The organism is Campylobacter novaezeelandiae, from assembly GCF_004323845.1.
Classification (GTDB): Bacteria; Campylobacterota; Campylobacteria; order Campylobacterales; family Campylobacteraceae; genus Campylobacter_D; species Campylobacter_D novaezeelandiae.
The window spans coordinates 1-115343 of the sequence record NZ_QPGR01000003.1; the positions used below are offsets into that span (position 1 = coordinate 1).

Genomic DNA, 115343 nt, shown 5'->3' on the forward strand with positions numbered 1-115343 from the left:
AGCATTTTATTTGATAATAAAGAGAGATATTTTGATTTTATGTTAATAAGTGGAGCTAGTGTTAATGATATTATTAAAATATTAGATGATTTTAAAATGATTAAAAGGGTGAAGGGGTGAAAATGGAAAAGATGGGAATTTTGCTTGAAAATATTGAAGATAGTTTAGGCAAAAATAGAGTGCATATTTTTGATGAAAATGGTGGAGTTATAGGCTCTGATCCTGAGTGTTCTTTTAGCGTACAGGATTTAAAAAAACAAATTAAAGATAAACATGTTCAAATTAAATTTGAAGAAGGGTTTTTTACAATTTGCCCTATTGATGATTCTGTAATTTTTTATAATGAGTCTTTTTCAAAATTACAAAGCGGTTTTGATGTGATTATTAACAAAGGGGATACTTTCAAAATAGGGGATTTAAAATTCCGTTTTGCTGATATTAGTGATATTGATAATGAGGCTATAGAGGCTAAGCTTAAAATAGAAGATATACCAAGACATAATGAATTAGAAATTGCTATAGAGCCTAGATTTAAAGTTAATATTGATCTTAACGACAATATAAAAGAAAATATTAAAGCTAAAAATAATTTAGATTTTGTTAAAGATAAAGAACAAAAAAGCGATACACTACAAATCCAAGATAGTAAGTTATTTGGATACCAAGATCTTTTAGAGCTTATAAGACAAAATTTTAAAGAATTAAAACAAAATCAAAAAAAGATTAATTTTGATCAAAATTCTAGTTTAGAAAGAAAACAAATTGAAGAAATTATAGAAAATATTCCTCTTATAAAGTCTACTAAACTTATTAACATTATTGTTTTGACTTTAATTTCAAAAGAACTTTATAATCCTTTATTTGACGGAATGAAAAATGATTTGTTTATGAGATGTTTGAATTCAGCTATTAAAGATAGTATTAATAATGATAAAGAACTATTTGAAATTTTGAGCTTGATGGCTTTAGAGGCATATAAAGATAAAAGTTAGAAAAAATTTTCTATACTATTTCTCATTTCTAAAGCTTTGGTGTAATGATTGATTTCAGATCTAAATGCACAAGCATTCTTGTGTGTTTTAGAATATTCGTGTAGATGTTTTTTAAAAATATTTACTCCTAAATTTCCATAATGTTTTATAATCTCATCAAAATGAAATAAAATAATTTCTTTTTTTAAAGCCTTATCTATTTTTTTTCCTTCTTTGATTTCATAAAAAATCCAAGGATTTCCAACGCTTGCTCTACCTATCATTAAACCATCACATTTTGTGATATTAAATACTTCATTGGCATTTGAAGCATTAATATCACCATTTGCAATAACTGGAATTTTTACTTGACTTTTAGCATAAGCTATAGATTTATAATCTGCATCCCCGCTATAAAGAGCCTTTCTTGTGCGTCCATGAATACTTATAAAATTTATTTCAAGTTCTTCACAAATTTTAGCCATTTTTTCAGGATATTTATCATCAAATCCTAAGCGAAATTTGACACTAGTTAGAGATTTTTTGTTGTGCTCTTTAATGGTTGCAACAAGTTTTTTAAAAAGATCTAAATCTTTTAGCAAGGCGCTGCCTGCACATTGTTTTACAACTTTATTTACTGGGCATCCGCAATTAAAATCAATCCCGTCTATAAAATCAATTTCATTTAATATCAATACCGCTTTTTTAATAATTTCAGCATCACTTCCTGCAATTTGAACTATATAAGGTTTTTCAAGTTCTGCTTTTTTTAACATATGTAGAGTTTTTTTATTTTCATAAACTAAAGCATTAGAACTTATCATTTCACTAATGGTTACATCAGCACCGAATTTTTTAACAACATTTCTAAATGGCAAATCTGAAAACCCTGCCATAGGAGCTAAAAATAAAGGTTTATTATTAAAATCAATCATACAATTAATTTATCAAGATCAAATTTTTTATGATGTTCTCTTAATAAAAGAATATTAGTAAAGTCGCTAAATTTCTTTTCATCATTTTTAATTTCATTTAATAATTCATCAAACATAGAAAAATGAGCTAAAAGATATAAATACGCTTTTAAAGCTTCGTTGTGATTATCTTTTATTTTTTTAAAAATATTTAAAATTGCATCAGGATTTAAAGATACAGTGCTTGATTTTGCAATTTGCAGGAATTCGCTTTCATTTAAATCAGATCTATTGATTAATACTTCAAATTCGGCCAAGCTTAACTTTAGCTCTTGATTTTTAAAACGATTAATGATAGTTAAAATTTGATCTTGGGTTTTATTTATCTTGATATTTTTTATTTGTTCATATGTGCCTTTTTTTATAAGTATATCAAAAGCATATTCTGAGAGTTCATCTTCTATTTGTTCAAGATATTTTATTTTATTATAAGCATAATTTATATCATTTGCCATATGGTTTTTTTCATTTTGCAAGAATAAAATATTATTTTTTTCAAGTTTAAATTTATTAAGATTGCGGTATTCTCCACGTTTTATACCATCAATGAGATCTAAAATATCATTTATTTTGGAATTTGGTTTGTCTTTTTGATGGGTTTTTAGAATTTTTGTTAAATTAGCAACCTGCTTAAATTCTTTTGTTTGAAAGTTAATTTTTGTTTCTTTTTCCAAAAGTAAGTCAATAATAAAATTTTCAAATTTATTACTATCTTTTAAAAAATATTTAAATTTCAAATAATTTAAAAAACTATAAAAGCTTATATGTAAAATTGTAAAAATTATAAATATAACAAGGACGATAGCAAACCAAGTCATAACAGGAAGTTCTATAGAGTAACTAAAAATATTTAAAGTATAAGTTCCAAGATCAAGATAAAACATAAACAGCATTATAAAAATGGTATATATTAAAGACGCAAATATAAAAAGACTAATTTTCATTGTTTTTGCCTTTTTCTATGATTTCTCTACAAGTGATACAGTATTTTGCATGCGGTTTAATTTTTAATCTTTCTATGCCAATATCATCTTCACAAAGTTCGCATGTGCCATAAATATTATTTTTAATTTTTTCTAAAGCGTCTAAAATTTCATTTAATTCTTCTTTTAAATTTGCACTAATAGCTAAATCAATTTGCGAGTTTGTTTCTATAACTGAAAAATCAATGCTATCACTTGGTGCGCTATTGTGTAAAGCTTCAATTTCCGCTGAGTTACTATGTAAATTTTCTATAATAAAACTTTTGCGTTTTTCGAGAAATTTCTTTAAAAAATTTAAATCATTTTTATTCATGTTGATTCCTATTTGTGGTAAGGGTGATTAAAATTAATACAAAAAGCTCTATAAATTTGTTCCAATAATAAAATTTTCACAAGTTGATGAGCCAAAGTAAAAGAACTAAAACAAAGACTCAAATCTAAAGTATCAATAAATTCTTTACGTAAGCCAAAAGCTCCACCTATAAAAAAATTAACCTCATTTTTATCTTTTAATAATCTAGCAAATTCTAAGCTATTAAGATTTTTACCTCTTTCATCTAATGCTATTGAAAAGTTTTTTTTATAAGGTTCAAAAGCTTTTTCATAGCTTTTTTGGGCCTCTAAAGGACTAATATTTTGTGCAAGAGATATTTTTTGATTAAAAAGGTTAAATTCTTTAATTTGAGAATAATTAGAAATTAATTTGGTGTATTTTTTTGTAAGTTCTTTAAGCTCGTCTTTTTTTTGTATACAAATGATGTTTACACGCAAATTTATTTTCCGCTTAAAAATTTTAAAATATCGCTAAGATATTTTTTTTGTTCGCTTCTTGGAACTATAGCATCTATAAGTCCATGTTCTAATAAAAATTCGGACTTTTGAAAACCTTCTGGAAGTTCAGCACCTATGGTTTGTTTTATCACTCTTGCACCAGCAAACCCTATTAAAGCGCCAGGTTCTGCGATAATGATATCCCCAAGCCATGCAAATGAAGCAGAAACTCCGCCCATTGTAGGATCAGTTAAAACAGATATATAAGGAATTTTTTCTTTAGAGAGAAGTTTTAAAGCAGCACTTGTTTTACTCATTTGCATTAAGGAATAGCTACTTTCTTGCATTCTAGCTCCACCTGAGGCACAAACTATTACTAAAGGGCTTTTACTTACAATAGATCTTTGAACAGCGCGAACAATTTTTTCGCCTTCAACAGATCCAAGACTACCTCCCATAAAAGCAAAGTCAAAAATTACAAGTTGCACTTTAAGAGTGTTTATTAGACATTCTCCACTCACAACGGCACTTTTTCTTCCGGTTTTGCTTTCGCTTTCGGCTAGTCTTTTTTTATAAGATTTGCTATCAACAAATTTTAAAGGGTCATTTGCTTCTAGATTTTGATCAAACTCTATAAAACTTTTCTCATCACATAAAAGTTCGATCCTTTCTTGGGGTGAAATTCTCATATGAAAATCGCATTTAGGGCATACATTAAAGCAAGTTTTAATTTCCTTATAATACATTAAAGCATGACAATTTGGACATTTAACCCAATGCTCTGGCATTTCATTTGGGCTAGGTTGTTTTTTTCTAATTCTTGAAAAGATATCCGCAAAATTCATTAAACACCCTTAAAAATTCTTAGAAAGGGATTATATCAAATTATTCTTAAGTGATTAATAATCGAGTTAATCACCATTAAATCAATATATAAATATATATTGATTAATTTATGTTATTATTTTTATAAAAATATTTTTAGGAGAAATGATGTTTTTAGATATTTTTAAAGAATTTTTATATTTATTTATGGAAATCTCTGTGCTTTTTTTGAGTATTTCTTTTTTAATTTCTATAGTTAATCAAAAATACGAAGGAATTTTCAAAAAACAACTAGGCAATGATAAAATTTCTAGCTATTTTAAAGCTATATTTTTGGGAGCTTTGACGCCATTTTGCTCTTGTTCTACTATACCGCTTTTAAAAGCATTTTTAGAAGCAAAAGTAAAACTTAGCGTATGTTTAGCTTATCTTTTTACCTCGCCACTTATAAATCCTATAATTTTTGCTATGCTTTTTGTTGCTTTTGGTTTAAAACTTAGTTTAATTTATGTAATTTTTTTGGTAGTTTTTATTTTTATTATTTCTTTTATTTTTTCTAAATTTAAAGAAGAGGATTTTTTAAAAATAACTACTAAGTATTCTACGCCAAACATTTTTACTCAAAATGCTAAAAATTTTAATAAAGTTGTTTTTAAGCAAAGTTCTTGCTGTGTCAATAGCCAAAATAAAGAACAGCACAAAATAAATTTTAAAAAGCTTTTTAAAGAAAGTTTTAGAAATTATAAAAAAATATTGCCTTATATTGTTATTGCCATGCTTGTGGGAGCTTTTATTCATGATTTTATCCCGCAAGAAACTTTGCAAAAATACCTAAATGGCAATGAAATTGTAAGTATTATCTTGGCAGCATTCCTTGGGGTTTTGCTTTATTTAAGAGTTGAAACTATTATTCCTATAGGCTTAGTGCTTTTACAAATGGGAATTTCACAAGGGGTGATTATGAGTTTTTTGATAGCAGGTGCTGGATGTTCTTTGCCTGAGCTTATTTTACTAAAACAAATGTTTAAGATGAAATTTTTATTTTTATTTGTGGTAATTATTTTAAGCGTGGCTATATCTTTTGGAATTTTTATCAATATTATTTAAAGGAGTAATAATGAATAGATTTTTAAATGTTATTTCGGCGATAAATGATGAAAGTAGAGTGCTTATTTTATATTATCTTTTGAGACATAAAGAACTTTGTGTATGTAATCTACAAGAGCTTTTAAATATGGGACAATCAAGACTATCAAGACATTTAAAAATTTTAAAAGATGCGGGATTTTTATATGTTAGACGCAAAGGAACTTGGGCTTATTATGGTATCAATGATCAATTTAGTTTATTGCATAGTGATATTTTAAAAAATATCAATGCTTTAGATATGAAAAATTTAGTTTTAGAAAAAAATCTATACGATAATAAAGAATGTTAAATTTTATTGATGGATTTCTTACACTTTGGATATTTTTAGCTATTTTTTTGGGATTAATTTTAGATATTATTTTTTCCTGATATTGCTTTATTTTGGAATTTATTTATAAATATATCATTAACTTTATGTCTTATTTTATGATGTGCCCACCTTTGGCAAAAGTTGATTATATTAAATTTTTAAAAGTATTTAATCATAGAAAGCAAAAGTGCTTTTTATGATTTTAAACTAGATTATTGAATTTTTGTTGATGTTTATTTTTGGCTTTTATTTTAAAGATGATCCTTTATATATGCAAGATATTATTATAAATCTGGCAAGATGTATTACTATGGTTGTTGTATGGAAGATCTAGTGCAAGGCAATAAAGAATTTATAGGTATCTTAGTGACAATAAATAATATTTTTCAAATTTTCCTTTTTTCTACTTTAGCTTATATTTTTTTTTTGGGTTTTTCCCAAGTCTTTTTGATCAAAATTTAGCCATTTATTTAAGTGTTAATTTTTCTATAGATTAGTAAAAATGTCTTGATTTATTTGGGGATTCCTTTTTTAACTGGGTTTTTAACAAGATTTTTACTTTTAAAATACAATAATAAACAATGGTATAAAAACATTTTTTACCAAATTCAATATAACTCTAAGCAATTTGTTATTAACTATTATTATATGTTCTATAAAAAGTGATAAGATATTTCACTTACCTTTGGAGATCTTAAAATAACCTTTATTTCGGCGTTGTATTTCTTGTCGTGTTTTTTCTTGCTTGGTTTATTTCCAAGAAAAATAAAATTTCATATCCTCAACTTGTTCTTTATGTTTTAGTGCAAGTGGAAATAATTTTGAACTAGCTATTATTATTTGCATTGCTACCTTTGGGCTAAATTTAGACCAAATTTTTTCAAATTTTAGTCCTTTGGTGGAGATTCCTGTACTTGTTTTACTTGTAAAATGAGCATTAAGGCATAAAAACAATATCTACTAAGCTCCCATTTTCTAAAATTTCACATTCTTTTGGCGCTATCATTAATGCGGCTTTATTATTAAGATTATTAATGATGGCACTAGAGCCTTCTTTTTTGCCTTCTAAATTTGCCAAAATACGTCCATTTTTAAATTCTACATTGCAAGCTATAAATTCTAAATAAGGCGTTTTTTTCTTATAATTGCCTTGCAAAAAGGCTTTGCAAATATAATCTTTTGGTTGAAGCAGCCAAGCATTTAAAATTTCTCTTGCATAAAGATTGAACATTACCATAGCTGAATAAGGAAAACCAGGTAGAGCGATGATAAATTTTTCATTTGCTTTGGCTATTTTGATATGACGTCCAGGCTTTATATCAGCTTTATTGATAATAAGTTCATATTCTTGAATAGCCTTTTTTAAGAAATCAAAATCCCCCATAGAAACTCCACCCGTTGTAACCAAAATATCACAGCTTTGTAAAGCACTTTTAAGGGTGGAAAAAGTAGCTTTTTCATCATCTTTTAAAAGCGGGAAAACTCTGGTGTCGCAATTTAACTTTTTGGCTAAATTTGCTATAGCTATATGATTTGATGATCTAATTTGAGCAGGATTTTCTAAAGCTTCTCCTAGATCTTTAATCTCGCTTCCGCTGCTTAAAATACCTATAATAGGCTTTATAAATACACTAATATGAAAAAATCCAAGTTCAGCCAAAAGTGCTACCTCGCTATAATTTAGCTTAGTGCCTTTTTTTAGTAAAATTTCATCTTTTTTATAATTTTCTCCAATCTCTCTAACCGCAAAATTTTTAGGAACTTTTTTTTCTATATAAAGCATGTTATTTTCTATGCGTATATTTTCAACAGGCACTAAAGTATCGCTTCCTTCACTCATAAGTGAGCCAGTAAAGGTTTTAACACAAGTGCCATTTAAAACTTTAAATTCAGGCATTTTTCCTGCAGGAGTAATACCTAAAATTTTTAAAGGTTTTTCTTGATCTTCAAATTTAATTGCATAACCGTCCATGGCTGATGTTAAAAATTCAGGTTGATTTTTATCCGCTTTGATATCAGTTGCTAAAATACGCCCTAAGCACTCTGTAAGAGCTATCTTTTCAACCTTTTCATAGGTTTTAATATGAGAGTGTAGAATTTTTAAACTCTCTTCATAAGACATCAACATAAATTATCCTTAATGCTAATTTTATATAGTTACATAAATTTGTCATACTTGATTTCATCATAGAAATGTGTTTAAAAATTATGCTATATTATTTTTTGGTTTTAAATCATTGCAAAAGACCAGCACCTTGTAATTTGCTCGATCTATCTTTTGCATAAATTCTTTTTTTGTTAATTACATCATATTTCCAAATAGGAGCATTTGCTTTAAAATCTTCTACAAAATCATTAATAAGCTTAAGTCCTAGTTTTCTTTGCTTGCTTAAAATTCCTGCAAGATATGAGCTTTCTCCTATTTTAACATCGCCAATGGAGTGTGCAAACATAAATTTTATAGTTTCATTTTGAAATTTTTCTTGCCAAGTATTAAACCAAGATTTAAGCAAAGGCTCATAAATGTCAAAACTTAAGGCTTCTATATTGTTATCATCTCTTACTATGCCACAAAAAGTAAGTAAAGCTCCACAATTTTGTCTCACGCTAAATTCATACCATTTTGCATAAATTTCAGGGATATTTAAAGCTCCTTGAGTGAGTATAAAATTTTGCATCAACCACCACCTACAGGAGGCAAAAGTGAAATTTTATCTCCTGAATTTAAAACTTGATTTTCATCAAAAATGATTTTATCATTTAAGGCAACCGCACAAAGCCCAAGCCATTCCTTTAGACTCTCATCTTGTTTTAAAATTTCTTTTAATTCTTTAAGATTGGAGACTTTAAGTTCTATACTTTCTTTATTAATGGGTCCTAAAAATTCTATTTTAACCATATCTACTCCGTTTTTATTCTATATGATACTAAAATATTTTTAATATCAATCTTCATAATATTAAATTTTAAATTTAAAAAATTGATTTATATATTTTATTGAAATTCGTTATAAAAATAGTTGATTTTAAAATAGCTTTAAGGGGGGGGGTATAATCATTTTTTATTTTTTTAAGGAGAAAATTTATGGTTAAAACCTCATTTTATGCAAACAAAGTTTTATTGGGATTAAGTTTGGGGGCTATTTTAAATGCAAATGCATTAGTAAGTCAAACTATTGATATAAATTATACAGAATCAGGGAGCAATTTCCAAGATAAATTCCAATATGATAAAAATACTCAAACTTGGACTCCTACTTTTGGATTAAATGAAGATACTATTATAAATATTGGAATTTGGGATTTTCCTGATTATGATGGAAATGATGAAATTTATCAAGAAGAAATGAAATTAAATATTGAATTAGCCAAGGATAAAACTTTAACTTTTAATAATAACAATAAAAAATTACTAGCAGAACAAAAGAATCCAGTTAATATAAATAATCTTAATGCCAGCGCTAAAAAAGTTGAAGCTACTGATATTATATTTCATTTCACAAAACCTTCAACGATTAATGCAGATTTTAGTGTAGTAGGCACAACAGAAGATGCTCCAGTAAATGATGAAGAAACAGGTTCGGTTATAAGTATAGGAGGAGGAGGTGCTTCTTTTGCTAATCAAATTAATACAGGTTCTTTAACTATCAATGGAAATTTTAATGCTTCTAAAACTTTGATTTTATCTAATGTAGAAAATGCTTTTAAAGTAAATGGAACAGCTACTATTAAAAATTCAAATTTTGGTATTTTAAGAACAACTTATAGTGAACTTGAGGCAAATGATTTTGTTTTAATAAGAGCAAAAGAATTTAATAGTGATATTTTGGATAAGAGTGCCAATAATGCGGCTGGAGCTGTTTTATTTAAAGATTTAAATTCTTATTTAAGTACCAATAATGAAATTTTAAAGGATAAAAACAAATATAAAGATATTCTTCATACTGGCTACACTATAGATATTTCAGCTCCGGATAATTCTTTTGGATCTCTTGTTGATTATAAATTTGATATTAAAAATTGTAGTGGTGATAAATGTTTGGTTATTAATGGAGGGGCAAATGCTAATGCTAAAAATCTTCTTACTCAATTAAAAGTAGATATAGTTGCCCTAGATGCACTATTGGCTGAACTAGATACAAGTGCTCAAGGTTATGAGTTAGCAAAAGTAGATCTTGAAAATCAAAAAAGTGAAATTCAAAAACTTATTGATGAAGCAAATAAAAATGGTGGTAAGATAGATGATAATAAATATTTACAAACCATAGCGCCAAATTTAGCAGGAAATGATAAAAGTGCGGTTTTAGTTTTAAGAGATGCGGCTACTTTATTGGGAGCAATAGGAGCTGATTTAGCCAGTAGAGAAGGTGTGGAATTGGCACTAAATATTAAAAAAGATACAGATAATACTGGAAAAAATATATCTAATCTCAACTCAGCTTCTAATGCAACCAATACTACTATAAATGTATCTAATGATGTAGCTATTACTCAAAGAATAGCAATGCTTAATAATCCTTATGGAAATTATGCTTTAAAAATGAGCAATCTAAAATTTGCCGCTTTAGAAAGCGATATGAGACCAAATTATATAAATGATTATGCTAATAGTATATGGGCAAATGCTTTTGGTGGAGCTAACATTATCGATGGAGATAGTGCGGCTTTATATGGTGCAACTATAGGTGCTGATAGACAAGCAAAAGATAATGTTTTACTAGGGACTTATTTTACTTATGCAAAATCAACTATTAAAGATAAACCTTTAGAACAAAAAAGCGATAATTTTCAATTAGGTTTTTATTCTATAATCAATTTAAGCCCTAAAACGGAGTTAAATTTAAGAGCTTATGGGCAAATTTCACCTACTAAGCAAAATAATGTTTTAGTTGATGGAGCTTATAAGGCTGATTATACAAGTAAATTCTTTGGGCTTAGTGCTAATTTAGGTCGTATTTTTGATTTTAGCGATAATACTTCATTTATTAAGCCTTTTGCGGGTGTAAATTATTATTATAGCTATACTCCATCTTATATAGACAAAGGGATTATTTCTAAAAATATTGATTCTATGAGTAATAATTCTTTTTCTCTTGAAATAGGAGCTGAATTTAGAAAATACATGAATGAAAATTCTTATCTTTTTATCACTCCAAAAATAGAGCAATTTATTATTAATAATGGAGATGATTATGTGGCAAATCTAGCTGTAAATAACGCTTTTTTTACAAGTGTAAAGGCAAATGATAAGAAAAAAACTTATGCTCAAGTAGTATTAGGTGGAAATTTAAACATCAATGAAAGATTAAGTTTTAATGCTGGGTTTGGTGCTAAACAAATATTAGCAGGTAAAGTAGATAATAAAAATGAAACTTATATAAGCGGACAAATAGGGCTTAAGTATAAGTTTTGATTGTTTGCTTGATTGATTAAATTTTTCTAATAGAGTTTATTCTATTAGAAAAATTCCTTTATTGCAAATATTTATTTTAGTTGAGTAAAGGATTACTATTTTCTGAGCCTTGGGTTTTATATTTTTTAACTACTATGCCTCTTTTATTAAATTCAAAAACAGTGCTTTCATCTTTATCAAATCCAGGTAAAGAAGTAATTCTAGTAAAATCATAATACCATATTTCTTTATTGCCTATATTTGTTTTTCTTATAGGATAGCCTATAATTTTTTCTATATCTTCTTGCGTGCTTTTTCCTATAATAATTGCATCTAATTTATTTTGATTAACTTCTAATCCTTTTGATAACAAGCACTTAAGCTAAGTCCTAAGAAAATCCATAAAATGTATTTCATAAAATTCTCCTTATTGTTTATCTTTTAAAGCTTTTGAGATTTTTTGTTCAACTTTATATTGATTAAGAGCATAAATAGTCTAAATCATAGCAACCAACCAATAAGAGTGATTTGCAAAATAAGACAAATTAAAGCAGCAAAAGGTCTTTTAATGGTTAAAAACCAAGCCAAGGCAAGATAAAACAAATTATTAATCTCATATTTATCCTTTATTTAAAAATAAAAATTCCATTATACCCCACCCCATAAAAATAAGCTTAAATATAGTTATAAATTTGAATTTTGTAGAGTTTTGGTGAAAAATTGTAGATTAAAATTATTTTTGGAATTTCAATACCAAAAAAGGTATTGAAAGTTATTTTTGTATTTCTAAGATACCCATCATACCTAAATCTTCATGTTCTAAGATATGACAATGATACATTCTAATACCTTCATAATTTTGCACCATTCTAAGCCTTAATTCTTCATTTGGACGCACGTTAATAGTATCTCTTAAGGCTCTAAAATTTGCTTTTGCAGTTTTGCCATTTAGTTTAGAGCTTATAAGTTCAAATTGTGTTCCGTGTATATGAAAAGGATGATCCATATGAGATTTATTTATAATGACCCAATCTTCTACTTCATTTAATTTTGATTTAAGATCAATACGTTTCATATCAAAAACTTTTCCATTTAGTAAAAACATAGAAGCAAGAGATTTTTTTATCTCATCTTCACTTTTTTTGTCTATACCATGCATTTGCATGTGATCTTCGCTCATAATGACTTCTTTAAAATTCTTAGGCTCTTCTTGTTTTTTGAATTTTTTTAAAGTTGAAGGGATATTGTTAGGATTTTTTTCTATTTTAATATCTGCTAAAAATAAATTTTTAGGTTCTTCTTTTATGAGCATTTTATCTCTATCATAATAAAGACTTTCTAGTTTAAATTCTCCTAGTTTATCAGCTTTTATTAGAACTTCAACTCTAGATGCAGGAGATAAGAATAATTCTTCTTGTTCTATAGGTTTTTCTATAAGTCCACCGTCTGTGCCAACAAGAATGAATTTTGCATTTTGAATCTTTAAATTTAAATATCTTGCTGAGCAAAAATTATAAATACGTATTCTTTCTGCATTAATTGTAATTTTAGGTTTTAATTGTCCGTTGATTAAAACGATTTCACCTTCTCTTCCATTGAGCCAATCATTTAAATTATTTTCAGGAATTTGAGCTTTATCATCTAAACGTAGATCGCTAATAACTAAATCTTTTTCTTCTAGATGAGATAAGGCATCTTTTTTAGCTTTTACTACAAAGACTCCAGCTAAACCCATAAAAACTTGTTTGGCTGTGATGTAGTGAGGGTGCGGGTGATACCAGTAAGTTCCTGCACAATTTTGTGGTAAAGTAAAACGGTAAATTCTCTCTCTTCCTGCTAGAATAGGATCATGAGGATTGCCATCTTGATCAGGTGGTACTGGAAGCCCGTGCCAATGAATCGTAGTTGGTTCTTTGAGTTTATTTTTAACAAGAATTTCTATAGTATCTCCTTCATAAACTTCTATTTTGGGTCCAGGGATAAGATCATTATAGGTATAGAATTTGGTTTTAAAACCTTTAATAATTTCTAATTGACTTTCTTTAATTTCTATAGTGGCTCTAAAAAAATTTTTTTCTTTGCTTTCATTTTTGAGAAGTTTTAAGGCATTTAAATTTTGATGAGCTGGAAATTTTTTTTCATCTATTAAATTTACATTTTTGCTTAATTTTATAAAGCTTGTATCTATATTTGAGGAATTTGTTAAATTCATAGAATGCATGTTATGCATATTGTGAGAATTTGCAGCATAAGCTATACTTGCACTAACACCTGTTAAAATATTAAATTTTAAAAATTGTCTTCTATTCATTATTTATCCTTTTTGCTTGGGTTTTTGATTATATTATTTAAAATTTAAATGTTAGTAAATGTTAAAATATGCATTATGAAATATTTTTATTAAGGTAATGAAATGTTTGATTTTGATGTGAAAACTCCAGCTTATATTTTAGAAGAGAATAAATTAAGAAAAAATTGCGAACTTTTAGCAAGTGTAGGTGAAAAAAGTGGTGTTAAGGTATTGTTGGCTTTAAAAGGTTTTGCGTTTTCAGGAGCTTTGAAAATAGTAGGAGAATATTTGCAAGGTTGCACGTGTAGTGGACTTTGGGAGGCAAAATTTGCTAAAGAATATATGGATAAAGAAATTCATACTTATTCTCCTGCTTTTAAGGATGATGAGATAAAGCAAATTTCGGATTTATCTCATCATATAGTGTTTAATTCTTTGTATCAGTTTGAAAAATTTAAAAATTTATGCTCTAAAAATTCTTTAGGACTTCGTTGTAATTTGGAATTTTCTTTAGCACCAAAAGAGCTTTATAACCCTTGTGGAAGATATTCAAGACTTGGAATTCTAAGTAAAGATTTAGAAAATGTGGATTTAGATGGCATAAAAGGACTTCATTTTCATGCGCTCTGTGAAGAAAGTGCTAATGCCTTAGAAGCCGTTTTAAAAGTATTTGAAACAAAATTTGGCAAATGGATTAAAAAAATGCAATGGGTTAATTTTGGTGGTGGACATCATATTACAAAAAAGGGTTATGATGTTGAAAAAATCATTACTTTATGTAAAAATTTTAGCGATAAATACGGTGTGCAAGTTTATCTTGAACCTGGCGAAGCAGTTGGCTGGCAAAGCGGTGTTTTATTAGCAAGTGTAGTTGATATAGTTGAAAATGAGAAAAAAATAGCTATTTTAGATGTCTCAAGTGAAGCTCATATGCCAGATACTATTATAATGCCTTATACAAGTGAGGTTTTAGATGCAAGGATCTTAACAACAAGAGAAAACGAAAAGATTTCAAATTTGCAAAAAGGAGAGTTTGCTTATCTTTTAACAGGAAATACTTGTTTGGCTGGAGATGTAATGGGTGAATATGCTTTTAAAAAAGAATTAAAACGGGGAGATAAAGTAGTATTTTTAGATCAAATTCATTATTCTATAGTTAAAAATACTACATTTAATGGAGTAATACTTCCTAATTTAATGCTTATAAATCAAAAAAATAAGCTTCAAATGGTAAGAGAATTTTCTTATGAAGACTATGCTAGAAGGAATTAATATTATTTCCAAATAGCATAAAATAATCTATATCAATGAATGTTTATATATTTTAATTTATATTTTATTTGAGCGCTTATAATGATGATTTAGATTAATCAATGCCTATGTTTTAGTTGTTTGAATTAATTTTGGCTTCTAATTTTTTTATAAAATTCAGTTTTTTTTAAAACAAATAATACTAAGATAAATTTTGTATAAAATAAGGTAGAATCAAATATTAAGCCATATTTGCATAATAAAAACTTATTTTATTTCCTAAATTTTAACAAAGAATTTTATCTAGGATTTTGTATGGATTTAGACAAATTAAGACTAGCTAGAAGTCTTTATTATCAATGTTTCGGAGAGCTTTTTATATTTTCTTTTTCTAAACAGAGATTAGCTTCTTTAAATGACTGTTTAAAAGTAATGAAAGAAAATTTATTTGATGAAAGTTTGATTGATAGTTTTGATATTTTGCTCGAAAATTCTAAAACAAAATTAAATTTATTTTTTAATGAATATGATAATCTTTTCTTATCTTTTAAAAATTCTATTCCTACGACTTTTTCTTATCTTGAGGAGGGTTTTGAAAATTCAAGGGCACTTATTTGTGTTAGGGAAATTCTTATGAAAAGCAAAATAAGACGCAATGAGAATTTTTTCAAAGATAGCGAAGATAATATAGGTTTTTGCTTTTTTTTAATGAGTGAATTTTTAAAACAAGAAGAGCTTTTAGCAAAAGAACTATTTGAAAAGGTTATTAATCAAAGTATTGATGAGTTTATTATTTTAATTTTGGAGCACCAAGAAGCAAAGCTTTATAAAGAAATAGCTTATATTCTAGGTGCTTTTATAGAATTTGAAAGGTCTTGTTTTAAACTTAGTAAAAATACAAAGACTATTTCTAAAAAAGTACAAAATGATTTATCTAGATCTGAATTCTTAAGAAGAGAGGCAAATAAAAAAAGGAGGGTAGGTGAAAAATCGTAGAGAGTTTCTTAAGCGATCAGCGTTAGCTTTAGGTGGCGTTAGTTTATTGTCTGGTGTAAATTTAGCTTTAGCTAAAGATGAAGATCGTAAGGATTTAATCAAGGGTAAGAGTAAAAAAAAAGAAATACTTTTTCAAAGAAGTGCTAATTGGGAAAATTATTATATAAAGGCTGAGTGATGTCAAGTATAAATGAAAATATCAAACTTAATCGTCGTAACTTTTTAAAGATGGCTGCACTCTCTTCTTTAGCAACACCTCTTTTAGCAAGAAGTGAGAGTATCAGAGAGGCAAGCGAGAGTGAATTAAAAGAAGCTTATGAAGGTAGCAAGAAAGTAAAAACAGTTTGCACAGCTTGTTCTGTTGGTTGTGGAATCATTGCAGAGGTAAAAAATGGTGTTTGGGTGCGTCAAGAAATCGCTCAAGATCATCCTATAAGCTCAGGAGGACACTGTTGCAAAGGCTCTGATATGATTGATATGGTGCGTTCACATGTGCGTTTAAAATATCCTATGAAAAAAGAAAATGGAGAGTGGAAACGCATAAGCTATGAACAAGCTTTAAATGAAATTGGAGAAAAATTAGCTTCTTATCGCAAAGAAAATCCTGAAAGTGTTATGTTTTTAGGTTCTGCAAAAATGAGCAATGAGCAAGCTTATTATGTGCGTAAATTTGCAGCATTTTTTGGAACAAATAATATAGATCATCAAGCTAGAATTTGACACAGCGCAACAGTCGCCGGTGTGGCGAATACATTTGGTTATGGCGCTATGACAAACCATCTTGGAGATATACAAAGAAGTAAATGTATTATTATTATTGGAGCAAATCCAGCTGTAAATCATCCTGTAGGCTTTAGACATTTTTTAAAAGCAAAAGAAAAGGGAGCAAAACTTATCGTTGTGGATCCTAGGTTTACAAAAAGTGCAGCTAAAGCGGATATTTATGCAAGAATTCGCCCAGGAACTGATATTGCCTTTATGTATGGAATGCTAAAAATTATTTTCGATGAAGGTTTAGAAGATACAAAATATCTTGATGAAAGAGTTTTTGGGATTGATAAAATCCGTGAAGAGGCAGCAAAATGGACAGCTGAAGAAGTAGAAAATGTCACAGGAATTTCAAAAGAACTTTTAGTGCAAATTACTCATGAAGTGGCTAAAAATAAACCAACTACGCTTATTTGGGCTATGGGTTTAACCCAACATACAGTAGGAACTTCAAATACGCGTTTAGCTCCTATTGTGCAAATGGTACTTGGAAATATAGGTAAATTTGGTGGCGGAGTTAATATCTTACGCGGGCATGACAATGTTCAAGGTGCTTCAGATATGGCGTGTTTGAGTGAAAATTTGCCAGGCTATTATCCCTTAAATGAGGCGACTTGGAGATATTATGCCAAAATTTGGGGCGTAGATTATGAGTGGCTTTTGGGAAATTTTGTAAGCAAAGATTGGATGCATAAAACTGGGCTTTCACTTGCTAGATGGTGGGCAGCAGCTTTAAATGGTAAAGATGGAAATGATGCTATTGATAATGCAGGAACACCTTTAAAAGCTTTAGTAGTTATGGGAAATGGTATCACTTCAACTGCACAGCAAGTTAAAGTAAAAGAAGGTTTAGAGGCTTTAGAGCTTTTAGTTTTAGCTGATCCTTTTGTGAATGAAGCAGGAATTATTGCAGAAAGAAAAGATGGAATTTATCTTTTACCTGCAGCAACTCAGTTTGAAACAAGTGGAAGTGTAACAGCGACAAATCGTAGTGGACAGTGGAGATTTAAAGTTATAGACCCGCTTTATGAAAGCATGGAAGATCAAGAAATTTTATTTGAACTTTCTAAAAGACTTGGTTTTTATGAAGATTTTACTAAGACCTTGCGTGATGAAAAAGGTGAAATTCTTTGGCCTGAAAATGCTACAAGAGAAATTGCTAAAGCAGTTAGAAGTATAGGACTTAATGGCTGGAGCCCTGAAAGACTTAAAAAACATACTTTATACTGGGATAAATTTGATGAGGTAACTTTGGAAGGTAAAGATGAAGTTGCAGGTGAATATTATGGACTTCCTTGGCCTTGTTGGAGTGATAAACATCCAGGTTCTCCTGTGCTTTACAATACTGATATCGAAGTAGCAAAAGGTGGTATGGGCTTTAGAAATAATTTTGGACTTGAATATGAAGGTGAAAGTTTATTAGCTAAAAATGCACCTTTAAATTCTCCTATTAATACAGGTTATCCACAAATAACCAAAGATAATATAGAAAAAGTTCTAGGTATCACTTTAAGTGCAGAGGAAAAAGCTAAAATGGGTTCTACTTGGTCTTATGATGATAGTAATATCATAGCAACTAAATGTATAGAAAAAGGCATAGTTCCTTATGGAAATGCTAAAGCTAGAGCTGTGGTTTGGACCTTTAAAGACAAAATTCCACTTCACCGCGAACCTTTGCATTCTCCAAGAAATGATTTAGTGCAAAAATATCCTAGCTTTGAAGATCAAAAAGCACTTTATCGTGTGGATACTAAATTTATTTCTGTGCAACAAGCCAAAGATTATTCTAAAGAATTTCCACTTAATCTTGTTACTGCAAGGCTTGTAAATTTAAATGGTGCAGGTATGGAAAATAGAGCATCTATGTATTTAACACGTTTAACACCTGAAATGTTTTGCGAGATTAATCCTGAGTTAGCAAAAGAACAAAACATTAAAGCAGGGGATATGATTTGGGTACATTCTCCAGAGGGAACTAAAATTCATGTCAGAGTAAAGGTTAATCCAAGTGTAGCAAAAGATATGATATTCTTGCCTTTCCATTTTACAGGGGTTATGCAAGGGGTAGATTTAACGCATAATTTCCCTAAAGGAACTAAGCCTTATGCAAGTGGAGAAAGTGCTAACACTGTAACAAATTATGGTTATGATATTATGTGTCAGATTCCAGAGACTAAAGGTGGTCTTTGTAGAATCAGTAAGGATGGAAAATGAGTAAGGTAAATTTTGCAAATTTAGAAAAAGAACGTTTAAAATTCTTTTGTGATAACGAACGTTGTATTGACTGTAATGGTTGTGCAGTAGCTTGTGATGAGGCGCATGAACTTCCTATTAATATCCGTCGTCGTCGTGTGATTACTTTAAATGAAGGAATTCAAGGAAAAGAGGTTTCAACTTCTATTTCTTGTATGCATTGTGATGATGCGCCTTGTTCTATTGTTTGTCCTGTGGATTGTTTTTATATCCGTGCTGATGGTATTGTTTTGCATGATAAAGAAATTTGTATAGGTTGTGGGTATTGTCTTTATGCTTGTCCTTTTGGCGCACCTCAATTTCCAAAAGATAGTGTTTTTGGAAATAAAGGTATTATGGATAAATGTACTATGTGCGCAGGAGGTCCTGAAGAAACCAATTCAGAAAAAGAAAGAGAGCTTTATGGACAAAATCGTATCGCAGAAGGTAAAGTTCCTGTATGTGCAGCTATGTGTTCAACAAAAGCACTTTTAGTAGGAGAGAGCTCGAAGATTGAAGAAATTTATCATAATAGGCTTATGAATAGAAATTATGGTATTTTAAATCCTTCAGAAAGCATAGAGTGGAAAATCGCCTATACAGGAAAGGAGCGTTTATGATAAAAGTATTTACAATGCTTTTAGCAAGTTTTGTAAGTTTATTTGCTTATGGCAATGAGAGAATGGGACAAGATACTCAAATTTGGGATTTTCACCGTATCACAAATATTTCAAATTACGATACCTTTGGTAAGCTTTGGACAACTTTACAAGGTGAATACATAGCGACTATAGCCTTAATAGCTGTAATTGCTGTATTGGCCGCATTTGCTTTACATTATATGGTTATAGGCCCTAAGCAGTTTTCTCATGATGGAAAGAAAATCTATGCTTTTACTTTATTTGAAAGACTTTTTCATTTTATAGCAGCTATCTCTTGGGTTATTTTGGTTCCAACAGGTTTTGTTATGATGTTTGGATCTTATTTTGGAGGCGGAGTTTTTGTAAGAGTTTGTAAAAATTTACATGCTTTTGCAACGATTTTATTTATTATTTCTATTATTCCTATGTTTTTATGCTGGATTAAAAGAATGCTTCCTGCAAGTTATGATATTAGATGGATGATGATAGTTGGAGGTTATTTAAGCAAAGTAAAACGTCCTGTGCCCGCAGGCAAATTTAATTTTGGTCAAAAATCATGGTATTACATTGCTGTATTTGGTGGCTTTTTGATGATTATTACAGGTGGATTTATGTATTTTCTTGATTTTAATTCCACAGCTATTCAAAATCTTTTTGGCTTAACTCAAATTGAACTTTTAAGAATTTCAGCTATAGTGCATAATTTCTTAGGTATAGTTTGTGCAGTATTTTTTGGCGTGCATATTTATATGGCAGTATTTGCAATCAAAGGTAGCATTCATTCTATGATTAGTGGTTATAAAGAAGAAGAAGAGGTTTATATACTTCATTCTTATTGGTATAAAGAGTTAAGTGGTAAAAAACAGATTGAACCTAGTTTTTCTTATGATCCTAGTGTTAAATTTTAAATTCTTTTGACTTTCTAAAAAATTTTAGAAAGTCTTTTATATCTTATTTTTTCTCGATTTATTATGTTAATTTCGTTTATAATGTTTTACTAGAATAAAAAACAACTTGCAATAAATTCTTTAATATAAACAATTAAAGGAAAAAAATGGCTTATACAATTATAGAGGTAGAAAGAAAAACAGGGGTTTCTAGTAGAACGCTTAGGTTTTGGCTAGATAAAGGTTTATTTCCTTTTGTAGAAAAAGATAAAAATGGAGTGCGTTATTTTAGTGAAAAAGATTTAGAATGGGTGATTTGGGTGGATTGTTATAGACAAATTGGTATGAGTATTGAGGATCTTAAAAGATATATTTTTTTATGTGCTAAAGGAAAGAGCACTGCAAAAGAGAGATTAGAGATTATTTTAAAATTAAAAGGAAAAATTCTACAAGATATAAAAAAATTTCAGAGTATTTTAGAAAAACTCAATTTTAAAATAGACCTTTATGAAAAAATGATTATAGAAGATAAAGATGAGCTAAATCCCTTGAGTAAAGATTATATCAAACGTAAAAAACGGGTAAAAATTTAAATTACCCTTGACTTACACTAAGTGTTAGGTTTTATACTTTTAAAAATTTAAAAATTGAAAGGATAAAATGCTAACTCTAAATAGGGATAAAATACCTAATTCTCAAATTATTTTAGTATTTTGCTTAGGTGTATTTGGAATTTTAAGCACAGAGCTTGGAATGATGGGGATTATTCCTGTAGTATCTGAAAATTTTCATGTGAGTATTTCTGATGCGGGTTGGAGCGTGAGTGTTTTTGCGCTCGTGATAACTTTTTGTGCGCCTATAGTTCCTTTGCTTTGTGCAAATTTCAATCCTAAAAAATTAATGCTTATTTGTCTTTTAGTTTTTGTATTTTCTTCTTTTGCGAGTGCTTTTGTAAATGAGTTTTGGCAATTGCTCATTTTTAGAATTATTCCTGCTTTTTTTCATCCTATTTATATTGCTCTTGTTTTAAGTATGGTTGCTAATTTAGTTGAAGATAAAAAAGAAGTCCCAAAAGCTACGGCTAAGATTTTTACAGCAGTGAGTGCAGGGATGGTTTTGGGTGTGCCTATGACTAGTTATTTTGGTGGAAATTTTAGTTTTGAAGTAGCAATGTTATTTTTTTGTATTTTAAATTGTTTATCTTTTATAGCAACTTTGTTATTTGTGCCTGATTTTAAAAGGGTAAATTCTGTTAAAATAACCAAGCAACTACTTATCTTAAGATACCCACTTTTGTGGATTAGTATTCTTTGTGTTATCTGTATAAATGCGGGAATTTGGGGATTTTATTCTTATTTTTCTGATTTTTTGTATAGTGTAGCAAAGATGAATTTTACTTTCATTAGTGTTGTATTGGCTATTTATGGTTTTTCAAACATTATAGGTAATTATATAGCAGGAAAAACTCTTGTTAAAAATGCACATTTTACTTTGCTTTTAACACCTTTGCTTATGATAATAATTTATATTTTACTTTTTAATTTTTATGATCAAATTATATTAGTAATGTTTGCTTTTATATTGGGAATTTTGGGTGGAATAATGAATAATGGCACACATTTTATGATAAATCATCCTTTTCCAAAAGCCCCTGATTTTAGTAATGGGCTTTTTATAAGTGTAGCTAACATAGGGTTGAGCAGTGGAACTGCTATTTGTGGAATAGTTGTATCTTTGAGTAATACGCGCTTTATTGTTATAAGCACTATTTTTTTGTTGATTTTAGGAATTGTAATGATTTTATTAAGAAGGAGGGTAGAAAAAATGAAATTAAGATTTTAATTTTAAAATTTAATAACCTTATATTTTATACTAGAAGGAGATAAAATGAAAACTTTAATTGTTTTTGCTCATACTTTTTGGAAAGATTCAAAAGTAAATCGTGCTTTATTAGAAAGCATAAAAGATAAAAATAATTTAAAAATTCACAATCTTAGTACAAGTTATAATGATGGAAAAATTGATATTGATAAAGAACTTATTTTGTTAAAAGAAACAGATAAAATCATCTTTCAATTTCCTCTTTTTTGGTTTAGCACTCCAAGTTTACTTAAAGAGTGGCAAGATAGAGTTTTAAGTGCAATTTTATATGGCGAAAAAGAGCTTTTAAAAGGTAAATTTTTTCAAGTTATTACAACTTTAGGCGGTGCCGAGCAAAGCTATGATGGGCATTATGGTGCTACTTTAGAAGAGCTTTTAAAACCTATTTATTATAGTTTTGAGTATTTAGGCTGTAAGAGTGTTAAGCCCTATGCTATTTTTAATGCAAACATTAATACTCTTGACTTAAATACTTATAAAAAAGTGCTTGGTATAGATTAATATTTATTAATTCAAAATAGTTTTTGTTATAAGTTATTAAGTTTATCTTTACTCAAAAAAGCTTTTTAAAAGTCGCAAAATAAAGGCTATTTTTATAATCATAAAAGGAATAAAAATGCAAAAAAGAAAATTAAGAAATTTGGAAGTGAGTGCTTTAGGACTTGGTTGTATGGGAATGAGCTTTGGTTATGGAGAAGCTAAAGATGAAAAAGAGATGATAACACTTATTCATAAGGCAAAGGATCTTGGTATTGATTTTTTTGATACAGCCGAAGTATATGGTCCTTTTACTAACGAAGAATTAGTAGGCAAAGCAATAAAATCTTTTAGAAATGAAGTGGTATTAGCAACAAAATTTGGCATTAGGATTGAGGGCACTAAGCAAATTGTCGATAGCACACTTAGTAAAATCAGACAAAGTTTAGAAGGCAGTTTGAAGCGTTTGCAAACAGATTGTATAGATCTTTATTATCAACATAGAGTTGATACAAATGTTCCAGTTGAAGAAGTTGCTAATTTAATGAGCGAGTTTTATAAAGAAGGAAAAATTAAAGCTTGGGGTATGAGTGAAGCAGGAATTCAAAGTATTAAAAAAGCCCATGCAGTATTCCCGCTTAGTGCGGTGCAAAGTGAGTATTCTTTATGGTGGAGAGAACCAGAAAATGAACTTTTAAAAGTTTTAGAAGAATTAAATATAGGTTTTGTTCCTTTTTCTCCTTTAGGAAAAGGATTTTTAGCAGGTAAATTTAATGCAAATTCTACTTTTGAAAATAATGACTTTAGATCACAAGTTCCACGTTTTAAAAGTGAGAATTTAAAAGCTAATTTAGATTTAGTTTATGCATTAGAAGATATAGCAAAATCTAAAAATGCCACTTTAGCACAAATTGCTCTTGCTTGGGTTTTAGCGCAAAAGACATTTATTGCACCTATTTTTGGAACAACAAATTTGCAAAGATTAGAAGAAAACATTAACGCTGTTAATATTAATTTTACCCAAGAAGAATTAAATCACCTAAAAAGTATCTTAAACAAAATAACAATCAAAGGGGATCGCTATGCAGGTGAAGCAGCTCTTAGAGTTGGGAAATAAAAGTTTATTTCTTATAATGATTTTATATAGTTTTGTTAAAGGAGTACAAATGCAAGAGCTTGAAAGTAAAGGAATCCATGGAAATTTTAAAGGAGATAATAAAATTTTTAGTGGAAATGTAAAAATTTCTATGATGTTTAAGTCAAATGAGTGGAGGAATTTTAGCGGAGCCTTAGTTGAATTTGAGCCTAGTGCAAGAAGTGCGTGGCATACACATCCACAAGGACAAACTTTAATTGTTACAAACGGAGAAATTCTTACAAAAGTACCAGGGCAAAAAGCATTTATTGCCAAAAAAGGTGATGTGATAAGTTGTCCTATAGGGGTAAAACATTTTCATGGTGCAACCAATACAAGTAGTGGGGCGCATATAGCACTTACGGGTGAAAAAGATGGCAAAAATGTAGAATGGCTTGAGCTTGTAAGCGATGAAGAATATAAGGAGGCATTAGATGAAGCAAAAAAATAAAATTATAAAATTAATGGCGTTAGCTTTATTTTTTATTTTAGGAGTTAATATGCAAGCACAAGAATTTATGAGTGTTAAAATTTCAGAAATAGAAATTGATTGTAGATATTTAGAAGAATACAAAAAAATTCTAAAAGAAGAAAGTGAATTAAGTGTAAGAGAAGAAGATGGAGTTTTAGTACTTTATGCTCTATCCCATAAAGATAATCCTTGCAAATTTAGTATTGTAGAATCTTATAAAGATGAAAAAAGTTATCAAAAGCATATAGAAAGCAAACATTTTCAAAGATATAAACAAAGCACTTTGCATATGGTAAAAAGCTTGAAATTTATTCCATTGGAGGCTTTAAGTCCTAATATGCGATTAAATAAAGAATTTTAGATTTTTTGGCAAGTTCTTTTTATTTAAGAAATAGTGTCAAGATTTTAATCATTGCTTTATAAAGATTGAGAAGATAAAAAGATTTGAAAATAGTAAATCGTAGAAGTTTTTTAATTTAAGTTTAAAAACTTTTATATTATTAGGATTATCAAATTGCTTTTTCTCATATTTTATAAACAGCACAATATCAAAGGAAGACTATGCAATTAATACAAAAAGCAAAAGAAATTTTTGAAAGATTTTTTGGAAAAGTGGAAAATTTATCACTTATGCAAAGTGATAAAGAGTATTTTACAAATTATATTAATTTTGCATTTGGCGAGAGTTTTATAAAGGCAAATTTAAAAGAAAGAGATTATTTTCTTATTGTTATCGCTTCTACTCTTGCTTCTGGCGGAAGAAATGAATTTTCTATTTTTGTAAAAACTGCAATAAAAAACAATATAAAACCTGTAGAAATTAAAGAGACAATTTATCAGGCTACGCCTTATATAGGTTTTTCCAAAGTGCTTGATTTTCTTATACTTTGTAATAATATATTTAAGGAAGCTGGTGTTGCTATACCGCTAGAATCACAAGATGTGACTATAAGATCTAATCATCGTAAAGAGAAAGGAAGAGAAATACAAGATACTATATTTGGCAAGACAAATATCACTAAAATGATAGAATCTACTCCAAAAGACAAAGCTTTTATAAATGATTTTTTAAGTGCAAATTGTTTTGGAGATTATTACACGAGAAAAGGTTTAGACTTAAAGACAAGAGAACTTTTAACACTTGTGTATCTTATTTCTCATGGTGGTTTAGAAAATCAAACAAGAGCCCATATACAAGGAAATTTAAATATGGGACAAAGTAGAAAAGAGTTGCTAAATGTCATTGCAGCTCTTATTCCATATATTGGCTATCCAAAGGCTTTAAATGCTCTAAATTTGCTTGATGATATTAAAAAGTAGAATGCAAGCAATAAATATTTATTGTAAATTGAGCTTAGAAGTTATTTGTAAATTAGTTTTTATCAAAAAACTTGCAATCACTTCAATATGCTTTTAAGCTCATTTAGATATTCTTGTTGTGTTTTTAGATTTTCTTCTAAAGAATTTAAAATCTCTTCGCTAGTTCTTAGGATTTTTTCTTCTTTTAAATTTGGATTTTTAGCACTTAAATCATAATTTCTTTCTTCAAACTCTTTTTTGCTAACAAGCCAAGAATTAGCAGTGATTTTTCTTTCTTTGTAGCATTTTAGAAATTCTTTAAAATGTGCGTATTCTAAAGGCTTATTTTTAGTGAGTTTAAAAGGTGGTATAAGTTCATAATAATACACCTTATCATCATCGCTACAAATACAACTTTTTCCTTTTGAAAAAAACAATACATTAGTTTTTACTGCACTATAAGGCAAAAATACCCCACTTGGCAGGCTTAAAACACACTCGAGATTGAAATTTTCTAATAAATCTTTTTTTACGCTTATAAAAGCATTGGAATTTTGAAAAAGCACACCTTCAGGCACGATAATAGCACATCTTCCATTGTTGTTTAAAGATTTTAAGATATGTTGTAAAAATAAAAGCTCAGTAGCATTTGACTTTACAGGAAAATTGTTTTGAATTTGTTCTTTTTCTTTTCCACCAAAGGGTGGATTTGCCAAAATCACTTCATATCTTTCACTTTGTGTTATATCAGTGATTTTTTTATTTAAGGTGTTGGTTTTGATAATATTAGGGGATTTTACTTCGTGTAAGATCATATTCATCACACCCATTGCATAGCTTAGTGGAGTTTTTTCTTTGCCAAATAATGCTTCATTTTGCAAAAATTCAAGCTCTTCTACGCTTAAATTCGCCTTTTTATTTTTAGTTCTATCTTCATACAAAATATGTAAAAAACTTTCTACTAAAAACCCACAACTTCCGCACGCAGGATCATAAATCCTTTCTTTTGCTTTAGGATTTATCACTTCAACTATAGCTTTTATTAAAGGACGCGGAGTGTAAAATTCCCCACTATTTCCTCCATCACTTCCCATATCTTTTAAAAGTTTTTCATAAACTTCTCCTAAGGCAAATACATCACTTTCTTTGCTAAAGCTAAGCTCATCGACTAAATTTATAACCTCTCTTAGAGTATGTCCGTTGGCTATGCGGTTGTCTATAAATTCAAAAATTCCGCCTATTTTATACTCTATACTTTTGAAATTTTCATTATCTTTAAAGCTTTTTAGATAGGGAAAAAGCTCATTATTGACAAAACTAAGCAAATCACTTCCACTCAAAGCATTTTTTACATCAAGCTTACCTTCGTTTGTTTTGGGTGCTGCCCATGCTTTCCAGCTGAATTTTTCTTCTAAAATACTTTTATAATTTTTCGCATCTAAGATAGCTTCTAGTTTTAATTCTTCTTCATAATCATCTAAAAATTTTAAAAATAATATCCAGCTGATTTGCTCACTATAATGCATAGCACCACTTATACCATCATCACGTCTTAATATATCTGTGATTTTATTTATTTTATTTTGCATTTAAAAAATCCCTTTTCTAAAAAGTCTTAAAAGTTCTATATTTATATAATAATTACTTCTACCCATTTTAATACACTCTAATATTCCTAAATTTTCACAAATTTTAAGATATTTGGAAGCACTTTGTCTTGAAATGTCTAATTTTTTTATTAAAAAATCTATCTTTGTATAAGGATGAGAAAACAAAAGCTCAACAAAATCTTTACTATAAAAATTTGTTTTATTTTGTAAAATTTCACCTACATTAGACATCATTTTTTCTATCTTAATAATAGTTTCAATAGTTTTTACAGCGGTTTGCTCTATGCCTTTAAGTATATATTCTATCCACTCTAAAATCGCCCCTTCATCGCGCACTTTTTGCAAAAGCTTATAATACTCATCTTTATTTTTTACTATGTAAGCACTAAGATATAAAATAGGAAAGTCCAAAAGTCCTTTATATACTAAATAAAGTATATTTATAATCCTACCCGTTCTGCCATTGCCATCATAAAAAGGATGAATGCTTTCAAATTGATAATGTATAATTGCCATCTTTACTAAAAAATCAAATTCATCTAAACTATCATCGTTAATGTATAGTTCCAAATTTCCCATAAGTTCCTGTATATCATTAGGATTTTGGGGTGGTATGTGTTTAACTTCTCCTGTGGTACGATTTTTAAGCATAGTTCCACTTTGTTTTCTAAAACCTGCATTATTTCTTTCTAATCTTTTTTGAATTTCTAAAATATGTCCATTTCTTAATAATTGCTCTTTTTTTAATAACTCATATCCTTTTTTCAAAGCACTTTCATAATCTTTCACTTCTTTTGCTGCTCTTGTGAGTTTGTTTTCATCAACATCAGATAAAAAAAGTTCATCATGTGTTGTGATGATATTTTCTATCTCACTCGAATCTTTTGCTTCTTGTAAAATCAAAGCATTGATTAAAATACTTGGATTTGGTATGCTTTTACTAAGTCCATTTAACTCTGCTAATTTTCTAGAAGCTCTAATAGTAAATTTATAAATATTTGCATTTAATTCTATATTTAAAGGCAATTTTTGAGGTATAAATTCTTTCATAATTTTCCAATATGTTAATTTTTTCTAAAAATTTTAACATTATAAAAAAATATGTTAAAAAAATCAAAAATTTTTAACATGTCAAGCTGATGTGTTAAAATTTGGTAAATTTTTTAACATTATAATTCTCCCTTAAAAGCTTTATCAAGCAAGGATTGTTTAAGTTCTTGTAAATCTTTTATCTGTGTTTGATAATTTTGCTTTAAATTTTTTATATTTAAAGAAAGTTCATCTAAATACGAAACGATTTGCTCTTGTTCTTTTAGTGGAGGAAGTGCAATAGGGCATTTTTCCAGAATATTTAAATTTAATTTGGCAGTATGTGTTCCACCGCCAACTTTATTATTAATCCACCCTTCAATAAAATAAGAATTTAAAAAATAAGCCAAATAATCACTTATGATTTTAACTTTTGGTTTTAAAAGCCCCAAACTGACGAAAATACTAAATTCAAATTCTAAAGAAATTTTTATAGCTTTTCCTAAAGTTCCAATACGACAAATTAAAATATCTCCAAATTCTGGTTTAGCTCTTTTTATAAGCTTATTATGTTCTTCTAGTGAAATATATTTTACATCACTTAAATCAAAAAAACCTTTAGAAATATTTTTTACAGATAAAAAAGGTATTCCATTTTCTATGTATTGCGGAGTTTTGTGAGCACCATCTGTAATATAACAAATTTCACCTAAGCTTTTCCATTCCCAATTTTGCGGAAGTTGATAATTTTCCTTAGCATTGTCTTTTAAAGGATTAAAAGCTTTTTGCAATGCACTTTGCATTAATTCATCTAAATTTAGCAAATCCTGCTCTAAAACTTTTATACTCTCATCTATATTTGCAAAACTCTCATCTAAAATCCCTGCTATCCTTTCTTGCTCTTTAAGGGGTGGAATACTGAAGTATTTTGTTTGAGCACACTAAAATGCCTTCGATATCCTAATAATGGAATTTCTTTGTATAATAGTTGAAAAAATAAAAATTTTGTATTAAATCTTTCTATGTCTTTATTTAATAATATTTTACCCCATCTGCACCAACAATAAAATCAAAATCTATAAATTTTAAAACCCTAATGTGATCGCCAAAAATTATGCATGGTTATTACAATTATTTATTTTAAATACTTTTTCATAATTATTTGAATATCCAATAATAAATTTTTTAGATTGATCTATTATGGGTATACAACCTTTGTTTAAATAATCCTTAGTATTTAATTGATAATTTTTAGAACTTGGGCTGTAAAAAATATTATCGAAATTAAAATTCTTCCAACCCTGCGGTAAATTTGTCATTTTATTTTCCTAATCCATCATAAAAATAATTTAATATATAGTCTTCAAAATCATCGTAAAGATTATTTTCTTTTAATATATTAATTATATCACCAGTTGTATATTCTTTAAATTTATCTAGTACTTGCTCTAGTGTTAATTCTTTATTTTCAAAATCTATAAATTTGCATTCATGAAGTTTTTTAGAAATAATTCTAGGCAACCCAAATTCTTCAAGAGTATATACCACAGATGGTAAAAAAGCATTTGAAAGTTTTGCAACAAAACTTGAAATATCTATCCACTTTTCAGGATAAAGTATCTTTTGCAAAATGTTAATATCAGAAAATAACGATGCAACTTTAAAAGCCACATGGTTTTCAAATTTAAAAAAATCATCTAAATCAATTTGCATATCTTTAATAAGTTCTGGCAATGGTTTAATCCAATTTCGTGATATTTTTTTTACTAACTCAACATTATTAATATCATTAATATTTTTACAATGAAACTCTCTTATAGTTGCAATTTTAGACAATATATACCATTTATCCGGTTCATCATTAAATAAATATGTAAAAATTTCACTATTAAAATCTTCACTTTGTAGTATTTGAATTATTTTTATAATAACTTCTAAATCATTTTTCAGTGAAGCTTCTTTTTTAAGCAAATTGAATTTATCTTTTCCTATTAATTTTATTATTTTTAGTTGATTATTTTCAACTTCTACTTGTATATTATTCGGAATTTCATTGTTTATTTCATCATTAATAGACAAAGATTCTGATTTGATTTCTACATCTAATATTTTTTCTTGATTATTATCTTCATTTGGAGATTCAAATAAATATACTTCACCTATAAAATATTTAAACATTCTTCCGCTTCTGCCTATAATATTTTTATAAGTCAAATGGTTTATAATTTTTGATCCATTTTTATTATCCCATAAAATAAGATTTTTTGCTGGAATATTAATTCCCTCTATTAAAGAAGAGGTGGAAATGATAGTTTTTAACAAATCCTTTTCATCAAATAGTTTTACTTGCAATTGTGATAGGCATCTATGAAGCTTTCCATGATGTATCCCTATACCAATTTTTAATGCATCATTAAGGTAATGCTTTCCATAATATTTTGATAGCCATTTTGAAAAATTTTCTAATAAAGTATTTGAATTTTCTATAACATCATTTTTTGATAAAATAGTATAAACATTCTTTATACTATTTTGACTTTTAGTATAAACTAGAGTTTTTTCGTCTCTTTTTATTATATCTATAATTTTTTGTTCTTTTTTAAAATTTTGCTCCTTGTAGCATTTATTAATATTGATAAAAACAGTATTAAAATTCAGGCATTCAAATTCCATTCCTTCACAAAGAATACTATTTTTATTATTTATCTTATCTATATTAGGGCAAACATAATATCTTTGACTGGAGATATTTGTGTATTTCAAAATAGCATTTTGCAATGGGGCAAATCTTTCATTTTCGTATTCTTTTGATATCTTATAAAACTCATCAACAATAAAAAAATCAAGCCTTATATTTTCTTTGCGAATAAATAAAAAATATTCAACTGCTCTTTCTGGAGAAAAAATAAAGATATTATTATTTTCAAGATCGGTTTGTTGTGTAGTTGTAATTATTTTATAGTCGTAAAATTTCTTTACAAGTCTTCTTCTTATCTCATCCAATAAAGAAATGGTAGGTACAATGATTAGTATATTTTTTGGTTTTTTTATAGCTATTAAAGCATCAATAATAAAACTTTTGCCAAAGCTTGTTGGAGCAGATAAAATAAGACTATCATTACTTAAAAGTCTTTTTAAAACCCTTGATTGCTCCCTATGTAAAACCTTTGGTTCATCTTCTCCTATATTTGTTTTAAAACATTCTAGTAAGAATCTATCTTCTAAAATTGAAGTGGATTGATTCATATAAGGATATAAACCAAATTGCCTGATGAGATGATTTAGTATAGGTGGATATAAAGCTTTATCTTGAATTTCATCAAGCAAGTAAAAAAGCCCTCTCTTAGCCTCTGTTTCTTTGTTGTTATCATTTAAAATTTCATATATTTCTACACATTTATCAAAAATTTGCTCACTAGTCATTTGAAAAGGCTCCTAAATTTTTAATGAAGTCATTTTCTATTTTATTTTTTTCAGGTACAGGAAATAAGATAATATGAAATTTTATTTCATGTATGTTGTGTATACTACCTAATTTTTCAGCAATTTTTTTAATTATTATTTTTGCTTGGTCTTTGTGAAAATTTGCTATTTTTTGTTTATATTCTTCTGATAATTCATCGTACTGATTAGTTATATAGCACTGATAAATAATTGATATAGGAATATGTAAAATTTTTTTTAATTCATCCATAGAAGCTTCTTGTTTTAAAATCTTTTTAATCTTGTTAATATTTTTTTCGGAAATTTCATCTTTTTTATCTTTCATATATAACTCTAAATCATTTAAATTGGTAATAATAGACTTTTCTTTATTTAATTTATTTTTTTGTAAAAGTTCTTGAATAGATTCAATAGCCTCATCAATTGCACTTTTTATATTTGTATAAATTTTAGATTCACCTAGCCATAAATGGCATTCTTGATTTTCTATAGTTAGATGAACACTATCTGCACCTTTTGCATAATCATTGGTATTTTGTTTATAAAAAATCTTAGGCACAATAGGTAAAGCGTTATAGTATTTCTTCATAATACCATAAAGAAAAATTTCTCCTATTTCTCCTTTTTTTTTTATTTAAATTTTTAATAGATTGTTTTATTAGGGAATATGATCTTTCTCCTAAGGCTTCTCTCTCTTTTTTTGATAAAGCAGTCTCAGCTAATGTATCCATTATATAATCATTAAATTTCTCAAATCTCCACTTACCTTCCTCATAATCATTAATTAAAGATAATAAAAATCTACTGCACGAATCATCAATTGCAGAATCAAGGCAAATCTCAAAAGTAACATCATTTTTATTTTTCACATAGGTATTTATTATTGTTATATTTTCTATCTCTTTATCCTGCATAAATCTTCCTTTGCAAATCATCAAAACTTTGTTTTAGAATTTCTAAGCCACCAAATTCATTGGCCAATTCTCTTATATTGCCCAAAGAACTAAGCTCGATTAAAGGAGCTAGCCCTTCATCAAAATCTTTTATGCCGTATTGTTGATATCTATCTAGTAAAAATTCTATAAATTTGATAGCCTTTTCTTTTTGGAAGCGTTTTAAAAACTCGCTATTTTCTACTTGCAAAACGCGTTCTTGTCTTGTTTTTATCTCGCTATTAAAGCTTAAATGTGCTAAAACATCATATATATCACAATCTTTTTGAAAAATTTCTCTAAGATCTTTTAAAGCATCTTCATCAACTCCATCATTTGCAAGGGCTTTTAAAAATCTTTCTCTATTTTTTTGATCACTCCAAATTTCACGCAATTTTGCTTCATCATCATAATACTCACCAAGCTTTCCTATCAAAAATTCCAAAAACTCCTTAGTGCTAAGTGGCTTATCTTGTGCTCCTACATAACTTGTTGTGATATCTAAAACCTTGAGTTTTGTGCCTTTTAGGTGTATGGTTACGCTCTTTTTCTCTTTGTTTTCTTCTTTTGTTTGTTTTGTATGTTCTTTAATGATTTTTTCTTTTTCATCTTTTTCTTTTAACTCTTCTATTTTTTCACCATCCCATTTTGGATCATAAAAGAGCTTACTAACTCCGACAAAATCAAAAATAGTAAAAAAGTCTTTACCTTCATAGACCCTAGTGCCACGCCCGATGATTTGCTTAAATTCTACTATAGAGCCTATATTTGCTAGCAATACTATATTTCGCACATTTTTTGCATCTACTCCGGTTGTGAGCATTTTAGAGCTTGTTAGTATGACAGGATAGCTTTTATCATTATCTTGAAACAGTTTCAAATACTCAAGCCCTATTTTATCTTCATCGCTTGTAACTCTTATGCAATAATCATCTCTTTTAACACTTTTGTATTTATCTATAGCTCTTTTTATATCACTTGCGTGAGCTTGATTGACACAAAAGATGATAGTTTTATCCATAGAGTCTATAAGCTCTAAAATTTTTTTTAGCAATAAAGTCATTATAGTTTGGTAAAAAGATATTTCTTTCAAATTCACTTTGTTTATAAAAGCCTTTTTCAAGCTCACCTTGTATCAAATCATCGGGGTTATAAGTGTAGCCATCGCTCAAAGTTGTTTTTATGAGTTTAACTTTATAAGGGGTTAAAAATCCATCTTCAATGCCACTTTTAAGACTATAGTCATAAACACTCTCACCAAAATACTCATAAGTGTCTATATTTTCTTCTTTTTTTGGAGTGGCTGTTAAGCCAAGCTGAGTCGCATAAGAAAAATACTCAAGCACAGCTCTCCAGCTTCCTTCTTCATTTGCTCCACCTCTATGACACTCATCAATGACAATAAGATCAAAAAAATCTTTTGGGTATTGAAGATAAAATTTACTCTCTTGTTCTTCTTGGATATTTTCTTGTTCTTTGGAATTTGCAGCTAAGCTTTGATAAATCCCAAAGAAAACATTTGCATTTGTTATGATTTTTCCACCATTTTTCTTTATCTCTTCAGCACTGATTGCTTTACAATCGCTTTCTATAGGATTAAATTCTCCTAAGGCTTGATCTCTTAAACTCACTCTATCGCATAAAAACAATATCTTAGGTTTTTGATCTTTGTTTTCTTTATTCCATCTTGCTTCAAGCAAGCGATAGCATAGATTAAAAGCTATGGTCGTCTTACCTGTGCCAGTAGCAAGAGTGAGTAAAATTCTATCTTTGCCATTGATTAAAGCCTCTATGACTTTATCTATGGCTATTTTTTGATAGTATCTTAATGTTTTTTGTGGTAGATATAATTCTCTTTGGGTTAAAAGTTTATATTGCCATTCTTTTAAGTTTCCATAGATTCTCTCAAAAAGTTCGCTTGGACTTGGAAATTTTTCTATATACTCACCTCTTGAAACTCTTAAATCGTATTCATAAATTTTATCGCCATTACTGCTATAAACAAAGGGCACATTTAAGATTCTGGCATATTCTATGCCTTGAGTTAAGCCATCTAGAGCGTCTTTACTTTGTTTTTTAGCTTCTATGATGGCAAGATTGTTATTTTGAAATTTAAGCAAATAATCTGCAAATTTTCTCTTAGCTCTTTTATTGCCTATAAGTTTGCGACCATCGGTAAAATAGTAATCTCTTATGATATTTTCTTCTTTCCATGAAGCTAATTTTAATTTTTCATCTATAAGTTTAGATCTTGTATCTTGTTCTGATAGCTGCATTTTTAGCCCTAAAATGATTTTATAATGAAAAATATATTTTAACATATTGTAAATAAAAATCTTGCTTCTAAATTTGCTTGTATGCTAAATAATGATTGGTAAAGTTAAATCTAAAGCATAAGCAATCTATCAAGTTGTGATATAAGTTTAAGAATGTCAATATTGATTAAAAATATATTGCTAACATATGACTTCTTTGATTGGCGGTATTTAAATTTTTATATTTCCAATTAATTTTACTATTTGATTAAAATTTAATTAGCTTGAAAGTAGGGCTATGATTTTACCAAGAGAAAATGTTAGCTCTATTTATTTATACTTTTTTGCTATAATACTTTAAAATTAGATTAAAGAAGTTTTAATGGATCCTTTATTTACAACACAGATTTTAAAATACAAAGGCGATGAAGTTTTTACTTGTGATGATACTTTAGTCAGAGAAATCAAACTTGAGATTTTTGTCAATGATGAAAAAGTAGGAGCTTTAATGGCGACTCCTGTGGATGAACAAGCCTTAGCTATAGGGTACTTAATGAGTGAAAACATCATTGCTAAAACCAAAGATATTGAAAGCATAGAAAGCAAAGATGATGGTATGAGTGTGCATATAAAAGCAAAGATTGATCAAGAAAATTTAGCTAAATTAAATGCACAAGGTGTAGTGATAAGCGGTTGTGGTAGAGCTCATACAGCAAATATTGATCCAAATGCTATTGAGGCAAGTAAGATTGCAAGTTCCACTAGCTTTAGCAAAGACGAAATTTTAAAACAAATGAGCGAATTTTATACTCAATGTGATCTTTATGAAAAAACAGGTTGTGTGCATACAGCAAAACTTTTTGTAGATGAAAATACCTTTTTTATAGGTGAAGATATAGCTCAACATAATACTATTGATAAAGCTTTAGGCAAGGCAAGACTTGCTGGGGTAGATTTAAGTCAATGTTTTTTAATGGTAAGTGGAAGACTTAGCTCTGAAATGGTTGCAAAGGCTGTTATGCATAAGATTCCAATCCTTGTTTCAAGAACAGCACCTACTTGTCTAGGTGTAATGATAGCAAGAAAATTTAATTTAACACTTTGTGGTTTTGCAAGAGAAAATAAAATCAATATTTATAGCGGGGAATTTAGAATTGATACAAAATAAACAAATTGTTTCTTATATGAAAGAAATGTTAAACAGCAACGAAAGATTAGATTGTGGAACAGCTTTTAAGATTGCTAAAAAATTTTCAAAAACTATTGAAGAAATAGGACAAATTGCCAACGAAAATAGCATTAAGATTGATAATTGCGAGTTGGGACAATTTGGGCATTTAGATTTTGAAAAGGCAAAAATTGAGGTTTTAAAATCAATTGAACCTTATCTTGATGAAAAACGTCGTATTTTTTGTAGCAAAGCAAGAGAAGTTGCTAAAGAAGGTTGTGGATTAAAAGCGATGCGCTCAGCATTGAAAACTTATAAAGTTGATGTAAAGTATTGTAAACTTGGTTGTTTTAAAGAAAAAAAGGGAAAACAATTTATAGTTAGAACTAAGACATGGATTGAAAATGCTGATGGAGATTTGCTTTTTGGCAAAGGAAAAACAGAGCTTCTTGAGCTTATAGGGCAAACAGGAAGTCTTTTAAATGCTTCAAAACTTATGGGAATAAATTATAAAAAAGCTTGGATGCATTTACAGATTTTACAAAAAAATTCTCAAGAGATTTTAGTAAGCTCAAAACAAGGACGATCGAAACAATCTGGAACAAAATTAACTCCTAAAGCTATAGAACTTATGGAAAATTTTGGTATTTTGCAAAAAGATATAGAAGAGTATGCTAATAAACGTTTTAAAGAATTATTTCTTAGTAAGAAAAAATAATATTTCATTTTAAGCTTTTTTTGCTTTTTATTGCTATATAATTTAGGGTTGTAAATATTAGTTTTACTGGAGGAAATAATGTTTAAGTCTTTAAATATAGGTTTAAAGCTTGTTTTATCAGTAGCTGCTATTGTAATACTAGGTTTAGTTATTTTAATTATGCTTATTACTAAACAAGTAAGTAGTAATATCATTAAAGATACTGAAAATATTATCGAATCAAATTCTAAAGGATATGCTACTCATACTCAAGGTATAATTGATGAGATCATCTCTTTAAATAAGAGTGCAGCAAGTACTTTAACAGATATGTTTAGATCAACAAGCAAAGATGATTTAGATATTGATAATATTACAAATATTATTACCAATGTTCTTGATAATGGTGCAAATGCTGATATTACTTATTTATATCTTTTAGATCCACCTGAATATTTTAAAGAAGAAAGTAAATTTTTTAAAACTCAAAGTGGTAAATTTGTTATGTTGTATGAGGATGAAGATGTTAAAAAAGGTGGTATTAAAATACTTCAAGCTACAGATGAAATTATAAATTTTCCAACAACAAAAGATATACTACAAAATGCTCGGTATGGAGAGGATAAAATATATAGCAATGCACCTCTTAAAATAAAACTTGGAGATACTGAGTTTTTTGGAATAAATATAGCTTCTCCAATTTTTGATAAAAAAGATAAAGTTGTGGGAATTATAGGCATGACTTTAGATTTTGATCAAGTAGCATCATATCTTTTGGATCCAAAATCACAACTATACGATGGAGAATTAAGATTAGTTTTAAATTCTGATGGAGAAATAGCTATTCATCCAAATAAAAATTTAATCCTTAAAAAACTTCAAGAAGTTAATAATGTAAAAGAAAATGATAAAATTTATCAAGCTATTAAACAAGGTGAAAATCGAATTTATAATAATTATATTTCTACAACCGGACTTGAATCATATTTAAGTATTAGTCCTTTTAAAATCGGAGATAAATTATGGAGCGTAATGGTTGTATCTCCTAAATATTCTGTATTTGAGCCTTTAAAGAAAATACAATTAATGATTATTGGAGCTTCTTTATTTTTTGTTATCTTTGTTTTAGCAGTTGTATATTATTGTGTGCAAAAAATAGTTGGTTCAAGACTTCCTATTATTTTAAATTCTTTAGAATTATTTTTCCGCTTTTTAAATCATGAAAAAGTTCAACTTCAAACAATTAAAGTAAGAGCTAATGATGAACTTGGTAAAATGAGTGAGATTATCAATGCAAATATCGAAAAAACAAAAAGCTCTTTGATGCAAGATGAAGATGCCATTAAAGAATCAGCTCAAACAGCAAAAGAAATAGAACTTGGTAATTTAACGGCTAGAATTACTAAAAATCCAGCTAATCCTCAGCTTGTTGAACTTAAGAATGTATTAAATAAAATGCTTGATGTTTTACAAAATAAAATTGGTTCAAATATGAATGAAATTAACCGTGTTTTTGATAGTTATAAAGCACTAAATTTTACTACTGAAGTAAAAAATGCTAAAGGTGAAGTTGAAATTACAACTAATATTCTAGGAGAAGAGATTAAAAAAATGCTTGTTGCTTCTTCAGATTTTGCTAAAGAATTGGCAAGTCAATCTCAAGAATTAAAAACTTCAATGCACAAATTAACTGAAGGTTCCAATTTGCAGGCAAATTCTTTAGAACAATCTGCTGCAGCAGTTGAGCAAATTAGTTCATCAATGCATAGTGTTAGTTCAAAAACAGTTGATGTTGCAAGTCAAGCAGAAGATATTAAAAATATTGTAAGCGTGATTAAAGATATAGCAGATCAAACCAATCTTTTGGCATTAAATGCAGCTATTGAAGCAGCACGTGCAGGAGAGCATGGAAGAGGCTTTGCTGTTGTTGCTGATGAGGTAAGACAATTGGCTGAAAGAACTGGAAAAAGTCTTTCTGAAATTGAAGCAAATATTAATATACTTGTTCAAAGCGTTAATGAAGTTTCAGAGTCCGTTAAAGAGCAAACAGAAGGAATTTCTCAAATTAATGAAGCTATAGCTAAACTTGAAAGTATTACTAAAGAAAATGTTGGAGTAACCAATGCAACAAATGATATTGCTAATCAAGTTGATAAAATTTCAAATGCTATTTTAGATGATGTTAATAAGAAAAAATTCTAATTTTTATCCGCTTTAAGCGGATATTTTAATATTTTTAAATTGAAATTACTTTTTTAGTTTTCATATGATTTAAGGGAAATTATGAAAATTGATTGTCGTGATCTTACTTGTCCTATGCCAGTAGTTGAAACCAAAAATGCTTTAGAAAACCTCAATGAGGGTGAAGTTTTAGAAATTCTTATAAATTCTTCTGTTTCAAAAAACAATATATTAAAATTTTTAACTTCTTTAAATTTAAATCCTAGTGTTGAAGATTTTAAAAATGAAAGCTATATCAAAGTTTATAAAAGGGATATAAATTTAAATCAAGCAAATGTAAATGAGTATAATGTCTTGTTTTTAAAAACTGATAAAATAGGATCTGGAGAATTAGGAGAAAAGTTATTTGTTGGTTTTTTGGATAATTTAAAAAATATAGATTATATTCCAAGTAAAATTCTTTGTGTTAATGAAAGTGTTTTAATTAATACAGATGAAAATCATAAAGCTTATAAGGTTATGAAAGAATTGGAAAATTTAGGTGTTGAAATTATTAGTTGTGGAGCTTGTTTAGAGTTTTTCGGTAAAACAAATGAACTTAAAATAGGCAATATTGGCAATGCTTATGAAATTTTAAATGAGCTTTTTGGTAAAGCAAAAATTATTACTTTATAAGGTGTATTTTGAAGCAGTATAAAAATCAAAATTTAACATATTTTGTTAAAGCAGCAGGTTGAGCAGCAAAACTAAACCCGGGTGGTCTTAAAACAATTTTAAGTTTTATGCAAAGCTCTCCTTGTTTGCTAAGTGGTATTGATAATAATGAAGATGCAAGTGTATATAAGCTAAATGATGATTTAGCTTTAGTGCAAACTTTAGATTTTATTACCCCTATAGTAGATAGTGCGTATCATTTTGGTGCCATAGCTGCTGCAAATGCTTTAAGTGATATTTTTGCCATGGGTGCAGAAGTGGCTAATGCTTTAAATATTGTAGGTTTTGACAGTAAAAATCACTCTTTAGATGTTTTAAAAGAAATTTTAGAAGGAGCAAATGATAAAGTTAAAGAGTGTGGAGGATTGGTTACTGGAGGACATACTATAGAGAGCAATGAGCTTTTTTTCGGTCTTAGCGTTACTGGTAAAGTTCATCCTAATAAATTTATAGCTAATAATACTTCTAAAATAGGCGATTTAATTATCTTAACCAAACCTTTGGGAACGGGTATTTTAAGTACAGCTTTAAAAGCTAAGCTTTTAAAAACTAAATATTTAAATGATATGCTTGAAAGTATGATGTGTTTAAATTTAAAGGCTTCAAGGATTGCCTTAAAATTTAAAATAAATGCTATGAGTGATGTGACTGGTTTTGGACTTTTGGGTCATTTAAAAGAAATGTTAAATAATCAAATTAGTTTTGAAATTTTCAAAGACCAAATTCCTTATTTAAGTGGAGCAAAAGAGTATTTTGATATGGGATTAATCCCAAATGGAGCTTATAAAAATTTTGAATTTATTAAAGATTTTTATCCTTTGATTACAGAAGAAGAGCTTATTTTATGCGATCCTCAAACTTCAGGAGGGCTTTTGATTTCTGTTGATGAAAATGAAGCTTTAGATCTTTTAAAAAATTTAAAAGATGAAGGTATTGAGGCTAGTATCATAGCAAAGGTTTTATCAAAACAAAAAGAAAGTTTTCTTTTTAAATAAAATTATGTCATTAGCAAAGTGAAAAATAGAGTAAAAATAAAATATTTTATTGATTTTAAATTCTAAATAAATTAACAAAATAAAACGTCAAAGCATTTTAAGGGAGCAAATTAATAGTCTAGTAGCTGAGCTTGAAGGAATTTAAGGTTTTTGGATTAAAAACCTTAAAGTAGGTCCGCTTTGTTCGATTTTAAGCACATTAAAACCGCGATTTTGAGCATCTTTAGGTATAGAATTAATACTTTGAGGACAATCACATAAAACTTCTAAAATCTCGCCACTTTTAAGCTGAGGCAAGATTTCTAAAGTAGCAATAGCTGGATAAGGACAAGCTTCGCCTTCTAAATTTAGGGTATAATTTATAATCATTCTTATCCTTTTAATAAAAATATTTTTTAAAATGATTTAAATAGGCTTATAAATCATTTTCATTTTTAATAATTAGTATTTGTTTTTAAAAAAGTTCCATTTCTTAGCTCTTCAAAAGCCAAATTTAACTCTTCTTTGGTATTCATAACTATAGGCCCACCCCATTCACAAGGCTCATTTAAAGGTGTAGAACTCATAAAAAGAATTTGAGCTTTTTTATCCGTACTTTTTAGTTCAAAATACTCTCCTAAACTAAGTTTTATTGCTGTTTTTTCTTTCACTAATTGATCATTAATAAAAGCGTCTCCTTGTAGTAAAAAAAGCATAACAAAATAGTCTTTTTTTGTATGAATCATTTGTGTTGCATTAGGATTTAAGTGAATGTCATAATAATCAAAAGGCAAAAATTTGCTTTTATATCCATTTTCACCTTGATATTCTCCTGCTAAGATTCTCATTTTGCCATTTTCTAGCTCAAGTTCTTTAATCTCATCTTCTTTAATGCTTTTATAAAAAGGATCACTCATTTTATCTTTTTGAGGTAAGTTAAGCCATAGTTGTACGCCTAGCATTCTTGTAGAAGGATGTAAAATTTCTTCGTGTAAAATTCCACTTCCAGCACTCATCCATTGAACTTGTCCATTTTGTATAGTATCTGTATTTCCTAAACTATCCTTGTGAGTCATAGAGCCTTCATAAACATAACTTATAGTTTCAATGCCTCTATGTGGATGCATAGGAAAACTTGCTTTATAATCATTAAAATTTGTACTATCAAAACAATCAAGCATTAAAATAGGATCAAATTCTTTTATAGTTTGTGGCCCTAAAACTCTTGTAAGTTTTACTCCAGCACCATCTATAGTTTCTCTTCCGCATATAAGTTTTTCTATTTTTCTTTGCATTGATACTCCTTTTAAAAAAATTTTTTATATATTATAGCCCAAATAAAAAGTGATAAAAATAATAAAAGATTTATGCTTAAGCCCCCTAAATTTCCAAAAGTATTTAATAGATTGATTTTTATACCATTTATAAAATAATAAGGCAATAAATCATAGCTCAATGCTAAAATCATAGTTCCTACAATATTAGCAACACCTGCTATCATAAAGTGAATTTGTCCTTCAAAAGCTCTATAAGTCCAACCACACTCACAACCCCCTGCAAAGACTATACCAAAACCAAATAAAAAAGCTCCTAACATAAGAGCAGGTGAAATTTCTATTATTTTGCTTGTGTGTCCTTGCAAGATAAAAGCAAAGGCTATAATACTTGCAAGCATCATTGCTATTAATGCTGCTTTTAAAGGATTGTCTCTTTTGAATAAAAATAAATCTCTAAAACAAGAGGTAAAGCAAATTTGACCTTTAGCTATCAAAAAACCAAAAATAAAACCAAAAATTAAAGCTAAAGTTAAAAGACTTTTTTTATTTTGAAGATTAATGTCTCCATTTTTTAAAAAAAGATAAATTACTAAGAATAAAAACATTATAAATAACACTATTGCGAGTAAAAAATAAAATTTTTCAAATAAGGTATTATTTTTTAAGGGTTTATTTTTTTTATCAACACGTATTAATTTAGCTTTTGGTTTAAAAAAAGAAATATTACAAATTTTTACACCTGCATAAATACCTAAAATCATAAAAAAAGTAAAAATCCAAGTATGAAAGGAAAAATAAGGAAGTCCTGTAAAAAAATTGGCAAGATTGCATCCAAAAGCAAGTCTAGCGCCATAACCTGAGAGAATTCCTCCTACAATGGCTTGAAAGATACGTATTTTGCTAGCTGGAAAGCGAATTTTAAATTTATTAGATAATAAAGCTGCAATAAAACAACCCATAAACATACCAAGAATCATAATTCCATCTATTCTGGTGAAAATATTGCCTTCTAAATTTTGTTTTTGATAGTATGAGTATTTTTCCAAATTTATACCTAAGAATTCTAAGAATTCTCCACCTAATCGTGTAAATTCTCCAGTAACTGCCCAAACATTGCCAAAAATTCCAAAATATACAGCACTTAAAATTCCAAGTAAAATGAAAACGTGAGTATTATTCCAAAAAGAAATTAAATATTTTTGTTTGAAATAATTCATAAGAAAATTCCTAATTGTAATTATCAAAACCTTGATACTAAAGACAAAAATTATATGTTAAATCGGTAAAGTTGTCAAAAATTTATAATTTAATATAGATTTTAATAATTTAACTAGAAATAACTTTAATAATATTTTGTTTTTTATTTGGTTATAATAACAACGGAAGATAAGTGTATCTGGTGATCGCCACTGACTTCAAATCAGATGAAAGAATAGCTGGCTATTCTTTGGGGAGTTCGATTCTCTCATCTTCTCGCCATGCAAATAAGGATAAAAAATGAGTAAAGCAGATATTGTTGTTGGTGTGCAATGGGGTGATGAGGGAAAAGGCAAAATAGTTGATAAATTATGTGAAAATTATGATTTTGTTTGTAGAAGTGCAGGAGGACATAACGCAGGTCATACTATATGGGTAAATGGAATTCGTTATGCTCTTCATCTTATACCTTCTGGAATCTTACATCCAAGGAGTATTAATATCATTGGAAATGGTGTTGTTGTTTCTCCCGAAGTACTTATCACAGAAATGGCCCAATTTGATAATTTAAAAGGAAGATTGTATATTAGCGATAAGGCGCATTTAAATTTAAAACATCACTCTTTAATAGATATTGCTAAGGAAAAATTAAAAGGTAAAAACGCTATTGGAACAACGGGTAAAGGTATAGGTCCATCCTATGCAGATAAAATTAATCGAACTGGTCATAGGGTAGGAGAGCTTTTAAATCCAAGAAGATTGTGTGATGATTTAATAAAATATTTTAATGAAAATAAAATTTTTTTGGAATTTCTTAATGTAGAAATTCCAACGGAAAAAATTTTATTTGAGGATTTAAAACGTTTTAGTGAAATTTTATCTCCTTATATTACAGATACTACAAGAATGCTCTGGAAGGCTTTAGATGAAGATAAGAAAGTTCTTTTAGAAGGAGCCCAAGGTTCTATGCTTGATATAGATCATGGAACTTATCCTTATGTTACAAGCTCAAATACTATTTCAGCAGGAGCGCTTACTGGACTTGGTTTAAATCCTAAAGAAATAGGATCAATCATAGGTATTATTAAAGCATATGCTACAAGAGTTGGCAATGGAGCTTTTCCAACAGAAGATAAAACGCAAGAGGGTGAGAAGATTGCTCAGATTGGTAAAGAAATTGGCGTAAGCACTGGACGCAAAAGACGCTGCGGTTGGTTTGATGCTATAGCTGTTAAGTATGCAGCAAGATTAAATGGACTTGATTTTTTAGCTTTAACGAAACTAGATGTTTTAGATGGTTTTGAAAAAATTAAAATTTGCAAAGCCTATGAATATAACGGTGATGTTATTGATTATATACCAAATGACTTAGAAAATGTTAAACCTATTTATGAAGAATTACAAGGTTGGGATAAAGTTTTTGGAATAAAAGATTATGATTTATTACCTAAAGAAGCTAAAGAGTATATAGCAAGATTAGAAGAGCTTGTAGGAGTTAAAGTAAAATTTATTTCTACAAGTCCTGAGAGGGATGATACTATTATTTTATGAAGAGTAAATATAGTTCAATTGTTGAGGTAAGAAAACAACAACTTGATAAAGCTGAGCTAAATTTAAGTCAAGCTAAACAAAGAAAATTAGAAAATGAAAAAAATTTTGAACTTTCTAGGCAAGAGTTTTATGATTTAAATGTCTTGCCTAAATCAGGAAATGTTCAAGAATTAAGATCAAAACTTCAAATAGCTAGCATTGCAAAAGAGGCTTTAAAAAGAGCAAAAGAAAAAGTTGAGTTGTCTAAAAAAGAAATGAACCATTATGAGTTTTTATATAAAAAAGCTCATTTAGATTATGAAAAAATAAAAATTTTAAATACACAAGAAATAAAGAAGAAACTTAAAGAAATGCAAAAAGTTGAAGAAAAATTTCTCGATGAATTGGCTATAAGTAGATTTGTTAAAAAGGAAAAAGATGAGTAGGATAATATTTTCATTTTTTTTATTGGTTTTATCTTTACAAGCTGAACAAAATTGTGAACAATATTTTGAATCAAAAAAAGCTCAATTAGAACTTCAGACAAGAGAATTTGATGAAGCAAGACAGTCTTTAGAAGCTTTTAAAGCTTCTTTTGAAGCCTTACAAAAAGAAAAAATGCAAGAACTAGCCACAAAAGAAGCAGAAGTAAATGCTACTTTAGCACAGATTGATAGTTTAAAAAAAGAAAATGCTAGGCTTTTAGAAGAAAAGAAAAAAATATTAGACACTATTAATGAAAAAACAGAAGGAAGAGTAAAAGAAATTTATTCTCAAATGAAAGATGCTGCTATTGCCAATGTATTAAGTCAAATGGATGCTGAAGATGCGAGTAAAATAATGCTTTCTTTAGAGTCGAGAAAAATTTCAGGAGTTCTTTCAAAAATGGATCCTAAGAAAGCATCTGAACTTACATTATTGCTTAAAAATATGGATAATAATACAAGTTCAAATTAAGACTTATTTTAATATTCTTTTACCTAAAATAAGCTATTATTGTAAAATTATTTTTAAAAGGCTTAAAGAATGCGTATAAAACTACCACATATTCCTTATATCGCTAATAAAATAACATTAGATATTATGCATTGTTCTTTTATTGAAGTTAAAGATCAATTAGAAAAAATTAATTTATGTATAAAAAATGTTTTAGAAAATGATGTATTAAATGAAAGAAAATTAGATGAGAGAGTGAAAAAAATTTTAGAAGAGCAAGAAGAAGAAATAGAATTTATGCAAATAGATCGTAAAAATATGTTTTGGCTTATTAAAAAAAGACTGGCAAATGAATTTAAAGTGATTTTAAATTCAGAAGATAGACATAATAATTTGGCTCATGAGATTTTAAGTGAATTGATTGATAATGATTATATAAATTTTCTTGTTTCGGAAAATAGAGTAAAAAATTTGATTTTTTCAAGCATAGAAGGATATTTAAAAATTTATGAAGAGATTGAAGATGAGGTTTATGAAAAAATAAGTAATTATAAAACCAAACCTATACCAGGAAGTGAAGAATATGAACTTATCTTTGAAAAACTTTATCAAGAAGAGCTTAGAAAAAAGGGAATGTTTTAATGAAGGCTTATGTGTATTTAGAAAATGGTATTTTTTTGAATGCTAAGGCTTTTGGAGCTAGTGGAACTTTTTTAGGAGAGCTTGTTTTTAATACTTCTTTAACAGGATATCAAGAGATTATTTCAGATCCTTCATATGCAGGACAATTTATCGTTTTTTCTATGCCAGAAATTGGTATAGTAGGGACAAATGATGATGATAATGAAAGCGAAGAAATTTTTGCTAGTGGAATAGTTATTAGAGAATTAAATAATTATTTTTCTAATTTTAGAGCCAAAGAAAGTTTACAGACCTATCTTAAAAAACATAATAAAATTGGCATTTACGATATAGATACAAGATTTTTAGTTAAAATGATAAGAGATAATGGAAATTTAAGAGCTATTATTTCAACCGAAATTTCTAATAAAGAAGAATTAAAAGAGAAACTAAATTTAAGTGCTAAATTTGATCAAATTAATTTTGTAAAAAATGTAAGTACTAAAAAAATATATTCTCATAAAAATGGCGCTTGGAATCACAATACTAAAAAATTTAATCCTTCGCAAAAAAATTCTAAAAAACTTGCTGTTATTGATTATGGCGTGAAAAAAAATATTCTTAATGAACTTGTTGAAGTAGGTTTTGAGGTAGATGTTTTCCCTTATAATACTAAAGCTAAAGATCTAATTGCTTTATATGAACAAAAAAAAATCCATGGAGTATTTCTCTCTAATGGCCCAGGTGAACCAAAAATTTTGAAAGATGAGATACTAGAAATTAAAAAACTTGTAAAAGCCAAAATTCCAATACTTGGAATTTGCTTAGGACATCAACTTTTAAGCAATGCTTTTGGTTATGAAACTTATAAAATGAAATTTGGTCAACATGGGGCTAATCATCCTGTGTTAAATTTAGAAAATAAAAAAATAGAGATTACTGCTCAAAACCATAATTATAATGTTCCAGAAGAACTTTGCGAAGTAGCTATTATTACGCATAGAAATTTGTTTGGAGATAATGTAGAAGGTGTTAGATATAAAGATTATCCCATTATCTCAGTTCAACATCATCCAGAAAGTTCATCAGGACCTCATGAGAGTAAATATATTTTTAAAGAATTTATGAATTTAATGTGAACTTAGATCTTTTAGTCTTTATAAGCATTGCCTTTTTATCAAGCTTTGGACATTGTTATTCAATGTGCGGAGGTTTTGTTTTGCTTTTTTTAAATTTAAATAAAGAAGCAAAGAATTTATTTATTCTACAAATAATTTTTCATTTTTTTAGAATTTTGACTTATATTTTTTTGGGTGTTTTATTTAGTCTAATTGGAAATTTTTTTCTCATTGATACTACAATTCAAAATCTGTTTTTTTTTATTATAGGCTTATTAATGATTTTTTTAGGTTTTGCCTTAATATTTAGAGGTAAAATTTTATTTTTGATTGAAAATCATATTTTTTACGAAAAATTTATTATAAAAATATTTCAGAAAGCTAAAACTTATAAAGGTGTGAAATCAGCCATATTTTTAGGTTTTTTTAACGGTTTTATACCTTGTGGTTTGGTATATTTTTTTATAGCTTCAGCTATGAGTAGGCAAAATATTTTAGAAAGTGCTTTGATTATGTTTATTTTTGGTCTTTCTACCTTACCTGCTTTATTTCTTTTTTCGCTAATGGCTAAATTTTTAAGTGATTTGTTTAGAAATATTTTTAATTATATTGCTTATTTTGCCATTATATTTTATGGATTATATTTATCTTTTATAGGTTTTAAAAATTTCTAATTTGTAACAAATCATTAACTATTTGAATTTTTTAAGAAAAAATCTATTGTTATTGTTTTATAATAATTAACTATAAAAATTCTAAGGAGAATTGATGCACCCAGGTAATATGTTAAATTACGATTATACGGTTGCTAAATATTTTATGTTTACTACCATAATCTTTGGGATAGTCGGTATGGCTATAGGAACTCTAATAGCTTTTCAAATGGCATATCCTGATTTAAATTATTTAGCAGGAGAGTATGCTACATTTTCGAGATTAAGACCTTTGCATACTTCTGGAGTTATTTTTGGTTTTATGCTTTCAGGTATTTGGGCAACTTGGTATTATATAGGACAACGTGTTCTTAAGGTTAGTATGGCAGAATCTCGTTTTTTAATGACTATAGGTAAATTACATTTTTGGCTTTATGTCATAACTATGCTTATTGCTATTATTTCTTTGTTTGCTGGCGTTACAACTTCTAAAGAATATGCTGAACTTGAATGGCCTCTTGATATTATGGTTGTTTTGGTTTGGGTTTTATGGGGTGTTAGCATCTTTGGTCTTATTGGAATTCGTAGAGAAAAAACTCTTTATATATCCCTTTGGTATTATATTGCAACCTTTTTAGGTATAGCAATGCTTTATCTTTTTAACAATATGGCTGTTCCTACATACTTTGTTTCTGGTATGGGAAAATGGTGGCATAGTGTCTCTATGTATGCTGGAACAAATGATGCTTTGGTTCAATGGTGGTATGGACATAATGCGGTTGCTTTTGTTTTTACTGTAGGAATTATTGCTCAAATTTATTATTTTTTACCAAAAGAGAGCGGACAACCTATTTTTTCTTATAAGCTTTCTTTATTTGCATTTTGGGGTTTAATGTTTGTTTATCTTTGGGCTGGAGGCCATCATTTGCTTTATTCTACTGTTCCTGATTGGATGCAAACTATGGGTTCTATTTTTTCTATTATACTTATATTACCTTCTTGGGGATCAGCAATTAATATATTGCTTACTATGAAAGGTGAATGGGAACAATTAAGAGAAAGTCCATTGATTAAATTTATGATTCTTGCTTCAACTTTTTATATGTTTTCAACTCTTGAAGGTCCTATTCTTTCTATAAAATCTGTAAATGCTTTAGCTCATTTTACTGATTGGATTCCAGGTCACGTTCATGATGGAACATTAGGTTGGGTTGGTTTTATGACTATGGCAGCACTTTATCATATGACTCCTAGAATTTTTAAAAGAGAACTTTATAGCAAATCTTTGATGGAAGCTCAGTTTTGGATACAAACAATAGGAATTGTGCTTTATTTTAGTTCAATGTGGATAGCAGGTATTACACAAGGGATGATGTGGAGAGCTACTGATGAGTATGGAAATCTTCTTTATGCTTTTATAGATACTGTTGAGGCTATTATTCCTTATTATTGGATTAGAGCTATTGGAGGATTATTATATTTGGTAGGATTTTTCATATTTGTTTATAATATTTATAAATCTATTACTTGTGGAAAAGTGCTTAATAAAGAGCCTAAAAATGCTTCACCTATGGCAATATAAGGAGAAAAAATGTTTAGTTGGTTAGAAAAAAATCCATTCTTTTTTGCTGTAGCGGTTTTTATTGTAATTGCTTATGCTGGGATAGTTGAAGTTTTGCCAAATTTTGCAGAAAGTGCAAGACCGATCGAGGGTAAAAAACCTTATACTGTTTTACAACTTGCAGGAAGATCAGTTTATATTAAAGAAAGTTGCAATGCATGCCATTCACAGCTTATCCGTCCTTTTAAATCTGAAACAGATCGCTATGGAATGTATTCTTTAAGTGGTGAATTTGCTTATGATAGACCTTTTCTTTGGGGTTCAAAAAGAACAGGACCAGATCTTGCACGTGTAGGGAATTATAGAACTACAGACTGGCACGAAAATCATATGTTAGATCCAACTTCTGTAGTTCCTGGATCTATTATGCCTTCTTATAAACATATGTTTGTTAATAATGCAGATATAGAAACTGCTTATGCAGAAGCTTTAACTGTTAAAAAAGTTTTTAATGTTCCTTATGATAAAGAGGGTCAAACTAAACTTGGAACTTGGGAAGAAGCACAAGAAGAAGTTAAGCTTGAGGCTAAGAGTATAGTAGATGAGATGAAAGATCAAGAAGTAAAAGATGCTTTTGCCAGAGGAGAAATAAAAGAAATTGTAGCTTTAATTGCTTATTTAAATAGTTTAAAGTAAAGATATGAAAGATTTAATAATAATATTTGATGTTTTTAAAAATCTTATCGTTTTTGATTTATCTGCTATTTCTAAAGATGAATGGCAGATTTTTCAAGGATATGGTTTTTTTGTATTTGTTGTTTTTTTAGCTATTGTTTTGTATGCGTATTATTTTCATCTTTATAAAAGAGAAAAGATGGGTGAAAGAAATTATGAGAAATATGCAAAACTTGCTTTGAATGATGATATTAACGATAGCGTTTTAGAAAGTAAAAGGAGTGCTTAATGCAATGGTTAAATTTAGAAGATAATGTCAATCTTTTATCTTTAATAGGCGCAGTTTTAATTATTTTAATTACTCTAATAGTAGTAAATAGAATTTTTAAACAAATTAAAGAGAAAAAGAAAGAAGATTTAGAATTAAGTGAGCATAGTTGGGATGATATAAAAGAATATAAGAATAATATTCCTATAGGATGGTTAGTAGTTTATGTTTTAACTATTGTTTGGGCTATATGGTATTTTTTATGGGGCTATCCTTTAAATTCGTATTCAAGGATAGGAGAATATAATGAAGAAGTAGCTTTACACAATGCCAAATTTGAAGAAAAATTTAAAAATTTAAGCGAACAAGATAGAATTACTATGGGAGAAAATATATTTTTAGTGCAATGTTCAGCTTGCCATGGAATAACTGCAGATGGAATAAATGGAAAAGCTCAAAATTTAAATATCTGGGGTTCAGAAGAAGGGATAGTTGAAGTAATAAAAACTGGATCTAAAGGGATGAATTTTGCAGGTGGGGAAATGCCAGCGGCTTCTGATTTAGGTATAGAAGATGATGATATAAAAGCAATTGCTGCTTATGTTGCTAAAGAGCTTTCTGCTATTAAAAAAACCAATAATGAGGATTTGGTTGCAAAGGGCAAAGAAGCTTATGCAAGTTGTGCAGCCTGTCATGGAGAAGATGGAAAAGGACAAGATGGGATTTTTCCTGATTTAACAAAATATGGTTCAGCTTCTTTTGTTGTAGATGTGTTAAATAGAGGAAAAAAAGGTTTTATTGGTTCTATGCCTTCATTTCCAACTTTAAATAGTATTCAAAAACAAGCTGTTGGTGAATATGTAATTTCTCTTTCAAGGAGTGAATAATGGAAAATATTAAAAGATCTGTATTTTCACTGTCTGGAGTAACTGGTTTGCTAATTGCAACCTTGCTTTTAATTGTCATTTTGGTTGCTCTTACTATATGGGGCATTAAAGCACAACAAGAAGTTATGCAAAAACCATACACTTTAAAAAATACACAAGAAATTAAAATGCTAGGCTCTAAGGTTGAGGATTTTAAAATGATAAAGGAAAATAATGAATAAGGTTTTAGAATATTTAGTAGTTATTGGTCTTTTGGTTACAGCAGCTATTACAGCTTGGTCTGTTTTGAGTATTAATCATTTAAATATAGGATGAGAACTGTCTTAAAAGGCATTTTTTTTGCCTTTTTATTTTTTTTTCCTTATAAAATTTTTGCTTTTAATGCAATTGTTTTAAATGAAAATGTTTTAAATGATAAAGTGATTAAAGAAATAAACCTTATAGGAAAAGAACTTTACGATAAAACGGGTATTTTTGTAGGTGTTGCTATAGCGGATCAAACTCCTTTTGAGGATTTATTTAAGCTTCAAGAACAACTTATTAAACCTAATGTTTTATTAATATTATCAAAGATTTCTCATAAAGTTGATATTATAGGGACTAAAGATTCTTTGCTTTTTTTTGATAAAAATAAAGTTTTAAGTCCTTATTCTGGCACGGGCACTATACTTCCTATTCTTACTTCTAGTAAGGGAAAAGATGTTTTTAATGCTGCTGTTTTAAATGGATATGCTGATATCTGTGATAAAATTGCAAAGTATTTTAATCTAGAGCTTGAGAATTCTATAGGCAATGCAAATCGTGATACTATAAATATTTTAAGAATTTTAATTTATGGATTTATTTGTTTTTCATTACTCTATTTTGTGCAAAGAAAAATGAAGAGGAAGAGAAATGGTTAAAAAGACTTTTTGGCCTTATGGAATTTTGCTTTCTATATTAGCTATTGTTATAGCTTGTATTACTACGATCGTTATAGCAAGTGATTATCCTGTGTATGAGGATAATTTTTATTTTGATACCTATCAAAACGTAGAATCAAACTATAATAAAATTCAAAACAATCAAAAGCACTTTGATGAAAATTTTAAATTACATATTAAAGATAAAGAAAGTTTTATATATAAAAGAAAATTGGTTTATTATATTAATGAAGGGCAAAATGAATTTAGAATTTTTATTGAAAATTTAAAAAATTATGATTTAAATAAACTTCAAATTGAAGCTTTACTTTCACGTCCACATACAAATAAAAATGATGAAAAATTACAAGTAAAGCTAGATGCTAATGAATTAGTTTTTGATTTTAATGTTAAAGAAAAAGGTAATTGGCAATTACTTTTAAAAATTACTCAAAATGAAAATAGTATAGGTTTTTTTAAATTCTTTTTGAAAACTAAACAATGAAACTTTTTGTATTTAGCTCTTTAAGAGCTTTAAGAAAATATTATGAGGAAAAATTACAAGAAAATACTTTAGTGAATCCAGCTATGAGTATAGCTGAATTTATACAAAAGTTAGTATTTTCTGAGTATTTTGAAGCTACACGTTATGAGTGTTTGCTTTTGATGCAAAAAGCTTGTGAGCAAACTAAAAATTTGGAACAGAGTTTAAAAATACCAAGTAATTTTTTTGCATTTTTAAAAAATAATGCTTATTTGTTTAGCTTTTTTAAAGAATTAAGTTTAGAAAAAAAAGATATTAATGAACTAAAATTTCATGACGCTTATGCTCAATATGATGAGCATTTGCAAATTTTAGAAGAACTTTTTAAAAATTATTTAACTTTGTTAAAAGAGCATAATTTATATGATGAAATTTCATTGCCACTAGATTATAAAATTAATGTTGATTTTTTAAAAAACTATAATGAAATTATTTTTGATTTTCAAGGATTTTTAAATGCTTTTGAGGTTGAACTTTTATTAGAGACTAAAAAACTAATTCCTATTAAAGTGCAATTTAATTGCACTAAGTTTAATAAAGATTTTTTAAATTCTCTTAGTTTTTTGCAAGGATTTGATTTTAAAGAAAATTATTCTTATTTATATGATTTAAACCAAAATCAAATTTTAAAAGAATATTTTTTTCTAAAAGAAAGTAAAATTAGTTATAAAAGTTTTAATCTAAGATCTCTACAAGCTGCCTTTGTATTTGAAAAAATTAATACTTTTTTAAAAGCAGGTATTAGTGCAAAAGATATTGTGGTGATTACACCTGATGAAAAGTTTGTGGATATTTTAAGATTGTATGATAGGGACAATGTTTTAAATTTTGCAAGTGGAAAGAGTATTAAAAACACACATTTTTATCATAAATTAAGAGCTCTTTATGAGGGTGCTAAAGATGATGAGTTTGAATATGAGAGAAATGATGATTTTTATAATGAGCAGAATTTAAATAAGCGTTTGTGTAATTTGCATTTTTTTTCTAGTATAGATTTTCAAGAATTTAAAAAAAAATTTAATGAAAATGTTTCTTTTGAGTTTTTTGAAAGTCTTATACATCAATTATTAGAAGATAGTGAAAATGAACTAAAAGACTATATTACACAAGAGCTTATTTTTATTAAAGAACTTATTAAAACCCATAAGCTAGATTTTTCACAGATTTTAGAATTATTTTTTATGCAAATAGATAATATAAAATTGAGCAGTGTGGGAGGCGGAGAAGTCACTGTTATGGGTCTTTTGGAGAGCAGAGGTCTTAGTTTTGATGGGGTGATCATAGTTGATTTTAATGATGATTTTATCCCAAAAAGAGTTTCAAGCGAATTATTTTTAAATAATGAAATTCGCAAAAAAGCAGGACTTATAACGCACACTCAAAGAGAAAATTTACAAAGACATTATTATTATACACTAATAGCTAAGGCAAAATTAGTAGGCATTTCTTTTGTGGAAAATGAGGAAAAAATCAAATCAAGATTTTTAAACGAGCTTGAATTTGCTTTACATGAAGATAAAATTTATAGCAATAATGCTTATTTGAAATATTTTCAAACCTATAAATGCTCTTTCAATCTTGAGCCTATTACACATATAAAAGCAAAGCATGATTATTTTAAAGAAATTTTATCTTTTTCAAGACTTCATCTTTTGATTAATTATGGTTTGGATTATTATTATAAGTATGTTTTACGTTTAAAAGAACCAAAAAATTTAAATGATACACTTAAAGCAAATGAATTTGGAAGTTTTATCCATAAAGCTTTAGAAATTTATTATACTGAAGTTTCAAACAATCATTTTAATTATGAAGTTTTTATGCAAATAATCAAGAACGCAAAACAATATAACATAGATGCATTAAGTTTTGCTCTCATTGAAGCTATATTTAAAGAATTTCAAATGCTTGAAAATGAACACTTTAAGCAAGGTTATATGGTGGAAAAATGTGAGCTTCCTTTATCAAGAGAATTTATTACAGATGATGGAGTAAAGATTAATACTTATGGTCGTTTAGATAGGATAGATTGTAATGATAAAGAAAAAATGATTATAGATTATAAAAGCGGCAAAGTAGATGATAAATCCTATCAACTTGCTTTTTATAAGTTTTTATTGGAGGGTAAATATCCATTAGAAAATATAAAAGCTTGTTTTTACGATCTAAAAGATATTAAGATTATAAATGAGAATGCCAAAAGCAAAAGTGTACAAGAGCTTGAAGATTTGTTTAATGAGCTTGCCAAAGAGCCACTAGAAAAAGAATTTTATAATCAAAAAAATGACAATACTTATAGTCCTTATGTTATGCTTTATAAAAAGGAGTTTAAACTTTGAGTTCTAAATTTGAGCCTTTTTTAGCTTTAGAGGCTAGTGCAGGAAGTGGAAAAACTTTTGCCTTAAGTGTGCGTTTTGTGGCCTTAGTTTTGATGGGTGCTAAAATTAATGAAATTTTAGCTCTTACTTTTACCAATAAAGCTACAAGCGAGATGAAAGAAAGAGTTTTTAAAACTTTTTTAGAATTTGATAGATTTGAAAATGGTGATGATAAAGCAGAGTGCAAAGAGCTTATGAAAATGCTAAATAAAAGCAAAGATGAACTCATAATTTTAAGAGAAAAATACAAAGAAGATTTTCTAAGATCAAAACTTAATATTTATACTTTTGACAGTTTTTTTTCTCAAATTATTCGTTCTTTTGCTTTAAATTTAGGTCTTATGAGTGATTTTGAAATCATACAAAATCAAGATAGCTATAAAAATTTCATTAACAAGCTAAATAAAGAAGAGTTAAATACTTTAGCGTATTATATAATCCAAACTAAAAGTAAAAGCGATTTTTTGAAAAATATTGAGAGTTTATATGAAAAATCTTGCGAGATTAAAACTATCAAAAATGCTCATTTTCCAAATAAAGCCTCTTTAGAGGAAAGTCTTAATAAATTTATATCTTATGCAAAAACTTTAAGCACTGATAAAAATTATCAGAAAAATTTTGATTTTGAAAGTATAGAAGATTTTTTTGCTAAGCCTATTATTTGTGATTTAGAGAAAAAATATTTTGAAAAAATCATAGATAGTGAATTTTTACAAAAAAGAGCCGAATTTTTACAAAATGCAAAAGAGTATTTTATCCAAATGGAAAATTATCGTATCAATATCCTTGCTAGACTTTTAGCACACTTTAAAGAGGCAAGAAATGAAGATAATATTAAGCAAAATGCTTTAACTTTCTCAGATATAGCCTTAAAATGCTATGAGTTAATTAGCGATGATGCAAATAAAGATTTAATTTATTTTAGACTCGATGGCTATATTTCACATTTATTAATCGATGAATTTCAAGATACCAATGTTTTACAATACCAAATTTTAAAACCTATCATAGCCGAACTTGTCTCAGGCGAGGGTGTGAAAAAAAATAGAAGTTTTTTTTATGTGGGTGATAAAAAACAAAGCATATATGGTTTTAGAGGAGGGAAAAAGGAGCTTTTTGACAAGCTTTTAAAAGATTTTCCACAAATTAAATTAGAACATTTAGATACAAATTATCGCAGTAAAAAAATTATAGTTGATTATGTAAATGAAGTTTTTAAAGATAAATTTTTTGATAGTTTTAATCAGCCTAATTTTACTTTGCAAAAAAGCATTAAAGAAGGCGGATATGTAGAAATTTTACAAAATCAAATCCCATCAAAAACTGATTTACATGAAGCAAGTGGAAAAGAAGTTTTAAAAATTATTCAAAAACTTTTAGAAAAAGGAATTAAACTTAGTGAAATTTGTATTTTAGTATGGATCAATAAAGATGCCACTTTAATGAAAGAATTTCTTGAAAAAAATAGTATCAAAGCTTATACACAAAGTAGTGTTGCTTTAATGGATTGTATTAGTGTAAGAGTGCTTTTTGAGTATGCTAAAGCTTGTGTGCTTAAAGATGAGTTTAGTTTGTATTTTGTAAATAGTATTTTAGAAAAAGACCTTTCATATACCGAGCTTGATTTAAATCGTGGTGTAAGTGAAATTTTAAATTATTTAATCCATATTTTAAAGCTTGATTTAAGTGATATAAATTTAATCGCGTATTTAGAATACGCAAGCACTTTTGATAATTTCATAGATTTTTTATTTTATCCTTGCGAGTTAAAATCTTTACAAGCTCAAGATAATGGAGTAAGCATTATGACAGTGCACAAATCCAAAGGGCTTGAATTTGAAAATTTAATTGTGCTTGATAGACTTAGTAAGGATAGTAATGATACTCAAACTTTAATGTTTGAATATGATTTAGAACAAGGTTGGGAAGTAAGATATAGACATAGTGTGAGAAAATATCTAGAAGATGAAAACTATAATGCTTTTTTAATGAAAAGAAAAAAACTTCAAGCAGAAGATGAAATAAATTGTTTGTATGTAGCATTAACTAGGGCTAAAAATTCTCTTTTTATTATAAAAAATGATGAGAGTTTTAAAACTTTTAAGAGTTATTTTAAGGATTATGAAGAAAAGCAAATTGGCGTTTTGGAAAATAAACCTCAAGAAGAAGAAAAATTAAAAAATTTAGAACAAATTGAAGAATTTGAAAAATTTCAAAAGGTGAATTTACAAGAGATCAAGATAAAAAACCACCTTTCAAGTAAACAAATTTATTTTGGTTTAGCTTTGCACGAATTTTTACAATATTTTGATTTTGATGAAAAAAATAATTTTGAATTTTGTAAACAAATGATATATAAAAAATATCGTTTTTTCTTAGATGATGAAAGTTTTAAAGATCTTTTTAAAAGGCTTATGATGCTTTTAGAAAATGAAAATTTTAATAAGCTTTTAACAAAAAAGACACTATTAAAAGAGCAAATTATCACTTATAATGGTGAGCAAAAACAACTAGATATGTTAGCACTTAGCGATGATGAAGCTATCATTATAGACTATAAAACAGGTTTAAATTTAAATGAGCATAAAAATCAAGTTTTGCTTTATAAAGAAGCTATAGAAAAAATCTTAGCTAAGACTTCTACTAAAGCATTTTTGGTATATGTTTTAAAAGATAAAGTGGAGATAATAGAGATTTAGGGATATTGTATGAGATGTTTTATTGTAAATTCAAATAATAAATCTACTGATGGTGAAAAATTCTTAATTAAATATTTAAATGATAATTTACCAGAAGATTATGAAATTTATGTCCAACCTAATTTAAACGGAAATAGACCTGATATTATTCTTTTTCATGAGTATAAAGGTGTATTTATTATCGAGATTAAAGATTGGAAATTAGAAAGATTTGAAAAAGAGAGCGGAAAGAATAAATATTATAAATATATTAATGGTAAACGTTCCGAAATAGCTAATCCAAATTCTCAGCTTAGAAGATATAAAACTCAATTTAATTATTTTAAGCAACTTCCTGTTGTTTGTGTCCATTATTTTTATAATAGCTACACTCAAGATGTGATTGACTTTATAGGGGAAAGAGGTATAGAAATTTTTGGATGTGATAAAAAATATAACTTAATTAAATTTATAATAAATTACCCAAATAGCTTTATAAAATCACCAGACGAAATAAGAGATTTTTTACTTCCAAAAAAACACAAAAAGGAAAATGGAGAATATATAAATTTAACACAACAGCAAAAAAGACTTATAGAACATACTCCAAAAACATGGAGAAGATTGAAAGGGGTTGCAGGAAGTGGAAAAACTTTGGTTGTTGCACAAAAAGCGGTAAATATAGCAATAGCTAACAAAAAAGTATTAATTATTTGTTTTAATAGAACATTAAAAAGATATATAAGAGACCAAATAAATAAAACATGTAAAGATTTTGATTGGAAATTTATAGAATATAATCATTTTCATGAATTTATTAAATTATATGTAGAAGAAAATGGATTAGAAGTAAGAAAATATGGTAATTTTGATTCATATGAATGTGCTTTAATAGAGCAGGTTTTAAAACTTCAAAATGAAAAATCAAATTCTAAAAATAGAAAATACGATGCAATATTAATAGACGAAGCACAGGATTTTAAAAAAGAGTGGTTTGATATTTTGCTTTATTTTTTAGGCGAAAATAGTGAAGTTTTACTGGCAGCTGATGATAGACAAAATTTGTACAACAGAAATATATCATGGATTGAAAAAAATATGAGTGGATATAAATACAAATTTAAAGGTGCTTGGGGTGTTTTAAAAGAAGTGAAAAGATCCACTCGTTTACCAAGTTTAATCCACAAGACTAATCTATTTTTTGAAACATTTTTAAAGGATTATTTAGAAAATCATCCTGATAAGAACTTTGGTGATTTGTTAAATTCAGAAATTATTGTAAATGAAAATACTTTAGATTTATATTCGTTGATTTGGGAGAATATTGAAGAAAAAGATCTGTATAATAAAATTTTATATTATTGTAGGTTTTTCATAAATGAAAAATATAAACTAAAAGATATAAGTATTTTAGTATCCAATAAAAATATAGGGTGTAATATGATGTGTTTTTTAGTTAAAAACAATATAAACATCGAGCATATGTTTGATAATAAAGATGATTTCTCATTAGAAAATGATGCTGTGACAATATCCACCATAAATAGTTTTAAAGGTATGGAAAATAAAGTAATTATTTATATTAGTGAAAATAAAAGTAGTATTTATAATGATTTTAGAACTTATGTTGCATTAACAAGAGCTAAAGAAGCTTTAGTGGTATTAAATAGCAATAAAGAATATTTAGAATATTCTAAAGAATGGATGTAGCATTTGATTTACAACCATTCCTAATTGTTTTAAATTTCTAAAAGTTTTTGCTGTATTATATTTTTGTTTTTCAATCCCTAATATAATAATTTAATCTTTGAATGCAATATTGCCTCTTTTGTCAATATATACCCATTCTCCGTTTAAATTGACTTCCGCTAATCCTTTGTTGAAACTATAAGCTCTATCATAAATTCTCCATTTTTATTTATAAAATCATATTCTCCATTTTAATTTAACTTTAGCTAATCCTTCTTCAAAATAACTAATATCATCAAATTTAGGTTCTATAATGAACTTCCCGTTTTTATCTATAATTCCCCATTTTCCATTTAATTTAATTCGAGTTAATCCTTCGCTAAAACCATCAATTTTATCAAATTTAGGTTTTAAGACAATTTTCCCATTTTTATTTATAAAGCCGTATGCTCCATTTAGCTTTATTATTATCGAATGTCTAGACATAAATATGTTAGCAAAACAAGCTTTACCATCTCCCTCATCGCATTTTTCTTTATAGATATTTTTGAAGTATTTTACAGCTAGCTTCATCGTTGTGACATTTGCTTTCAAGTTTGCTTATATAAATTCGGCTGTATTTTCCCCCATAAAAATACTGATACGCACTTGCTAAAGCTATCAAAAATAAAATCACTACACTAGCTATGATTTTGCCTTTGTGCTTTATGATGAATTCTTTTCTTTGTTTTAGTTTCTTTTTTATTTTTTCTTGAGTTATTTTTATCTCTTCTTCGATTTTTCTTTTTCTTTCTTCTTCAATTCTTTTTAACTCTTCTAGTCTTTGTCTTTCTTTTTCTAGCTTTTCTTGTGCTTGTGGATCATATAAATCGCTACTTCCACATTCTTTACAAAATTTAGCTTTATCTAAATTTTCTTTATAACATTTATTACATATAAGCATTATATTCCTCTTGCTTGTTTTATAATTTCATAGGCTAAGTTGATTTTTCTCATCATCTCTTGAGCTATTTTTAAGAGCTTGGGAGGAATTTCTTTAGAATTAAGACTATCATAATGATACTCTTTGGCTAATTTTCTATAATTCTTTTTGATAGTTTCAAAATCGTCATTGATTTGGCATTGTAAAATTTCATAAGCTTGTTCTAAAGTGATTTTAAATTCTTTATTTTCTTGTTTTTGATGATTTTCTTGTTTATTTTTTTAATTAAAATCATAAATTTGTTCATACCTTAGTTTTATTTCTCTAAAACTTATAAGATTTAATCTAAGCCCTATGATGATATTTTCCATTAAGGTGTTTTCATTTGCGCTCATTTTTTTGTTAAAATATATAAGATCAAGTAATAAACATATCAAAAAATCTGCTTCTTTTGTATTTAAAATACGTATATTAGAGCAAAGTTCATTGATACTTCTACCTTTATTTTTCTCTTGTTCAAAAATATTTGCATAAGTATTTCTAAAACCGCTATAATCTTTAGAATAAAATATATCTATTTTATCAAGCAAAGAAGAAATAAATTTAGATAATTCTTTTGTGATGATTCTATTATCTACTTTTGCCATCTTTGCTAAAAATGCTACCATAATAGCAGGATTTTTATCATAAATATAATTAAATCTTTGTTTAGCTGGATGATTTAGCTCAGCTCCACAAAATATACAAAATTTTGCATCTTTTTCTAGGACGCTTTGAAGGCAAAATTTACAAGTATTTAAATCTTGTAATTTAAATTTCAAGAAAAACAAAATAAAACCTTATTTTTAAATGAAATAAAAATTTATTTTAACTATAAATTACTTAAATAATGATATTTTAAAAATTTACGATAGTCTTTTATTAAACTTTATATATTCTTAAATTAAGTTATTTATAAGTTTATTTTAATATAATCATACTTTAAAATTTTTGGCAAAGGTAAAATAATGACGAAGATAACAAAGCCAAACGAAGTAAAACGTGAATGGATCGTTTTAGATGCTGAAGGAAAGCGTTTTGGTCGTCTTTTAACAGAAGTAGCGACTATATTAAGAGGTAAAAATAAACCTTGTTATACTCCAAATGTTGATTGTGGAGATTATGTTATAATCATTAATGCTTCTAAAGCAGTTTTTACAGGAGCTAATAAAGCAGAAGATAAACTTTATCACAGACATTCAGGATATTTTGGAAGTGTAAAAAGTGAAAAATTTGGCGATCTATTAGCAAAAAATCCTGCAAAATTATATAAATTAGCAGTTAGAGGTATGCTTCCTAAAACAAATTTGGGAAGAGCAATGCTTAAAAAATTAAAAATTTATGCGGGTAGTGAGCATCCACATACAGCACAGCTTGCTAAAGAAGGAAAATAATATGGCAACAATTTATGCAACAGGAAAAAGAAAAACAGCTATTGCAAAGGTTTGGTTAAAATCAGGAAGCGGGAAAATCAGTGTAAATGGCATCGATTTAAACACTTGGCTTGGTGGCCATGAGTCAATTAAGCTTAAAGTAGTTCAACCTTTATTAGTTACTAAGCAAGAAACTTCTATGGATATTCGTGCTATAACTTTGGGCGGAGGATATAGCGCTCAAGCTGAGGCTTTAAGGCATGGTATTTCAAAAGCTTTAGCGGCTATGGATGCAGATTTCAGAGCCTTGCTTAAGCCAAAAGGCTTACTTACTAGAGATAGTAGAAGTGTTGAACGTAAAAAATACGGACGTAGAAAAGCAAGAAGAAGTCCTCAGTTTTCTAAACGTTAATAATTTTAGAAAAATATTATTTAAAATCGTCAATTATATTCAATTGATATTACCTAAATTTAATATCAATTGAACTTTAATATATCATTAATATTTTTTAAATAATTTAAGATTAAATCTCCAATTTCATACTTTATTAAAGCTTTTTTAATTTATTTTTTAATTTATGTTAAACGCCTTTTAAGAGAATTCATAGTAAATTCATCTATAAATATAAAAATTAAGGAAGGTCTTAATGAGTAAAGTAATGAAAACAATGGATGGCAATGAAGCAGCCGCTTATGCTGCTTATGCATTTACTGAAGTAGCAGGAATTTATCCTATTACTCCAAGTTCTCCTATGGCCGATTATACAGATATATGGGCATCTCAAGGAAAAAAGAATTTATTCGGTGTTCCTGTTAAAATTGTTGAAATGCAAAGCGAAGCCGGAGCTGCTGGATCGGTTCATGGATCTTTGCAAATGGGAGTTTTAACAACAACTTATACAGCTTCTCAAGGCTTACTTCTTAAAATTCCAAATATGTATAAAATAGCTGGTCAACTTTTACCAGGTGTAATTCATGTTGCAGCAAGATCTTTAGCTTCTCAAGCGCTTTCAATTTTTGGCGATCACCAAGATATTTACGCTGCAAGGCAAATAGGTTTTGCTATGCTTTGTTCGCATTCTGTTCAAGAAACAATGGATTTAGCAGGTGTTGCTCATTTAGCGGCTATTAAAGGTCGTGTTCCATTTTTACATTTTTTTGATGGTTTTAGAACAAGTCATGAGATTCAAAAAATAGAAGTTATGGATTATGCACATTATGATCGTTTGCTTGATAGAGAAGCTCTTTTAGAATTTAGAAATGCAGCTTTAAATCCTGAAAATCCTAAAACACGTGGAACTGCTCAAAATGATGATGTTTATTTTCAAACTAGAGAATTAAGCAATCGTTTTTATGATGCTCTACCTGATGTTGTTAATGAATATATGCAAGAAATTACTAAAATTACTGGTAGAGAATATAAACCTTTTGTTTATTATGGAGATGAAAATCCAGATAGAATTATTATTGCTATGGGTTCATCAACTCAGACTATTGAAGAGGTTGTTGATCATTTAAATTTAAAAGGAGAAAAGGTAGGTTTATTAAAAGTTTATCTTTATAGACCTTTTAGTTTAAAATATTTCTTTAATGTCATGCCAAAATCTGTTAAAAAAATAGCAGTACTTGATAGAACTAAAGAGCCAGGAAGTTTAGGAGAACCTCTTTATTTGGATGTTAAATCTGCTTTCTATGGAAAAGAACATAGTCCAATTATCGTAGGGGGTCGTTATGGACTTTCTTCAAAAGATGTTGATCCTGCACAAATTATAACAGTATTTGAAAATTTAAAACAAGATAAACCAAAAGATGGCTTTACTATCGGTATTGTAGATGATGTAACACATACATCGCTTCCTTGCGGAGAAAAGATTTCTTTAGGCGATGAAAGTACAATTGAGTGTTTATTTTATGGTCTTGGTGCAGATGGAACCGTTGGAGCAAATAAAAATTCTATTAAGATTATAGGAGATAAAACAGATTTTTATGCTCAGGCTTATTTTGCTTATGATTCTAAAAAATCAGGTGGTTATACTAGAAGCCATTTAAGATTTTCTAAAAAACCAATTCGTTCAACCTATCTTGTTTCCACTCCTCATTTTATAGCTTGTTCGGTAGCAGCTTATTTAGAAATTTATGATGTTTTAGCAGGAATTAGAAAAGGAGGAACTTTCCTTTTAAATAGTATTTGGAATGCTGAAGAGACTATAAAACAACTTCCTAATAAAGTTAAAAAAACTTTAGCAGAAAAAGAAATTAATTTTTATATCATTAACGCAACTAAGCTTGCAAGAGATATAGGACTTGGAAATAGAACCAATACTATTATGCAATCTGCCTTTTTTAAATTGGCAAATATCATTCCTTTTGAAGATGCTCAAAAATATATGAAAGAATTTGCTTATAAATCTTATAACAAAAAAGGTGATGCTATTGTAGAAATGAACTATAAAGCCATTGACGTTGGAGCCGATGGTCTTGTAAAAATAGACATAGATCCTTCTTGGAAGAATCTAGATATTTCCGAGAAAGAAGGAGTTAGCGCTTATAAAGGAACAGAATTTGTAGAAAAAATCGTTAAACCTATGAATGCTGCTAAGGGCGATGATTTACCTGTTTCAGCATTTTTAGGTTATGAAGATGGAAGTTTTGAGCATGGAACCACAGAGTATGAAAAAAGAGGCGTCGGTGTAATGGTTCCTAGATGGATAGAAGCAAATTGTATCCAGTGTAATCAATGTGCTTCTGTTTGTCCTCATGCAGTAATTCGTCCATTTTTAATTAATGATGATGAGATGAGTAAAGCTCCAAGAGGAGTAAAAGAGCATGCTTTAGAAGCTAAAGGAACAAAGGGTGAAAAACTTAGCTTTAAAATTCAAGTTTCACCTCTTGATTGTACAGGTTGTGAGCTTTGCGTTCATGAGTGCCCTACCAAAGAGAAATCTTTAGTTATGGTTCCACTTCAAGAGGAAATAGATTTTGGAGAGCAAGAAAATGCTGATTATCTTTTTAAAGAAATTGTTTATAAAGATAATATTTTAAATAAAGAAAGCACCAAAGGAGCTCAATTTTCTCAACCATTATTTGAATTCCATGGAGCTTGTCCAGGATGTGGAGAAACTCCATATATCACTTTAATTACAAGATTATTTGGCGAAAGAATGATTATAGCTAATGCAACAGGTTGTAGCTCTATTTATGGAGGTTCAGCTCCTTCTACTCCTTATAGAAAAAGTGTTAAAAATGGCCATGGTCCAGCTTGGGGAAATTCTTTATTTGAAGACAATGCGGAATTTGGTCTTGGAATGAAGATTGCAACAGAAAATACACGCAATAGAATTGAACATATTATGAATGAAAATATGCAAAATGTCCCAAATTCTTTATCAGCTCTTTTTAAAGAATGGATAGCAAATAAAAATGATAGCATTCTTTCTTTTGAAACCAGAAATAAATTAATTCCAATTTTGGAGCAAAATCAAGATATTAAAGCTGTAAAAGATATTTTAGAACTTAAGCAGTTTTTAGGAAAAAAATCTCAATGGATTTTTGGTGGAGATGGTTGGGCTTATGATATAGGTTATGGTGGGCTTGATCATGTTTTAGCAAGTGGAGAAAATGTTAATGTTTTGGTTTTAGATACTGAAGTGTATTCAAATACAGGAGGTCAAAGTTCTAAAGCTTCAAGAACAGGAGCGGTAGCACAATTTGCAGCAGCAGGAAAACCTATACAGAAAAAAGATTTAGGGCAAATTGCTATGACTTATGGTTATATTTTTGTTGCTCAAGTAAATTCAAATGCAAATTATAACCATCTGATTAAAGCATTAATAGCTGCTGAGGCTTATGATGGACCTTCTTTAGTTATTTGTTATTCTCCTTGTATAGCTCATGGTATTAAAGGTGGTCTTGGTTATTCAGGAGAACAAGGCGAACTTGCTACAAAATGTGGATATTGGCCTATTTACACTTTTGATCCACGTTTAGAAGAAGAAGGTAAAAATCCTTTAAATATAGCAAGTAAAGAACCAGATTGGGATTTATATGAGCAATTTTTAATGAATGAAGTACGTTACAATTCTCTTAAAAAAGCTAATCCTGATCATGCTAAAGAGCTATTTGAACGTAATAAAAAAGACGCACAAAGAAGATATAGACAATTAAAACGTATTGCAATGTCTGATTTTAGCAATGAAAAAGAGTAAAAATTTTTGAAAAATTTTTTTTACTTTTTTATGTTTTTTACTACGGTATTGGTAGGTTCGGATTTTGAAGATTATTTTGATTCTTTAAAGAAAAAAGAATCAAAATTTGATTTTTCTAATCTTCAAAATCCTTTTTTTAATCCAAATTTGAATGAAATCCAAAATTTAAAAATCCAAGCTATTTTTTTAAATAAAGTTAAAATTAATAATACATGGTATAAAGAAGAAGATAAAATTAATGAGGCAAAGATTAAAAAAATAAAATCTGATAGAATTATACTTGAGTATGATGGATTTAATATAGTGGCAAAACTACGAATCAATGATAAAATTTATATTGATTAAGTTTTTATTTTTTACCTCTTTTATTTATGCAATAGATTGTCAAAAAAGACTTTTTAATATAAAATCTAATGAAAACTTAACTATAAAAGAAAGTTTAGAAGAACTTTCAAATTATTGTTCATTTAGCATTATTGTAAAAGATAAATTAGCTAAAGAGAAACTTTTACAAACTCAAATTATTAATATAAATCAAATGTCTTTAGAAGAAATTTTTAAATTTTTTCTTGAGGATAATGATTTAAATTATAGTTTTAATGGAAAGATTTTAAAAATTTCAGCTATTGAAACAAAAATGTTTAAAATTAGTTATATTAGCTCCATACGGGAAGGACAAAGTGTTACAAAGGCTTCAGTAGACGCTAAACCAAAGCAAGCTGAATATATTCAAAGCGAAGATATAGAAGATAATATGATTAAAAGTATGGAAAAATTCGATTTTTGGAAAAATATTGAACAAGAAATTACAGCACTTTTATATAATACTTATGATGAAATAGAAGTTAAAAAGCCTATCATTAACTCCAATGCTGGAATTATTATAGTAAGTGGAACAAGAACTCAGTTATTAAAAGTTAAAGATTATTTGCAAAAACTTGAACAAAGACTTAAAAAACAAGTTATTATTGATGTAAGTATTATTGCGGTATCTTTGAATAAAACCCATTCTAGTGGAATTAATTGGCAAAAATTTAATATCGATTTTAGTTCTAAAACCAATGATGGTAAAAATTCTTTTATAGGGGTTGAAAATAGTAAAGGTTTTGTTAAGAATTTGGGTTTTAGAGCTGATTTAAATTTTGATTCTATTTTAAATTTTCTTTCTCAAAATGGCAAAACAAAAGTTTTATCAAATCCTAAACTTATGGCTTTAAATAATCAGCAAGCTATTATTTCTATCGGAGATACAATTAATTATCAAGTAAAAGATACTTCTAAAGGAACAGAAAATGGAACTACTGTGAGTGAGAGTTTTAGTAATTATTCTATTTTCATAGGAATTTTGCTGAACATCCTACCAGAAATTTCAGATGATGGAAAAATAATGCTTAGAATTAACCCAAGTCTAAGTGATTTTAAATATTTAGAAGACAATCAAAGGCAAAAAGAGCCAAGAACAATAGCACCCGATACCATACAAAAAAAGCTTTCAACTGTTGTACAAGTAGAAAATAATCAAACTCTTATTTTAGGAGGTTTAATTAGTCATAACCAAAATAAAAATGAAAATGAAGTTAATTTCTTTTCTAAAATACCTTTAATTGGAGAACTTTTTAAATCAAATGATGAACTTTCTAGTATAAGCGAAATAGTATTTATCATAACACCTACATTAGTAGAAAACTTTAGAAATGTTCCAAGTTTAAAAGAGTTAGGATTTAGGCATTATGAGTGATTTTGTTAGTATCAAAAATCAAGATTATGTTTTAAATCGTATAAAAGAAGAGCTCTTAAAACAAAAAAGTTTTATATTATTACTCGGTAAAAGTGGCAGCGGTAAAAGTGCTTTGCTTCAAAGATTGACTAAGTGTTTTGAAAATGTAAAATTTAATGGTATTTTTACAAACAAAGAAGAATTTGAAGAATTTTTAAAGCCTTATGTTATTAAAAAAGAAAATATTATTATTTTTCTTGATGAAATAAGTATATATGATAATGATTTTTTAGATCTTGTAAGAATTTATAGTGATTTAAATATAAGTTTTGTTTTAAGTTCACATAAAAAACCTTTAATTTTTAGTAAAGAGCATTTTAAAAGTCGTATTAATTTTGAGTTTTGCCTTAAAGAATTTACCTTAGATGAACTTAGATCCTATATAAGTGATAAATTTGATATTAACTTGTGCAAAAGTGATCTTAAACTTATAAAAAAATATTATAATGCAAACTTAAGAAATGTTGATAAAGTGATTAAAAGCTTTAAGGAATTTAAAAATTTTTTCAAAAATAGCAAAAAAGAAAATTATCTTTTAAAGCTTAGTATGTTTGAAAATAATTTATTGGGTTAAAATGCAAGAGCGTGTAAAAAAACTTGAATTAGAATATAAAAAATTCTTGATTAGAAAATATGTAAAATATTTTTTTATTACAATGTTTTGTTTATTTTTGGTATTTTTTATATATTTTATTATTAATGAATTTCAAAAAAAAGAAGTCTTATTAAAACAAGCCTTAAAAGAAAAACAAGATTTGGTGTCAAAACTTCAAAAAGCTAAAATCCAAGAAGAAAAAAATAAAATTATTAAAGAAAGACTTCAAGAAGAAAATTTAAATCTTCTTGAAGCTAAGCAAAAATTGCAATTTGAAATTTCATCAGTGGTTTTTAACTCATCGGTTTTAAAAAATGAATTTTATAAATCTCCTAGCTTTGATAAGGCTTTACTTTTATCAAGATTATATTTTAAAGATAAAGATTATAAAAAGTCTATTTTTTGGTCTTTAAAGGCAAATGAGATGGATAAAAATCAAAAAGAACCTTGGTTTTTATTTATTAAGGCTAAAGAAGCTTTAGGTGAGCTTGATGAAGCAAAAAGGGCTTTAGAGACTTATAAATTTTATTATGATATAGAAATAGATAAATTTTAGGATTTATTATTGAAAAAGGAATTTTTAGAAAAATTAAAACAGTTGGGTTTTAAAGAGGAAAATTTAGATTTTAATAATATCAGATTTAAAGAGTTTTTATTTAATGCTTATATTAGTGATCAAGTTAGTATTGATGAGCTTTATTTGAATTTAAATATAGACTATAATGATTTTTTAAAGTCTTTGGCTTACTTTTATAATCTTGATTTCTTTGAATGGCAAGAATTTGATGATGAGCTTAAGGTGCCACTTCCTTGTGAAATTTTACTAAATTATCAAATTTTGCCTTTTAAAATGGATGATAAATATATTTATATAGCCTCTTTTAAGCCTTGTTCATTAGAAATTTTGGAAAAGATTCAAAGATTTTTTAAAGATAAATTTGTAAAAAATATTTTAGTAAATCATATTGAGTTAAAGGCTAAATTACAAAAATTTAAAGTTTTAGCCAGACTTCAAGAATTAAGTTTAAAATTAAAAGAAGAATTAGCTAATAATCTAAAAAAAGACGATAAAAGCTCTATCAATCAGATTTTTGATTTTTTAATCCACGAATCCATTAAATTTTGTGCTAGTGATATACATATAGAAGCAAGAGAAAAAGATGCTTTGATAAGATTTCGTATTGATGGTATGCTTAATTTTTTTTGTATTTTAGACAAAGAGATTTATCAAGCTTTAGTTTTTTATATTAAATTTTTAGCAAATTTAAATGTGGCGGAATTTAGAAAAGCGCAAGATGGAAATTTTGAATTTAAAATCGATAAAGAACATTATGATTTTAGAATTTCAACCCTTCCTTTAATGTATGGAGAAAGTGTTGTTATAAGGATTTTAAAACATGATTTAAATTTATTAAATCTAAACAAATTGGATTTTAATGAAAAAGATTTATCACTACTTCGTAAAAATATTCATTTTCCACATGGTATGATTTTGTTAACTGGACCTACAGGAAGTGGAAAAAGTACTACTTTGTATGCTTGTTTAAATGAAATAAAGTCTATACAAAAAAAGATAATTACTGTTGAAGACCCTATTGAATATAAAATGTCTCTTGTGCAGCAAATTTTATTAAATCCTAAAGCCGGACTTGATTTTAATAATGCTTTAAGATCTATTTTAAGACAAGATCCTGATGTTATTATGATAGGTGAAATTAGAGATGAGCAAAGTCTTGATATAGCTATTAAATCAGCCTTAACTGGACATTTGATTTTAAGTACCTTGCATACTAATAATGCCATTTCAACTCTTACTCGTTTGATAGATATGAATGTAAAACCTTATCTTTTAGCTTCTAGCTTAAATTTGATTATCGCTCAAAGATTGCTTAGAAAGCTTTGTCCTTATTGTAAAAAGCAAAGCTATAAAAAGTATAAAGAATTTGATGGTGTTTTTTATGAAAGCAAAGGTTGTGAGTTTTGTAATTATAGTGGATTTTTTGGAAGACAGATAATCGTTGAGGTTTTGGATATAAATGATGATATAAAAGAGCTTATAAGAACTCATAAAGGAGAAAAGCAAATTTTAGAGTATGCAAAAAATCATGGTTTTAAAAATATGTTTGAAAATGCTTTAGAAAAAGCTAAAGAAGGTTTTATAAGTTTAGATGAAATTGTAAGAGTTTTGGGATGAAAACTTATGAACTTAGTTTTTTAGAAAATGGAATAAAAGCAAAAAAAATAATTAAAGCTAAAAATCTAAATATGGCACAAGCTTTAGCTTTAAAACAGAATTTGAACATTTTAGAATTAACAGAAATTAAGAGAGAGAATTTTAGTTTTTTTAAAATTTCAAATGAAGATTTTGTTTTATTTTTTAAAGAATTTTCGTTTTTGCTAGAAGTAGGTTTGAGTGTTTTAGAAGCCTTAAAGGAACTTGAAAAAAGCACTTTTAAAAAAGAACTTAAAAAAACAATAAAAAAGATAGATGAAAATTTAAGTTTAGGACAGAGTTTAAGCGAGGCCTTTAAAAATTCTCGTTTTAATTTAAGTCATAGTGAATTAGCCCTTATAAAAATAGCTGAAAATACAGGAAAACTTTCTTATGTTTTTAATCAAATTGTTTTAATAAGACAAAAAACCATAAAAGCAAAAAAATCTTTTATAAAATCAATCAGATATCCTTTAATAGTGCTAGTATCTATTTTTATTTCTTTTATTTTTTTGATATTATTTGTTATTCCGCAATTTAAAAATTTATTTGATAATTTTAATATAGAACTTCCTTTAATTACCCAAATTTTACTTCAAACCTATGATTTTTTAAATTCTTATTTTTTTCTTATTTCAATTTTATTTTTATTGTTTGTATGTTTATTTGTATTTTGTTATAAAAAATTTTATTTTTTTACCTTGATAAGTGATTATTGTTTTTTGAAAATTCCAATTATTTCTAAGCTTATTTTATATTATCAAAGTTATCATTTTTTTAGTGTATTTTCTTTACTTTTAAAAAGTGGAATTTCTCTAAGCAAGGCTTTAGAATTTGCTATTTTTGGGATAAAAAATGAATTTTTTAAAAATAAATTGACTCAAATTTTATCTTTACTTGAGCAAGGTTTAGAGCTTAGTGAAGCTTTTAGAAGAACTAAAGTTTTTGACCCATTAGTTATTTCTATGCTAAATATTGCTATGAAAAGTTCTAAACTTGATATTTTAAGTGAGCAAATTTCTTTGTTTTATGAAGATAAGCAAGAAAGTATGATGGAAAAAATATTAAGTTTGATCGAGCCTTTGATGACTTTATTTGTAGCTTCTTTGGTGCTTTTATTGGCTTTAGGTATATTTTTACCTTTATGGGAATTTAATAGCACTTATGCTTTTTAGGAATCAAATAAGGTATAATTTAATTTTAAATTTTGAGGAATAAAATGCTTGATGATATCTTTGCCGCTCTTAAACAAAATCATAATTTTAGGGCTTTACCTCATTTAAGACATGAGAATTGTTTTGTTTATAAAGAGGGTAAAAAACTTTTGAATTTAGCTTCAAATGATTATTTGGCTTTATCTTATGATAAAAATTTAAAAGAAGAATTTTTAAATAATTTAAAAGAAGAATATAAGTATTTTTCGAGTTCAAGCTCAAGAAGTTTAAGTGGAAATTTTGAAATTTATGATGAATTTGAGGAGTATTTAAAAATTCAATTTCAAGGATTTGAAGTTTTACATTTTAATAGTGGATATCATTTGAATTTATCTTGTATAACTGCTCTTGCAAGTATACCTAAGACACTTTTTTTAGCAGATAAATTTATTCATGCAAGTATGATAGATGGTCTTTTGCTTGGAAAGGCACATTTTTTTAGATTTAAACATAAAGATGTGAAAGCTTTAGAAAATTTAATACAAATTCATTATGATAAATATGACAATATTATTATTTTAAGCGAAGCTTTATTTAGTATGGATGGAGATTTTAGTGATTTTAAAGCTCTATGCGCTTTAAAAAAACGTTATAAAAAAATTAAGCTTTATATAGATGAAGCCCATAGTATAGGTTGTTTTAATGATGATGGCTTGGGGCTTATAAAATATTTAGGGCTTTATAAAGAGATAGATTTTTTAGTTTTTACTTTTGGCAAGGCTGTAGCTTCAGTGGGGGCATGTATTATAACCCATAAAGAATTTAAAGATTTTTTTATCAATAAAGCTAGGGCTTTTATTTATTCTACGGCTTTACCACCTATTAATGTAGCTTTTACCCTTTTTATTTTTCAAAAAATGAAAGAGTTTGAAGACAAAAGGCAGAAATTGCAAAATTTGGCCCATTTTTTTAAAGAGAAACTTATGCAAAAAAAATATGAAATTTTAGGAGATGCGTATATTGTTTCTTTAATTTTAAATGATAATCTTAAAGCTTTAGAATTTAGTCAAACTTTAGAAAATCAAGGTTTTTTTGCTCCTGCCATTAAAGAACCTACTGTTCCAAAAAATACCGCTAGAATTCGTTTTTCTTTACATGCGGGATTGGAGTTTGATGATATTGAAAGGATTGTAAATATCTTATGAAATATGAGTTTTTAAAGCAAAATTCGCATTCAAATGAGCTAATTTTATTTTTTGGTGGATTTGCTTCTCATCCTAGTCATTTTGAGCATTTAAAATCAAATAAAAATGTTTTAATGTGTTATGATTATGAGGATTTAAGTTTTAAATTTGATCTAAATACTTTTTGTAAAATTACTCTTATAGCTTTTTCTATGGGGGTTTGCGTTGCTTCAAAATTATTGAAAAATTATGAGTTTGATAAAAAAATTGCTATTAATGGCACTAATTTGGGCATAGATGAAACAAAAGGAATTCATCCTGTTATTTTTAATAAAAATATTAAAAAATTTAATTTAGAAAATTTTAAAAAATCTTTGTTTAAGGAAAAAATAAATTTAGCTAAAAATTTTATTTTTAAAGAAGAAAATTCTTTAAAAGAAGAGCTTAAAAAACTTTTAGAATTCGCTTTAAAACATAAAGAAGAAATTTTTATTTGGGATAAAATTTATTCAAGCATAGAAGATGATATTTTTCCACAAAATGCTTTAAAAAATAGTTTTCAAGAATTATTTTTTTTAAATGAGCCTCATTTTGCTTTCTTTCATTTTAAAACTTGGGATGAATTTTGAATTTTTTAAAAGCTAAAAATACCTACAAAAAAGAAGCCAAAGTGCAAGAGTTTATGGCCAATGAGCTTTGTTTGGAGCTTTTAAATTTAAAAAGAAAACATTTTCGTAAAGTATTTGAATTTGGTTGTGCTAGAGCAGAACTTAGTCAAAAACTTGAAAAAATTATCTCTTTTGATAAATATATTAAAAATGATATTTTAGATTATGGGGTTGATTTTGAGGTAGAAATTTTTGATATGAATCAAATTGCTTCTCATTCTTTAAGCGAGCAAAAATTTGATCTTATTATTTCTAATGCGACTTTGCAATGGCTTGATTTAAAACTTATTTTGCCAACTCTTGATAAAATGCTTGATGAAAAAGGCATTTTATTGCTTTCAACTTTTGGAAAAAAGAATTTAGAACAAATTTCACAAAGCACAGGATTTTCTTTAAAATACTATGGCGTATTGGAGTTAGAACAAATTTTTAAGAAGTATTTTATAAATGTTAAAATTAAAGAAGAATTTAAAACTTTAGAATTTAAAACTCCTTTAGAAGTTTTTAAACACTTAAAACTTAGCGGGGTAAATTCTTTGGGCTATCATTTTTTAGGAAAAAAATTTTTAAAAGAATTTGAGCAAAAATTTCATAATCGCTTAACCTATCACCCAATTTTTATTTTATGCAAAAAAGATATAAAATAAAAATTTTTATGTTAAAATCTTTTTATAAAATTTGTTAAAGGAAATTAATGATAAGAATTATTTTTTTAATTATTTTCTTTTATACTTTAAATTTAAATGCGGAAAAAATTAGCATATTTGTAGCATCAAGCGCCTCTAAGGCAATGAGTGAAATTAAAGAAGAGTTTTTAAAAAAATATCCAAATAATGAGATTGAACTTGTGTTTGGAGCTTCGGGTAAATATTATCAACTTTTAAAACAAGGTAGAGAGTTTGATTTGTTTTTTTCAGCTGATGAAAAATATGCATTAGAAATACAAAAAGATAATAATGCTTTAACTCCACCAAAAATTTATGCATTAGGGGTTGTTGTATTTTATTTTTTAAATGAAAATTTATTAAAAGATGGAATTCAAAATTTAAATAAAGAAAAAATTAAGCATTTAAGTATAGCCAATCCCAAATTGGCTCCTTATGGTGTAGCTTCAATTGAAATTCTTAAAAATCTTAATCTTTATGATGTTTTTAAGGATAAAATTATATTGGGTGATAATATTTCTCAACCTATAATGCATGTTGATAGTGGTGTAGCTGATATTGCTTTAGTAGCTTATTCTTTGGTTTTTAAAGATCCAAAAGGAAAAGTTGCTTTTATTGACAATAAACTTTATACCCCTTTAAAACAATCATTTGTAATCACAAAATATGCAAAAAATAAAGAACTTGCCTTTAAATTTAGTGATTTTGTGCTAAGCAATGAAGGGAAAATGATTATTAAAAAATATGGTTTTAATACTTTATGAATATTTTAAAAGGAAAGGTGCTTGATATTTTTCATCAAGATGATATTGTAATGATAAGAATTAATGTTAAGAATGAAATTTTTAGTGTTTTGATGCTTGATTTTAATTCTTTAGATCATCTAAGACCTAATTCTTATGTAGAATTACTTTTTAAAGAACATGAACTTTGTTTTGGGGAGTTAAATACTAAAATCAGCATAGAAAATACCTTTAAGGCAAAACTTATAAAAATTAAAAAAGGAGAAATTCTTTGGCATATATTTTTTGATTTTAAAGGCTTTTTGATCGGTTCTATTATCAGTGCTAAAAAGGCAAAAGAATTGAATTTAAACGAAGATGAAGAAAAGCTTTGTTTTGTAAAAGCAAATGATATAATTTTGAGAACTTAAATGCTTGATAATGATTTTTTACAAACTTTATGGCTTACTTTTAAATTAGCCTTTATTACAAGTTTTATTTTATTTTTTATAGGTATAGCTTTAGCCTATCTTTTTGTTTTTGTAAATTTTAAATTTAAAAGTATTTTCCAAGTTTTAGTTTCAATGCCCTTAATTTTGCCACCTAGTGTTTTAGGTTTTTATCTTTTGATTACTTTTTCTCCTAATAGTTTTTTGGGGAATTTTTTAAAAGAGTATTTTAATATTTCTTTGGTTTTTAGTTTTGAAGGGCTTGTTTTAGCTTCTGTGATTTTTTCTTTGCCTTTTATGGTTAATCCTTTGCAAAGTTCCTTTTCTTCGATAAATCCTAATTTAATCCTTGCTTCTTATACTTTGGGAAAAAATAAATTTATCACTTTTTTTAAAGTAATTTTGCCTAATTCAAAACTAGGAATTTTTACAGGTTTTATTATGTCTTTTGCTCATACTATAGGAGAATTTGGTGTTGTTATGATGATAGGGGGGCATAAAAAAGGAGAAACTTTAGTTGCAAGCATTGCTATTTATGATGAACTTGAAACATTAAATTATTCTTTAGCTCATCAATACGCTTTTACTTTATTTATCTTTTCTTTTTTAGTGCTTTTAAGCCTTTATTTTATCAATAAGAAATTTATATCACAGGTTAATTCATGATAAAAATTGATATCAAACATACAATCAAAACTTCTAAAAAAGATATTTATCTAGAATTTAAAGCTGATATTAAAAAAGGAAGCGTGAGTGCTATTTTTGGAGAAAGCGGGGCTGGAAAGACAACTTTATTAAAGATTATATCAGGACTTATAAAGCCAGATTTTGGTTATTTGAAAGTAGATGATGAAATTTATTTTGATAGTGCTAGAAGTATTAATCTAGCTATACAAAAAAGAAAAATCGGTTTTATGTTTCAAGATTATGCTTTATTTCCTAATATGAATGTAAAAGAAAATCTTTGTTTTGCTACCAAAGATAAAGCAAGAGTTAATGAGCTCTTAGAGCTTATGAATTTAAAAGATTTTGAAAAATTTTATCCTAAGGAACTTTCAGGGGGACAAGCTCAAAGAGTGGCTTTAGCAAGAGCTTTGGCAATGAATCCTAAAATTTTACTTTTAGATGAGCCTTTGAGTGCATTGGATTTTAAAATGAGAGCTTTTTTGCAAGATGAACTTTGTAAAATTTTAAATCATTTTAAAATCACTACTTTATTGGTAAGTCATAACTTGGCTGAAATTTATAAGTTAAGTGATCAAATTTTAGAACTCAAAGAGGGTAAAATAGTAAAAAATATAAGTGCAAAGGATTTTTTTACCCATTCAAATATCAGTGCAAAATTACGTTTAAGTGCTGTTTTGCTTGATATTAAAAAAAGTGATATTTTAGTTATTTTGACACTTTTACTTAATAAAGATCTTATAAAAATTACTTTGAGCGAAGAAGAATTTTTAAAAGATTATAAAGATATTAAAATAGGCGATACATTGATACTTTCTATAAAAGCTTTTAATCCTATTATTGTTGGAAAAATTTAAAGTATTTAATAATTTTATTTTTTTTTTTTTTTGATAAAATCAGCCTTTAAAATAGCATTAAAAGGAAATTTTATGAGTAAAAATATTATCTTGCTGGGCGGAAGTAATTCTGTTATGGTAAATGGTTTATCAAAAGGCTTGAAAGAAGGTATAGAAAAACTTAATGCTTCTACGGGGGGGGGGGGATTAGAGTTTTATAATTTTGCTTTGGGTGGAACTTCAAGCATTCAACGCTTATATGAGTTAAGAAGAAATAAAGCTATCATAAAAAATGCCAATTTAATTATATGTGAATCAAATGTCAATGATATAGTAGCTTCAACTTTATCAGAAAAAGAATCTTTACCTTTTAATGTTTTGTATAGAAATGCACAATGGCTTTATAAAGAACTATATGCTTTAAATAAAAAAGTTTTAATTATTATTTTCCCAACTTTTAATAATAGAATTAATAATTTGCATAGATTATTATGTCAAAAATACAATTTTAATGTGATTGATATGGCAAATTACTATGAAATAAATAATTTAAAAGATTTTGAGCCCGATCATTTGCATCCTTTATCTTCATATATGAAAAAATTAGGAGAAAGCATAATTGAAAATATTTCTATTTTTAAATTGGGAAAAACTAATACTTTTGTAAACGACAACCCTACTTTTGAAATTATAACTCCTAATCAAACGCAAATGATCTCATATAAAAATATAACTAAGAAAACTTTTGAAAACTCCTTATTTAAAGAAGAAATATTTATTTTAAAAAAAGATGGAACTATGCTTAAATTTAAAGATTATTTTGATTTTAAAATCATAGCCATACATTTTTGGAATAATGATATTTCCGGCAAAGACTGGTACGAATGTTCTTTTAGAACGTCTGGGGTTATGATTGATAATGGTATAGAACATATTATTAAGGATTGTGGTTGTTTTAATTCAGTTCAAGAAATACAAAATGTAAATTTTAAAATTACAAAAAACACTTGTGTAAGATATTGTGATAAAAATATTCCAAGAAAAGAATTTCATCATAGTGCAGCAGTATGGGATAATAGGAATAATATTATTGATGAAATCGGAATTATTGCTTTTTTCTTAGCTTCTCCTAAGGGAAATTATCATACGGAAACAATTGATTTTCAGGCTTTAGAAAATGAAAATATAATAATATCAAAAGATTATGATTTTAGTTATTTAATTCCTCCTGTAAAATTTTATAAAGAAATTATAGATGAGTACTGTTGTTTAATGGATAATAAAAAATCAGCTTCTTTTTTAAAACAAATTGCTAACTTAAATCACAATCTAGCTAAAATAAAAATTCATAATCATCTTTCTTATAAACTAGGTTGTATTATGATTAGAAATTCAAAAAGCTTACTAGGATACATTAAAATGCCTTTTATCTTAATGATTGTTGTTTTAGCACATAAAGAGCAAAATAAAACAAATCATTTTTTAAAAGAATTAAAAAATGATCTTAATAAAGAGATTATTTTAAAAGAAAAAGAATGTTTTACTTATAAACTAGGAGCTGCTCTTATAAAAGCAAGTAAAACTTGGTATAAAGGTGGATACATAAGATTTTTATTTATGGATTTACCTAGATTAAAAAAAGAGTTTAAAAATAAAAAAGTCAAATAATTGGGCTAAGAAGAAAAATAAATATTAATTTATTCTTATTTAATATTTATTTTTTATTTCATCAATAAATTTATTTGAGATTCTTTAAAATTAGCCATTGTGATGGCTTAATCCTTGATAAAGATCTTAAATATTAGAATTATTTTATTTTCAAAAATTCTAGATACTGATCAAGTAAAACCTCTCTTTTAAAAAGTGTGTCAAAATTTTTTATATTAACATTTAAGGCAAAAGAGTAAATTTTATTTTTAGTTTTTATAAATCCAACTATCCAAGCTATATTTTGTTTATCATTAAAGCCTGTTTTTCCATAAAGGGAAAAGTTATTATCTTCTTTTAGTTTTATAATATTTATCAATTCTTTTTGTATTGTTTTAGGATAAGCAAGTTTTAAATTAGCCAGTTCAAAAAGTAAGATAGCTTGTTCTTTTGCACTAATTTTTAAAGAATTATCTAGCCAAAAGCTATCGATTTTAGAGATTTTTTTATTGCCATAATTTAATATATTTAGATTTTCTTGCATTCTTTTAATGCCTATTTTTCTAGCAAGCTCTTTAAAAGCTATCACTTGAGAGCGTTTCATGGCAGAACTTAAATTCGCATCGTTTGCCCAAGATTTTAAAAAAACTTTTTCACCTTTATAATGATAAAAAATTTCTTTTGTGTCTTTAACAATCCTTAAATTTAGAGCAATTAAGGCATTAAAAATTTTAAAAGTTGAAGCAGGGGAAAAAGCTTCATTGGCTCTTTTAAAATCATTGCTAAAAAAATTTTTGCCATCATAAATTATAAAAACCCCGCTTGTGTTTTGTTCTTTAAAAAAATCAGGTAAATCTTCTGCTTTTAAAAAAACAAAAAATAAAAGTATAAGCCATATTTTTGACATTAAATTTCCTTTTTCATTAAAAAATTTTTTAAAATTTGATCATTTCTTTTGACTTCATTTTCTCTTACAATTTTAAAGCCATTTTTTAAGAAAAAATCTTTAGCACTTAAAGATGCAAAAGTATAAATTTCTTTATGTATATAATTTTTTAAAGCAAAATTAAGTAAATTTTGCGCCAAACCTTGTCTAGTAAAATTAGGATGAGTAAAGAGCAAATCAAGCATCTTATAATCACTCATTATACCTATAAAACTTACAATTTTATCTTCTTTTTTGCAAACAAAAATTTCATTGTTTTTAAATTTTTCTTCCCATTTTTCTTTATCAATTTTAAGCCATGCGTTAATTTGCTCTTGCGTATAGTCTTTTATACAAAGTATTTTAACACTTTGCTTAAAAAGTATTATGCAAGAATTTAAATCTTTAATATCAGCTTTTTTTATCAAGTACTTTTCTTAAAGCTAAGCTTGCTAATGCCAAACCAAATGAAGCGGTCACCCCCATAAAAGAACCAAGATCTTTACAATTGGGATTTTCATCTGAAAAAACTACTTCAAAATTTCCTTTAAAACCAGACTTTCTAAGCTCATAACGGAATTTTTTAGCCAGTGCGTCTCCGTGTGTTTTAAAAATGCTTGCTGTTTTAATGCGTGTTGGATCAAGTTTTCTAGCTCCTCCTGTAGAAGAAATAAATATTTGATTTTTAAAATTTATAGCATTAGCCAAAGCAACTTTAGCAGGTATATCATCAATAGCATCAATAATAAGATCAAATTTACTTAAATCAAAATTTTTCAAAAAAGTATGATCAATTTTTGTAACTATGCCTTTAGCATTATAAATTCTTTCAAAAACTTTTGCTTTGTATTCATCTATAAATTCGCTATGAAGTTGGCGATTTTGATTGGTGATTTCAAATTTATCAGCATCAATTAAAGTAAGATCACTAAAACCAGTGCGAAAAAGAGCATCAACACATATGCCTCCTACTCCACCAAGTCCACAAACTAAAACTTTTATTTTAGAAAGTTGATTAAACTTTTCTTCTTTTAAAAGCCATTTTATACGTGTAAATCTATCATTCATTTTTTTCCTTTAAGCCATTTTTTAGTATTTTTCAATTTTTTATATGCTGTAAGATCAAGCATTATTGGAGTAATGGTTGCATAGCCTTGTTTTAAAAGAACTATATCGCTATTTTTTTCTTTTTCATGTTTTAAATTAGCACTTGCAAGCCAAAAATATTTTATTCCCCTAGGATTTGTATTAGAATGAGCTTTGTAAGTGTAAACTCTTTTTCCTGCTTTACAAATTTTTATACCTTTAAATTCAGTTTTTGAAGAAGGAAAATTTACATTTAAAAATTCTTTTTTATCTAATGGAAAACCTTTATCAAAAATGGTTTTTATGAGTTTTTTAGTTATTTTTAAAGCATTTTTATAATCAAGTTTTTCATTTTTTTTATAAAACTGCGAAAGTGCTATAGCTGGAATTCCTTGTAAGACTGCTTCCATAGCTCCTGCACAAGTTCCAGAATAAGTAATATCTTCTCCTACATTAGCCCCTTTATTTATCCCGCTAATTACAAGATCGGGCAATCTTTTTTTATACAAAGTATGAAGTGCTAAATAAATACAATCAGCAGGAGTGCCATCATCAAGCTTATAAAATCTTTTTTTAATCTTAACAAAGCGAAGAGGTTTTGTAAGGGTAATGGAGTGAGCACAAGCAGATTTTTCGCAAGAAGGTGCAACTACGGTAATTTTGGCTTTAAATTCTTTTTTAAGCATTTTTATAAGTTTTTTTAAACCTTCGCTTTCGTAACCATCATCATTGGTTATTAAAATTCTTTTCATTAAAATAATTTATCCTTAAAAATTTTTCAGACTGATTTTAACATTAAGTTTATAAAAACTCTCTTTTTTATAACTAAATTACTTTTCGTTATTAATTTATTATTACAATTAAAATCCATAAAAAATATAAAGGAAATAAATGAAAAAAATTATTAGTTTATTTGGTGCTATTGCTTTAGCTTTAAGCGTAGCTAATGCTGATATTAACCTTTACGGTCCAGGGGGTCCTCATACAGCTTTAAAAGATGTTGGAACTAAATATACAGAAAAAACGGGTGTTAAAGTAAATGTTAATTTCGGTCCTCAAGCAACTTGGTTTGAGAAAGCAAAAAATGATGCTGATATTTTATTTGGAGCTTCAGATCAATCAGCTTTAGCTATAGCAAGTGATTTTGGTGAAGAATTTAATATAAAAAATATCAAGCCATTGTATTTTAGAGAAGCTATCATTCTGACTCAAAAAGGAAATCCTTTAAATATTAAAGGTTTAAAAGATTTAGCTAAGAAAGAAGTAAGAATTGTTGTTCCAGAAGGAGCAGGAAAAAGTAATACTTCAGGAACAGGTGTTTGGGAGGATATGATAGGAAGAACTAAAAATATTAAAATGATACAAGATTTTAGAAAAAATATTGTAGCTTTTGTGCCAAATAGTGGAAGTGCTAAAAAACTTTTTGCAGAAAATAAAGCAGATGCTTGGATAACTTGGCTTGATTGGTCAAAAAGTAATCCAGATATAGGAACTGCAGTACAAATAGAAAAAGATTTAGTTATATACAGAACTTTTAATGTTGTCGCAAGAGAAAATTCAAATCAGGAAGTAAAAGATTTTATTAACTTTTTAAGTTCTAAAGAAGCAAAAGAAATCTTTAAAAAATACGGATGGAGAGAATAAGTCTGTATTAAACTTCAAAATTATTTATATAGATTAATTCTTAATTTGATAAGCCATTTTTGCTATAATTGCTTTTTTAAAAAAATTTTTTAAAGGGTTTTTTTATGTTAAATCTTTTGCTTTTAAGCAGTTCTAGTTATAAAGATACTGGCTATTTAACACATGCAAAATCTTTTATAGAAGATTTTTTGCAAGAATGTGATGTTAAGGATGAGTCTATACTTTTTATTCCTTATGCAGGCGTAAGAAGGACTAATGAAGAATACGAAATAAAAGTAAAAGAAAGTTTAAATAAAGATAATATTATTTCTATACATCATTTTAAAAATTTAAAAGAAGCAATTTCAAAAGCTAAGGTTTTTTTAGTGGGTGGTGGAAATACTTTTATGCTTTTATCTAAACTTTATGAATATGATTTGCTTGAAATTTTAAAAAAACGTATTCAAGAAGGTGCTTGTTATATAGGATGGAGTGCAGGATCTAATATAGCTGGAAAAAGTATTAAAACAACCAATGATATGCCAATTATTATGCCAAAAAGTTTTGATGCTTTAAATGTTTTTCCTTATCAAATAAATCCCCATTTTATAAGTGGTAAAATTCAAGGTCATAATGGAGAAAGTAGAGAAGAAAGATTAGAAGAATTTTTAATCGCAAATCCTAAAGATCAAATTTATGCCATTCCTGAAGGCTCTGCCTTAAGGATACAAGAAAATAAAATAAAAATTATAGGTCATAATTCTGTACTTAAATTAAGTTATCCTATGAAAAGCGAAATTTTAGAACTCAATCAAGAATATAATTTTAAGGGTTAAAATGCAAACATTTTATCTTTTTGCTTCAATTGTAGGAACATTAATAGCTATTATTTTACTTATAAGAAAAGCAGAAACAAAAACTGTTTTAATTGGTGTTGGTTTTATCCTTTGTTTGATTTCATTAAAGCCCATTGATGCTTTAAATGCTTTTACAACAGCTATGACGAAAGCTTCTTTGCTTAAAGCTATTTGTGCAAGTATGGGTTTTGCTTTTGTGATGAAATTTACTAAGTGTGATGTTCATTTGGTAAGATTGCTTACTGCACCTTTAAAAAATTTAGGTTTTTTCTTGATTCCTATAGCTTTTATTATTACATTTTTTATTTCTATCGCAATTCCTTCGGCAGCAGGATGTGCTGCAGCTGTTGGTGCAACATTAATTCCTCTTTTAATGGCATCAGGTATTAAACCTGCTATGGCAGCAACTGCTGTTGTAAGTGGAACTTTAGGTGGAGTTTTGAGTCCTGGGACTTCTCATAATAGCATAGTGGCAAATATGAGTGGTTTTTCTGTTCCTCAAGTAATAGGTGTTCAGCTTAATAATGCTATAGTTGCTGGTATTATAGTTTGTATCTCTTTAATGATTATGGCTTTGATTTTTAAAGATTATACAAAAGGTATTGTTTATAAGGCTAAGACTCAAGATAATAATGAAACAATGATACAAAAAGTAAATGTTTTATATGCTTTAATGCCTTTGGTGCCCATTATTATTTTGGTAATTGGAGCCAGTGATTTGCCAAAGTATCAGTTTTTGAGCCCTTTTTTAGAGTGGACAACTAAGATAGGTGTTGCTGAAGCTATGCTTTTGGGTGCAATTTTGGCAATCATTGTTACAATGAGTAAACCAAGTGAAATTTGTAAAGAATTTTTTAGCGGTATGGGAAGTTCTTATGCTAATGTTGTAGGTATTATCATAGCGGCAAGTGTTTTTGTAGCTGGACTTAAAGCATGTGGAGCTATTGATGCGGTAATTGAGTTTTTAAAAAATGAACAACATTATGTTAGTATTGGTGGAACCTTTATACCTTTTTTAATGGCTATAGTTACAGGATCTGGTGATGCCCCTACCATAGCTTTTAACGAGTCAATCACTATACATGCAGCAGCTTTGGGCTTTGATCAAGTAGAATTAGGAACCGCGGTTACTATAGCAGGAGTATTAGGGCGTGTAATGTCTCCAATTTTAGCAGCAAATATTATAGTAGCTGCTATAGCAGGAACCAATACTATAGAAATTGTCAAAAGAACTGCTTTAGGATCAATTGTTTCTCTTTTTGTAATAGCGTTTATTATGCTTTAATTTAAAGCATAATAAATTTAAGAATTTTTACTTGCTAAAATGATGATTTCTTGTAAAACCTTACTTGCTGCTTTTAAAGATTTTACCGGTAGATATTCGTAAATAGAGTGAAAATTATGTGCTCCTGTAAAGATATTAGGGCAAGGTAAGCCTTTTTGTGATAGCACAGCTCCATCATATCCACCGCGCATTGGTATAATCTTTGCTTTGATATTCAAATTTTCATAAGCTTTTAAGGCTAGTTTTATGGGTAAGGCATCTTCACTTTTTAGAGAATTAAACACATTTTTATATCTATCATTTAATTTTATATTAATTTTTTCATCTCCCCAAAGCTTCTTGCAAGCATCGCTTAAATCTTTTAAAAACTGCATTCTTTGTTTATATTTTTCATCATCAAATTCTCTCACATCCATCTTTAAAATAGTTTTTGCACTATTTCCTTTTAATTCTTTTACCCAAAAATACCCTTCTTTATTCTCTGTATATTCAGGTGCTTCGCCACGTGGGAGCATAGAAATGAATTGATGAGCTAAAATTAAAGAATTTACAAGCTTATTTTTTGCACTCATAGGGTGTGCTGAAACACCTTGAAAGATTACTTCTACATCTCCTGCGTTCCAATTTTCATACATAAATTCTCCTATGCCACAACAATCTAGACAATACCCAAAATCAGCCTTAATTTCTTTAATATCAAAAGCTTTAGCTCCTTTTAATCCTTGTTCTTCATCAGGTAAAAATCCTACTATTATATCGCCGTGTTTAATATCTGGATTTTTAACAAAAAATTCTAACATATCCATAATAGCTGCAATAGCTGCTTTATCATCAGCACCTAATAAGCTTGTGCCGTCTGTATGGATAATCTCATCTCCTATATAATTTTTTAGTTCTTTAAATTCACTTTCTTTAAGGTAAATATTTAAGTCTTTATTTAAGCAAATATCCCCACCTTTATAAGGTGTAATTTTGGCTTTTGTATCATTTGTTTGTTCCATACTAGTATCTAAATGTGCAAAAAATGCTATACTTGGAGCATTAGAAGTATTTGCTGGTAAAATTGCAGTTGTAATAGAATTTTCACGTCTTTTAATCTCATTTAAACCCAACTCTTTTAATTCTTGTTCTAATAATATGGCTAATTCCATTTCTTTTGGATTTGAAGGTATAATTCCTGCTGCGCCATTGTCTTTATTGGTTGTAGTATTAATCTTTGTATAATTTATAAATCTTTCTACTATATCCATGTTTTAATCCTTAAATATTTTATTCAAGATTATTATATATAATATTTAGTTTATTGGCATTTAAGATGTGATATGTTTTATGATGTTATTATCTTGAATAGTTTTTATTTAGATGTTTAAATAGTTGCAGTTTTATTTTAAAGTAAGTAATGATTATATAATAATCTAAGAGTTTTGGTTTTGGCTTAATTTATTTAAAGCCATTACAATTTGCAATGGCTTTAAAATCGTTAGAACTCTTTTGGTTGTTTTAAATTGTCTACTTTTTCAACTTCACAAGGTTGATTGATATAACAAGGACCTGTCATTTTGACATAAATTGTTAATTTTTTATGATCTTTGGATATTTCATAAGATTCTATACTTAAAACCCTATTTCTTGGAAAAAGTAATTCATATTGACTTTCAAATGCAGCAAGTCCCTTTAAAGAAACAAAAAGTGCATCTGAGTATTTTGGAACTTTTATAACAAGTTCAACAGGTCGGGTTTGAAATACACTATTTCTAATTGTAGTAGTAGACATAAACCCATAGTCTCTGTATTTTTTATGATTAATAAATTCTAAATAATGTTTAGCCCTTTCTGTAAATTTTCCATCTTTATAAATTTGAGAAAAATAACTTTTATCTAAAAGTCTAAATATAAAACTTAGATTTTCATAACGATAAACTATTAAATTTTCAAATATAATTGTTTTTCCTAAAGCTTGATCAAGCTTTTTTACCATTTCTTTTTGTTTTTCATCTAAAGAAGAAAGTCCTTCTCCATTTCTTAATTTGCTATTTATTGTTACAAAATCTCCATAAGTATATTGATAAACTATATTTTTCTCTTCTTGAGACAAAACATTATTGCCATAAAGTTTTAGCCACCAATTTATTGCTTCCCATCCATGTTTAAATTTTTTATAACCTGCATCATCATAATATCCCATTAAAGATGCCTGAAATCCTAAAAACAAAAGTAAAAAAATGATTTTTTTCATTTGCACTCCTTTGATTTGAATTTGGGTTATAATTGATTATATACTATATAAGTGTCTTTTCTAGGAAAATTATGTATAAAATAGTAAATTAAGATATAAATAGTATTAAATATAAAGAAATACCATAGAATTTTATGTTACAAAAAGTAATATATTTAAATAAGTTTTAGAGCTATATAGAATTTTTTATAGAAATATTTTTAAAAAAGATTGAAAATTAAATAGTTTATTTTTAAGGATTTAACAAAATTAGACTTATTGCCATTACAGCCATACCAAAAACTAATCCATATAGACTATCATGAGCTTTATCATAGGTTTTAGCAGCGGGGAGTAATTCATCAAAAGAGATAAAGATCATTATTCCAGCTACTACAGCAAAGGTAATAGCTAAAGTAAGTTCATTCATAATAGGTAAAATTAAAAATGCACCAACAATAGCTCCTATAGGTTCAGCTACTCCAGAAAGAGCCGAATAAATAAAAGCCTTTTTTTTATCATTTGTAGCGTGATAAATAGGTAAAGAAACTGCCATTCCTTCTGGAATATTGTGTATAGCAACAGCAACGGCTATAGCTATACCAAAACTAAGATTATCAAGACTTGAAATAAAAGTGGCAAATCCTTCAGGAAAATTATGTATGGCTATAGCAAGAGCAGTAAATATCCCCGTTCTTTTTAAGGCTTTAGTGTTGATTTTTTTAAGTGGTTCTCCAGGATGAAAATGTGGAGTTTTTTCATTTTTTTTAGGTAAAGGGCAAATTTTAAGTTCGCTTAAATCTTCTTTTGGTTCATGTGGATTAACATCTTCTGGGATAAATTTATCAATAATAGCTGATAGAAAAATACCACCAAAAAAACATAAGAGTGCTAGAAGTTCTCCATAGCTTGAATTATAATATTTTTTAAAATCAATCAAAGCAGAAGGTAAAATTTCCATAAAAGAAATATAAATCATTACTCCAGCTGAAAATCCAAGTCCAAAAGAAAGAATTCTTAAATTATCATTTTTACTAAAAAAAGCAATTATTGAACCAATTGCAGTTGAAAATCCAGCAAGTATAGTTAAAATTATCGCTATTAAAAGTTGTTCTAGTGTAAATTCCATAAAAATATTATAACCAAAATTATTAATGATTGATAGTTTAAGTAAGTTTTGGTTAAAATTTAAATTTTAATCTTGATAAAGAGTTAGATAATGAAAACTTTTTTAGTTTGCGCTTTAGAACCATCAGCAAATTTGCATTTAAAGGAAATTTTAAAAGTCTATAAAGAAAATTTTAAAGATTTTAATCTTTTAGGAATTTATGATGAGACCTTATCTAAAGAATTTGGTTTAAATTCTAAACCTCTTTATAGTTCTCATGAATTTAGCGCTATGGGTTTTATAGAGATTTTGCCTTTGATTTTTAAGGCAAAAAGGGCAATCAAAGAGCTTGTAAATTTAAGTTTTACTCAAAAAATAGATGCAATTTTATGTATAGATTCACCCGCATTTAACATACCTTTTGCAAAGGCTTTAAAAAAAAATGATTCAAAAATAAAAAGAATTTACTATATCTTGCCTCAAGTTTGGGCCTGGAAAAAAGGACGTATTCCTATTATAGAGAGTCATTTTGATATTCTAGCATCTATTTTACCTTTTGATGATCAATTTTTTAGTAAAAGTATTTATTGTGGGCACCCACTCTTAGATGAGATAAAAGATTTTAAGACTAAAGAAAATGAAAAATCGATCCTTTTAAAAAAGGAAAAAGAAAAAATTATAGCTTTTTTACCTGGTTCAAGAAAAAGTGAAATTAAACGATTAATGCCTATTTTTAAAGAACTTTCCAAAAAATTTAAAGGTGAAAAAATTCTTTGTGTTCCTCCATTTAATCTTAATAAACTTGAAATTTATGGTGATATTAAAGAATTTAAAATAGAAAGCAATACCCCAAAACTCCTTAAAAAAGCTGATTTTGCTTTTATTTGTAGTGGCACAGCTACACTAGAAGCGGCTTTAGTGGGCACTCCTTTTGTTTTAGCTTATAGAGCAAAGGCTATTGATATTTTTATAGCAAAATTATTTGTGAAATTAAAACATATAGGACTTGCAAATATTATTTGTGATTTTGCAGGAAAAGAGCCTTTAAATCCTGAATTTTTACAAGATGAGGTTAAAGCGCAAAATCTTTATAATTCTTATATAAACTATAATTATCAGATATTTTTTGATAAAGTTGATTTTTTAAAAGAGTATTTAAAATTTGGAAGTGCAAAAAAATTAGCTAAAATACTTCATGAAATTTAAAAAGGATAGAAAATGCAAAAAGAACCAATGAGTGAATTTGGCTATAAAAAATTAGTTAATGAATTAAAAGATTTAAAAGATAATCAGCGTCCAGCAGTGGTTGTTGAAATTGATGTAGCAAGAAGTCATGGGGATTTAAAAGAAAATGCAGAATATCATGCCGCAAGAGAAAAACAAGCTTTAATTGAAAGCCGTATAGCAGAGTTAAGTGATATTTTAGCAAGAGCCCAAGTGATAGATCCTTCAAGTTATGAGCACGATAGTGTCAAATTTGGCTCTAGTGTTGTGATTATGGATATAGATAGTGAAAAAGAAAGTAAATATACCTTGGTTGGAATTTGTGAAAGCAATCTTGAAAAAGGCTACATTTCTATCAACTCACCTATTGCAAAGGCCATGCTTGGTAAGAAAGTAGGTGATGAGTTTAGAGTGCGTTTGCCAAAAGGGGAAAGTGAATTTGAAATTATAGACATTTTTTATGAAAAATTGGAGTTTTAAGTGTCAAATTTCTTAGCTTTTTTAAAAAAATATTTTAAAATTATTTTTTTAATCTACCTAAGCAATATAATTTTAATGCTTTATTTTATTTATATTCTATATATTCATGATTTTAACTGGTTTTTAAGTAGAAGTTTTAAAAGTATAATTTATTCTTTAGTATTTGAAGTTGTACTAATACATTTATTTTATTTATTTTTAAAACAAAAAACTAAATATTTTTTATATTTTTATTTAGTTTTTGCGGTTTTAGATTTTATATTTGAGGGTTTTTTACTTTTAAATTATCACACCCTAATCAATCCTTTATTAATACAAGTTTTATTAGATACTAATTTAAGAGAAAGTTATGAATTTTTAATTACTTTTATAGGATTTAAGGATTTATTGAGTATTTTAGGCATTGTAATAGCTGTATTTTTAGTATTAAAATTCTTAAAAAATCCAAAACAAACTTATCCTAAAATAAGAAAAATTTTTATAATTTTTTATTTTATTGTAATTATTATTTTGTCTGTAGACTTTATAAATAAATTTTTTATCAAAAATGACTCTTTTGGAGCTTTGGAAAGATTGAATGAAAATGCTTTATTGCGTATTTTAAATAAAACATATGAATTTTTTGGTAATGATAGTTTATATGGGAAATACAAAAGCTATATAAAAAATTATGAAAATATTACTCAAGGCTATAAAGGTAAGGTTTTACTTAAGGAAAAAATTCCTTATGTGGTTTTAATTATAGGAGAAAGTACAGGACGTAATCATATGAGCTTATATGGTTATGAGCTTGATACAAATCCTAGATTAAAGAAACTTGAAAAAGAAGGAAATTTAATAAAATTTGATGATGTAATTTCTCCTTTTGCGCATACTGCAGCTTCTTTGCTTAGGGTCTTAACTTTTGCAAGTAATGAAGATAAGGTTTGGGAAGATAAATTAGATCTTGTTGATTTGTTTAATCTAGCAGGCTATAAGAGTATTTTTATTTCTAATCAAGAAAAAGCATCTCTTCCTTCAAGTATTACAAGTGCAATTGCGAGTCGTGCAAATAAAAGTATTTTTGCTAATTCTATTACAAATGATGATAAAACCATTGTTTCAAAATATGATGAAGTTTTATTGCCTTTTGCGAAAGAAAATTTAAACAATTATGATTTTTTTATTTTTCATTTATTAGGCACTCATGCAAATTATAAATACAGATATCCTAAAGATTTTGAAAAATTTAGTGCTAAAGACATTAATACTTCTTCTTTAAATACTAAACAAAAACAGCTAGTAGCAGAATACGATAATGCTGTACTTTATAATGATTTTGTAGTTAATGAAGTGTTTAATCTTTTTAAAGATAAAGATTCTGTTATTATTTATTTAAGTGATCATTCTGAAAGTTTATATGAAGATAAAGGTTTTTTAGGCCATTTTAAGCCTTCTCGTTTTACAGCTGAGATCCCCTTTTTAATAATAGTAAGTGATACTTTTAAGCAAAACCATAAAGAGCTTTATGAGAAAATTATAAAAGCAAAAAGTAAAGCTTTTATGAGTGATGATTTAATTCATGCTTTATGTACATTGGGGGGGGGGATTATGATAAAAGATTATAATGCCACAAGAGATATTTTAAATCCTAAATTTAATGAAAAAAGAAAAAGAATGCTTAATCAAGGTGTAGATTATGATAAAGAATTAAAAAATGAAAAAGCATTTGCAAGATGAAGTGATTATTAAAAATGGTGCTATTTTTATAGCTGATGCTCATGAAAATGAACAAAGAAGAGGGTTTTGGAATTTTTTATGTGCTTTAAAAGAAGGTAAAGTTAAAACTTCTCAACTTTTTTTAATGGGTGATATATTTGATTTGTTAATAGGTGAAATTTCTGCTACGCATAATTTTGCAAAAAAATATATTATTTTATTAGAAGAGCTTAGTAATGATGTGGAAATTTTTTATTTGGAAGGAAATCATGATTTTAATCTTTCTTATTTTTTTAAAAAAGTAAAGATTTTTCCTTTAAAAAAACAGCCTTTAAAAGCTATTTTTTATACTGAAAAAGGTGAAAAAATAGATTTTTTTTTAGCACATGGGGATATTTTTTTAAATCCTTTTTTAGGGTTTATTTTAAAAAATTTAAGAAGACATTCTTTACTTTGTTTTTTAAATTTTTTAAATAAAATTACTTTCGATTTTATATCAAAACGAATTTTGGAAAATCAAAAAAAGAAAAATCTTTTTTTTAAAATTAACAATTTTGAAAATTTAATTTATCAAAGATATGAAAAATATAACACCAATAATGCTTGGGTTGTAGAAGGACACTATCATCAAAATTTTATTTTAAATAATGAAAATATAAAATATTTTAATTTAAATAGTTTTGCATATAAGGAAAGTTTTTTTGTAGTAGAATACAGCCAAGAAATCAAATTTCAAGAACAGAATTTGAGGGGTCAAAATGTTTGATGAAAATATAATTAAAACAGGTTCAAATGAAATGGAACTTGTTGATTTCCGTATTTTTAAACAAGGACACGATAAAGTATATGAAGGAATTTATGGTGTTAATGTTTCTAAAGTAAGAGAAATTATCAAGATTCCAAGTCTTACGGAATTACCAGGTGTGCCTGATTACATTGAAGGTATTTTTGATCTTCGTGGAGTTGTAATACCTGTAGTTAATCTTGCAAAGTGGATGCAAATTACCGAGCCAGAAGGGACTATGTTAAAGCCACGAGTAATAATTACAGAATTTAGTAATATTCTTATTGGTTTTATTGTTCATGAGGCTAAAAGAATTCGTCGTATAAACTGGAAAGATATAGAGCCAGCTACTTTTTCTGCAGGATCTGGAGCTTTAGATAAGGGTAAGATCACGGGTGTAACACGTATCGAAAATGATGAGGTTTTGCTTATTTTAGATCTTGAGAGTATTGTGGAAGAATTAGGAATTTATGCGCCTAAAATAGATATCGATCTTAGCAAAATCGAAAAATTTAGCGGGACAGCTTTAATCTTAGATGATAGTTTAACAGCTAGAAAACGTGTTAAAGAAATGCTCCAACAAATAGGACTGCAAGTAGTTGAAGCAAAAGATGGTGTAGAAGGTATCAATAAGCTAGAAGAGTTGAGTCAGCTTTATGGAGATTCTTTGGGCGCCAATTTAAAGATTATTGTAAGTGATGTTGAAATGCCTCAAATGGATGGCTTTCATTTTGCTGCACATGTTAAAGAAGATCAGAGATTTAAAGATATTCCTATAGTTTTTAATTCATCTTTATCTAATGAATTTATGAACGAAAAAGGTGTTCAAGAAGCTGGAGGAGAAGGATATTTAGTTAAATTTAATGCAAGTGACTTTTTCTCTGAAATAACTCGTGTTTTAAAAAAACATCAATCTCAACAACAGGGGTAAAATATGGAAGATATGCAAGAAATACTTGAAGACTTTTTGGTTGAAGCTTTTGAGCTAGTTGAGCAAATCGACCATGACTTAGTAGAGCTTGAATCAAATCCAGAAGATTTAGAATTATTAAATAGAATTTTCCGTGTTGCGCATACCGTTAAAGGATCATCAAGTTTTTTAAATTTTGATGTTTTAACAAAATTAACACATCATATGGAAGATGTTTTAAATAAAGCAAGACATGGTGAACTTAAAATCACTCCAGATATAATGGACGTTGTTTTAGAATCTATTGACAGAATGAAAACTTTGCTTAATTCTATCCGTGATAATGGTAATGATACAGCAATAGGCATGGATATTGGACCTATTTGTTCTAAACTTACTGCTATCTCAGAAGGAGAGGCGCCAACTTCTAATGAAAAAATAGAAGAAAATAAAGAAGTAAAAGAGGAAAAACAAGAACCAGAACCTACTCCAGAACCAGATATAGATGTTAGCAAGCTTAATGATTCTGAAGTTGAAGCAGAAATAGAAAGACTTTTAAAAGTGAGAAAGGCTGAAGATCAAGCAAGAAGAGCACAGAAAAAGCAACAAAAATCAGCCTCATCTGTTTCTCCAAATAAACCAGCGGACACAAAAACAAGTGCTCCTGCAGAAAAAAAGGTTCCTGTTACTGGTAGTAGCGGTGCATCTATGGATCAAACTATTAGGGTTGAAGTTAAGAGACTTGATCATTTGATGAATTTAATTGGTGAATTAGTACTTGGAAAAAACCGTTTGCTTAAAATTTATGATGATGTTGAAGAGCGTTATGAGGGTGAAAAATTCCTTGAAGAGCTTAACCAGGTTGTTAGCCAATTAAGTATTATTACAACAGATGTACAACTTGCTGTAATGAAAACAAGAATGCAACCTATTGCAAAGGTATTTAATAAATTTCCAAGAGTTGTTAGAGACTTAAGTCGTGAACTTGGAAAACAGATTGAACTTGAAATTACAGGCGAAGAAACAGAGCTAGATAAATCTATCGTTGAAGAAATAGGCGATCCTATAATGCATATGATTAGAAATTCTTGTGATCATGGTGTAGAAGATCCAGCTACTCGTGTAGCTAGTGGAAAGCCTGAAAAAGGAATTGTTCAACTTAAGGCTTATAATGAAGGAAATCACATTGTAGTTGAAATTACTGATGATGGTAAAGGACTTGATGCAAATGCATTAAAATATAAAGCTATAGAGAAAAATTTAATCTCTGAAAGAGAAGCAGATCAAATGAGTGATAAAGAAGCTTTTGCTTTGATTTTTAAACCAGGTTTTTCTACTGCAGCAAAAGTGACAAATGTTTCAGGTCGTGGCGTTGGAATGGACGTTGTTAAAACCAATATTGAAAAACTTAATGGTGTGATTGAAATTGATAGCGAAGTGGGTAAAGGAAGTACATTTAAATTAAAAATTCCTTTAACATTGGCAATTATCCAATCTTTACTTGTAGGTACTCAAGAAGAATTTTATGCTATTCCGCTTGCAAGTGTTCTTGAAACGGTTAGAGTTCCGATTGATGATATTTACACCATAGAAGGTAAGAATGTATTGCGCTTAAGAGATGAGGTTCTTTCGCTTGTAAGACTTTCAGATGTTTTTGGAGTTAAGCAAGTTCTTGAAAGTGGTGATCAAACTTATGTGGTTGTTATCGGTGTAGCAGAAAGCAAACTTGGTATTATAGTCGATACTTTGGTAGGGCAAGAAGAAATTGTTATTAAATCAATGGGTGATTATTTACAAAATATTACAGGAATAGCAGGAGCTACTATAAGAGGTGATGGTAGGGTAACTTTAATTATCGATGTAGCAGCTATGATGGATATGGCAAAAGAAATAAAAGTTGATATTAAAGCTCAGCTTGAATCAAATGTTAAAAAAGTAAAAGAAAAGCCAAGTGATTATAAAGTTTTAATCGTTGATGATTCTAAAATGGATAGAACTTTGATGCAAAAAGCTTTAGAATCTTTAGGGGTGAGTTTGATAGAAGCAACTAACGGCGTTGAAGCACTTAACATTGTTAAATCAGGAGAGCATGATATTGATGCTATGCTTATAGATATAGAGATGCCAAGAATGGATGGTTATACTTTAGCTGGTGAGATTAGGAAGTATTCTAAATATAGAAACCTTCCATTAATAGCAGTTACCTCAAGAACAAGCAAAACAGATCGTTTAAGAGGTGTTGAAGTAGGAATGACAGAATATATTACAAAACCTTATTCTCCGGAATATTTAGAAAATGTAGTTAGAAAAAATTTAAAATTAGGATAAGAGTATGAGTAATGATAAATTAGAACAAATTTTGCAAAAACAGCAAGCTCAGATAGCTAGTCCTCAAGATCATAAAGAAGATGATATAATCCAACTAGTTGGTTTTGTAGTTGGAGATGAAGAATATGCTATTCCAATTCTTAATATACAAGAGATTATTAAGCCTATAGAATACACTAGAGTCCCTAGTGTGCCAGATTATGTTTTAGGTGTATTTAATATGCGTGGAAATGTTATGCCACTTATTGATTTGGCACAACGTTTTAATTTAGGAAGTTCTAAAATGACTCCTCAAACTAGATATATAGTTTTAAGAGGAGAGACAAATGGTAGTGGTGTTGGTGGAAATGCTGGTTTTGTTATAGATAGATTGACAGAAGCGATTAAAATTCACAGAAGCAGAATTGATCCGCCACCTGAAACTTTAGTAAAAGATAAAGGTATGATTTATGGTATAGGTAAAAGAGATGAAAATATTCTTACCATACTTAAAGTCGAAGCACTTCTAAAACGTGAATTCTAAATTTGATGGGATTTTCCCATCAAATCTTCTTATAAATTATAATTTAAAGTAAAATCCGCTATATTTTCAGTTAAAAACAAAGGTTTAATTATGAAAAAATTTTCTCTGTGGTGTGATTTTATTGAAAATAATTTTTTAGAAAAAGAATTTTTAGATTTATTGAATTTTAAAATTAATGGAGCTACTTCTAATCCTAGTATTTTTAAAAATGCTATCTTAAATTCATCATTTTATAAAAACCAAATTATTAAATTAAAAGGAAAAAAAGCTAAAGAAATTTATGAAGAATTAGCAATTAACGACATTAAAAAAGCAGCAGATAAATTAATGCCCCATTTTATGAATTTCAATGATGGTTTTATTAGTCTTGAGATTGATCCAAGACTTTATAATCACACAAGTTTAAGTTTAGGTGAGGCAAAAAGACTTTTTAATGCTATAGCTAAAGAAAATGTGATGATGAAAATTCCAGCTACAGAGGCTTCTTATGAGGTAATGTATGAACTTATGAAAGAAGGTATTAGCGTTAATGCAACCTTGGTGTTTTCACAAGATCAAGGTAAAAAATGTTTTGATGCTTTAAATGAAGGTTTAAAATATTTTTATCAAAAAAATTCACATTTAGCTAATGCAAAAACCCCAAAAGCTGTGATTAGTATTTTTGTAAGTCGTTTTGATAAATTCCTTGGTATTAATGTTTTAGAGCAAGGATCTATCGGTGTTTTAAATGCAAATTTAATTTACAATGATATTGTTTCTAAAAATGAGCCAAATATTCGTGCTTTATTTGCCAGCACAGGAGTTAAAGATAATACTTTATCAAAAGATTATTATATTCAAGAATTATTTTTTGAAAATAGTATCAATACAGCCCCGCTTGATGCTATTGATGCTTTTAATGAAAAATGTACTTTTAAAGTTCCTTTAGATAATACTAAAATTTATGATAAATTAAATCAAATTGTTTCTTTGTATGATTTACAAAAAGCCTATAAAAATTTAATGGACGATGGTTTAGAGCAATTTTGTATAGCTTATGAAGATATTTTAAGTGCTTTATCTTGAAATATCTTATACTCAAAAAGTAATTTATAATAAAATATAAAATTATTATTTAGGAATAGTTTATGAAAAATCCTTTAAAAAGTAAATCTTTTAAAGTTTTAAAAGAGAAAGGTTTTAAGCGTTGGGTTTTATATAGATTTGTAAAATTATTAAAACTTTATCAAAGACATATAGTTTTAAGATTTATAAGATATCTTAAACCATTGCCAAGTAATTATAAATTTATAAAGCATTCTTATGATGTATCAGGTCATGGAGCTTTAAATTATTTTTTATTTTTATGTCGATTAAATAGGGTAAGAGTCTATGATAGAAGTAATGTAAAATATACAAGTGCCAATAATAGGTTAAAAAAAGATGAAAACTTTTACTTAGATTTTCACTTTTCTGGTAAATCACCATTTATACCAAATTTCTCTCATATATTAAATTCTACCAAAATCCTCATTTTAACAAGAGATCCTATCTCGAGGTTTAAAACTTTTATTAATCATGGAAAATCCAATGATGGTAAAAAAATAATAAATTTAAATGATGATTTAAATGAAGTGTTTAAAATTTTATATTTAGGCAAGAGAAGAGAAAATGAAGTCAAACCAAGCCTTAAGGCTTTAAAGTATTGGAAAAATTCAAATAAAACACTCAATTTCAACTACTATTCCAACATAAAAGCATTTTTAGAAAGTAAAAAAGAATTTAAAATCTTTTATATAGATTGTAAAGAGCTAGATAGTAAAATAGCTTTTAATACCATGAACAAATTAGCAAAAATTTTAGATTTTAATCCACCTAATATAAAAGATAAAGAAAAATTTGAACATAAATTCTGGAATAAATTTGCTCATTTGCTTCCTTTTAATCTTTTACTAGATAAAAAAACTTTTCCTTATTTATCAAAAGATATAAGATTAAACATATGTGAAGCAAAATTATCTAATACCCCCCCCCTATATGTAGCATAGATATTAAATCTTTTATACTAGATAAAAATTATACTTATTATGAAAACTTAAGTATTTATATAGATGAGAATGATTTTAACATTTTAAAAGAACATAAAGAACTTTTTGAAGAAGTAAAAACTTATCTTTTAAAATTTAGTGTATTTTTAAAAGAGCAAATTGAATTTAAAGAAGAAAATTTTATAAATGAACAAGATATATTAAATTATTTAAAAGAAAACAAAGATTTAAGAGTATATATTAAAAACATACTTGATTATGAGCTTACTCACATTAAAGAGCATCGTCCTGATATCATAGCTTCTTGGAAATATTATGAGGAATTTGAGAGAATGTGTAAAGAGCTAGATGGGAGAGCTTAATTATCGTTTATATAGATAGATGAGATATTAAGACATAAAAATATAAATTTTTAAATTAAGCTAAGATTTTTTTGATAGAATAAGGGTTTTATTTTACGAAAGGTTAAAAATGCTAGAAGGTATTATTAGAGAGAGTATCGGTAGAAAAGCTGCTAAAGCTTTAAAAAGAGATGGTTATCTAATTGCAAATATCTATGCAAAAGGATTTGAAAATATTCATGCAGCTTTTAAGCTTAATGATTTTATTAAAGAAGTGCGTAAAAAAACTACACTTGCTTTTGATATTAAAGTAGGTGAAAAAGTTTTAAATGTTGTTATAGTAGATTATCAAAAAGATCCTGTAACCGCAGAACTTAAGCATGTAGATTTAAAAGTTGCACAAAAAGGTGTAGTGTCTAAATATATGATTCCTGTTAAAATTATAGGAACTGCAATAGGGCTTAAAAATAAAGGTGTATTGATTCAGTCAAAGAGAAGATTAAAAGTTAAATGTAAGGCTGAAAATTTACCTAACTTTTTTGAGTTAGATGTTAGTAAATTAGACGTAGGTGATGCTTTACTTGTAAAAGATGTGGTTGTTCCAGAAGGTGTAAGCATTATTGACGCTGAAAGAGTAGCAGTAGTAGGTGTAGAAAAAGCAAGGTGATCTTAGTTGTAGGACTTGGCAATATAGGAGATACTTATAAGGATACAAGGCATAATGTTGGTTTTATGCTTGTTGATTTAATTCTTAAAAATTATAATTTCTTACAAATTACAAATGCTAAATTTAAAGGAGAGTTATATAAAATAAACTCTTCTTTATTCTTAAAACCAAATACTTACATGAATCATTCAGGATTAAGCGTAAAAGCTGTTAAAGATTTTTATAAATGCCAAAGAATTATAGTAATCCACGATGATATAGATCTTAAACTTGGAGCTTTGAAATTTAAAAAAGCAGGAAGTAGTGGCGGTCATAATGGACTTAAAAGTATAGATGAATATTGTTCTAATGATTATGAGCGCGTGCGTATAGGTATTGGAAGATCAAATAATATTAAAGAATTTGTTTTGTCTAAATTTAATGAAGATGAAAAAATAATTTTAGATAAAGTTTTAGATCGTGCAAAAGACGCTTTGTTTGAACTCATTAATTCAAATGATATAACTCATATTGCTTCAAAATATAGTTTAAAAGTTTTATAATGTGGATTTTTTTTCGTTTTATTTCAGGGATTTATCTTAAAAATTTTTTTATTATTTTTTTATCTTTACTTTGTTTTTTTGTTTGTATTGATCTTTTATTAAATTTTAAAGATTTACCAAAGTCTGCAAATTTAGATTTGCTTTATGTAGTTTTTTTGGCTTGTAGTGCTGTATTTTATCTTTTGCCAATCTCTTTAATTTTTGCTTTGATTTTAAGTTTAATCAATATGATTAGAAGTAATGAATTTGTAAGTTTTTATGCATTGGGATTGAGTAAAAATTTAGTTATTTTATTTCCTTTTTTATGGGCTTTATTTTTTTGTTTTGTTTTTATAGGACTTAATTTTACTTCATTTGCTTATGCTAATGATTATAAAAGAAATATTATAAAAAATGGTGTTTTAATCAAACAAGGTGGTGGAGTTTTTCTAAAATTTAATGATGATCTAATTTATATTGATAAGGTTAAAAGTGCTCAAAATGAGGTTGAGGATATTAAAATTTTTAACACTAAAGATCTCAATCTAACATCATTTGTTATTGCAAAAAAAGCTATTTTTAATGATGATTTTTGGATTTTAAAGGAGGGAAGTTTAACATTGCTTCCAAATGAGTATAATGTAAGCGCTAAAGGCTTACAAAGTAAAGAATTTAAAGATTTAAAAACTTTAGAAGGCTTTAAACCTAAGATTATTGAAAGCGTGGCAAATAATAGTGATTATTCTATTAAAGATGCATTAGAAGGGTTATTTTTATTTAAGGAACAAGGCATTAGTTTGCATTCTATAAAAATTTCTCTTTATAAATTGGTTTTTACTCCGTTTTTTGCACCTTTTTTAATGCTTATAATATATTATTTTTTTCCTATAACAGCTAGATTTTTTAATTTGGCCTTTGTAAGTTTTATATTTTTTCTTGTAAGTTTTGGTGTTTGGGGATTATTATTTTTGCTTACAAGATTAAGTGAAAATGGAGTTATTTTAACTGAATTTGGTATTATCTTGCCTATAGTGCTTTTAGCATTATTTGCATTGTTTATGTATTATAAAAATCGTTAAAGGGTTAAGATGGATTATAAAAGTTTAAGGAATGAGTTTAATACTCCTTTTTATATTTATGATTTTGATGAAATAAAGAAAAATTTTTTAGAACTAAAAGAGGCTTTTAAGGCAAGAAAATCTCAGATTTTTTATGCTTTAAAAGCTAATTCTAATTTAAGCCTTTTACAAATGTTAGTCAAACTTGATAGCGGTTTTGATTGTGTAAGCATAGGAGAAGTAAAAAGAGCATTAAGAGCAGGAGCTAAACCTTATAAGATTATTTTTAGTGGTGTAGCAAAAACCGAAGAAGAGCTTAAAGAAGCTTTGGGTTATGATATATTATATATCAATTTAGAGAGTGAATCTGAATTATTACTTTTAGAGAATGTAGCCAAAAAACTTAATGTAAAAGCAAGAATAAGCATTCGTGTTAATCCTGATGTAGATGCAAAAACTCATCCTTATATTTCTACCGGACTTAATGAAAATAAATTTGGGGTAGAAATAGAACAAGCCAAAAAAATGTATCTTTATGCTAAAAAATCTTCTTATTTAGAACCTATTGGAATACATTTTCATATAGGTTCTCAACTCTTAGATCTTTCTCCTGTTTATGAAGCTGCAGAAATTGTTGCAAAGCTTGTAAGAGAATTAAAAGCTTTAAAAATTGATATTAAATTTTTTGACATAGGGGGAGGACTTGGTGTAGCTTATGAAAAAGATGATTTAAGACCAGATCTTTATTTATATGCACAAGGAATTTTATCAAAGCTTGGTGGGCTTGATGTAACTATAGGAATGGAGCCAGGGCGTTTTTTAGTAGCTAAAAGTGGGAAATTTGTTTGTTCTGTTCTTTATGAAAAACACAATAAAACAAAACGTTTTGTTATAGTAGATGGAGCAATGAATGATTTAATACGTCCTAGTTTATATGAAGCGTATCATGAAATTATCATGCCTTACAATGAAGGAGAAAAAAGTCTTTGTGATATTGTAGGGGGAATTTGCGAAAGTGGGGATTTTTTCGCAAAAGATAGATTGCTAGAGCAAACACAAAGTGGTGATATTTTAGTGATTAATGATGCAGGTGCTTATGGATTTAGTATGAGTAGTAATTATAATACTAGAAATCGTGTATGTGAATTAGCTTTAGAAGATGGTAAAATAAGAATGATACGTCAAAGAGAAAGTTTTGAAGATCAAATAATTTTAGAAGAAAAATTTTTAAAAGATTAAAAATGTTTTTTTTAGATGTTCAAGGCACTTTACTTTCGGATAAAGATAAGAGTTTAATCTCTGGTGCTAAAGAGTTAATTTCTTATTTGAATTCAAATAACATGCCTTATGTTGTTGTTACTAACAATACAAAAAAGCTTGATTTTTTATCAATCTTAAAGCAAAAAGGCTTAGACATTAAAGATAATGCTTATATTGATCCTTTTTATGTTTTAAAAGATATTTTAAAGCCTTGCAAGATTGCGGCATTTGGAGCTAGAGAGTTTTTATTTAGCCTTGAAAATTTAGGTTTTGAGCTTGATTTTAATCATCCTGAAGCTTTATTAATTTCTAGTTATGATGATTTCAAATTTAAAGATTTTGCTAATATGATAGAGCTTATTAAAAAAGATATTAGAGTAATTGCTATGCATGAGACAAGTATTTATAAAAAAGATAATAGACTCTATCCAGGCGTAGGTAGTATTATGGCTATGCTTAAAAATGCTACAAATTTTAATTATGAAGTAGTAGGAAAGCCTAGTTTAGCTTTTTATAAAGAAGCTTTAAAGCTCATTCAAAAACAAAATGAACAAATTAATTTTGAAGATATTTGTATTGTAAGTGATGATTTTAAAGGAGATTTATTAGAAGCTAAAAATTTAAATATGAAATGTATTTTAGTCTTAAGTGGAAAAATGAGCGATACTAAAGGAATTGATATAAGCTTACTTGATAAAATTTATCCTAGCGTTTTAGAACTTTTAGGGGAGTTAAAGTGCAAGATTTAAATGAATTAAGAGCACAAATTGATGCTTTAGATGATCAAATTTTGTATTTGCTTGATAAAAGAATGTCTTATGTTAAAGAAATAGGCAAAATAAAGCAAAGTAACGCTCAAGAAATTTATGATCATAAAAGAGAAGAATATATTTTAGATCGTTTAAATAATGTCAAATATAAATTTTTAAATTCAAACATGATTAAAAGTATCTATAGGGAAATTTTTTTTATATCAAAGCAAATACAGAATTTAGATTAAGATTTTATTAAACTCTTAATAGATTTTTGATACAATAAATATGTTTTTTTAAGTTTTTGTAATATAATTTTCAGTTTAAATAAATAGTTATTTGTAAATTTATTAAGGTTGCATATGGATTTTAAAAATATGTTCCATCAAATTGGACAACTTTATCAAAATTTAAGCCGTAAACAACGTATAGTTATAGCGGCTTCTATTGTTGTGGTTGTTGGATTTTTAGTTTTTTTAAGTTTATATCGTAACTCAGGAAGTGCTACTTCAGATGGCTACGCTATTTTGGTTGAGAATGTAAAACCAAGTTCATCTGCTGCTATTGTTTCAAAATTAGAACAAAGTGGTATTCCTTACCGTTTGCAAAATGAAAATACAATTTTAGTTCCCCAAGATCAAGTTTATAGACAAAGAATGATTATTGCATCTGAAGGTCTTATTAAGGATAGTCGCGTTGGTTTTGAAGCTTTTGATCAACAACAATTTGGTGCTACCAATGAAGAGCAAAAAGTTAAATATCAAAGAGCAATTGAAGGGGAGCTTGCTAGGACTATTGAAACTTTAGAGCCTATAAGATCAGCAGTTGTGCATATAGCCTTCCCAAAAGAAAGTGTTTTTACTGAAAGACAAATTCCTCCTACCGCTTCTGTTGTGCTTAATATTAAAGAAGGTTTAAAGCTTACAAGGAAACAAATTGATGGGATTAAAAATATCATTTCGGCTGCGGTTCCAAAGCTTACTAAAGACAATGTAAGAATTAGTGATCAAAGTGGAGCGCCTTTAGATGAGTTAGAAGCTTATGAAAGTGATGTAATTGCTGCACAGGTTAGATATAAAAGAGATCAAGAAAGAGAGCTTGAAGAAAAAATTATATCAACCTTAGCTCCTTTTGCCGGTGGAACTGATAAAATAGAAGTTAATGTGAATATAGATTTTGATTTTTCTAAAAAAGAATCTCAAAGTGAAATTTATGATCCAAATCCTATAGTAAGAAGCGAACAGACTTTAGAAGAACAAAGAGAAGGTAGAAAAGAGCCTGAAATTCAAGGAGTTCCTGGTGCTGTTTCTAATATAGGTCCAGTTGAAGGGCTTGATAATAAAGGTCAAGTAGAGCTTTATAAAAAAAATCAAGTAACAACTAATAATGAATTATCTAAAACTATAACCAATACCAAAAAACAATTTGCTACTATTATTAGAACTTCAGCAGCTGTTGCTATTGATGGAAAATATAAAGAAGTTGTTGATCAAGATGGTAATGTTCAAAATGAGTATATACCTTTAAGTGATACAGAACTTAAAAATATAGAAAGTTTGGTACAAAGTGCTATTAATTATAATGCAGCAAGAGGTGATATTGTTGTAGTTAGAAATTTACCTTTTCATCGTGAGTCTATTAAAGTGGAAAGTAAAGTTAGAACCTTTTATTCACGCTTTATTGAACCATTTATTCCGCCTGTTAAGTATTTTATTGCAGCTATTTTACTTTTTATTTTTTACAAAAAAGTTATTGGTCCTTTTATGCAAAAAATGCTCGAAGATGCAACCCCAGAAGAGCAACAACAAGCTCCTGGTTTGGTGTTAGATGAAGCAGAAGATGCTATAGAGAAATTTAATGCAGCAAGGAAAAAAGTTGAAGAACAACTTGGTTTTGGTGATAACTTCAATGAAGATTCTATTCAGTATGAAGTTTTGCTTGAGAAATTAAGAGGACTTGTGACTGATAAAAGTGAAGAGATTGCTGCTTTACTTCAAAATTTGGTTCAAAATGATTCTGAATTTAGCGAGAAGGATATGTAATGATAAAGCTTAGCGAAGAACAAAAAATGATTTATGATGATTTATCTATGCCTGAAAAAGTAGCAATTTTTTTAATTCAACTTGGAGAAGATGCTACAACGGCTGTGTTTTCGCATATGGAAATTGATGTTATTACAGAAATTTCAAGATATATAGCTATGGCCAAGAATGTTGATAGATCCGTAGCTACAGCGGTTTTAGAAGAGTTTTATACCTTGCTTCAGTCAAATCAATACATTAAAAGCGGTGGTTTGGAATATGCCAAAGAAATACTTTTTCGTACTTTTGGCCCTGATATTGCTAATAAAATCCTTGAAAAACTTACTAAAAGTATGGAGAATAACCAAAATTTTGCTTATTTGGCACAAATTAAACCACAACAACTTGCTGACTTTATTACAAAAGAACATCCTCAAACTATTGCCCTTATTTTAGCTCACATGGACTCAATCCATGCAGCCGAAACTTTAGAGTATTTTAGTGATGAATTAAGGGCTGAAGTTGTAATTAGAATGGCTAATCTTGGTGATATTTCTCCAAGTATTATCAAAAGAGTTTCTGCTGTGCTTGAAAGTAAACTTGAAAGTCTTACTTCTTATAAGGTTGAAGTGGGCGGTCCAAGGGCTGTGGCAGAAGTGCTCAATCGTTTAGGGCAAAAAGCAAGCAAATCTACTATTACTTATATTGAGCAAAGTGATGAGCGTTTAGCTGAAACTATTAAAGAACTTATGTTTACTTTTGATGATATTAGCAAATTAAGCACTAATGCGATTCGTGAAATTTTAAAAGTTGCTGATAAAAAAGATTTGATGATAGGTTTAAAAGGTGCAAGCGAAGAATTAAAACAAAAATTTCTTTCAAATATGTCATCACGTGCTAGTGAAGCTTTTTTAGAAGAAATGGGATTTTTAGGAGCTGTAAGGGTAAAGGATGTTGAAGATGCTCAAAGAAAAGTGGTTGAAGCAGTTCAAAAATTAGCAGAACAAGGTCTAATACAAACAGGCGATGCAGATGAAATGATAGAATAGGAACAATATGGCAAATCGTAGTAATGTAATTTCTAAAAAAGATAATGAGCAACATGTTGTTGAAGGCTATAGATTTAAAGTTATATCTGAATTTAATCATGAGCAAGAAAAATCTCATATCAATAATGAAATTAAAAATGATAATGAAGTAGCTTCTAAGGAAGAACAAGTTGCTTTAAAAGATAATGAAATTAGTGAAGAAAAACAGCTTGATTTTCAACCAAGTTTTGTAGAAGATTTACTTAAAAAAACAGATGAAATGTCAAGTAATATTATTAAACTTCAAATGCAAATTGAAAATCAAGAAAGTGAATTTAACAACCGTCTTAATTCTGAGCTTGAGAGTGCAAAGGAAAAATTTACACAAGAAGGTTATAACAACGCTAAAATAGAGTTTGAAAAAGAATTAAATGATTTAAAAGAAAGATATTTAAAAAGTATTTTAAAACTTGATGAAGCAAGTAAAAATTTAGATTTATTTATTGAAAAAAACAAAAAGGAATTAGCAGATACTGCGATAGATATTGCAAAGGAAGTAATTTTAAAAGAAGTAGAAAATAATTCTTCTAAAATTGCCTATTCTTTAGCAAAGGATTTGGTTTCAGAATTAAAAGGTGCTAGTGAAATAGATATTAGAGTAAATTGTAGTGATTATGATTATTTAAAATCTGAATTTAAAAATGATCTTAGTATTAAGGTTACTTTAGATGATGCAATCTCTAAAGGAAGCGTTGTAATATTAAGTGATTTAGGAAATATAGAATCAAGTCTTAATCAAAGATTAGAAAAAATAAAAAGAATGATTAATAATGAGTAAGAGATTATCCTATACTCATAAAGAGCTTCAAAATTTAAGTCTTAAAGAGCTTGAAGACTTAGCTTTTAATTTAAGAGAGAAAATTATAGAGGTGGTTTCAAAAAATGGAGGACATTTAAGTTCAAATTTAGGTGCTGTAGAACTTAGTATTGCAATGCATGTGGTTTTTGATCACAGTAAAGATCCTTTTATTTTTGACGTCTCTCACCAATCTTACGCTCATAAACTCTTAAGTGGAAGAGAAAATATTTTTCATACTTTACGTCAATTTAAAGGACTTAGTGGATACACTAAACCAAATGAAGGAGATTATTTTATTGCGGGGCATTCTAGTACTTCAATTTCTTTAGCCATTGGGGCTTGTAAAGCTATAAAATTAAAAAATGAAGATCGCTTACCTGTGGTTTTAATTGGAGATGGGGCTTTAAGTGCTGGAATGGCTTATGAAGCTTTAAATGAATTGGGTGATAGAAAATATCCTTGTGTCATTATACTAAATGATAACGAAATGAGTATTTCAAAACCAATAGGAGCTATTTCTAAGTATCTTTCTCAGGCAATGGCAACACAATTTTATCAAAAATTTAAAAAAAGAGTAGAAAAAATGCTTGATTTTTTGCCAGATGGTGCAACCTATATGGCAAAGCGTTTTGAGGAGAGTTTTAAACTAATTACACCTGGGCTTTTATTTGAAGAATTAGGACTTGAATATATAGGTCCTATTAATGGGCATAATTTAAATGAAATTATTGCTGCTTTAAAACAAGCAAAACTTATAAAAAAACCTTGTGTTATTCATGCACAAACTATAAAAGGAAAGGGTTATTCTTTAGCTGAAGGAAGACATGCTAAATGGCATGGGGTTAGTGCTTTTAATATAAAAAATGGAGAAAGTCTTAAGAAGCAAGATAAAAAAAGTGCTACTGAAATTTTTAGTCAAAATTTATTAGAATTAGCAAATAAATATGAAAATATAGTCGGAGTTACTGCGGCTATGCCTAGCGGAACAGGACTTGATAAGCTTATAGAAAAATATCCTCAAAGATTTTGGGATGTGGCTATTGCAGAGCAACATGCTGTAACTTCCATGGCAGCTATGGCAAAAGAAGGTTTTAAACCTTTTATAGCTATTTATAGCACTTTTTTACAGCGTGCATATGATCAAGTAATTCATGATTGTGCTATTTTAAATTTAAATGTTATTTTTGCTATGGATAGAGCAGGAATTGTTGGTGAAGATGGAGAGACTCATCAAGGAGTTTTTGATATTAATTTTTTATTACCTTTGCCAAATTTAACTCTTGTTGCACCAAGAGATGAAGCTATGATGGTAAAAATTATGGAATATGCTTATCATCATAAAGGTCCTATTGCATTTCGCTATCCTAGAGGAAGTTTTATTTTAGATAATGAATTTAAAGCATGTGAAATAAAATTGGCTAAAGCCCAATGGCTTATCGAGAGTGAAAGTGAAGTTGCTTTTTTGGGTTATGGGCAAGGCGTTGGAAAAGCTTGGAGCGTGTTAAAAAATATACAAATTAATAAAAAGAGTGCAAATTTAGTCGACTTAATTTTTATTAAACCTTTAGATGAGGAATTTCTTAAAGAGCTTGCAAAAAAAACAAAAATATGGTTTGTATTTTCAGAGAGCAATAAAATAGGCGGTGTGGGAAGTTTATTAAATACTTTTATACAAGAAAATAATTTAAACATTAAACTAATTAGTTTTGAGTATAAAGATAAATTTATAGAGCATGGAAAACTTTTTGAAATAGAGAAAGAATTAGGACTTGATACAGACTCATTAACAAATTATGTTTTAAATTATATTTAGTTTATTATTTAATAAAAAATATTATTTAATAAATATAAACTTGTTTTAATTATTTTATTATATAATTTTTATTTGTAAATTTTTAGAGGTGGAGATTATGGAATTGTTAGAAATGTTAAAAAAACATGAACTTAAAGCAACACCACAAAGACTTTGTGTCTTAAAAATTTTAAAACGTCATGAACATCCAAATATAGAAGAACTTTATGCAGAGATTAAAAAAGAATATCCATCTATTTCTTTGGCAACTGTTTATAAGAATTTAAATACTTTGCAAGAACAAGGTTTAGTGGTTGAAATCAATGTAGCTAATCAAAAAACTTGTTATGATATCTATGAGGAAGAGCATATTCATATCATATGTTCTAAATGTGGCAGTATAGAAGATTTAAATTTTAAAGATTCAAATCTTAAAGAGTATCAAGAACATTTAGAAAAAAAACTTGGTAATATTATAAATCATTTAGCAATTTGTGCGTATGTAGATGGTTGCAAAAAATGTTTTTAGATAAATTGAAATTGTTAAACAGTTTCAATTTATTATTAAAATTTAGATTCTAAAAATCCTAAAAATACTTGTATAATTTTAATTGATTTATTGTAATATCTTGCGAAATAAACTTTCCATTTGAGCGAAAGATTAAAATATGTTGTAGAAATAAAAATAAACTAATTTAAAAAGTGCTAAAATTTTTTAATTATAATAATTTATTTAAGTATTCTATATGATAAATCAATAGAGGGATAAAATGCAAAAGCAAGAAAAAATTGTTCAAATGTTTAATGAAATTGCTCCTAGCTACGACAAAGCAAATAGAATTTTAAGTTTTGGAATTGATATAACTTGGCGTAAAAGGGCTTGTAATTATGTTTTAAAAAACTATGATAAAACAGATTTAAATATTATTGATGTTGCTTGTGGAACTGCTGATATGATTAATATTTGGCAACAAGAGGCTTTAAAACTTGATAAAAAAATTTCAAAAATTATAGGCATCGATCCTAGTGAAGGTATGTTAAAGATTGCAAAAGAAAAATACAAAAAAGTTACATTTATAAAAGCTTTTGCACAGGATTTGCCTTTAGAGAATGAAAGTGCTGATATTATGAGCATAAGTTATGGACTTAGAAATGTTGTTGAAAGGAAAAAGGCTTTAAAAGAATTTTTTAGGGTTCTTAAAAAAGATGGCTTACTTTTAATCTTAGAATTTAGCAAACAGGAAAAGAAAGGGTTTTTATCTTTTTTTAGAGATTTTTATCTTAAAAATATTTTACCTATTTTAGGAGGTTTTTTAAGCAAAAATAAAAGTGCTTATGAGTATTTGCCTAATTCAATTGATCATTTTCTAAGCGAACAAGAATTAGCTAAAGAATTGCAAGAAATAGGTTTTAAAATAGTAAAAATTAATAATTTTAGTTTTGGTATCAGCTCTATGTTTGTGGCAAAAAAATGACTGTAAGCGAACTTAATATAAAGGCTAAAGCTTTACTTGAAACTCATTTTGAAAATATTATTTTAAATGGAGAGCTATCAAAAATCACTATCCATTCTTCAGGGCATTGGTATTTTGAGCTTAAGGATGAAAATTCAAGTATTTCTTGTGTGATTTTTAAATGGGAAAATTTAAAATTAAATTTTATTCCTAAAGTAGGAGATTTTTTAGAGCTTATTGGAAGTCTTAGTTTATACTCTCAGAGCGGACGTTATCAATTTATTGCTAATACTATAAAAAAAATGGGTTTTGGAGATTTAGAAGGGCAATTTTTAGCTTTAAAGGAACGCTTAGATAAAGAAGGTTTATTTGACATAAAATATAAAAAACAATTACCTAAATTTCCTTTAAAAATAGGTATTATAAGTTCTTTTACTTCAGCAGCTTTAGAAGATATGTTAAAAATAATAGAACAAAAATCATATTTTTTAGCAAAAATTTATGTTTTTAATGCTTTAACTCAAGGAAATTTAGCCCCGTCTTCTTTAATAAATGCTTTGAAAAAAGCAGATGTAAAAGGACTTGATGTTTTAATTATTGCAAGAGGTGGAGGTAGTAGAGAAGATCTTTTTTGTTTTAATGATGAAAATTTAGCCAGAGAAATTTTTAAAGCAAAAACACCTATTATTTCAGCTATTGGACATGAGATTGATTATGTAATCAGTGATTTTGTAGCAGATCTTAGGGCACCAACACCTAGTGCAGCTATAGATTTACTCATTCCATCAAGAATGGATTTAGAGCAAGATTTAGATTTTAAAACTCAGCAATTAAAAATTATTTTACAAACTAAATTTAAAAATTTAGAATTAGAACTTTTAAATTTAGAAAAAATATTAAAAGCTAATTCTTTAAATGTTTTAATTTCTCAAAAAATTGATCAAAGCAATCATCTAAAACAACAATTATTTTTTTCCATAAAAAATAAATTAAATATTGCTTATTTAAATTTAGAAAAAGCAGAAAATGCCTATAAACAACACGAATCTTTTTTTCAAAAAAGTAAAAATTTAGTCAATATTGAAAAAGATGGCAAGATAGTAAATTTAAAAGACTTAAAGCAAAATGATAAAATAATTTTAAATTCACAAGATGATAGAAAACAAGCACAAGTTTTATAAAGGAAAAAATATGAGAAAAATTAATTTTAGTGCAGGACCTTCAACTTTACCTTTAGAAGTTTTAAAAGAGGCAAATGAAAATTTACTTGATTATAAGGGACTTGGTTTTTCTATTATGGAGTTTAGTCATAGAAGTAGCGTTTTTGAAGAGATTCATTTTGATGCTATGAAAATGGCTAAAGAACTTTATAATTTAGATGATAATTATGAAGTTTTATTTTTGCATGGAGGTGCTAGTTTACAATTTGCTATGATTCCTATGAATTTATATTTAGGCGGAGTTTGTGAGTATGCAAATACTGGAATTTGGACTCAAAAAGCTATTAATGAGGCTAGAATTTTGGGAGTCAATCTTAAAATTGTTGCTTCAAGTAAAGAAGAAAATTTTTCTTATATACCAAAAATAAACTTTAGTGATAATGCTGATTATGCCTATATATGTTCAAACAATACTATTTATGGAACACAATATAAAGAATATCCAAAGACTAAGAGTCCTTTGATTGTTGATGCTTCGAGTGATTTTTTTTCTAAAAAAGTAGATTTTTCTAATATCGCTCTTTTTTATGGAGGAACTCAAAAGAATGCCGGAATTTCAGGCTTATCTTGTGTTTTTATTCGTAAAGATATGTTAGAAAGAAGTAAAAATAAAATCTTACCGAGTATGTTAAAATATAGTATCCATTCAGAATATAATTCATTATTTAATACTCCTTGTAATTTTGCTATTTATATTTTTAATCTTGAAATGCAATGGCTTTTAAAGCAAGGAGGTCTTGATGTGGTTTATGAAAAAAATTTAGAAAAAGCAAATCTTTTATATAAGGCTATAGATGAAAGTGAAGGTTTTTACAAAGGCTATGCGCAAAATAAAGATAGATCTTTAATGAATGTAAGTTTTAATATAAAAGATGAGAATTTGCTTCCTATTTTTTTAAAAGAAGCAGAACAAAATGATCTTTTAGGACTTAAAGGACATAAACTTTTGGGCGGAATTCGTGCAAGTATTTATAATGCTATAACTTTAGAGCAGGTAAAAACTTTATGTGATTTTATGAAAGAATTTGCTAAAAAATATAATTAATTATTTTTTATTTTCTAATATAAAATAGATGCTTAAAAATAATAAATAATTAAATTCTTATTTTAGGATAAAATATGAATACCATATAATTCAAGTTTAAGCATTTTTGGAATAAGCACAACAAATAATTGGAATTTCGGCGATAAAAATACCGCTCAAATTCCAAATGATAAAAACAAGTCAAATGTTGCAAATTTAGATAAACTTCTAAAATCTTACAAAGATTATTATGATGAACTTACAAAAGAAATTCCTATCGCTAAAGGCTCTATACAAGATCAGATTTTAAAGCAAAAAATAAAGTTTCAGTGCATTGGTTGGATGAAGACTTACAAAAAGGATATGTAAAAATTTATCACACAAGTATGAGTGTAGAAGAATTTAAACAAAAATGGTTAGATCTTCAAGCCAAACACGAAGCTAGATTTGGCGAAATTGCAGAGAAAAGCAGAAAGATATTCAACAAGAAATGCAAACTGCACAAGAGCAATATAACAACCAAAAAGAACAAGAAACAAAAACTTTTTTAAACCTATACAAGCAGAAAGTAAAAGCGAAACTTACAAAGATGAAGTAAAAACAAATTTTTGGCAACAATTTTTAAAAGTTCAACAAGAAAATAGAATGGATGTTTTAGAAATCTTAGAAATGTTAAATAAACAAGGCTTAGATTTAAAGCTTAAGAATTATTTTTTCTATCAAGCCTTTTAATATCCTTGTATTTTTTTAGAATTTTAACCATTTGGTTACCAAGAAAAAAATTTAAGTCTTATCCTTTGCTTTTTATGACATGCTTCCCCGTCCTTTATAAATCGGGAGTTTCTAGTATCAACAAATCTAGCCTACTTTTGTAGGTCTTATGAATTCTTCTCCAAGAGTTGATACTTTAGCTTTGTAAAATGAAACATACAAAGAAGATAATACAAGAAATAGACTTTAAAAAAGGCTCTAGAAGCTAAATTTGGCACAAGTAAAGAATTAGAACTTCTTAGTATGGAATTTAATAATGATGCAAAAGAATTTATTAATAAAATTCTTTCTTAAGGTGATTTATTTAGAATTAAAAATGTGGATATAGAGGTTTAAGAAAAATTTTCTCCGCCGAATTTAAGTAAAGCAGAACCCCAAGTAAAACCCCCACCAAAAGCATCAAGAAGTATTAAATTTCCTTTTTTAAGACGTCCTTCTTCATAAGCATCGTTCATAGCCATAGGTATCGAAGCGGCTGAAGTATTGCCGTATTTTTGCACACATACAACACATTTATGATCTTCTAAATTTAATTTTTCTTGTACAGCTTTAATAATGCGTAAATTTGCCTGATGCGGTATAAAAAGATCAATATTACTTGCTTTTAGATTATTTTTTTTTAAAATTTCTATAACATCATTGCTTAAAGTGTTAACAGCTATTTTAAAAACTTCGTTTCCTTTCATACTCATACAAAGTGGAGTGCTTATACTGGATTTTTGCGAACGTTTAGTCATTAAAAGATCCCCATAGTCCCCATTACTTGCAGTATGAACATCAATAATAGGATTATCAGAATTAAGACTTATAATGCCAGCTCCAGCTCCATCTCCAAATAAAATACAAATACTTCTATCATTATAATCAATAATAGAACTTGTTTTTTCTGCTCCTATGATCAAAACATTCTTTTTGCTACCACTTTCAACCATAGCTTTTGCAAGTTCAAGTAAATAAATGAATCCTGTGCAAGCAGCTGAAATATCAAAAGCCGTTATATTTTTAAGCCCTAGGTTTGAAGCTATTTTGCAAGCAGTTGAAGGCATAGCAAAATAGTCAGGACTCAGAGTTGCTACTAAAATTGCATCAATATCATCAGGATTTAAATTTGCTCTTTTTATAGCTTTTAATGCTGCTTTTGTTCCAAGATCACTTGTTTGCTCGTTATCATTGGCAATACGCCTTTCTTTAATACCTGTGCGTCTTGTTATCCACTCATCTGAAGTGTCAACAATTTTTTCAAGATCAAAGTTACTTAAAACTTTTTCTGGCACATAAGCTGCTATACTACGTAAAGATGCTTTTTTAACTATATTTTGAGAGTTCATTTTCTATAACTTGATTAATATTTGATTCGCTAAACTTAATAGCTTGAAAAATCGCATTTTTAATTGCCCTAGAGTCACTTTTTCCATGACTTATAATAACACAATCATTAATACCTAGCAAAGGCGCACCACCATATTCTTGCCAGTCAATACGCTTTTTAAGTTTATAAAAAGAGTTTTTAAGCAATAAAGCTCCTAACTTTGAAATAAGTGATTTTTTAATTTCTGATTTTAATATTTGAAATATGGCTGTTGCAACACCTTCACAGGATTTAAGAATAATATTTCCATTAAAACCATCACAAACTAAAACATCAATGCTTCCATTGAAAATATCTCTACCTTCAGCATTTCCAATAAAATTTGGAATTTTTTTCATAATTTGATGAGCTTCTTTAGTGAGCTCATTTCCCTTGCTTTCTTCCTCTCCATTGGAGAGAAGTGCAATTTTTGGTTTTTGAATATTCATAATTTCTTTAGCATAAATTTCACCCATAATTGCAAATTGAAATAAATTCTCAACTTTACAATCGGTATTTGCACCAACATCTAAAATTAAAGTATTTGTTTTAATATTCGGCATTAAAGTTGCAATAGCAGGCCTTGAAATATTTTTAAGTCTTCCAAGTTTTAAAGTCGCTAAAGACATAGTTGCACCACTATGTCCTGCTGAAACAACTGCTTTTGCTTTGCCTTCTTTTACAAGTTCTATAGCTTTATAAATAGTTGTCTCTTTTCGTTTTAAAACCTCTGTTGCACTTTCTTCCATAGAGAAAATTTCGTTTGCCTCTTCATATCGAATATATTTTTCTAAATGTTGCGGAATTAAAGGTTTTAAAATTTCAGACTGACCTACTAAAATTGCATTAAAAGGCTTTATACTTAAAGCTTGTATTACACCTTCAACAATAGGTTTTTCTCCAAAATCGCCACCCATTGCATCAATTGCAATGTTTATCATAAATTTTAGTATTCCTTAGTTACTGGATTAACACGATGAGGCATTTTATAACTTCCATCTTTATCTTTAATAGGCATTGGAAGAGTCACTTTATAATGTGTTCTACGTTTTGCTGCACGTGTTTTACTTACTCGTCTTTTAGGTACTGCCATTTTTTCTCCTTTTTAAATTTTACATTTATCGCAATAAAAATAATCACTAAAATATGTTTCAACTTCCCCAATTGCAATTTCTATAAGATCAATTTGAGAATCAAAAAATTCGATAGTATTACTAAGCTCATTTTCAGAATCTTTAAAAATACCATCACTTGCAAATAGTTCTAATTTTTCATTAATGGAGAATTCAGCCTCTTCTCCACAGCTATCACAAGGCTTATAAATAAAGCCTTTTATTATAGCATTAATTTTAACTATTTTCGCATTAATTTTAACCATATCTCCTTCAAAAACTATATTTT

Annotated in this window: 115 protein-coding genes, 1 tRNA gene and 4 pseudogenes (1 of these 120 running past the window's edge); 86 read left to right on the forward strand and 34 right to left on the reverse strand. The window is 27.6% G+C overall.

Going from position 1 to position 115343, the window contains the following annotated elements:
- The first annotated feature begins 122 nt into the window (after nt 1-122).
- The gene (locus DU473_RS02175; RefSeq protein WP_131163067.1) at nt 123-992 is read left to right on the forward strand and encodes an FHA domain-containing protein; all 870 of its coding nucleotides are present in this window, start codon (nt 123-125) and stop codon (nt 990-992) included.
- Here DU473_RS02175 and DU473_RS02180 read toward each other — a convergent pair.
- From DU473_RS02180 to accD, 5 genes are read right to left on the reverse strand one after another with little or no spacing between them, the layout of a single operon-like run.
- Entirely contained in the window at nt 989-1906 is a 918-nt protein-coding gene (locus DU473_RS02180) for a tRNA dihydrouridine synthase (RefSeq protein WP_131186450.1), read from the reverse strand. The two genes, DU473_RS02175 and DU473_RS02180, sit on opposite strands and share 4 nt — an antisense overlap.
- On the reverse strand, nt 1903-2889 hold the full coding sequence (locus tag DU473_RS02185) for a hypothetical protein (protein WP_131186451.1): 987 nt from the start codon (nt 2887-2889) through the stop codon (nt 1903-1905). Before DU473_RS02185 ends, DU473_RS02180 begins: the two co-directional genes overlap by 4 nt.
- The gene (gene dksA / locus DU473_RS02190) at nt 2879-3241 is read right to left on the reverse strand and encodes an RNA polymerase-binding protein DksA (RefSeq protein ID WP_131163070.1); all 363 of its coding nucleotides are present in this window, start codon (nt 3239-3241) and stop codon (nt 2879-2881) included. The genes DU473_RS02185 and dksA overlap by 11 nt, the downstream gene beginning before the upstream one ends.
- An 8-nt stretch (nt 3242-3249) precedes the next feature.
- Complete coding sequence (locus tag DU473_RS02195) at nt 3250-3699, reverse strand: 23S rRNA (pseudouridine(1915)-N(3))-methyltransferase RlmH (protein WP_131163071.1); 450 nt, start codon at nt 3697-3699, stop codon at nt 3250-3252.
- A 2-nt stretch (nt 3700-3701) separates the two neighbouring features.
- Entirely contained in the window at nt 3702-4544 is an 843-nt protein-coding gene (accD, locus tag DU473_RS02200; protein WP_131163072.1) for an acetyl-CoA carboxylase, carboxyltransferase subunit beta, read from the reverse strand.
- Between the two features lie 148 nt (nt 4545-4692).
- Between accD and DU473_RS02205 the strand changes: the two genes are divergently transcribed.
- Both DU473_RS02205 and DU473_RS02210 read left to right on the forward strand, forming a co-directional pair.
- On the forward strand, nt 4693-5631 hold the full coding sequence (locus tag DU473_RS02205; RefSeq protein WP_131163073.1) for a permease: 939 nt from the start codon (nt 4693-4695) through the stop codon (nt 5629-5631).
- A gap of 10 nt (nt 5632-5641) precedes the next feature.
- A complete protein-coding gene (locus tag DU473_RS02210; protein ID WP_131163074.1) occupies nt 5642-5962 on the forward strand; it encodes an ArsR/SmtB family transcription factor in 321 nt (106 codons plus the stop codon).
- A 958-nt stretch (nt 5963-6920) separates the two neighbouring features.
- Here DU473_RS02210 and DU473_RS02220 read toward each other — a convergent pair.
- From DU473_RS02220 to DU473_RS02230, 3 genes are all read right to left on the reverse strand, one after another.
- Nucleotides 6921-8111: a molybdopterin molybdotransferase MoeA gene (locus tag DU473_RS02220; RefSeq protein ID WP_131186452.1), complete on the reverse strand. Its 1191-nt coding sequence runs from the start codon at nt 8109-8111 to the stop codon at nt 6921-6923.
- 106 nt (nt 8112-8217) lie between these two features.
- Entirely contained in the window at nt 8218-8661 is a 444-nt protein-coding gene (locus tag DU473_RS02225) for a molybdopterin synthase catalytic subunit (protein ID WP_131163076.1), read from the reverse strand.
- Nucleotides 8661-8882, reverse strand: a complete 222-nt coding sequence (locus DU473_RS02230) for a MoaD/ThiS family protein (RefSeq protein ID WP_131163077.1) — start codon at nt 8880-8882, stop codon at nt 8661-8663. The genes DU473_RS02225 and DU473_RS02230 overlap by 1 nt, the downstream gene beginning before the upstream one ends.
- A 185-nt stretch (nt 8883-9067) precedes the next feature.
- Here DU473_RS02230 and DU473_RS02235 point away from each other — a divergent pair, with 185 nt between their 5' ends.
- Nucleotides 9068-11395 carry an autotransporter outer membrane beta-barrel domain-containing protein gene (locus DU473_RS02235; protein ID WP_131186453.1) on the forward strand — a complete coding sequence of 776 codons (2328 nt, stop codon included), beginning with the start codon at nt 9068-9070 and terminating at the stop codon, nt 11393-11395.
- A gap of 76 nt (nt 11396-11471) precedes the next feature.
- Here DU473_RS02235 and bamE read toward each other — a convergent pair whose 3' ends face one another.
- Both bamE and DU473_RS02245 read right to left on the reverse strand, forming a co-directional pair.
- Nucleotides 11472-11747: an outer membrane protein assembly factor BamE domain-containing protein gene (gene bamE / locus DU473_RS02240; RefSeq protein ID WP_131186454.1), complete on the reverse strand. Its 276-nt coding sequence runs from the start codon at nt 11745-11747 to the stop codon at nt 11472-11474.
- A 399-nt stretch (nt 11748-12146) separates the two neighbouring features.
- A complete protein-coding gene (locus DU473_RS02245; protein ID WP_131186455.1) occupies nt 12147-13685 on the reverse strand; it encodes a multicopper oxidase family protein in 1539 nt (512 codons plus the stop codon).
- A gap of 102 nt (nt 13686-13787) precedes the next feature.
- Between DU473_RS02245 and nspC the strand changes: the two genes are divergently transcribed.
- The 13 genes from nspC (at nt 13788) to DU473_RS02315 (ending at nt 25724) form a co-directional block, all read left to right on the forward strand.
- Nucleotides 13788-14936, forward strand: a complete 1149-nt coding sequence (nspC, locus tag DU473_RS02250) for a carboxynorspermidine decarboxylase (RefSeq protein WP_131165729.1) — start codon at nt 13788-13790, stop codon at nt 14934-14936.
- A gap of 294 nt (nt 14937-15230) precedes the next feature.
- Complete coding sequence (locus tag DU473_RS02255) at nt 15231-15911, forward strand: TorD/DmsD family molecular chaperone (protein WP_131186456.1); 681 nt, start codon at nt 15231-15233, stop codon at nt 15909-15911.
- A complete protein-coding gene (locus DU473_RS02260) occupies nt 15898-16089 on the forward strand; it encodes a twin-arginine translocation signal domain-containing protein (RefSeq protein WP_131163084.1) in 192 nt (63 codons plus the stop codon). Before DU473_RS02255 ends, DU473_RS02260 begins: the two co-directional genes overlap by 14 nt.
- Nucleotides 16089-18893 (forward strand): formate dehydrogenase subunit alpha, encoded by a 2805-nt coding sequence (locus tag DU473_RS02270; protein WP_131165726.1) that lies wholly within the window; start codon nt 16089-16091, stop codon nt 18891-18893. Before DU473_RS02260 ends, DU473_RS02270 begins: the two co-directional genes overlap by 1 nt.
- On the forward strand, nt 18890-19531 hold the full coding sequence (fdh3B, locus tag DU473_RS02275; protein ID WP_131163086.1) for a formate dehydrogenase FDH3 subunit beta: 642 nt from the start codon (nt 18890-18892) through the stop codon (nt 19529-19531). The genes DU473_RS02270 and fdh3B overlap by 4 nt, the downstream gene beginning before the upstream one ends.
- Entirely contained in the window at nt 19528-20460 is a 933-nt protein-coding gene (locus DU473_RS02280) for a formate dehydrogenase subunit gamma (protein ID WP_131163087.1), read from the forward strand. Before fdh3B ends, DU473_RS02280 begins: the two co-directional genes overlap by 4 nt.
- Before the next feature lie 146 nt (nt 20461-20606).
- Nucleotides 20607-21032, forward strand: coding sequence for a MerR family transcriptional regulator (locus DU473_RS02285; RefSeq protein ID WP_131163088.1), 426 nt, complete (start codon nt 20607-20609; stop codon nt 21030-21032).
- Nucleotides 21033-21099: 67 nt separating this feature from the next.
- On the forward strand, nt 21100-22281 hold the full coding sequence (locus tag DU473_RS02290) for an MFS transporter (protein ID WP_131186457.1): 1182 nt from the start codon (nt 21100-21102) through the stop codon (nt 22279-22281).
- A gap of 45 nt (nt 22282-22326) precedes the next feature.
- A complete protein-coding gene (locus DU473_RS02295) occupies nt 22327-22821 on the forward strand; it encodes an NAD(P)H-dependent oxidoreductase (protein WP_131165724.1) in 495 nt (164 codons plus the stop codon).
- 115 nt (nt 22822-22936) lie between these two features.
- Nucleotides 22937-23914 carry an aldo/keto reductase gene (locus DU473_RS02300; RefSeq protein ID WP_131163091.1) on the forward strand — a complete coding sequence of 326 codons (978 nt, stop codon included), beginning with the start codon at nt 22937-22939 and terminating at the stop codon, nt 23912-23914.
- 49 nt (nt 23915-23963) lie between these two features.
- Complete coding sequence (locus tag DU473_RS02305; protein WP_131163092.1) at nt 23964-24383, forward strand: cupin domain-containing protein; 420 nt, start codon at nt 23964-23966, stop codon at nt 24381-24383.
- A complete protein-coding gene (locus DU473_RS02310; RefSeq protein ID WP_262867656.1) occupies nt 24367-24765 on the forward strand; it encodes a putative quinol monooxygenase in 399 nt (132 codons plus the stop codon). Before DU473_RS02305 ends, DU473_RS02310 begins: the two co-directional genes overlap by 17 nt.
- A 200-nt stretch (nt 24766-24965) precedes the next feature.
- Nucleotides 24966-25724, forward strand: a complete 759-nt coding sequence (locus DU473_RS02315) for a carboxymuconolactone decarboxylase family protein (protein ID WP_131165740.1) — start codon at nt 24966-24968, stop codon at nt 25722-25724.
- Nucleotides 25725-25801: 77 nt separating this feature from the next.
- Here DU473_RS02315 and DU473_RS02320 read toward each other — a convergent pair whose 3' ends face one another.
- The 6 genes and pseudogenes from DU473_RS02320 to hsdR all read right to left on the reverse strand — a co-directional run bounded on the left by DU473_RS02320 (nt 25802) and on the right by hsdR (nt 34994).
- Nucleotides 25802-27292: a type I restriction-modification system subunit M gene (locus DU473_RS02320; RefSeq protein WP_131186458.1), complete on the reverse strand. Its 1491-nt coding sequence runs from the start codon at nt 27290-27292 to the stop codon at nt 25802-25804.
- Nucleotides 27293-28363: a Fic family protein gene (locus DU473_RS02325; protein WP_131163095.1), complete on the reverse strand. Its 1071-nt coding sequence runs from the start codon at nt 28361-28363 to the stop codon at nt 27293-27295. It abuts the gene before it with no gap.
- Nucleotides 28364-28482: 119 nt separating this feature from the next.
- A pseudogene (locus DU473_RS02330) lies at nt 28483-29259 on the reverse strand (restriction endonuclease subunit S); the annotation flags it as partial.
- 403 nt (nt 29260-29662) lie between these two features.
- Nucleotides 29663-31765, reverse strand: coding sequence for a DEAD/DEAH box helicase (locus tag DU473_RS02335; RefSeq protein ID WP_131163096.1), 2103 nt, complete (start codon nt 31763-31765; stop codon nt 29663-29665).
- Nucleotides 31758-32721 (reverse strand): annotated as a pseudogene (locus tag DU473_RS08610) (HamA C-terminal domain-containing protein). Before DU473_RS08610 ends, DU473_RS02335 begins: the two are co-directional and overlap by 8 nt.
- Nucleotides 32690-34994, reverse strand: a pseudogene (gene hsdR / locus DU473_RS02350) (EcoAI/FtnUII family type I restriction enzme subunit R). The pseudogenes DU473_RS08610 and hsdR overlap by 32 nt, the downstream one beginning before the upstream one ends.
- Before the next feature lie 361 nt (nt 34995-35355).
- Between hsdR and fdhD the strand changes: the two are divergent.
- The 5 genes from fdhD to selD all read left to right on the forward strand — a co-directional run bounded on the left by fdhD (nt 35356) and on the right by selD (nt 40728).
- A complete protein-coding gene (gene fdhD / locus DU473_RS02355) occupies nt 35356-36141 on the forward strand; it encodes a formate dehydrogenase accessory sulfurtransferase FdhD (protein ID WP_131163098.1) in 786 nt (261 codons plus the stop codon).
- A 16-nt stretch (nt 36142-36157) separates the two neighbouring features.
- A complete protein-coding gene (locus DU473_RS02360; RefSeq protein ID WP_131186495.1) occupies nt 36158-36859 on the forward strand; it encodes a winged helix-turn-helix domain-containing protein in 702 nt (233 codons plus the stop codon).
- Between the two features lie 78 nt (nt 36860-36937).
- Nucleotides 36938-39040 carry an aspartate chemotaxis receptor CcaA gene (ccaA, locus tag DU473_RS02365; RefSeq protein ID WP_131163099.1) on the forward strand — a complete coding sequence of 701 codons (2103 nt, stop codon included), beginning with the start codon at nt 36938-36940 and terminating at the stop codon, nt 39038-39040.
- An 81-nt stretch (nt 39041-39121) separates the two neighbouring features.
- A complete protein-coding gene (gene yedF, locus DU473_RS02370) occupies nt 39122-39694 on the forward strand; it encodes a sulfurtransferase-like selenium metabolism protein YedF (RefSeq protein ID WP_131163100.1) in 573 nt (190 codons plus the stop codon).
- 8 nt (nt 39695-39702) lie between these two features.
- Nucleotides 39703-40728, forward strand: coding sequence for a selenide, water dikinase SelD (gene selD, locus DU473_RS02375; RefSeq protein ID WP_131163101.1), 1026 nt, complete (start codon nt 39703-39705; stop codon nt 40726-40728).
- 141 nt (nt 40729-40869) lie between these two features.
- On the opposite strand, the gene yedF (DU473_RS02380) is transcribed toward selD, so the two are convergent.
- From yedF (DU473_RS02380) to yedE, 3 genes are all read right to left on the reverse strand, one after another.
- On the reverse strand, nt 40870-41097 hold the full coding sequence (gene yedF, locus DU473_RS02380; RefSeq protein WP_131163102.1) for a sulfurtransferase-like selenium metabolism protein YedF: 228 nt from the start codon (nt 41095-41097) through the stop codon (nt 40870-40872).
- Between the two features lie 65 nt (nt 41098-41162).
- Nucleotides 41163-42002, reverse strand: coding sequence for a pirin family protein (locus tag DU473_RS02385; protein ID WP_131186461.1), 840 nt, complete (start codon nt 42000-42002; stop codon nt 41163-41165).
- Between the two features lie 11 nt (nt 42003-42013).
- On the reverse strand, nt 42014-43201 hold the full coding sequence (gene yedE, locus DU473_RS02390) for a selenium metabolism membrane protein YedE/FdhT (protein ID WP_131163104.1): 1188 nt from the start codon (nt 43199-43201) through the stop codon (nt 42014-42016).
- A gap of 164 nt (nt 43202-43365) precedes the next feature.
- Here yedE and DU473_RS08240 point away from each other — a divergent pair.
- From DU473_RS08240 to DU473_RS02470, 18 genes are all read left to right on the forward strand, one after another.
- Nucleotides 43366-43463, forward strand: a tRNA-Sec gene (locus DU473_RS08240).
- 18 nt (nt 43464-43481) lie between these two features.
- The gene (locus tag DU473_RS02395) at nt 43482-44732 is read left to right on the forward strand and encodes an adenylosuccinate synthase (protein ID WP_131186462.1); all 1251 of its coding nucleotides are present in this window, start codon (nt 43482-43484) and stop codon (nt 44730-44732) included.
- Nucleotides 44729-45157, forward strand: a complete 429-nt coding sequence (locus tag DU473_RS02400; protein WP_131186463.1) for a flagellar export protein FliJ — start codon at nt 44729-44731, stop codon at nt 45155-45157. Before DU473_RS02395 ends, DU473_RS02400 begins: the two co-directional genes overlap by 4 nt.
- Nucleotides 45150-45668, forward strand: a complete 519-nt coding sequence (locus DU473_RS02405) for a MotE family protein (protein WP_131163107.1) — start codon at nt 45150-45152, stop codon at nt 45666-45668. Before DU473_RS02400 ends, DU473_RS02405 begins: the two co-directional genes overlap by 8 nt.
- 69 nt (nt 45669-45737) lie before the next feature.
- Nucleotides 45738-46289 (forward strand): DUF507 family protein, encoded by a 552-nt coding sequence (locus tag DU473_RS02410; protein ID WP_131186464.1) that lies wholly within the window; start codon nt 45738-45740, stop codon nt 46287-46289.
- Entirely contained in the window at nt 46289-47407 is a 1119-nt protein-coding gene (carA, locus tag DU473_RS02415) for a glutamine-hydrolyzing carbamoyl-phosphate synthase small subunit (RefSeq protein WP_131186465.1), read from the forward strand. The genes DU473_RS02410 and carA overlap by 1 nt, the downstream gene beginning before the upstream one ends.
- Nucleotides 47404-48060: a sulfite exporter TauE/SafE family protein gene (locus DU473_RS02420; RefSeq protein WP_131186466.1), complete on the forward strand. Its 657-nt coding sequence runs from the start codon at nt 47404-47406 to the stop codon at nt 48058-48060. The genes carA and DU473_RS02420 overlap by 4 nt, the downstream gene beginning before the upstream one ends.
- A gap of 94 nt (nt 48061-48154) precedes the next feature.
- Entirely contained in the window at nt 48155-49621 is a 1467-nt protein-coding gene (gene ccoN, locus DU473_RS02425; RefSeq protein WP_131163111.1) for a cytochrome-c oxidase, cbb3-type subunit I, read from the forward strand.
- 9 nt (nt 49622-49630) lie between these two features.
- Nucleotides 49631-50296 (forward strand): cytochrome-c oxidase, cbb3-type subunit II, encoded by a 666-nt coding sequence (ccoO, locus tag DU473_RS02430; protein WP_131163112.1) that lies wholly within the window; start codon nt 49631-49633, stop codon nt 50294-50296.
- Nucleotides 50297-50300: 4 nt separating this feature from the next.
- Nucleotides 50301-50564: a cytochrome c oxidase, cbb3-type, CcoQ subunit gene (locus DU473_RS02435; RefSeq protein WP_131163113.1), complete on the forward strand. Its 264-nt coding sequence runs from the start codon at nt 50301-50303 to the stop codon at nt 50562-50564.
- Nucleotides 50564-51430, forward strand: a complete 867-nt coding sequence (locus DU473_RS02440) for a c-type cytochrome (RefSeq protein ID WP_131163114.1) — start codon at nt 50564-50566, stop codon at nt 51428-51430. The genes DU473_RS02435 and DU473_RS02440 overlap by 1 nt, the downstream gene beginning before the upstream one ends.
- A complete protein-coding gene (locus DU473_RS02445; RefSeq protein WP_131186467.1) occupies nt 51430-51651 on the forward strand; it encodes a DUF4006 family protein in 222 nt (73 codons plus the stop codon). The genes DU473_RS02440 and DU473_RS02445 overlap by 1 nt, the downstream gene beginning before the upstream one ends.
- Nucleotides 51644-51745 (forward strand): hypothetical protein, encoded by a 102-nt coding sequence (locus tag DU473_RS08400; protein ID WP_234193988.1) that lies wholly within the window; start codon nt 51644-51646, stop codon nt 51743-51745. The genes DU473_RS02445 and DU473_RS08400 overlap by 8 nt, the downstream gene beginning before the upstream one ends.
- A complete protein-coding gene (locus tag DU473_RS02450) occupies nt 51742-52332 on the forward strand; it encodes a hypothetical protein (protein WP_131186468.1) in 591 nt (196 codons plus the stop codon). The genes DU473_RS08400 and DU473_RS02450 overlap by 4 nt, the downstream gene beginning before the upstream one ends.
- A complete protein-coding gene (locus DU473_RS02455) occupies nt 52325-52837 on the forward strand; it encodes a FixH family protein (RefSeq protein WP_131186469.1) in 513 nt (170 codons plus the stop codon). The genes DU473_RS02450 and DU473_RS02455 overlap by 8 nt, the downstream gene beginning before the upstream one ends.
- On the forward strand, nt 52834-55215 hold the full coding sequence (locus DU473_RS02460) for a PD-(D/E)XK nuclease family protein (RefSeq protein WP_131186470.1): 2382 nt from the start codon (nt 52834-52836) through the stop codon (nt 55213-55215). The genes DU473_RS02455 and DU473_RS02460 overlap by 4 nt, the downstream gene beginning before the upstream one ends.
- Nucleotides 55212-57953, forward strand: a complete 2742-nt coding sequence (locus DU473_RS02465; RefSeq protein WP_131186471.1) for a RecB-like helicase — start codon at nt 55212-55214, stop codon at nt 57951-57953. The genes DU473_RS02460 and DU473_RS02465 overlap by 4 nt, the downstream gene beginning before the upstream one ends.
- Nucleotides 57954-57962: 9 nt before the next feature.
- On the forward strand, nt 57963-59642 hold the full coding sequence (locus tag DU473_RS02470) for an NERD domain-containing protein (RefSeq protein ID WP_131186472.1): 1680 nt from the start codon (nt 57963-57965) through the stop codon (nt 59640-59642).
- A gap of 90 nt (nt 59643-59732) precedes the next feature.
- Here the strand turns inward: DU473_RS02470 and DU473_RS08545 are convergent, their stop codons facing one another.
- The 4 genes and pseudogenes from DU473_RS08545 to DU473_RS02485 form a co-directional block, all read right to left on the reverse strand.
- The gene (locus DU473_RS08545) at nt 59733-59837 is read right to left on the reverse strand and encodes a WG repeat-containing protein (RefSeq protein ID WP_131186496.1); all 105 of its coding nucleotides are present in this window, start codon (nt 59835-59837) and stop codon (nt 59733-59735) included.
- Nucleotides 59838-59858: 21 nt separating this feature from the next.
- Nucleotides 59859-60194 (reverse strand): WG repeat-containing protein, encoded by a 336-nt coding sequence (locus tag DU473_RS08585; protein ID WP_262867657.1) that lies wholly within the window; start codon nt 60192-60194, stop codon nt 59859-59861.
- The gene (locus DU473_RS08590) at nt 60157-60564 is read right to left on the reverse strand and encodes a zinc-ribbon domain-containing protein (RefSeq protein ID WP_262867658.1); all 408 of its coding nucleotides are present in this window, start codon (nt 60562-60564) and stop codon (nt 60157-60159) included. The genes DU473_RS08585 and DU473_RS08590 overlap by 38 nt, the downstream gene beginning before the upstream one ends.
- A pseudogene (locus DU473_RS02485) lies at nt 60564-61373 on the reverse strand (J domain-containing protein). The gene DU473_RS08590 and the pseudogene DU473_RS02485 overlap by 1 nt, the downstream one beginning before the upstream one ends.
- 177 nt (nt 61374-61550) lie before the next feature.
- Between DU473_RS02485 and rplM the strand changes: the two are divergent.
- From rplM to DU473_RS08420, 17 genes are all read left to right on the forward strand, one after another.
- Complete coding sequence (gene rplM, locus DU473_RS02490) at nt 61551-61976, forward strand: 50S ribosomal protein L13 (RefSeq protein ID WP_131163121.1); 426 nt, start codon at nt 61551-61553, stop codon at nt 61974-61976.
- A 1-nt stretch (nt 61977) separates the two neighbouring features.
- Nucleotides 61978-62367, forward strand: a complete 390-nt coding sequence (gene rpsI / locus DU473_RS02495; RefSeq protein ID WP_131163122.1) for a 30S ribosomal protein S9 — start codon at nt 61978-61980, stop codon at nt 62365-62367.
- A 235-nt stretch (nt 62368-62602) separates the two neighbouring features.
- Nucleotides 62603-66160 (forward strand): pyruvate:ferredoxin (flavodoxin) oxidoreductase, encoded by a 3558-nt coding sequence (gene nifJ, locus DU473_RS02500; protein ID WP_131186473.1) that lies wholly within the window; start codon nt 62603-62605, stop codon nt 66158-66160.
- Nucleotides 66161-66166: 6 nt separating this feature from the next.
- A complete protein-coding gene (locus DU473_RS02505; RefSeq protein WP_243830430.1) occupies nt 66167-66505 on the forward strand; it encodes a general secretion pathway protein GspB in 339 nt (112 codons plus the stop codon).
- The gene (mshL, locus tag DU473_RS02510) at nt 66483-67898 is read left to right on the forward strand and encodes a pilus (MSHA type) biogenesis protein MshL (RefSeq protein WP_131163124.1); all 1416 of its coding nucleotides are present in this window, start codon (nt 66483-66485) and stop codon (nt 67896-67898) included. The genes DU473_RS02505 and mshL overlap by 23 nt, the downstream gene beginning before the upstream one ends.
- Nucleotides 67891-68511, forward strand: coding sequence for an ATP-binding protein (locus DU473_RS02515; protein WP_131163125.1), 621 nt, complete (start codon nt 67891-67893; stop codon nt 68509-68511). The genes mshL and DU473_RS02515 overlap by 8 nt, the downstream gene beginning before the upstream one ends.
- 1 nt (nt 68512) lies before the next feature.
- Entirely contained in the window at nt 68513-69088 is a 576-nt protein-coding gene (locus DU473_RS02520) for a transformation system protein (protein ID WP_187347522.1), read from the forward strand.
- A gap of 78 nt (nt 69089-69166) precedes the next feature.
- On the forward strand, nt 69167-70726 hold the full coding sequence (locus tag DU473_RS02525; protein ID WP_131163135.1) for a GspE/PulE family protein: 1560 nt from the start codon (nt 69167-69169) through the stop codon (nt 70724-70726).
- The gene (locus tag DU473_RS02530; RefSeq protein WP_131163126.1) at nt 70723-71919 is read left to right on the forward strand and encodes a type II secretion system F family protein; all 1197 of its coding nucleotides are present in this window, start codon (nt 70723-70725) and stop codon (nt 71917-71919) included. Before DU473_RS02525 ends, DU473_RS02530 begins: the two co-directional genes overlap by 4 nt.
- Before the next feature lie 44 nt (nt 71920-71963).
- A complete protein-coding gene (locus DU473_RS02535; protein ID WP_131186474.1) occupies nt 71964-73103 on the forward strand; it encodes an aminotransferase class I/II-fold pyridoxal phosphate-dependent enzyme in 1140 nt (379 codons plus the stop codon).
- On the forward strand, nt 73100-73711 hold the full coding sequence (locus tag DU473_RS02540) for a pimeloyl-ACP methyl esterase BioG family protein (protein WP_131163128.1): 612 nt from the start codon (nt 73100-73102) through the stop codon (nt 73709-73711). The genes DU473_RS02535 and DU473_RS02540 overlap by 4 nt, the downstream gene beginning before the upstream one ends.
- The gene (locus tag DU473_RS02545) at nt 73708-74397 is read left to right on the forward strand and encodes a methyltransferase domain-containing protein (RefSeq protein ID WP_131163129.1); all 690 of its coding nucleotides are present in this window, start codon (nt 73708-73710) and stop codon (nt 74395-74397) included. Before DU473_RS02540 ends, DU473_RS02545 begins: the two co-directional genes overlap by 4 nt.
- A 47-nt stretch (nt 74398-74444) precedes the next feature.
- The gene (gene modA, locus DU473_RS02550) at nt 74445-75179 is read left to right on the forward strand and encodes a molybdate ABC transporter substrate-binding protein (RefSeq protein ID WP_131164086.1); all 735 of its coding nucleotides are present in this window, start codon (nt 74445-74447) and stop codon (nt 75177-75179) included.
- Nucleotides 75176-75568 (forward strand): TOBE domain-containing protein, encoded by a 393-nt coding sequence (locus DU473_RS02555; protein WP_131163137.1) that lies wholly within the window; start codon nt 75176-75178, stop codon nt 75566-75568. Before modA ends, DU473_RS02555 begins: the two co-directional genes overlap by 4 nt.
- Nucleotides 75569-76252 carry a molybdate ABC transporter permease subunit gene (gene modB / locus DU473_RS02560; protein WP_131163138.1) on the forward strand — a complete coding sequence of 228 codons (684 nt, stop codon included), beginning with the start codon at nt 75569-75571 and terminating at the stop codon, nt 76250-76252.
- Nucleotides 76249-77127: a sulfate/molybdate ABC transporter ATP-binding protein gene (locus DU473_RS02565; RefSeq protein ID WP_131186475.1), complete on the forward strand. Its 879-nt coding sequence runs from the start codon at nt 76249-76251 to the stop codon at nt 77125-77127. The genes modB and DU473_RS02565 overlap by 4 nt, the downstream gene beginning before the upstream one ends.
- A gap of 72 nt (nt 77128-77199) precedes the next feature.
- Entirely contained in the window at nt 77200-78774 is a 1575-nt protein-coding gene (locus DU473_RS08420) for an SGNH/GDSL hydrolase family protein (RefSeq protein ID WP_262867660.1), read from the forward strand.
- A gap of 139 nt (nt 78775-78913) precedes the next feature.
- Here the strand turns inward: DU473_RS08420 and blaOXA are convergent, their stop codons facing one another.
- Genes blaOXA through surE form a run of 4 tightly spaced genes read right to left on the reverse strand, consistent with a single transcriptional unit; the run spans nt 78914 to nt 81516 of the window.
- Nucleotides 78914-79660, reverse strand: a complete 747-nt coding sequence (gene blaOXA / locus DU473_RS02580; RefSeq protein ID WP_131186476.1) for a class D beta-lactamase — start codon at nt 79658-79660, stop codon at nt 78914-78916.
- On the reverse strand, nt 79660-80106 hold the full coding sequence (locus tag DU473_RS02585) for a GNAT family N-acetyltransferase (RefSeq protein ID WP_131186477.1): 447 nt from the start codon (nt 80104-80106) through the stop codon (nt 79660-79662). The genes blaOXA and DU473_RS02585 overlap by 1 nt, the downstream gene beginning before the upstream one ends.
- A complete protein-coding gene (locus tag DU473_RS02590) occupies nt 80090-80746 on the reverse strand; it encodes a ThiF family adenylyltransferase (protein ID WP_131163142.1) in 657 nt (218 codons plus the stop codon). The genes DU473_RS02585 and DU473_RS02590 overlap by 17 nt, the downstream gene beginning before the upstream one ends.
- Nucleotides 80743-81516: a 5'/3'-nucleotidase SurE gene (gene surE / locus DU473_RS02595; RefSeq protein ID WP_131163143.1), complete on the reverse strand. Its 774-nt coding sequence runs from the start codon at nt 81514-81516 to the stop codon at nt 80743-80745. Before surE ends, DU473_RS02590 begins: the two co-directional genes overlap by 4 nt.
- 139 nt (nt 81517-81655) lie before the next feature.
- Between surE and DU473_RS02600 the strand changes: the two genes are divergently transcribed.
- The 3 genes from DU473_RS02600 to dcuC all read left to right on the forward strand — a co-directional run bounded on the left by DU473_RS02600 (nt 81656) and on the right by dcuC (nt 84529).
- Entirely contained in the window at nt 81656-82408 is a 753-nt protein-coding gene (locus tag DU473_RS02600; RefSeq protein ID WP_131165697.1) for an extracellular solute-binding protein, read from the forward strand.
- A gap of 104 nt (nt 82409-82512) precedes the next feature.
- Nucleotides 82513-83223, forward strand: a complete 711-nt coding sequence (pepE, locus tag DU473_RS02605) for a dipeptidase PepE (RefSeq protein WP_131163145.1) — start codon at nt 82513-82515, stop codon at nt 83221-83223.
- A 1-nt stretch (nt 83224) separates the two neighbouring features.
- Nucleotides 83225-84529 (forward strand): C4-dicarboxylate transporter DcuC, encoded by a 1305-nt coding sequence (dcuC, locus tag DU473_RS02610; protein WP_131163146.1) that lies wholly within the window; start codon nt 83225-83227, stop codon nt 84527-84529.
- 17 nt (nt 84530-84546) lie between these two features.
- Here the strand turns inward: dcuC and pepT are convergent, their stop codons facing one another.
- The 3 genes from pepT to zupT all read right to left on the reverse strand — a co-directional run bounded on the left by pepT (nt 84547) and on the right by zupT (nt 87873).
- On the reverse strand, nt 84547-85779 hold the full coding sequence (gene pepT / locus DU473_RS02615; protein WP_131163147.1) for a peptidase T: 1233 nt from the start codon (nt 85777-85779) through the stop codon (nt 84547-84549).
- Between the two features lie 230 nt (nt 85780-86009).
- Entirely contained in the window at nt 86010-86765 is a 756-nt protein-coding gene (locus DU473_RS02620) for an ADP-ribosyltransferase (protein ID WP_131163148.1), read from the reverse strand.
- A 232-nt stretch (nt 86766-86997) separates the two neighbouring features.
- Complete coding sequence (zupT, locus tag DU473_RS02625) at nt 86998-87873, reverse strand: zinc transporter ZupT (protein WP_131163149.1); 876 nt, start codon at nt 87871-87873, stop codon at nt 86998-87000.
- Nucleotides 87874-87963: 90 nt separating this feature from the next.
- On the opposite strand from zupT, the gene lpxB reads away from it, so the two are divergent.
- The 26 genes from lpxB to DU473_RS08615 all read left to right on the forward strand — a co-directional run bounded on the left by lpxB (nt 87964) and on the right by DU473_RS08615 (nt 112555).
- A complete protein-coding gene (gene lpxB / locus DU473_RS02630) occupies nt 87964-89058 on the forward strand; it encodes a lipid-A-disaccharide synthase (protein WP_131186478.1) in 1095 nt (364 codons plus the stop codon).
- A gap of 12 nt (nt 89059-89070) precedes the next feature.
- Nucleotides 89071-89556, forward strand: a complete 486-nt coding sequence (gene greA, locus DU473_RS02635; protein WP_131186479.1) for a transcription elongation factor GreA — start codon at nt 89071-89073, stop codon at nt 89554-89556.
- A 75-nt stretch (nt 89557-89631) separates the two neighbouring features.
- On the forward strand, nt 89632-91275 hold the full coding sequence (locus DU473_RS02640) for a phosphoethanolamine transferase (protein ID WP_131186480.1): 1644 nt from the start codon (nt 89632-89634) through the stop codon (nt 91273-91275).
- Complete coding sequence (locus DU473_RS02645) at nt 91253-92020, forward strand: UDP-2,3-diacylglucosamine diphosphatase (protein WP_131186481.1); 768 nt, start codon at nt 91253-91255, stop codon at nt 92018-92020. Before DU473_RS02640 ends, DU473_RS02645 begins: the two co-directional genes overlap by 23 nt.
- Complete coding sequence (locus tag DU473_RS02650; protein ID WP_131163153.1) at nt 92013-92969, forward strand: chemotaxis protein; 957 nt, start codon at nt 92013-92015, stop codon at nt 92967-92969. The genes DU473_RS02645 and DU473_RS02650 overlap by 8 nt, the downstream gene beginning before the upstream one ends.
- Nucleotides 92970-92972: 3 nt before the next feature.
- Complete coding sequence (locus DU473_RS02655) at nt 92973-95276, forward strand: hybrid sensor histidine kinase/response regulator (protein WP_131186482.1); 2304 nt, start codon at nt 92973-92975, stop codon at nt 95274-95276.
- A 4-nt stretch (nt 95277-95280) separates the two neighbouring features.
- Nucleotides 95281-95799, forward strand: coding sequence for a chemotaxis protein CheW (locus tag DU473_RS02660; RefSeq protein WP_131163155.1), 519 nt, complete (start codon nt 95281-95283; stop codon nt 95797-95799).
- 90 nt (nt 95800-95889) lie between these two features.
- On the forward strand, nt 95890-96864 hold the full coding sequence (locus DU473_RS02665; protein ID WP_131165696.1) for a transaldolase: 975 nt from the start codon (nt 95890-95892) through the stop codon (nt 96862-96864).
- 62 nt (nt 96865-96926) lie between these two features.
- Nucleotides 96927-97826 (forward strand): DUF2972 domain-containing protein, encoded by a 900-nt coding sequence (locus DU473_RS02670; RefSeq protein WP_131186483.1) that lies wholly within the window; start codon nt 96927-96929, stop codon nt 97824-97826.
- Between the two features lie 53 nt (nt 97827-97879).
- Nucleotides 97880-98188 (forward strand): DUF2972 domain-containing protein, encoded by a 309-nt coding sequence (locus DU473_RS08550; protein ID WP_369073353.1) that lies wholly within the window; start codon nt 97880-97882, stop codon nt 98186-98188.
- A gap of 109 nt (nt 98189-98297) precedes the next feature.
- Entirely contained in the window at nt 98298-98834 is a 537-nt protein-coding gene (locus DU473_RS02680) for a 50S ribosomal protein L25/general stress protein Ctc (RefSeq protein ID WP_131163778.1), read from the forward strand.
- A complete protein-coding gene (gene pth, locus DU473_RS02685; RefSeq protein WP_131165658.1) occupies nt 98831-99376 on the forward strand; it encodes an aminoacyl-tRNA hydrolase in 546 nt (181 codons plus the stop codon). The genes DU473_RS02680 and pth overlap by 4 nt, the downstream gene beginning before the upstream one ends.
- Nucleotides 99376-100434 carry an LptF/LptG family permease gene (locus DU473_RS02690; RefSeq protein WP_131163780.1) on the forward strand — a complete coding sequence of 353 codons (1059 nt, stop codon included), beginning with the start codon at nt 99376-99378 and terminating at the stop codon, nt 100432-100434. Before pth ends, DU473_RS02690 begins: the two co-directional genes overlap by 1 nt.
- 9 nt (nt 100435-100443) lie before the next feature.
- On the forward strand, nt 100444-101652 hold the full coding sequence (gene lysA, locus DU473_RS02695; RefSeq protein ID WP_131186484.1) for a diaminopimelate decarboxylase: 1209 nt from the start codon (nt 100444-100446) through the stop codon (nt 101650-101652).
- Between the two features lie 2 nt (nt 101653-101654).
- Nucleotides 101655-102422 carry an HAD-IIA family hydrolase gene (locus tag DU473_RS02700; protein ID WP_131163782.1) on the forward strand — a complete coding sequence of 256 codons (768 nt, stop codon included), beginning with the start codon at nt 101655-101657 and terminating at the stop codon, nt 102420-102422.
- Nucleotides 102410-102673 carry a chorismate mutase gene (pheA, locus tag DU473_RS02705; protein WP_131163783.1) on the forward strand — a complete coding sequence of 88 codons (264 nt, stop codon included), beginning with the start codon at nt 102410-102412 and terminating at the stop codon, nt 102671-102673. Before DU473_RS02700 ends, pheA begins: the two co-directional genes overlap by 13 nt.
- Nucleotides 102674-102787: 114 nt before the next feature.
- A complete protein-coding gene (gene fliF, locus DU473_RS02710) occupies nt 102788-104467 on the forward strand; it encodes a flagellar basal-body MS-ring/collar protein FliF (RefSeq protein WP_131163784.1) in 1680 nt (559 codons plus the stop codon).
- Complete coding sequence (fliG, locus tag DU473_RS02715) at nt 104467-105495, forward strand: flagellar motor switch protein FliG (protein WP_131163785.1); 1029 nt, start codon at nt 104467-104469, stop codon at nt 105493-105495. The genes fliF and fliG overlap by 1 nt, the downstream gene beginning before the upstream one ends.
- Nucleotides 105496-105502: 7 nt before the next feature.
- Nucleotides 105503-106312, forward strand: coding sequence for a flagellar assembly protein FliH (gene fliH, locus DU473_RS02720; RefSeq protein WP_131163786.1), 810 nt, complete (start codon nt 105503-105505; stop codon nt 106310-106312).
- Entirely contained in the window at nt 106305-108146 is a 1842-nt protein-coding gene (dxs, locus tag DU473_RS02725) for a 1-deoxy-D-xylulose-5-phosphate synthase (protein WP_131163787.1), read from the forward strand. The genes fliH and dxs overlap by 8 nt, the downstream gene beginning before the upstream one ends.
- A gap of 97 nt (nt 108147-108243) precedes the next feature.
- Nucleotides 108244-108654 carry a peroxide-responsive transcriptional repressor PerR gene (gene perR, locus DU473_RS02730; RefSeq protein WP_131165655.1) on the forward strand — a complete coding sequence of 137 codons (411 nt, stop codon included), beginning with the start codon at nt 108244-108246 and terminating at the stop codon, nt 108652-108654.
- Nucleotides 108655-108895: 241 nt separating this feature from the next.
- Nucleotides 108896-109600 carry a bifunctional demethylmenaquinone methyltransferase/2-methoxy-6-polyprenyl-1,4-benzoquinol methylase UbiE gene (gene ubiE / locus DU473_RS02735; RefSeq protein ID WP_131163789.1) on the forward strand — a complete coding sequence of 235 codons (705 nt, stop codon included), beginning with the start codon at nt 108896-108898 and terminating at the stop codon, nt 109598-109600.
- A complete protein-coding gene (xseA, locus tag DU473_RS02740; RefSeq protein WP_131163790.1) occupies nt 109597-110760 on the forward strand; it encodes an exodeoxyribonuclease VII large subunit in 1164 nt (387 codons plus the stop codon). The genes ubiE and xseA overlap by 4 nt, the downstream gene beginning before the upstream one ends.
- A 10-nt stretch (nt 110761-110770) precedes the next feature.
- On the forward strand, nt 110771-111844 hold the full coding sequence (serC, locus tag DU473_RS02745) for a phosphoserine transaminase (RefSeq protein WP_131163791.1): 1074 nt from the start codon (nt 110771-110773) through the stop codon (nt 111842-111844).
- Between the two features lie 308 nt (nt 111845-112152).
- On the forward strand, nt 112153-112374 hold the full coding sequence (locus DU473_RS02750; RefSeq protein ID WP_131163792.1) for a hypothetical protein: 222 nt from the start codon (nt 112153-112155) through the stop codon (nt 112372-112374).
- Between the two features lie 4 nt (nt 112375-112378).
- Entirely contained in the window at nt 112379-112555 is a 177-nt protein-coding gene (locus DU473_RS08615) for a Cj0814-related protein (protein ID WP_498365874.1), read from the forward strand.
- 371 nt (nt 112556-112926) lie between these two features.
- On the opposite strand, the gene DU473_RS02755 is transcribed toward DU473_RS08615, so the two are convergent.
- The 4 genes in view from DU473_RS02755 to DU473_RS02770 are tightly spaced (at most 12 nt apart) and all read right to left on the reverse strand, a layout consistent with a single transcriptional unit that may run on beyond the window.
- Complete coding sequence (locus tag DU473_RS02755) at nt 112927-113922, reverse strand: beta-ketoacyl-ACP synthase III (protein ID WP_131165654.1); 996 nt, start codon at nt 113920-113922, stop codon at nt 112927-112929.
- Nucleotides 113900-114883: a phosphate acyltransferase PlsX gene (gene plsX / locus DU473_RS02760; protein ID WP_131163794.1), complete on the reverse strand. Its 984-nt coding sequence runs from the start codon at nt 114881-114883 to the stop codon at nt 113900-113902. Before plsX ends, DU473_RS02755 begins: the two co-directional genes overlap by 23 nt.
- Before the next feature lie 5 nt (nt 114884-114888).
- Nucleotides 114889-115035 carry a 50S ribosomal protein L32 gene (gene rpmF, locus DU473_RS02765; protein WP_012662034.1) on the reverse strand — a complete coding sequence of 49 codons (147 nt, stop codon included), beginning with the start codon at nt 115033-115035 and terminating at the stop codon, nt 114889-114891.
- 12 nt (nt 115036-115047) lie between these two features.
- Nucleotides 115048-115343, reverse strand: partial view of a hypothetical protein gene (locus DU473_RS02770; RefSeq protein ID WP_131163795.1) — the 3' portion only. 58 nt of this gene lie beyond the right edge of the window; only the last 296 of its 354 coding nucleotides appear in the window; its start codon lies beyond the right edge, outside the window; its stop codon occupies nt 115048-115050.

Coding starts and splice junctions, on each gene's coding strand:
- xseA (WP_131163790.1), top strand. CDS start 109,597: ATGACTGTAAGCGAACTTAATATAAAGGCTAAAGCTTTACTTGAAACT.
- DU473_RS02360 (WP_131186495.1), top strand. CDS start 36,158: ATGAAAGAAATGTTAAACAGCAACGAAAGATTAGATTGTGGAACAGCT.
- DU473_RS02540 (WP_131163128.1), top strand. CDS start 73,100: ATGAAATATGAGTTTTTAAAGCAAAATTCGCATTCAAATGAGCTAATT.
- nspC (WP_131165729.1), top strand. CDS start 13,788: ATGTTTGATTTTGATGTGAAAACTCCAGCTTATATTTTAGAAGAGAAT.
- mshL (WP_131163124.1), top strand. CDS start 66,483: ATGATAAAATTTATATTGATTAAGTTTTTATTTTTTACCTCTTTTATT.
- fdhD (WP_131163098.1), top strand. CDS start 35,356: ATGGATCCTTTATTTACAACACAGATTTTAAAATACAAAGGCGATGAA.
- ubiE (WP_131163789.1), top strand. CDS start 108,896: ATGCAAAAGCAAGAAAAAATTGTTCAAATGTTTAATGAAATTGCTCCT.
- modA (WP_131164086.1), top strand. CDS start 74,445: ATGATAAGAATTATTTTTTTAATTATTTTCTTTTATACTTTAAATTTA.
- DU473_RS02620 (WP_131163148.1), bottom strand. CDS start 86,765: ATGAAAAAAATCATTTTTTTACTTTTGTTTTTAGGATTTCAGGCATCT.
- DU473_RS02310 (WP_262867656.1), top strand. CDS start 24,367: ATGAAGCAAAAAAATAAAATTATAAAATTAATGGCGTTAGCTTTATTT.
- DU473_RS02700 (WP_131163782.1), top strand. CDS start 101,655: ATGTTTTTTTTAGATGTTCAAGGCACTTTACTTTCGGATAAAGATAAG.
- DU473_RS02300 (WP_131163091.1), top strand. CDS start 22,937: ATGCAAAAAAGAAAATTAAGAAATTTGGAAGTGAGTGCTTTAGGACTT.
- DU473_RS02645 (WP_131186481.1), top strand. CDS start 91,253: ATGAAAAAGCATTTGCAAGATGAAGTGATTATTAAAAATGGTGCTATT.
- DU473_RS02180 (WP_131186450.1), bottom strand. CDS start 1,906: ATGATTGATTTTAATAATAAACCTTTATTTTTAGCTCCTATGGCAGGG.
- yedF (WP_131163100.1), top strand. CDS start 39,122: ATGAAAATTGATTGTCGTGATCTTACTTGTCCTATGCCAGTAGTTGAA.
- DU473_RS02535 (WP_131186474.1), top strand. CDS start 71,964: ATGCTTGATGATATCTTTGCCGCTCTTAAACAAAATCATAATTTTAGG.
- DU473_RS02210 (WP_131163074.1), top strand. CDS start 5,642: ATGAATAGATTTTTAAATGTTATTTCGGCGATAAATGATGAAAGTAGA.
- lysA (WP_131186484.1), top strand. CDS start 100,444: ATGGATTATAAAAGTTTAAGGAATGAGTTTAATACTCCTTTTTATATT.
- surE (WP_131163143.1), bottom strand. CDS start 81,516: ATGAAAAGAATTTTAATAACCAATGATGATGGTTACGAAAGCGAAGGT.
- fliH (WP_131163786.1), top strand. CDS start 105,503: ATGGCAAATCGTAGTAATGTAATTTCTAAAAAAGATAATGAGCAACAT.
- rpsI (WP_131163122.1), top strand. CDS start 61,978: ATGGCAACAATTTATGCAACAGGAAAAAGAAAAACAGCTATTGCAAAG.
- DU473_RS02245 (WP_131186455.1), bottom strand. CDS start 13,685: ATGAATAGAAGACAATTTTTAAAATTTAATATTTTAACAGGTGTTAGT.
- pepE (WP_131163145.1), top strand. CDS start 82,513: ATGTTAAATCTTTTGCTTTTAAGCAGTTCTAGTTATAAAGATACTGGC.
- fliF (WP_131163784.1), top strand. CDS start 102,788: ATGGATTTTAAAAATATGTTCCATCAAATTGGACAACTTTATCAAAAT.
- DU473_RS08590 (WP_262867658.1), bottom strand. CDS start 60,564: ATGCTTATATGTAATAAATGTTATAAAGAAAATTTAGATAAAGCTAAA.
- DU473_RS02515 (WP_131163125.1), top strand. CDS start 67,891: ATGAGTGATTTTGTTAGTATCAAAAATCAAGATTATGTTTTAAATCGT.
- pepT (WP_131163147.1), bottom strand. CDS start 85,779: ATGGATATAGTAGAAAGATTTATAAATTATACAAAGATTAATACTACA.
- blaOXA (WP_131186476.1), bottom strand. CDS start 79,660: ATGTCAAAAATATGGCTTATACTTTTATTTTTTGTTTTTTTAAAAGCA.
- DU473_RS02255 (WP_131186456.1), top strand. CDS start 15,231: ATGGATTTAGACAAATTAAGACTAGCTAGAAGTCTTTATTATCAATGT.
- DU473_RS02175 (WP_131163067.1), top strand. CDS start 123: ATGGAAAAGATGGGAATTTTGCTTGAAAATATTGAAGATAGTTTAGGC.
- DU473_RS02305 (WP_131163092.1), top strand. CDS start 23,964: ATGCAAGAGCTTGAAAGTAAAGGAATCCATGGAAATTTTAAAGGAGAT.
- DU473_RS02335 (WP_131163096.1), bottom strand. CDS start 31,765: ATGACTAGTGAGCAAATTTTTGATAAATGTGTAGAAATATATGAAATT.
- DU473_RS02755 (WP_131165654.1), bottom strand. CDS start 113,922: ATGAACTCTCAAAATATAGTTAAAAAAGCATCTTTACGTAGTATAGCA.
- accD (WP_131163072.1), bottom strand. CDS start 4,544: ATGAATTTTGCGGATATCTTTTCAAGAATTAGAAAAAAACAACCTAGC.
- DU473_RS02320 (WP_131186458.1), bottom strand. CDS start 27,292: ATGCAAAATAAAATAAATAAAATCACAGATATATTAAGACGTGATGAT.
- DU473_RS02225 (WP_131163076.1), bottom strand. CDS start 8,661: ATGCAAAATTTTATACTCACTCAAGGAGCTTTAAATATCCCTGAAATT.
- DU473_RS02205 (WP_131163073.1), top strand. CDS start 4,693: ATGTTTTTAGATATTTTTAAAGAATTTTTATATTTATTTATGGAAATC.
- ccoO (WP_131163112.1), top strand. CDS start 49,631: ATGTTTAGTTGGTTAGAAAAAAATCCATTCTTTTTTGCTGTAGCGGTT.
- DU473_RS08585 (WP_262867657.1), bottom strand. CDS start 60,194: ATGAAGCTAGCTGTAAAATACTTCAAAAATATCTATAAAGAAAAATGC.
- DU473_RS02315 (WP_131165740.1), top strand. CDS start 24,966: ATGCAATTAATACAAAAAGCAAAAGAAATTTTTGAAAGATTTTTTGGA.
- DU473_RS02285 (WP_131163088.1), top strand. CDS start 20,607: ATGGCTTATACAATTATAGAGGTAGAAAGAAAAACAGGGGTTTCTAGT.
- DU473_RS02455 (WP_131186469.1), top strand. CDS start 52,325: ATGGTTAAAAAGACTTTTTGGCCTTATGGAATTTTGCTTTCTATATTA.
- perR (WP_131165655.1), top strand. CDS start 108,244: ATGGAATTGTTAGAAATGTTAAAAAAACATGAACTTAAAGCAACACCA.
- carA (WP_131186465.1), top strand. CDS start 46,289: ATGAAGGCTTATGTGTATTTAGAAAATGGTATTTTTTTGAATGCTAAG.
- yedE (WP_131163104.1), bottom strand. CDS start 43,201: ATGAATTATTTCAAACAAAAATATTTAATTTCTTTTTGGAATAATACT.
- dksA (WP_131163070.1), bottom strand. CDS start 3,241: ATGAATAAAAATGATTTAAATTTTTTAAAGAAATTTCTCGAAAAACGC.
- DU473_RS02530 (WP_131163126.1), top strand. CDS start 70,723: ATGAAAACTTATGAACTTAGTTTTTTAGAAAATGGAATAAAAGCAAAA.
- fliG (WP_131163785.1), top strand. CDS start 104,467: ATGATAAAGCTTAGCGAAGAACAAAAAATGATTTATGATGATTTATCT.
- DU473_RS02290 (WP_131186457.1), top strand. CDS start 21,100: ATGCTAACTCTAAATAGGGATAAAATACCTAATTCTCAAATTATTTTA.
- DU473_RS02235 (WP_131186453.1), top strand. CDS start 9,068: ATGGTTAAAACCTCATTTTATGCAAACAAAGTTTTATTGGGATTAAGT.
- DU473_RS02395 (WP_131186462.1), top strand. CDS start 43,482: ATGAGTAAAGCAGATATTGTTGTTGGTGTGCAATGGGGTGATGAGGGA.
- nifJ (WP_131186473.1), top strand. CDS start 62,603: ATGAGTAAAGTAATGAAAACAATGGATGGCAATGAAGCAGCCGCTTAT.
- DU473_RS02670 (WP_131186483.1), top strand. CDS start 96,927: ATGAAAAATCCTTTAAAAAGTAAATCTTTTAAAGTTTTAAAAGAGAAA.
- DU473_RS02280 (WP_131163087.1), top strand. CDS start 19,528: ATGATAAAAGTATTTACAATGCTTTTAGCAAGTTTTGTAAGTTTATTT.
- DU473_RS02405 (WP_131163107.1), top strand. CDS start 45,150: ATGAGTAGGATAATATTTTCATTTTTTTTATTGGTTTTATCTTTACAA.
- DU473_RS02435 (WP_131163113.1), top strand. CDS start 50,301: ATGAAAGATTTAATAATAATATTTGATGTTTTTAAAAATCTTATCGTT.
- DU473_RS02665 (WP_131165696.1), top strand. CDS start 95,890: ATGAAAAAATTTTCTCTGTGGTGTGATTTTATTGAAAATAATTTTTTA.
- DU473_RS02660 (WP_131163155.1), top strand. CDS start 95,281: ATGAGTAATGATAAATTAGAACAAATTTTGCAAAAACAGCAAGCTCAG.
- DU473_RS02590 (WP_131163142.1), bottom strand. CDS start 80,746: ATGAATGATAGATTTACACGTATAAAATGGCTTTTAAAAGAAGAAAAG.
- ccoN (WP_131163111.1), top strand. CDS start 48,155: ATGCACCCAGGTAATATGTTAAATTACGATTATACGGTTGCTAAATAT.
- DU473_RS02690 (WP_131163780.1), top strand. CDS start 99,376: ATGTGGATTTTTTTTCGTTTTATTTCAGGGATTTATCTTAAAAATTTT.
- DU473_RS02445 (WP_131186467.1), top strand. CDS start 51,430: ATGGAAAATATTAAAAGATCTGTATTTTCACTGTCTGGAGTAACTGGT.
- dxs (WP_131163787.1), top strand. CDS start 106,305: ATGAGTAAGAGATTATCCTATACTCATAAAGAGCTTCAAAATTTAAGT.
- DU473_RS02520 (WP_187347522.1), top strand. CDS start 68,513: ATGCAAGAGCGTGTAAAAAAACTTGAATTAGAATATAAAAAATTCTTG.
- plsX (WP_131163794.1), bottom strand. CDS start 114,883: ATGATAAACATTGCAATTGATGCAATGGGTGGCGATTTTGGAGAAAAA.
- DU473_RS02470 (WP_131186472.1), top strand. CDS start 57,963: ATGAGATGTTTTATTGTAAATTCAAATAATAAATCTACTGATGGTGAA.
- DU473_RS02650 (WP_131163153.1), top strand. CDS start 92,013: ATGTTTGATGAAAATATAATTAAAACAGGTTCAAATGAAATGGAACTT.
- rpmF (WP_012662034.1), bottom strand. CDS start 115,035: ATGGCAGTACCTAAAAGACGAGTAAGTAAAACACGTGCAGCAAAACGT.
- zupT (WP_131163149.1), bottom strand. CDS start 87,873: ATGGAATTTACACTAGAACAACTTTTAATAGCGATAATTTTAACTATA.
- serC (WP_131163791.1), top strand. CDS start 110,771: ATGAGAAAAATTAATTTTAGTGCAGGACCTTCAACTTTACCTTTAGAA.
- DU473_RS02385 (WP_131186461.1), bottom strand. CDS start 42,002: ATGCAAAGAAAAATAGAAAAACTTATATGCGGAAGAGAAACTATAGAT.
- greA (WP_131186479.1), top strand. CDS start 89,071: ATGCAAAAAGAACCAATGAGTGAATTTGGCTATAAAAAATTAGTTAAT.
- lpxB (WP_131186478.1), top strand. CDS start 87,964: ATGAAAACTTTTTTAGTTTGCGCTTTAGAACCATCAGCAAATTTGCAT.
- modB (WP_131163138.1), top strand. CDS start 75,569: ATGCTTGATAATGATTTTTTACAAACTTTATGGCTTACTTTTAAATTA.
- DU473_RS02220 (WP_131186452.1), bottom strand. CDS start 8,111: ATGTTGATGTCTTATGAAGAGAGTTTAAAAATTCTACACTCTCATATT.
- DU473_RS02185 (WP_131186451.1), bottom strand. CDS start 2,889: ATGAAAATTAGTCTTTTTATATTTGCGTCTTTAATATATACCATTTTT.
- DU473_RS02655 (WP_131186482.1), top strand. CDS start 92,973: ATGGAAGATATGCAAGAAATACTTGAAGACTTTTTGGTTGAAGCTTTT.
- DU473_RS02680 (WP_131163778.1), top strand. CDS start 98,298: ATGCTAGAAGGTATTATTAGAGAGAGTATCGGTAGAAAAGCTGCTAAA.
- DU473_RS02325 (WP_131163095.1), bottom strand. CDS start 28,363: ATGAAAGAATTTATACCTCAAAAATTGCCTTTAAATATAGAATTAAAT.
- dcuC (WP_131163146.1), top strand. CDS start 83,225: ATGCAAACATTTTATCTTTTTGCTTCAATTGTAGGAACATTAATAGCT.
- DU473_RS02600 (WP_131165697.1), top strand. CDS start 81,656: ATGAAAAAAATTATTAGTTTATTTGGTGCTATTGCTTTAGCTTTAAGC.
- rplM (WP_131163121.1), top strand. CDS start 61,551: ATGACGAAGATAACAAAGCCAAACGAAGTAAAACGTGAATGGATCGTT.
- DU473_RS02640 (WP_131186480.1), top strand. CDS start 89,632: ATGCTTTATTTTATTTATATTCTATATATTCATGATTTTAACTGGTTT.
- DU473_RS02400 (WP_131186463.1), top strand. CDS start 44,729: ATGAAGAGTAAATATAGTTCAATTGTTGAGGTAAGAAAACAACAACTT.
- yedF (WP_131163102.1), bottom strand. CDS start 41,097: ATGATTATAAATTATACCCTAAATTTAGAAGGCGAAGCTTGTCCTTAT.
- DU473_RS02460 (WP_131186470.1), top strand. CDS start 52,834: ATGAAACTTTTTGTATTTAGCTCTTTAAGAGCTTTAAGAAAATATTAT.
- DU473_RS02555 (WP_131163137.1), top strand. CDS start 75,176: ATGAATATTTTAAAAGGAAAGGTGCTTGATATTTTTCATCAAGATGAT.
- fdh3B (WP_131163086.1), top strand. CDS start 18,890: ATGAGTAAGGTAAATTTTGCAAATTTAGAAAAAGAACGTTTAAAATTC.
- DU473_RS02450 (WP_131186468.1), top strand. CDS start 51,742: ATGAGAACTGTCTTAAAAGGCATTTTTTTTGCCTTTTTATTTTTTTTT.
- DU473_RS02230 (WP_131163077.1), bottom strand. CDS start 8,882: ATGGTTAAAATAGAATTTTTAGGACCCATTAATAAAGAAAGTATAGAA.
- DU473_RS02440 (WP_131163114.1), top strand. CDS start 50,564: ATGCAATGGTTAAATTTAGAAGATAATGTCAATCTTTTATCTTTAATA.
- DU473_RS02295 (WP_131165724.1), top strand. CDS start 22,327: ATGAAAACTTTAATTGTTTTTGCTCATACTTTTTGGAAAGATTCAAAA.
- ccaA (WP_131163099.1), top strand. CDS start 36,938: ATGTTTAAGTCTTTAAATATAGGTTTAAAGCTTGTTTTATCAGTAGCT.
- DU473_RS02410 (WP_131186464.1), top strand. CDS start 45,738: ATGCGTATAAAACTACCACATATTCCTTATATCGCTAATAAAATAACA.
- DU473_RS02565 (WP_131186475.1), top strand. CDS start 76,249: ATGATAAAAATTGATATCAAACATACAATCAAAACTTCTAAAAAAGAT.
- DU473_RS08400 (WP_234193988.1), top strand. CDS start 51,644: ATGAATAAGGTTTTAGAATATTTAGTAGTTATTGGTCTTTTGGTTACA.
- DU473_RS08420 (WP_262867660.1), top strand. CDS start 77,200: ATGAGTAAAAATATTATCTTGCTGGGCGGAAGTAATTCTGTTATGGTA.